Annotated in this window: 92 protein-coding genes and 1 pseudogene; 52 read left to right on the forward strand and 41 right to left on the reverse strand. The window is 71.0% G+C overall.

Going from position 1 to position 105,226, the window contains the following annotated elements:
• Positions 1–113: 113 nt before the first annotated feature.
• The 7 genes from HUT12_RS31685 to HUT12_RS31715 all read left to right on the forward strand — a co-directional run bounded on the left by HUT12_RS31685 (position 114) and on the right by HUT12_RS31715 (position 6,565).
• Positions 114–1,307 (forward strand): LCP family protein, encoded by a 1,194-nt coding sequence (locus tag HUT12_RS31685; RefSeq protein ID WP_176095566.1) that lies wholly within the window; start codon positions 114–116, stop codon positions 1,305–1,307.
• Between the two features lie 193 nt (positions 1,308–1,500).
• Positions 1,501–2,448 (forward strand): LCP family protein, encoded by a 948-nt coding sequence (locus HUT12_RS31690; RefSeq protein WP_176096062.1) that lies wholly within the window; start codon positions 1,501–1,503, stop codon positions 2,446–2,448.
• 48 nt (positions 2,449–2,496) lie between these two features.
• Positions 2,497–2,832 (forward strand): rhodanese-like domain-containing protein, encoded by a 336-nt coding sequence (locus HUT12_RS31695; RefSeq protein ID WP_131055383.1) that lies wholly within the window; start codon positions 2,497–2,499, stop codon positions 2,830–2,832.
• A gap of 5 nt (positions 2,833–2,837) precedes the next feature.
• Entirely contained in the window at positions 2,838–3,629 is a 792-nt protein-coding gene (locus tag HUT12_RS31700) for a glycerophosphodiester phosphodiesterase family protein (RefSeq protein WP_131055385.1), read from the forward strand.
• Between the two features lie 51 nt (positions 3,630–3,680).
• Positions 3,681–5,138, forward strand: coding sequence for a PAS domain-containing sensor histidine kinase (locus tag HUT12_RS31705; RefSeq protein ID WP_176095567.1), 1,458 nt, complete (start codon positions 3,681–3,683; stop codon positions 5,136–5,138).
• 69 nt (positions 5,139–5,207) lie between these two features.
• On the forward strand, positions 5,208–5,621 hold the full coding sequence (locus HUT12_RS31710) for an ATP-binding protein (RefSeq protein ID WP_176095568.1): 414 nt from the start codon (positions 5,208–5,210) through the stop codon (positions 5,619–5,621).
• 59 nt (positions 5,622–5,680) lie between these two features.
• Positions 5,681–6,565 (forward strand): DUF5926 family protein, encoded by an 885-nt coding sequence (locus HUT12_RS31715; protein ID WP_176095569.1) that lies wholly within the window; start codon positions 5,681–5,683, stop codon positions 6,563–6,565.
• Positions 6,566–6,689: 124 nt separating this feature from the next.
• On the opposite strand, the gene HUT12_RS31720 is transcribed toward HUT12_RS31715, so the two are convergent.
• Entirely contained in the window at positions 6,690–7,889 is a 1,200-nt protein-coding gene (locus HUT12_RS31720; RefSeq protein WP_176095570.1) for an arginine deiminase, read from the reverse strand.
• 163 nt (positions 7,890–8,052) lie between these two features.
• Here HUT12_RS31720 and HUT12_RS31725 point away from each other — a divergent pair, with 163 nt between their 5' ends.
• The 4 genes and pseudogenes from HUT12_RS31725 (at position 8,053) to pheA (ending at position 11,182) form a co-directional block, all read left to right on the forward strand.
• Complete coding sequence (locus HUT12_RS31725) at positions 8,053–8,793, forward strand: hypothetical protein (protein ID WP_176095571.1); 741 nt, start codon at positions 8,053–8,055, stop codon at positions 8,791–8,793.
• A 166-nt stretch (positions 8,794–8,959) separates the two neighbouring features.
• Positions 8,960–9,418, forward strand: a complete 459-nt coding sequence (locus HUT12_RS31730) for a PAS domain-containing protein (RefSeq protein ID WP_131056735.1) — start codon at positions 8,960–8,962, stop codon at positions 9,416–9,418.
• Positions 9,419–9,615: 197 nt separating this feature from the next.
• A pseudogene (locus tag HUT12_RS31735) lies at positions 9,616–10,107 on the forward strand (hypothetical protein); the annotation flags it as partial.
• A gap of 118 nt (positions 10,108–10,225) precedes the next feature.
• A complete protein-coding gene (gene pheA, locus HUT12_RS31740) occupies positions 10,226–11,182 on the forward strand; it encodes a prephenate dehydratase (RefSeq protein ID WP_131052385.1) in 957 nt (318 codons plus the stop codon).
• Between the two features lie 10 nt (positions 11,183–11,192).
• Here pheA and HUT12_RS31745 read toward each other — a convergent pair whose 3' ends face one another.
• The 3 genes from HUT12_RS31745 to HUT12_RS31755 form a co-directional block, all read right to left on the reverse strand.
• The gene (locus tag HUT12_RS31745) at positions 11,193–11,909 is read right to left on the reverse strand and encodes an AIM24 family protein (RefSeq protein ID WP_131052364.1); all 717 of its coding nucleotides are present in this window, start codon (positions 11,907–11,909) and stop codon (positions 11,193–11,195) included.
• Positions 11,910–11,975: 66 nt separating this feature from the next.
• Positions 11,976–12,314 carry a metallopeptidase family protein gene (locus HUT12_RS31750; protein WP_131052386.1) on the reverse strand — a complete coding sequence of 113 codons (339 nt, stop codon included), beginning with the start codon at positions 12,312–12,314 and terminating at the stop codon, positions 11,976–11,978.
• A 107-nt stretch (positions 12,315–12,421) separates the two neighbouring features.
• The gene (locus HUT12_RS31755) at positions 12,422–12,853 is read right to left on the reverse strand and encodes an OsmC family protein (RefSeq protein WP_131052365.1); all 432 of its coding nucleotides are present in this window, start codon (positions 12,851–12,853) and stop codon (positions 12,422–12,424) included.
• A gap of 159 nt (positions 12,854–13,012) precedes the next feature.
• Between HUT12_RS31755 and HUT12_RS31760 the strand changes: the two genes are divergently transcribed.
• The 3 genes from HUT12_RS31760 (at position 13,013) to HUT12_RS31770 (ending at position 15,650) form a co-directional block, all read left to right on the forward strand.
• Positions 13,013–13,762: a hypothetical protein gene (locus HUT12_RS31760; RefSeq protein ID WP_131052366.1), complete on the forward strand. Its 750-nt coding sequence runs from the start codon at positions 13,013–13,015 to the stop codon at positions 13,760–13,762.
• 254 nt (positions 13,763–14,016) lie between these two features.
• Entirely contained in the window at positions 14,017–14,838 is an 822-nt protein-coding gene (locus HUT12_RS31765; RefSeq protein ID WP_131052367.1) for an HAD hydrolase family protein, read from the forward strand.
• Complete coding sequence (locus HUT12_RS31770; RefSeq protein WP_176095572.1) at positions 14,838–15,650, forward strand: HAD family hydrolase; 813 nt, start codon at positions 14,838–14,840, stop codon at positions 15,648–15,650. The genes HUT12_RS31765 and HUT12_RS31770 overlap by 1 nt, the downstream gene beginning before the upstream one ends.
• 50 nt (positions 15,651–15,700) lie before the next feature.
• Here the strand turns inward: HUT12_RS31770 and HUT12_RS31775 are convergent, their stop codons facing one another.
• On the reverse strand, positions 15,701–16,312 hold the full coding sequence (locus HUT12_RS31775) for a bacterial proteasome activator family protein (RefSeq protein ID WP_176095573.1): 612 nt from the start codon (positions 16,310–16,312) through the stop codon (positions 15,701–15,703).
• A 138-nt stretch (positions 16,313–16,450) separates the two neighbouring features.
• Here HUT12_RS31775 and HUT12_RS31780 point away from each other — a divergent pair, with 138 nt between their 5' ends.
• Together HUT12_RS31780 and HUT12_RS31785 are read left to right on the forward strand one after the other, a co-directional pair.
• Positions 16,451–17,248: a S9 family peptidase gene (locus tag HUT12_RS31780; protein ID WP_131052370.1), complete on the forward strand. Its 798-nt coding sequence runs from the start codon at positions 16,451–16,453 to the stop codon at positions 17,246–17,248.
• A 79-nt stretch (positions 17,249–17,327) separates the two neighbouring features.
• A complete protein-coding gene (locus HUT12_RS31785) occupies positions 17,328–18,533 on the forward strand; it encodes an ABC transporter substrate-binding protein (protein WP_176095574.1) in 1,206 nt (401 codons plus the stop codon).
• Positions 18,534–18,587: 54 nt separating this feature from the next.
• Here HUT12_RS31785 and ddaH read toward each other — a convergent pair whose 3' ends face one another.
• Positions 18,588–19,421, reverse strand: coding sequence for a dimethylargininase (gene ddaH / locus HUT12_RS31790; protein ID WP_368660297.1), 834 nt, complete (start codon positions 19,419–19,421; stop codon positions 18,588–18,590).
• A gap of 59 nt (positions 19,422–19,480) precedes the next feature.
• Here ddaH and HUT12_RS31795 point away from each other — a divergent pair, with 59 nt between their 5' ends.
• Both HUT12_RS31795 and HUT12_RS31800 read left to right on the forward strand, forming a co-directional pair.
• Complete coding sequence (locus HUT12_RS31795) at positions 19,481–19,939, forward strand: Lrp/AsnC family transcriptional regulator (protein ID WP_176095575.1); 459 nt, start codon at positions 19,481–19,483, stop codon at positions 19,937–19,939.
• 186 nt (positions 19,940–20,125) lie between these two features.
• Positions 20,126–22,045: a beta-propeller domain-containing protein gene (locus HUT12_RS31800; protein WP_176095576.1), complete on the forward strand. Its 1,920-nt coding sequence runs from the start codon at positions 20,126–20,128 to the stop codon at positions 22,043–22,045.
• Between the two features lie 89 nt (positions 22,046–22,134).
• Here the strand turns inward: HUT12_RS31800 and HUT12_RS31805 are convergent, their stop codons facing one another.
• The 3 genes from HUT12_RS31805 to HUT12_RS31815 form a co-directional block, all read right to left on the reverse strand.
• A complete protein-coding gene (locus tag HUT12_RS31805; RefSeq protein ID WP_176095577.1) occupies positions 22,135–23,217 on the reverse strand; it encodes a hypothetical protein in 1,083 nt (360 codons plus the stop codon).
• 88 nt (positions 23,218–23,305) lie between these two features.
• Positions 23,306–23,563 carry a DUF6457 domain-containing protein gene (locus HUT12_RS31810; protein WP_176095578.1) on the reverse strand — a complete coding sequence of 86 codons (258 nt, stop codon included), beginning with the start codon at positions 23,561–23,563 and terminating at the stop codon, positions 23,306–23,308.
• Complete coding sequence (locus HUT12_RS31815; protein WP_131052376.1) at positions 23,560–24,144, reverse strand: molybdenum cofactor guanylyltransferase; 585 nt, start codon at positions 24,142–24,144, stop codon at positions 23,560–23,562. The genes HUT12_RS31810 and HUT12_RS31815 overlap by 4 nt, the downstream gene beginning before the upstream one ends.
• 146 nt (positions 24,145–24,290) lie before the next feature.
• Here HUT12_RS31815 and fdhD point away from each other — a divergent pair, with 146 nt between their 5' ends.
• On the forward strand, positions 24,291–25,145 hold the full coding sequence (fdhD, locus tag HUT12_RS31820) for a formate dehydrogenase accessory sulfurtransferase FdhD (RefSeq protein WP_176095579.1): 855 nt from the start codon (positions 24,291–24,293) through the stop codon (positions 25,143–25,145).
• A gap of 7 nt (positions 25,146–25,152) precedes the next feature.
• On the opposite strand, the gene HUT12_RS31825 is transcribed toward fdhD, so the two are convergent.
• From HUT12_RS31825 to HUT12_RS31840, 4 genes are read right to left on the reverse strand one after another with little or no spacing between them, the layout of a single operon-like run.
• Positions 25,153–25,863 carry a GAP family protein gene (locus HUT12_RS31825; RefSeq protein ID WP_176095580.1) on the reverse strand — a complete coding sequence of 237 codons (711 nt, stop codon included), beginning with the start codon at positions 25,861–25,863 and terminating at the stop codon, positions 25,153–25,155.
• A gap of 22 nt (positions 25,864–25,885) precedes the next feature.
• Positions 25,886–27,202, reverse strand: a complete 1,317-nt coding sequence (locus tag HUT12_RS31830; protein ID WP_176095581.1) for an MFS transporter — start codon at positions 27,200–27,202, stop codon at positions 25,886–25,888.
• Positions 27,199–27,774, reverse strand: a complete 576-nt coding sequence (locus tag HUT12_RS31835) for a helix-turn-helix domain-containing protein (RefSeq protein ID WP_176095582.1) — start codon at positions 27,772–27,774, stop codon at positions 27,199–27,201. The genes HUT12_RS31830 and HUT12_RS31835 overlap by 4 nt, the downstream gene beginning before the upstream one ends.
• 48 nt (positions 27,775–27,822) lie before the next feature.
• Positions 27,823–28,845, reverse strand: a complete 1,023-nt coding sequence (locus HUT12_RS31840) for a DUF4192 domain-containing protein (protein WP_176095583.1) — start codon at positions 28,843–28,845, stop codon at positions 27,823–27,825.
• A 206-nt stretch (positions 28,846–29,051) separates the two neighbouring features.
• Here HUT12_RS31840 and HUT12_RS31845 point away from each other — a divergent pair, with 206 nt between their 5' ends.
• The 7 genes from HUT12_RS31845 to HUT12_RS31875 all read left to right on the forward strand — a co-directional run bounded on the left by HUT12_RS31845 (position 29,052) and on the right by HUT12_RS31875 (position 38,273).
• Positions 29,052–29,966 carry a fructosamine kinase family protein gene (locus tag HUT12_RS31845; protein ID WP_131052382.1) on the forward strand — a complete coding sequence of 305 codons (915 nt, stop codon included), beginning with the start codon at positions 29,052–29,054 and terminating at the stop codon, positions 29,964–29,966.
• Complete coding sequence (gene moaA, locus HUT12_RS31850; protein WP_176095584.1) at positions 29,963–30,976, forward strand: GTP 3',8-cyclase MoaA; 1,014 nt, start codon at positions 29,963–29,965, stop codon at positions 30,974–30,976. Before HUT12_RS31845 ends, moaA begins: the two co-directional genes overlap by 4 nt.
• On the forward strand, positions 30,973–31,227 hold the full coding sequence (locus HUT12_RS31855; protein WP_236145647.1) for a MoaD/ThiS family protein: 255 nt from the start codon (positions 30,973–30,975) through the stop codon (positions 31,225–31,227). Before moaA ends, HUT12_RS31855 begins: the two co-directional genes overlap by 4 nt.
• A gap of 15 nt (positions 31,228–31,242) precedes the next feature.
• Positions 31,243–32,538 (forward strand): metallophosphoesterase, encoded by a 1,296-nt coding sequence (locus HUT12_RS31860; protein ID WP_176095585.1) that lies wholly within the window; start codon positions 31,243–31,245, stop codon positions 32,536–32,538.
• A 61-nt stretch (positions 32,539–32,599) separates the two neighbouring features.
• Complete coding sequence (locus HUT12_RS31865; protein ID WP_176095586.1) at positions 32,600–35,809, forward strand: UvrD-helicase domain-containing protein; 3,210 nt, start codon at positions 32,600–32,602, stop codon at positions 35,807–35,809.
• A 157-nt stretch (positions 35,810–35,966) separates the two neighbouring features.
• Positions 35,967–36,887: a flagellar basal body protein FliL gene (locus HUT12_RS33095; RefSeq protein ID WP_254877011.1), complete on the forward strand. Its 921-nt coding sequence runs from the start codon at positions 35,967–35,969 to the stop codon at positions 36,885–36,887.
• A 147-nt stretch (positions 36,888–37,034) separates the two neighbouring features.
• Complete coding sequence (locus HUT12_RS31875; RefSeq protein ID WP_131056729.1) at positions 37,035–38,273, forward strand: ATP-binding protein; 1,239 nt, start codon at positions 37,035–37,037, stop codon at positions 38,271–38,273.
• Between the two features lie 193 nt (positions 38,274–38,466).
• Here the strand turns inward: HUT12_RS31875 and HUT12_RS31880 are convergent, their stop codons facing one another.
• Complete coding sequence (locus tag HUT12_RS31880; RefSeq protein WP_176095587.1) at positions 38,467–39,012, reverse strand: GNAT family N-acetyltransferase; 546 nt, start codon at positions 39,010–39,012, stop codon at positions 38,467–38,469.
• A 151-nt stretch (positions 39,013–39,163) separates the two neighbouring features.
• On the opposite strand from HUT12_RS31880, the gene HUT12_RS31885 reads away from it, so the two are divergent.
• Positions 39,164–39,709: a DoxX family protein gene (locus tag HUT12_RS31885; RefSeq protein ID WP_131053439.1), complete on the forward strand. Its 546-nt coding sequence runs from the start codon at positions 39,164–39,166 to the stop codon at positions 39,707–39,709.
• Positions 39,710–39,934: 225 nt separating this feature from the next.
• A complete protein-coding gene (locus HUT12_RS31890) occupies positions 39,935–41,380 on the forward strand; it encodes a glycosyltransferase 87 family protein (RefSeq protein ID WP_176095588.1) in 1,446 nt (481 codons plus the stop codon).
• A gap of 47 nt (positions 41,381–41,427) precedes the next feature.
• Here the strand turns inward: HUT12_RS31890 and HUT12_RS31895 are convergent, their stop codons facing one another.
• The 5 genes from HUT12_RS31895 to HUT12_RS31915 all read right to left on the reverse strand — a co-directional run bounded on the left by HUT12_RS31895 (position 41,428) and on the right by HUT12_RS31915 (position 47,412).
• On the reverse strand, positions 41,428–41,844 hold the full coding sequence (locus HUT12_RS31895) for a molybdenum cofactor biosynthesis protein MoaE (RefSeq protein ID WP_176095589.1): 417 nt from the start codon (positions 41,842–41,844) through the stop codon (positions 41,428–41,430).
• Positions 41,844–43,100, reverse strand: coding sequence for a molybdopterin molybdotransferase MoeA (locus HUT12_RS31900; protein ID WP_176095590.1), 1,257 nt, complete (start codon positions 43,098–43,100; stop codon positions 41,844–41,846). The genes HUT12_RS31895 and HUT12_RS31900 overlap by 1 nt, the downstream gene beginning before the upstream one ends.
• Positions 43,101–43,122: 22 nt before the next feature.
• Positions 43,123–43,593, reverse strand: coding sequence for a molybdenum cofactor biosynthesis protein B (locus HUT12_RS31905; RefSeq protein WP_131053443.1), 471 nt, complete (start codon positions 43,591–43,593; stop codon positions 43,123–43,125).
• Positions 43,590–44,081 (reverse strand): cyclic pyranopterin monophosphate synthase MoaC, encoded by a 492-nt coding sequence (gene moaC, locus HUT12_RS31910; RefSeq protein ID WP_131053444.1) that lies wholly within the window; start codon positions 44,079–44,081, stop codon positions 43,590–43,592. The genes HUT12_RS31905 and moaC overlap by 4 nt, the downstream gene beginning before the upstream one ends.
• Positions 44,082–44,304: 223 nt before the next feature.
• A complete protein-coding gene (locus HUT12_RS31915; RefSeq protein ID WP_131053445.1) occupies positions 44,305–47,412 on the reverse strand; it encodes an AfsR/SARP family transcriptional regulator in 3,108 nt (1,035 codons plus the stop codon).
• 425 nt (positions 47,413–47,837) lie between these two features.
• Between HUT12_RS31915 and HUT12_RS31920 the strand changes: the two genes are divergently transcribed.
• From HUT12_RS31920 to HUT12_RS31935, 4 genes are read left to right on the forward strand one after another with little or no spacing between them, the layout of a single operon-like run.
• Positions 47,838–50,342 carry a bifunctional diguanylate cyclase/phosphodiesterase gene (locus HUT12_RS31920; protein WP_236145753.1) on the forward strand — a complete coding sequence of 835 codons (2,505 nt, stop codon included), beginning with the start codon at positions 47,838–47,840 and terminating at the stop codon, positions 50,340–50,342.
• 13 nt (positions 50,343–50,355) lie between these two features.
• Complete coding sequence (locus HUT12_RS31925) at positions 50,356–51,678, forward strand: glycosyltransferase family 87 protein (protein ID WP_131053447.1); 1,323 nt, start codon at positions 50,356–50,358, stop codon at positions 51,676–51,678.
• Positions 51,675–52,307, forward strand: a complete 633-nt coding sequence (locus HUT12_RS31930; protein WP_131053448.1) for a phosphoribosyltransferase — start codon at positions 51,675–51,677, stop codon at positions 52,305–52,307. Before HUT12_RS31925 ends, HUT12_RS31930 begins: the two co-directional genes overlap by 4 nt.
• Positions 52,308–52,329: 22 nt before the next feature.
• Positions 52,330–52,707 carry a zf-TFIIB domain-containing protein gene (locus HUT12_RS31935; protein WP_176095591.1) on the forward strand — a complete coding sequence of 126 codons (378 nt, stop codon included), beginning with the start codon at positions 52,330–52,332 and terminating at the stop codon, positions 52,705–52,707.
• A gap of 70 nt (positions 52,708–52,777) precedes the next feature.
• Here HUT12_RS31935 and dnaB read toward each other — a convergent pair whose 3' ends face one another.
• The gene (dnaB, locus tag HUT12_RS31940; RefSeq protein ID WP_131053612.1) at positions 52,778–54,169 is read right to left on the reverse strand and encodes a replicative DNA helicase; all 1,392 of its coding nucleotides are present in this window, start codon (positions 54,167–54,169) and stop codon (positions 52,778–52,780) included.
• A 404-nt stretch (positions 54,170–54,573) separates the two neighbouring features.
• Between dnaB and HUT12_RS31945 the strand changes: the two genes are divergently transcribed.
• Complete coding sequence (locus tag HUT12_RS31945) at positions 54,574–56,235, forward strand: hypothetical protein (RefSeq protein WP_176095592.1); 1,662 nt, start codon at positions 54,574–54,576, stop codon at positions 56,233–56,235.
• 106 nt (positions 56,236–56,341) lie between these two features.
• Here HUT12_RS31945 and rplI read toward each other — a convergent pair whose 3' ends face one another.
• The 4 genes from rplI to rpsF all read right to left on the reverse strand — a co-directional run bounded on the left by rplI (position 56,342) and on the right by rpsF (position 57,997).
• Entirely contained in the window at positions 56,342–56,788 is a 447-nt protein-coding gene (gene rplI / locus HUT12_RS31950; RefSeq protein WP_131053610.1) for a 50S ribosomal protein L9, read from the reverse strand.
• Positions 56,789–56,802: 14 nt separating this feature from the next.
• Positions 56,803–57,042: a 30S ribosomal protein S18 gene (rpsR, locus tag HUT12_RS31955; protein ID WP_007073789.1), complete on the reverse strand. Its 240-nt coding sequence runs from the start codon at positions 57,040–57,042 to the stop codon at positions 56,803–56,805.
• 41 nt (positions 57,043–57,083) lie between these two features.
• Positions 57,084–57,626 (reverse strand): single-stranded DNA-binding protein, encoded by a 543-nt coding sequence (locus HUT12_RS31960; RefSeq protein WP_176095593.1) that lies wholly within the window; start codon positions 57,624–57,626, stop codon positions 57,084–57,086.
• A gap of 80 nt (positions 57,627–57,706) precedes the next feature.
• Positions 57,707–57,997 (reverse strand): 30S ribosomal protein S6, encoded by a 291-nt coding sequence (gene rpsF, locus HUT12_RS31965; RefSeq protein ID WP_117228245.1) that lies wholly within the window; start codon positions 57,995–57,997, stop codon positions 57,707–57,709.
• Positions 57,998–58,585: 588 nt separating this feature from the next.
• Between rpsF and HUT12_RS31970 the strand changes: the two genes are divergently transcribed.
• Positions 58,586–59,377 carry a deoxyribonuclease IV gene (locus HUT12_RS31970; RefSeq protein WP_131053608.1) on the forward strand — a complete coding sequence of 264 codons (792 nt, stop codon included), beginning with the start codon at positions 58,586–58,588 and terminating at the stop codon, positions 59,375–59,377.
• Positions 59,374–61,731 carry a hypothetical protein gene (locus HUT12_RS31975; protein ID WP_254877012.1) on the forward strand — a complete coding sequence of 786 codons (2,358 nt, stop codon included), beginning with the start codon at positions 59,374–59,376 and terminating at the stop codon, positions 61,729–61,731. The genes HUT12_RS31970 and HUT12_RS31975 overlap by 4 nt, the downstream gene beginning before the upstream one ends.
• A 15-nt stretch (positions 61,732–61,746) precedes the next feature.
• Here the strand turns inward: HUT12_RS31975 and HUT12_RS31980 are convergent, their stop codons facing one another.
• From HUT12_RS31980 to HUT12_RS31990, 3 genes are all read right to left on the reverse strand, one after another.
• Complete coding sequence (locus HUT12_RS31980) at positions 61,747–63,258, reverse strand: glycosyltransferase family 87 protein (protein ID WP_131053606.1); 1,512 nt, start codon at positions 63,256–63,258, stop codon at positions 61,747–61,749.
• A gap of 155 nt (positions 63,259–63,413) precedes the next feature.
• Positions 63,414–66,320, reverse strand: coding sequence for a transglycosylase domain-containing protein (locus HUT12_RS31985; RefSeq protein ID WP_176095594.1), 2,907 nt, complete (start codon positions 66,318–66,320; stop codon positions 63,414–63,416).
• 197 nt (positions 66,321–66,517) lie between these two features.
• Positions 66,518–66,973, reverse strand: coding sequence for a DUF5318 domain-containing protein (locus tag HUT12_RS31990; RefSeq protein ID WP_131052108.1), 456 nt, complete (start codon positions 66,971–66,973; stop codon positions 66,518–66,520).
• A gap of 174 nt (positions 66,974–67,147) precedes the next feature.
• On the opposite strand from HUT12_RS31990, the gene HUT12_RS31995 reads away from it, so the two are divergent.
• Both HUT12_RS31995 and HUT12_RS32000 read left to right on the forward strand, forming a co-directional pair.
• Positions 67,148–67,786 carry a PadR family transcriptional regulator gene (locus HUT12_RS31995; RefSeq protein ID WP_176095595.1) on the forward strand — a complete coding sequence of 213 codons (639 nt, stop codon included), beginning with the start codon at positions 67,148–67,150 and terminating at the stop codon, positions 67,784–67,786.
• Positions 67,787–67,809: 23 nt separating this feature from the next.
• A complete protein-coding gene (locus HUT12_RS32000; RefSeq protein ID WP_131052123.1) occupies positions 67,810–68,889 on the forward strand; it encodes an inositol-3-phosphate synthase in 1,080 nt (359 codons plus the stop codon).
• Between the two features lie 147 nt (positions 68,890–69,036).
• On the opposite strand, the gene HUT12_RS32005 is transcribed toward HUT12_RS32000, so the two are convergent.
• From HUT12_RS32005 to HUT12_RS32015, 3 genes are all read right to left on the reverse strand, one after another.
• Positions 69,037–69,516, reverse strand: coding sequence for a methylated-DNA--[protein]-cysteine S-methyltransferase (locus tag HUT12_RS32005; RefSeq protein ID WP_176095596.1), 480 nt, complete (start codon positions 69,514–69,516; stop codon positions 69,037–69,039).
• A gap of 193 nt (positions 69,517–69,709) precedes the next feature.
• Positions 69,710–71,794: a S8 family serine peptidase gene (locus HUT12_RS32010; RefSeq protein ID WP_176095597.1), complete on the reverse strand. Its 2,085-nt coding sequence runs from the start codon at positions 71,792–71,794 to the stop codon at positions 69,710–69,712.
• 261 nt (positions 71,795–72,055) lie between these two features.
• On the reverse strand, positions 72,056–73,516 hold the full coding sequence (locus tag HUT12_RS32015; protein ID WP_131052112.1) for a CCA tRNA nucleotidyltransferase: 1,461 nt from the start codon (positions 73,514–73,516) through the stop codon (positions 72,056–72,058).
• Positions 73,517–73,641: 125 nt separating this feature from the next.
• Between HUT12_RS32015 and murJ the strand changes: the two genes are divergently transcribed.
• The 7 genes from murJ to HUT12_RS32050 all read left to right on the forward strand — a co-directional run bounded on the left by murJ (position 73,642) and on the right by HUT12_RS32050 (position 82,128).
• The gene (gene murJ / locus HUT12_RS32020; protein WP_131052113.1) at positions 73,642–75,393 is read left to right on the forward strand and encodes a murein biosynthesis integral membrane protein MurJ; all 1,752 of its coding nucleotides are present in this window, start codon (positions 73,642–73,644) and stop codon (positions 75,391–75,393) included.
• Positions 75,394–75,836: 443 nt separating this feature from the next.
• A complete protein-coding gene (locus tag HUT12_RS32025) occupies positions 75,837–77,441 on the forward strand; it encodes a protein kinase family protein (RefSeq protein ID WP_131052114.1) in 1,605 nt (534 codons plus the stop codon).
• A gap of 40 nt (positions 77,442–77,481) precedes the next feature.
• Positions 77,482–78,210 carry an RNA polymerase sigma factor SigM gene (gene sigM, locus HUT12_RS32030; protein ID WP_131052115.1) on the forward strand — a complete coding sequence of 243 codons (729 nt, stop codon included), beginning with the start codon at positions 77,482–77,484 and terminating at the stop codon, positions 78,208–78,210.
• The gene (locus HUT12_RS32035; protein WP_131052116.1) at positions 78,207–79,271 is read left to right on the forward strand and encodes a hypothetical protein; all 1,065 of its coding nucleotides are present in this window, start codon (positions 78,207–78,209) and stop codon (positions 79,269–79,271) included. The genes sigM and HUT12_RS32035 overlap by 4 nt, the downstream gene beginning before the upstream one ends.
• A gap of 174 nt (positions 79,272–79,445) precedes the next feature.
• Positions 79,446–80,396 carry a thioredoxin-disulfide reductase gene (trxB, locus tag HUT12_RS32040; protein WP_131052124.1) on the forward strand — a complete coding sequence of 317 codons (951 nt, stop codon included), beginning with the start codon at positions 79,446–79,448 and terminating at the stop codon, positions 80,394–80,396.
• A 30-nt stretch (positions 80,397–80,426) separates the two neighbouring features.
• On the forward strand, positions 80,427–80,750 hold the full coding sequence (gene trxA / locus HUT12_RS32045; RefSeq protein ID WP_117228228.1) for a thioredoxin: 324 nt from the start codon (positions 80,427–80,429) through the stop codon (positions 80,748–80,750).
• Between the two features lie 211 nt (positions 80,751–80,961).
• Positions 80,962–82,128: an N-acetylmuramoyl-L-alanine amidase gene (locus tag HUT12_RS32050; protein ID WP_131052117.1), complete on the forward strand. Its 1,167-nt coding sequence runs from the start codon at positions 80,962–80,964 to the stop codon at positions 82,126–82,128.
• Positions 82,129–82,145: 17 nt separating this feature from the next.
• On the opposite strand, the gene HUT12_RS32055 is transcribed toward HUT12_RS32050, so the two are convergent.
• Positions 82,146–82,811, reverse strand: a complete 666-nt coding sequence (locus HUT12_RS32055; RefSeq protein WP_131052118.1) for a GNAT family N-acetyltransferase — start codon at positions 82,809–82,811, stop codon at positions 82,146–82,148.
• Positions 82,812–83,102: 291 nt separating this feature from the next.
• Between HUT12_RS32055 and HUT12_RS32060 the strand changes: the two genes are divergently transcribed.
• Positions 83,103–84,416 carry a PLP-dependent aminotransferase family protein gene (locus HUT12_RS32060; RefSeq protein WP_176095598.1) on the forward strand — a complete coding sequence of 438 codons (1,314 nt, stop codon included), beginning with the start codon at positions 83,103–83,105 and terminating at the stop codon, positions 84,414–84,416.
• Positions 84,417–84,424: 8 nt separating this feature from the next.
• Positions 84,425–85,414 (forward strand): D-alanine--D-alanine ligase, encoded by a 990-nt coding sequence (locus HUT12_RS32065; RefSeq protein ID WP_176095599.1) that lies wholly within the window; start codon positions 84,425–84,427, stop codon positions 85,412–85,414.
• A 199-nt stretch (positions 85,415–85,613) separates the two neighbouring features.
• Here HUT12_RS32065 and HUT12_RS32070 read toward each other — a convergent pair whose 3' ends face one another.
• The 9 genes from HUT12_RS32070 to rpmH form a co-directional block, all read right to left on the reverse strand.
• Positions 85,614–86,642, reverse strand: coding sequence for a hypothetical protein (locus HUT12_RS32070; RefSeq protein WP_254877013.1), 1,029 nt, complete (start codon positions 86,640–86,642; stop codon positions 85,614–85,616).
• 2,042 nt (positions 86,643–88,684) lie between these two features.
• Positions 88,685–89,707 (reverse strand): ParB/RepB/Spo0J family partition protein, encoded by a 1,023-nt coding sequence (locus HUT12_RS32075; RefSeq protein ID WP_131052121.1) that lies wholly within the window; start codon positions 89,705–89,707, stop codon positions 88,685–88,687.
• 27 nt (positions 89,708–89,734) lie between these two features.
• Positions 89,735–91,033: a ParA family protein gene (locus HUT12_RS33305; protein WP_303393510.1), complete on the reverse strand. Its 1,299-nt coding sequence runs from the start codon at positions 91,031–91,033 to the stop codon at positions 89,735–89,737.
• A 387-nt stretch (positions 91,034–91,420) separates the two neighbouring features.
• Positions 91,421–92,161, reverse strand: coding sequence for a 16S rRNA (guanine(527)-N(7))-methyltransferase RsmG (rsmG, locus tag HUT12_RS32085; RefSeq protein WP_254877098.1), 741 nt, complete (start codon positions 92,159–92,161; stop codon positions 91,421–91,423).
• Positions 92,162–92,251: 90 nt separating this feature from the next.
• Complete coding sequence (locus HUT12_RS32090; protein ID WP_131054412.1) at positions 92,252–92,839, reverse strand: R3H domain-containing nucleic acid-binding protein; 588 nt, start codon at positions 92,837–92,839, stop codon at positions 92,252–92,254.
• Positions 92,840–93,051: 212 nt separating this feature from the next.
• Entirely contained in the window at positions 93,052–94,047 is a 996-nt protein-coding gene (yidC, locus tag HUT12_RS32095) for a membrane protein insertase YidC (RefSeq protein WP_131054413.1), read from the reverse strand.
• Positions 94,044–94,289, reverse strand: a complete 246-nt coding sequence (gene yidD, locus HUT12_RS32100; protein ID WP_217706055.1) for a membrane protein insertion efficiency factor YidD — start codon at positions 94,287–94,289, stop codon at positions 94,044–94,046. The genes yidC and yidD overlap by 4 nt, the downstream gene beginning before the upstream one ends.
• A gap of 44 nt (positions 94,290–94,333) precedes the next feature.
• Complete coding sequence (gene rnpA / locus HUT12_RS32105; protein ID WP_131054415.1) at positions 94,334–94,747, reverse strand: ribonuclease P protein component; 414 nt, start codon at positions 94,745–94,747, stop codon at positions 94,334–94,336.
• 32 nt (positions 94,748–94,779) lie between these two features.
• Complete coding sequence (rpmH, locus tag HUT12_RS32110; protein ID WP_067300964.1) at positions 94,780–94,917, reverse strand: 50S ribosomal protein L34; 138 nt, start codon at positions 94,915–94,917, stop codon at positions 94,780–94,782.
• A gap of 627 nt (positions 94,918–95,544) precedes the next feature.
• On the opposite strand from rpmH, the gene dnaA reads away from it, so the two are divergent.
• From dnaA to HUT12_RS32135, 5 genes are all read left to right on the forward strand, one after another.
• Positions 95,545–97,407: a chromosomal replication initiator protein DnaA gene (gene dnaA, locus HUT12_RS32115; protein ID WP_176095602.1), complete on the forward strand. Its 1,863-nt coding sequence runs from the start codon at positions 95,545–95,547 to the stop codon at positions 97,405–97,407.
• A gap of 777 nt (positions 97,408–98,184) precedes the next feature.
• Positions 98,185–99,318 carry a DNA polymerase III subunit beta gene (dnaN, locus tag HUT12_RS32120; protein WP_131054417.1) on the forward strand — a complete coding sequence of 378 codons (1,134 nt, stop codon included), beginning with the start codon at positions 98,185–98,187 and terminating at the stop codon, positions 99,316–99,318.
• Between the two features lie 40 nt (positions 99,319–99,358).
• Positions 99,359–100,231, forward strand: coding sequence for a phosphogluconate dehydrogenase (NAD(+)-dependent, decarboxylating) (gene gnd, locus HUT12_RS32125; protein ID WP_131054418.1), 873 nt, complete (start codon positions 99,359–99,361; stop codon positions 100,229–100,231).
• A 15-nt stretch (positions 100,232–100,246) separates the two neighbouring features.
• Positions 100,247–101,380, forward strand: a complete 1,134-nt coding sequence (gene recF / locus HUT12_RS32130; protein ID WP_131054419.1) for a DNA replication/repair protein RecF — start codon at positions 100,247–100,249, stop codon at positions 101,378–101,380.
• Positions 101,370–102,092 (forward strand): DUF721 domain-containing protein, encoded by a 723-nt coding sequence (locus HUT12_RS32135; protein WP_254877014.1) that lies wholly within the window; start codon positions 101,370–101,372, stop codon positions 102,090–102,092. The genes recF and HUT12_RS32135 overlap by 11 nt, the downstream gene beginning before the upstream one ends.
• Positions 102,093–102,146: 54 nt before the next feature.
• Here HUT12_RS32135 and HUT12_RS32140 read toward each other — a convergent pair whose 3' ends face one another.
• Positions 102,147–102,728, reverse strand: a complete 582-nt coding sequence (locus tag HUT12_RS32140) for a hypothetical protein (protein ID WP_131053425.1) — start codon at positions 102,726–102,728, stop codon at positions 102,147–102,149.
• Positions 102,729–103,265: 537 nt separating this feature from the next.
• Between HUT12_RS32140 and gyrB the strand changes: the two genes are divergently transcribed.
• Positions 103,266–105,212, forward strand: a complete 1,947-nt coding sequence (gyrB, locus tag HUT12_RS32145) for a DNA topoisomerase (ATP-hydrolyzing) subunit B (protein WP_131053424.1) — start codon at positions 103,266–103,268, stop codon at positions 105,210–105,212.
• The last annotated feature ends 14 nt before the right edge of the window (positions 105,213–105,226 follow it).

Genomic DNA, 105,226 nt, shown 5'->3' on the forward strand with positions numbered 1-105,226 from the left:
TTTCCCCAGGATGACGTGGCGGAGAACGGTAACTGAGCGTCAGACGAACTCGCCACGACGGGATTGCGTCCGTAAAGTGTTCCCGCCCCCCACATTCACGAGCTGGAGCACGCATGCCGGTTCAGAGCCCCTCCTTGCTCGATCCGCCTGGCGCATCGAACCCCTCACCCTCCTCGGCCGGCAAGAAGAAGTCCGGCAAGGGCGGTAAGAAGGGACGCACCCGGCGGAAGGACCCTCTCTGGGCCCGGATCACCCTGGTCTTCGGCGCCGTGCTGATGATGACCAGTGGCCTCGCCATCGTCGGCAGCAAGGCCGTGATCGGCCAGGCCACCGGCAGCATCTCGCAGCGCAACCTGCTCGGCGAGGCGGGTAAGACGGTCGACGAGGGCGGCAACAACCTGGAAGGCCCGATCGACATGCTGCTGCTGGGCGTGGACGCCCGGGAGCGGTGGGCCGCCGACGACGTACGCGCGGACAGCATCATCGTGTTGCACATCCCGGCCACGCACGACCAGGCGTACCTGATCTCGATCCCCCGGGACACCGAGGCCCGCATTCCGGCCTTCCCGGAGACCGACTTCCCGGGCGGCGTCGACAAGATCAATGCGGCGTTCCAGGCCGGCGCCCGCAACGGCGGCGGCTGGGAGGGCGGCGCCCAGTTGATGGCGCAGACCATCAAGGGCATGACCGGCGTCGGCTTCGACGGTGCGGCGATCATCAACTTCGGCGGATTCAAGAACGTCATCGACGCCCTCGGCTCGGTGCGGATCTGCCCGAAGCAGGAGGTCAAGTCGGCCCACATGTCGTACGTCGACGGCAAGGTGATGTGGAACGCGGACGCCAAGAAGACCGGCAAGCAGCGGACCCCGGTGGTGCACAAGAAGGGCTGCCAGGAGATGGAGGGCTGGGCCGCGCTGGACTTCTCCCGGCAGCGGTACGGCCTGGCCAACAGCGACTACGACCGGCAGCAGAACCAGCAGCAGCTGATCAAGGCGATGGCGAAGAAGGCCAGCCAGAACGGCACGCTGACCAACCCGCTCAAGCTCAACGAGCTGATCAAGGCGGCCGGTAAGGCGTTCATCCTGGACACCGGCGGCGTGTCGGTGGAGGACTTCGTCTTCACCATGCGCGGGGTCACCGGCAACGAGCTGATCATGCTGAAGACCAACGGCGGCACCTTCAACGGCACGGACAGCGGCCGGGAGGCGCTCAGCGAGCAGACGCTGGACATGTTCCACGCGGTCAAGCAGGACAAGCTGGCCGAGTTCGTGTTCTACAACCCCGAGGTGATCTCCAGCCGGAAGTGACCGGCAGGCGTATCCGCAAACCGCCGTCACGCCACCCTCACCGTCCGTAGCCTGACATGAAGAAGATTCATGTCAGGTGGACGGGGAGGACGTCACGGCCAGGAGGGCACGCGACGGCGGACGACGGGCAACGGGCGGAGGCCCCGGGCGCCCGCGCTGGCCACGCGTACTGCTGGGGATCGGGCTGGCGGTGGTGCTGCTGGCCACGGTCGCCGTGGTCGGCCTCCGGGTGCTCGCCGACCGGTACGAACGCACGATCACCCGGGCCGAACTGCTCGACCCGACCGCCCGCACCGATCGCACCGATCGCACCGACCGCCACGGTCCGCTCAACTACCTGCTCGTCGGCTCCGACCGCCGCCCCGGCGACACCGGCCCGGAGCAACGCACCGACGCCATCCTGATGGTCCACGTGCCAGCCGGACTGCGCGAGGGCTACCTGGTCTCCGTGCCTCGTGACCTGCTGGTCGACATCCCGCCCGCAGCCGGCTATCCCGGCGGCGAGGACAAGGTCAACGCCGCGTACGAGTACGGCGGCGGCGGCGAGGCCGGTGCCCGACTGCTCTCGGCCACCCTGTCCCGGCTCACCGGCATCCGCTTCGACGGCGCCGCCCTGGTCGACTTCGCCGGTCTGCGCAGCGTCATCGACCTGCTGGGCGGGGTGACCATGTGCGTACGCACCGAAGTGCGCTCGATCCACACCGACCGGGTCTTCTCGCCCGGCTGCCAGCGGATGGACGGCGCCCAGGCGCTGGACTACGTCCGTCAGCGTTACGACCTGCCCGGCGGCGACTACGACCGGCAGACCCACCAGCAGCAACTGCTCGGGGCGATGCTGCAACGGGCGGGGGAGACCCGGCTCCGCGAGAACCCGGTCCAGTTGCACCGGCTCGTCCAGGCCGTCGGCGGCTCGCTGACCGTGGACACCAACGGCGTACCCGTGGAGGACCTGTTGCTGGCGCTGCGCGGCCTCTCCACCGACGCGCTGCGCGGCGTGCAGGTGCCGTCCTATCCGCAGACCATCGACCAGGTCTCCTACGTCGTGCTCGACAACGGCGGGGAGGGACTGTTCGAGGCGGTCCGGGGCACCCGGATGCCGCAGTGGGCGGGCGCCCATCCGCACTGGGTGACCCGGCTCTGACCCGCCGGTCGACGCGATCACCCCGACGGCCCTCTAGGCTTGGTAGCCGTGTTCGGATCCCACGTACCCACGATGACGGTGCCCGAGATCGACGACGAGACCTACCTGCTCGATGTCCGGGAGGACGACGAGTGGGAGGCGGGTCACGCACCGACCGCCCACCACCTGCCGATGATGGAACTGCCGGCGCGCATCGCCGAGGTGCCCAACGACCGGGACGTCGCGGTCATCTGCCGCTCCGGCGGACGGTCCGCCCAGGTCGTCGCCTACCTGATGCACAACGGCTGGGACCAGGTACGCAACGTCGAGGGCGGAATGGGCGACTGGGAGGCGGCCGGACGACCGGTCGTCGACTCGGACGGCCAACCGGGCCGGGTCCTGTAACGGCCGTGCACACCCCGCTCGTCTTCGCGCACCGTGGCGCGTCGTACGACCTACCGGAACACACTCTCGCCGCCTACCTGCGCGCGCTCGACGAGGGCGCCGACGGGCTGGAGTGCGACGTCCGGCTGACCCGTGACGGGCACCTCGTCTGCGTGCACGACCGCCGACTGAACCGCACCAGCAACGGTCGCGGGCTGGTCAGCGCGAGTACCCTCGCCGAGCTGGAGGAGCTGGACTTCGGCTCCTGGCACCCCGGCTGCGTGCCGGCCGACGGGGACGAGGTGCTCGACGACTCGCGTACCCGGCTACTCACGCTCGAACGGCTGCTGGAGGCGGTCCTCGCCGCCGGACGGCCGGTGCGGCTGCTGGTGGAGACCAAGCACCCGTCGCGCTACGGCGGCGACGTGGAGCGCCGGCTGGTCGCCCTGCTGCGCCGGTACGGCCTGACCGACCCGGGCCCCGACGACCCGGTCCGCGTGACCGTGATGTCCTTCTCCCCGCTTGCCGTACGCCGGATGCGGACGCTGGCTCCGGCGCTGCCGACCGTACTGCTGCTGGAGGTGCTGCCCCGCTGGCTGCGCCTGGGGCGGCTGCCGTTCGGCGTCGGCATCGCCGGCCCCGGGATCGGCCTGGTCCGGGCACGTCCGGCGCTGGTGCCGTCGTTGCGGGCCGCCGGCAACCAGGTGTACGTCTGGACCGTCAACGAGCCGACGGACCTTGATCTCGTGCTGGCCGCCGAGGTGGACGGCGTGATCACCGACCGCCCGGCACAGACGTTGGCCCGGTTGAGGGGATAACCCACCGTCGGGGGTGCCGGAGAACGCGAGCGGAGGTGCACACTCGGGGACATGACGGACCGTACCGATTACTCGGCTCTCATCGCCGGGCACACCGTCGTCATCGAGATGATCAACTCGGGGGACGCGGGCCTTCCGGTCCTGACCCAGTTACTGCGGGTGGCGCAACCGGCACTCGGTGCCGCCGGCATGGCCTTCGTCGAGTTCGCCCCCAGCGGGGGACGGGTGATCGCCGCCACCGGTGCCGCCGAGTGGACCATCGGGCGTCCCCTGCCACCCAGCGACCCGATCACCGCCTGCCTGCTCGCCGGACCCCGGGTGCAGTGCGTCCGGACCGACCGGCTCGGCAGCCAACTCGCCGACGAGCTGACCGAGCGCGGCCTGCGCCGAATGGTCGCCTCCCGGGCGGAGATCGGCGGGCACGCGGTCGGCAGCCTCCAGGCGCTGTACCTGACCGGGGACGACGAGCCCGACCCGGAGCAGCGGGGCGTGGTCGGCTTCCTGGGCGCCTGCATCGCGCACATGTACGGCGACCAGAGCGGCTTGCCGGTGCACGGCGACGGCCCGGTGGTGGCGGCACTCGCCGACGGGCTGGCGGTCGTCGACCGGGACACCCACGTACGGCTCTGGAATCCGGCCGCCGCCGACGTCACCGGCCGGTCCGCGGCCGAGGCGATCAACGAACCGCTGCCCTTCCCGGTGCCCCCGTCCGGGCAGGTCCTCGACCACCGCCTGCCGGACGGACGCTGGCTGCGGGTCACCTCCGGTGAGCTGCCCGGTCCGGGCGCGCTGCGGGTGGTCACCTTCCGCGACATCACCGACCAGCAACGACACGACCACGAACGGGACCTCTTCGTCGCGGTGACCAGTCACGAGCTACGCACCCCGGTGACGGTGATCAAGGGGTACGCCGACACGCTCAACGACCACTGGGAGTCGCTCAGCGACGCCGACCGGCGCCAGGCCGCGCAGGTCATCGGCCAGCGCGCCAACGAGCTGGCCCGGCTGCTCGACCGGCTGCTCTCCTCGGCCGCCGAGGCATGGCCGGACGACGGGCCGGCGGTGCCGTTCGACCTCGGCGAGACGCTGCGTGGCGCGGTCGCCAACCTCCCCGGTGAGCTGCGCCGTCGGGCCACCCTCCAGTTCCCGGTCGACCTGCCCCGGGCGATCGGGCGCCGGCAGAGCCTGGTCACCGTGCTGACCGAGTTGGTCACCAACGCCGGGAAGTACTCCCCTCCCGGCTCGCCGATCGAGGTGAGCGCGGCCGCGGACGGACCGACCGTGTGCATCCGGGTCAGCGACCGGGGCATCGGCGTACGCCCGGAGCACGTCGAACGGGCCTTTGACCGGTTCTGGCAGGGCGACTCGGGTGACAATCGTCGCTATCCGGGCACAGGGCTTGGTCTCTATCTCGTCCGCCGGATCGTTGAACAGCAGAATGGCTGGGTATTCCTTCGACCGAGAACCGGTGGAGGTACCGTCGCAGAGGTGCGGCTGCCCCGTAGGTGATCGTGGGGGTCACCCGGGGCGGAAGAGGGGCGGAACGTGTCGACGGGAGCGGTCGAACGAGCGTGGTGTGTGGTCGTGCCGCACCACGCCAGCGGTGCGCGCGCCGCCCGGCACCGCCTCGCCGCCGAACTGGCCGAGGTCGTGTCCCCGGTGGTGCTGGCGGATCTCGTCGCGGTCCTGGCCGAGCTGGTCGGCAACGCCGTCCGGCACGCGGACCCGCTGCCCGGCGGAGTGGTCCGGGTGGCCTGGCGGCTGATGACGACCGACGACGGGGCGTGCGTCCGGCTGCGGGTCACCGACGGCGGCGCGGCCGGCACACCCCGGATCCGACCGGCGGACATCGACGCGGCCGACGGCCGGGGCCTGCACATCGTCTCCGGCCTGGCGGACCGTTGGGGGGTCGAGCGGGACGGTCTGGGGCAGAGTGTCTGGGCCGAGTTCGACCCGGTGACGGAACGACCGGGCCTGGTCGTCGCCGGCTGAGTCCCCGCAGGGCGGGTCCAGCCCCCGGCGTCGCGTCCGGGCCTCTAGGCTGTGTCGCCGTGAGCAAGCGTCGAAAGAACCAGCGGGCCGCCACGTCGACCCCGAAGCGGGAGAAGGTGCGGGACGTCTTCGTCCCCCGACCCTTCGAAGGGCTGACCGACGAGCCGGAATGGATCGCGCTGCGGGAACTGGTGCCCGCCGCCTCCGCACCGCTGCGGCTCACCCCCGAGCTGGTCGAGGAGTACGGTGACCGGCCGGTGACGCTGGCCACCGTGCTGCCGATGGCCGCCCCCGCGATGAGCCGCGCCGACGGGCACGTGTTCGTCGGGCTCCAGCGACACCAGCAGTCCGGTGACGTGTCCCGGGACCTGGCCGAGTCGCTGCTCTGCGCGCTGCGTACCGAGCCGGGTGACCCGGTCCAGGTGCCGCCGCTGCCCGGCCCCGGGCCACGGCTCCAGGACATCCTGGTCGACGGCCCGTTGACGGTCACCCTGCACGAGGGCTTCGACTTCTGGCTGGTCCCCGAGGCGGTCGACGACCCGACCGTGCAGGCGTCCCTGGAGCGGGCCAACGCGGCGATCTACCCGACCGTGGGTCTGGCGGCGGCGCGGTCGGCGTACTGGTGCCAGGTGCCGGAGAAGGCCCACGTGCGCTGGGTGCTGCCCGAGGCCGAGGAGGCCGCGCTGGACGCGTTGGCCCGGCTGGGCGCGGCCGGCTCGTTGACCCTCGGCGAGGGGACCAAGTTCGCCGGCATGTTCCGGGCCCACGGTCGGCTGGTGCCGGTCTGGGACCTGCCCGAGCAGACCCCGGCCGCCGAGTGGGAGGCGCCGGTCGCCGACTTCGCCAAGCGGTACGCCGAGGCGCTGACGGAGACCGAGCCGCTCGACGCCGCCGCCCGCCGGGCCCGGCAGGGCCTGCTGGGCCGCCAGCTCACGCTGCGCTGAGCGCGCGCTTCTGGTGTGCCGCCAGCTCACCCTGAGCGCGCGCTTCTGGTGTTAGGAAGGGACCCCTGCTCTACCTGAGGCGTTAGAAAGGGGCCCTTCCTTACTCCCGGCACTGCTCGCGTCGCTACTCGCGGACCAGCGGGCAGGACATGCAGCGCGGGCCGCCCCGACCCGACCCCAGCTCGGAGCCGGCGATCGGGATGAGTTCGATCCCGGCCCGTTCGAGCTGGGCGTTGGTCTCCACGTTGCGTTCGTAGCCGACGCAGAGCCGGGGCGCGATCGCCAGCGTGTTGTTGCCGTCGTCCCACTGCTCCCGTTCGGCGGTCACCGGGTCGAGCCCGGTGTCGATCACCCGGAGCTGGTCGAGGTCCATCGCGTCGGCGGCGGCCCGCAGGAACGGCGCCGGGCCGTCCACTCGTGGGTCGTCGCCGTTCGTCCCGGCGATCACCGTGTACGCCGACAGCGTGTGCGCGACGTTCGGGTACATCAGCACCGCGTCGACGTCGACCATGGTGCAGACCGTGTCCAGGTGCATGGTGGCCCGCTCCTGGGCGATCGGCACGACCAGGATCGTGTGCGCCAGCCCGGCCGCGAAGACCTGCCGGGCCAGCCGCTCGGCACCGGCCGGGGTGGTCCGCTCACCCACCCCGACGGCGAGCACCCCGGGGGCGAGCAGCAGCACGTCGCCGCCTTCGAGGTGCTCCAGGTCGGGGCGGTAGACGTACTCGGTGCCGGCGAAGCGTGGATGGTGCCGGTAGATCGCGTCGGTCAGCGTGGTCTCCCGCCGCCGGGCCGGCATCGCCAGGCTGGTCACGCCGACCCGGTCGCCGATCCACAGTGACGAGTCGCGGGTGAAGAGCAGGTTCGGCAGGGGCGCGATGACGAAGTCGTGCCGGTCCATCAACGTGTAGACCAGACCGCCGCGCCGGTCACCGCCGAGCCGTAGCTCCTCGTGGGCGAGTCCGGCGACGAGGACTCCGGCGAGCGCGGCCGGGTCGAGGTAGGTCAGGTGTGCGGCCACCCGGGCGCGCAGGGTGTCGCCGAGCCGGGGCGAGGCGAGGACCTGTTCGGTCAGTTCGGCGCGGGCCTCCGCCACGGCCAGGGTCTCGGTGAGCAGATCGGTGAGATAGAGCACCTCGACGTCGCGCTCGCGCAGCGCGGCGGCGAAGGCGTCGTGCTCCTCCTGCGCGCGGCCCACCCAGGGGATGGCGTCGAACAGCAGCGAGTCGTTGTTGCGCGGGGTCAGACGCGCGAGTTCCGGCCCCGGCCGGTGCAGCAGCACGGTGCCGAGCCGACCGACCTCACTGTCCACGTAGTGGGTCACACCCGAAGCCTAGGGCAGGGTTTGGCGGCATCCGATAAAACAGCTGTGGATGAATATGGCATTCATCCACAGTCATTCCGGCGTTCCGGCTTGCCGACTACCGGGACCCGCAACGTAGGGTAGTGAGAACGTAACTTCGAGGGACCTTTTGCCGGAGGTCGCGATGACTGTCTTCCCCGCTCGTCGAGCCGTACCGTCCGCCCGGGCGCTGCCGCAAGCGGCGGTGCCACACCCTCGGGTCGAGGCACCGGGGGTGGTCGCGGCCCCGCGTCCGTCGCCCTTGGAGTGGGCCCGCCGACGCCGCGCCGAGCGGGGTGCTCGCCGGCTCGAGGCGGCCGGTGCCCGCGCGCTCGGCCAACTCGACCATCTCGGGCCCGCGTGGCATGTGATCGACTGGCCCCGCACGGATGCCGCCGACGCCCTCCTCGACGAGAGCGACGACAACCGGGCCGGCTTCCTCGCCATCGGCCCGAGCGGACTCTTCGCCGTCACCATCGCCGATCACGGGCGGGCCCGCGTCCTGGTCGCCGGTGACGTGGTGCAGATCAACGGGAAGCGCCCGCCGTACGTGGCCGAGGCCCGCCGCGACGCCCGACGCGCCAGCAAGGCGCTGACCAGTGCGGTCGGACACCCGATCCCGGTGACGCCGGTGCTCACCTTCGTGGGCTCCGGCGTCATCAGCGTCTACGGCCTGCCCAAGGACTGTCTGATGGCCACCCACCGGGAGCTCGACCGGCTGCTCGTCGCCGCCGGCAACCGGATCAGTCCGGCCACCGCCGAGAAGCTCTCCCGGGTCGCCCAGCACCCCGGGACGTGGATGAGTGGCGGCTATCCGCCAGCAGCCGACTACCGGTGGTACGAGGACGGCCGAATGGCCGCTGACAAGCCGGCCACCCGGCGGTAACGTCTGCGGCGACGCCACGCGGCCGGACCGCTGCACTCCGCACCCACCGGCCGCGCCGTCGCAGACCGGCAGTGATCAGCACCGATGGCGTGGATTCCAGCGCGGTCAGCGGTGGCCGAGACGACCGGCTAGCGTGGACGTTCCGTCGGTGTGCATAGGAGGCGCGGTGGCCCACGTCGAACTCTCGCTCTCGGAAGTGTTCGCGCCCGACCCGGGGACACCGACAGAGCTGGGGTACGACAACTTCGGCCGGTGGGCGGCCACTGTGTCCAGTGCCGACGAGCCCTGCCTGCTGATCGACGCCGAGACCCGGGTGGTGGCCGTCTCCGCCGCCGGCTGCGAGTTGCTCGGCCTCGGCACGCCCGAGGCCGTCATCGGGCTGCCGCTGCTCGACGGTGGCCTGCGACTGCTCGACTTCACCGCGTACCGGGGCGAGTTGGCCGAGCCGGACATCGACAAGATCCCGCCACTGCTGGCGCTCGTCTCCGGCCGGATGGCCCGCGGCCTGTTACGGATCATGGCGACCACCGAGGGTGTCTCCGACGCGACCGTCGACGCGATCTCCACACCGGTGCTCGCCGACGGGGCCGTCGCCGGTTCCCTCACCTTCTTCTCCGAGCTCTGACCGGTGGCACCCGCAGACGCTGTCGGTGGGCGCCGCGTACCCGGCTGACCTTCACCTCGGCGGCGGATCCTCCTACCATGGGCTCGGCCCTGAGCACCCCCGACGCTCGACCCCCATCGAGGATCATCCCCGTGCCGTCCACCCCGATCCGTCGTGCCACTCCCGCCCGGCCGGGCGCCCGCCGGTACCGCACGCGGCTGCCCGCAGTCGCCGGACTGGCCGTACTCCTGCTTTCCGGATGCGGCGAACCGCCGGACCTGCGCGACGGGTCGGCCCGGCCGACGCCGCCACCCGCCACGGCCGCCGCGACCGGGTCGGCCACCCCGACACCGCCGCCCTTCGGCGAGCCGCCCGGCACCGTTCCGACCGGCATGCCCACCGACGCCGGTCTGGTCGCGGTCGCCTGCCCCGGCCAGCCGTCCCGGCAACGGATCCTCGACCTCGTCCGGGGTCGCGACGGGCTGCTCCCCCGCACCGCGCGGGTGCAGGTCACCAGCGGGCCGCGATGCGCCGCCGGCTGGCACTTCACCGGCATCGACGTCACCGGGTACGAGCCGCTCCAGGTGGTCACCCGCGACCAGGCCGGCACCCTGCGGCTGGTCACCGCCGGCACCGATGTCTGCTCGGTCGAGGTACGCGTGGCCGCACCCGTCGGGATCAGGACGCTGGCCTGCGGCGACGAGGGATCCGTGCCGGTGCCGGTGCCACCCGTGCCCTCCCCGCCACCGGCACCCGCACCGACGCCGTCCGGGCAGTCACCGACGCCATCGGCGTCCACACCCTCGGCGGGTGCGTAGGCTGTTCGCCATGCCGGGAACGCCACCGACCCGTTTCGTCTACCTCGGGCCCGAGGGCACCTTCGCCGAACAGGCGTTGCGTACGGTGCCTGCCGCCGAGCGGGGCAGCCGCACGCCGGCCCGCAGCGTCGGCGAGGCCCTGGAGGCGGTACGCGTCGGAGAGGCCGACGCCGCGCTGGTGCCGTTGGAGAACTCGATCGGCGGCGCGGTCGGGGTCACGCTCGACGAACTGGCCGAGGGCGAACCTCTGGTGATCACCCGCGAGGTGATCCTGCCGGTGCAGTTCGTGCTCGGAGCGCGGACGGGCACCCTGCTGCCGACCATCCGCAGTGTCGCCGCCCACCCGCAGGCGTCCACCCAGTGCCGGGGTTGGCTGCGGGCCCACCTGCCCGACGCGGTCGTGGTCGACGTCCTCTCCAACGGCGCCGCGGCGGCCGGTGCCGCCACCGGTGAGTACGACGCGGCGATCTGCGCACCCATCGGCGCGGCCCGGCACCGGCTCGCCGTGCTGGCCGACAAGATCGCCGACCATCCGGACGCGGTCACCCGGTTCGCGCTGCTGTCCCGCCCCGGCCCGCCTCCGCCGCCCACCGGCGACGACGTGACCTCGCTGGCGGTCTACATCGCCCACGACCGGGTGGGCGCGCTGTTGTCCGTGCTGATGGAACTCGCCGTACGCGGGGCGAACCTGACCCGGATCGAGTCCCGTCCGACCGGTGAGGCGCTGGGCCGGTACGTCTTCTTCCTCGACTGCACCGGCCACGTCGCCGACAACCGGCTCGGTGAGGCCCTCCAGGGGCTGCGACGGATCTGCGCCGACGTCCGCTTCCTCGGTTCGTACCCCCGGCACCGGTGGGACGGCACGGCCGGCGACCGGCCGGTGCCGGCCCCGGCCGGTCTCTCCGACGCCGACTACACCGACGCCGCAGCCTGGCTCGCCCGGATCCGGGCGGGCGAGCTGGGCTGAGTGGCCGGGCTCAGCGGAACAGGCCGCCGAGCACCCCGCCCTGCTCCTGCTGGCCGCTGCCCATCACCGGCGGCTCCTCGGAGGGCTGGACGACGACGAAGCCCCGCCCGGCGAAGCTCATCGTGTACGCCTCACCGGTGGTCCGCCCCAGCAGCGTGCCGAGCCCGAGCTGATCGGCCCGGTGGTAGCCCGTCTGCAGGCCCGCCGACCAGCAGACGGCGGCCTGCGGGTCCACGTAGGTGGGGGCGTCGACGCTGAGCACGACCGGGGTGCCCCGGGTGGTCACCGCGATCCGGCCCTGACCGGAGAAGACGCAGTTGAACAGGCCGGTCGAGGCCATGCCCGCGCCGCCGACCATCTTGATGTCGTAGCTCAGCGTCGAATCGAAGGCCAGCACGCTGGACCCGTTGATGGAGAGGGCGTCCCCCGGCTCCAGGTCGATGACGTGCACGTCCTTGGCGAAGTCGGCGAGGAAGACGTCGCCCTGACCGGTCAGCTTCATCAGCGGCACACCCTCGCCGGTGAGCTTCTGCTTGATGAAGTTGCCGAGCCCGCCGGAGCCGAGCGCCTGGAACTGCACCTGCCCCTGGTACGCGACCATCGAGCCGACGCGGGCCATCGCCTCGCCGTTCAGCTCGATCTTCAACATCTTGGCGTTCTGCAGCCGCATACCGGGCTGCGCGGACTCCTTCTCCAGGTTCGCCGCTGAGAACAGCTCGCTACGCATGGGTTCCCTCCCGTACTCGCCGTGTCTGGCCAGACGGTAGGGCAGCGCCGCAAGAGGGCCAAGCGGTCAGCCCCAGCCGAGTTCGTGCAGTCGCGCGTCGTCGATGCCGAAGTGGTGGGCGATCTCGTGCACCACGGTCACCGCGACCTCGTCGATGACGTCGTCGTCGGTGTCGCAGATCCGCAGGATCGGGTTGCGGTAGATCAGGATGCGGTCCGGCAGGACTCCGGCGTAGTCCCAGCCCCGGTCGGTCAACGCGTGTCCCTCGTAGAGGCCGAGCAGGTCCTCGCCCGGGGGCGGGTCGTCCTCGACCAGGATCACCACGTTGCTCATCAGCGCCAGCAGTTCCTCCGGAACCTCGTCCAGCGCCTCCCCCACCAACTCCTCGAACCGCTCGCGCTCCATCTCGACCGCCACACCCTCATTGTTCCTCACCCGACGCGCGATCTCGCGCCTCCGAGGCCCACGGACGGTCTGCGGGGTGCCGGAGGCGCGAGATCAGCGCAGGGCGGTCAGGAGGCGAGGCGGGCGGTGAGGGTGATCTCCGCACCGGGCGACAGCAGGCGCGAGATCGGGCAGTTCTGCTTCGCGGCCTCGGCCAGCTTCGCGAACTGCGCCTCGTCGATGCCGGGGACCTCACCGACGGTGTCCAGCTCGATGCGGGTCACCGTCATTCCGGCGTCGGTCTTGTCCAGGTGCACCTTGGCGGTGGTCTCCACCGACGTGGCGGTGGTCCCGGCGTCGGCGAGCGCCTTGGAGAAGGCCATCGAGAAGCAGCCGGCGTGCGCGGCGCCGATCAACTCCTCGGGGTTGGTGCCCTCTCCCTCCTCGAAACGGGACTTGAAGGAGTAGTTCCCCTGCATCCCTCCCTTGCCGGTACTGATCGTGCCGGAGCCCTCGGGAAGGTTGCCCTGCCAGCGTGCGGAAGCGGTACGGATAGGCATGCACCTGACGCTAGTCCACCGGACGCCGGCAGGCGACCGACCAGCGGGGCTCACTGCGGGGAACCGCACGTCACCGGCCTGCTGTGGAATGATTCACGCCGACCCACCGTCCTGGTCAGCGCCGCACCCGGCGTCCAGGCTCCGACGAGAGGGCGAACGATGACCAACGACCTCCCCATCCCCCGGCAGGACGAACGCGCCGACGGTGCCAGCGTCCTCGAATGGGGTGCGGCGGACGAGTCGACGGGCGGGAGTCGCCTCCGGCGGGCCGTCTCCGGCCTCGGCCGGGACCACCGGGTGCCCCTGCTCCTGGCCGGGCTGGGCGCGGCCGCCGCCGTCGCCTCGCTGCTCGGCGAGTGGGTGACGATGACCATCCCCACCGGCCCCGATCCCACCGGTCCGCTGGAGGTGACCAACGGGGTCGCCGAGATCGGCGGGTTGGGCACCGGCTACCTGACCGGTCTCCTGGGGCTCGGGTGCACGGTGGCGCTCGCGCTGCGGGGCACCAGGGCCGCACAGGTCAACGCCCGGGTGGCCGGTCTGGCGCTCGCCGCCGGCATGATCGCGCTGCTCGCGGCGACCACGTCGTCGCTCGGCGACGCGGCCCGCCGGGGGCTGATGTTCTACTCCGGCGAGGAGACCTTCCGGACCGAGCACGGACGTGGCCTGTTCATGGCCTTCGCGGCCGTGCTGCTGTTCGCCGCCGCACTCGTCCGGATCGCGCCCGCCGGGGCCGAGGTGACGCCGAGCGGGGCACCGGCCGACCCGGACGACGCAGCCACCGATCCGACGGCACGGCGGCGCTCCCGACGGCGGGCCGCCCAGGAGGACCCGGACGAGGGGCGCCCGCCGGCCGACATCACCGTCTCCCCGACGGTCCCGTTCGCCCGCGAGTCCCCGCCCGACTGAGGTGTAAGGAAGGGCCCCTTCCTAACGCCTGGTGTATATAAAGGGTCCCCTCCTTACATCTCAGCGGCGACCAGAGTGGCGGCGGTCCTGCCCGAAACGTCACCTCGCGGCAGCCGTCCGTTGGCATCCGATTCGCCGGGAAGCCGTGGTTGCGACCTGTTTACCGAGGTACGGTTGCTGCCCGCCGTCACGCCGGGTCGCCTACCCGGCGACCAGTACGGCTGGCCGCGACGGCGGCGGGCGAAGGAGGAACCATGACCCGCCCGGGCCTGCCCAAGCTGATCGCCACCGACCTGGACGGGACTCTCGTCCGCAGCGACGACACCGTCTCGGCGTACACCCATGAGGTTCTCGACCGGGTGCGTGCCGCCGGCATCCCCGTGGTCGGCGCCACCGGTCGCGGACCCCGGCTGACCGAGCTGACCCGAAACGACATCCGTGCCGCCGACTTCCTGGTGCTGGCCGGCGGCGGTCGGGTGGTGGACCAGAGCGACCCGGCCGGGCCGGTGGTGCTCTGTGACGAGCGCCTCGCAAGCGACGTGCTGGCCGGTCTGCTGGCCGATCTGGAGGTCGCGGTCGGCCCGCTGACGGTGATGGTCGAGGCCTCCGACGAGCACGAGGCGCCGCTCTGGGGCGACTACCACCCGGACTGGCCCTACCCGGACCGGTTCGAGGTCCGCACCCGGGACGAGTGCCTCGCCGGTGACGTGATCAAGGCGTTCGTGCGGACCGCCGACCACCATGTCGACGAGTTGCTGGCGGTCGCCCGGGAGATCGTGCCGCCGCACCTGGCCACGCTCACCCAGGCCGGGCTCGGTTTCATCGAGATCTGCCCGCCCGGGGTGGACAAGGCCTCCGGCCTGACCGTGGTCGCGCAGTCCCTCGGCGTGGATCCAGCCGAGGTGCTGGTCTTCGGCGACATGCCGAACGACCTGCCGATGTTCGAGTGGGCCGGCTGGGCGCGGGTGGCCGTCGCCAACGCGCACCCGAGCGTACGCGCCGCCGCCGACGACATCACTCTGCGTAACGACGACGACGGGGTCGCGGTCTACCTCGACCGGCTACTGTCCAGGTGATGGACGCGACGCCCGGCCTGATCGCCACCGACATCGACGGCACGCTGCTCCGCGACGACCGCACGCTGAGTGCCCACACCGCTGCGGTGCTGGCCCGGATCTCCGCCCGGGGCACGCCGGTCGTGCTGGTCACCGGCCGTCCGATCCGTTGGCTCCGACTCGTGTACGAGCAGCTCGCCGAGCCGGTGCCGGCGGTCTGCGCCAACGGCGCGGTGGTCTACGACCCCGTCGACGACCAGGTGCTGCGTGCCGATCCCCTGGCGCCGGAGTTGCTCGCCGAGGTGGCGGAGCGCCTGCGGGCGGAGGTGCCGGGCGTGAGCCTCGCGGTGGAGATCGTCGACAGCCGGGAGATGCGGCACGAGGCGCACTATCCGGTGCGCTGGGAGGCCGGTGACGCGGCGATCAGGGTTGTGGACAAGCCGGAGGAGCTGCTGTCGGCGCCGGCGGTGAAGCTGCTGGTCCGGGCCGGTGACCAGGATCCGGACCGGTTCACCGAGATGATCTCGACCGCGTTGGCGGGGCTGGCGGAGGCCACCCACTCGTCGAACTCCGGACTGGTGGAGATCTCGGCGGCCGGGGTGACGAAGGCGGCCGGGCTGGCCTGGTACTGCCACCGGATCGGCGTCGACCCGGCCGACGTGCTGGCCTTCGGCGACATGCCGAACGACGTACCGATGCTGACCTGGGCCGGCCGGGCGGTGGCGGTGGCCAACGCGCACCCCACCGTGCTGGCGGTCGCCGACGACGTCACCTCGACGAACTCCACCGACGGCGTGGCCGCGTACCTGGAGAAGGTCTTCGGGGCCGACTGACGGCGCGGCGCGTCGTGCGACCCGGTGAGGTCGCACGACGCGCGCGGTGGTCAGAGGTACTGACCGGTGCTGTGTCCTTCGCCACCGGCACCACCCGGCTGGCCCATGCCGGGCATCCCCGGCAGCACCGCCCCGGCGGGGCCGCTGGGCAGCGCCTGCCGGCCGGAACGCATCTGTTCGAGCTGTACCCGGGCGGCCATCTGCTGCGCCACCAGGGCGGCCTGGATGCCGTGGAACAGGCCCTCCAGCCAGCCGACGAGCTGGGCGTGGGCGATCCGCAGCTCGCCCTCGCTGGGCGCCTGGTCCTCGGCGAACGGCAGCGAGAGCCGTTCGAGTTCCTCGCGCAGCTCGGGGGCGAGGCCCTCCTTGAGCTCGACGATCGAGCGTTCGTGGATCTCCCGCATCCGGTGTCGGCTGGCGTCGTCGAGTGGGGCCGCCTTGACCTCCTCCAGGAGCTGCTTGATCATGCTGCCGATCCGCATCACCTTGGCCGGCTGCTCGACCAGGCGCGTCGGGTCCTCGCCGGGGCCCTCGTCGGTCTGTACGGTGCCGACCGGGCGGCCGTCCGGCCCGACCACCACCACCGTGCCGGAGCGCCCGGCATCGTCCTGGCCAGGCTCGTCGTTCTGTCCAGCTGAGTGTGCTTCGGTCATGGCACCCATCTTTACCCAGTCCCCGCCGTTCCCGCCCGGCGGCCCGGTGCACGGACCCCTCGCCCGTTCTCTCCGCCCTGCGATGCACCGGTCACCGCGCGTTCCACCCGGCACCGGGCCCGGCGCGTTGCGCGCTACGGTCGGCCGATGACCTCCGACCCGCGGGCCGTGCTGACCCGTCCCGCTGCCGCCCCGGACGTCACGGTCGCCTACGGCGAGCACCCTGACCAGGTCGCCGACCTGCGCCGGCCGTCCGGCACCGGGTCCTCCCGACGGCTGGTGGTCGTGGTACACGGGGGCTTCTGGCGCCACGAGTACGACCGGCGGCACACCGACTCGATGGCCGCCGCGCTCGCCGCGCTCGGCCATCCGGTGGCACAGGTGGAGTACCGGCGGACCGGGCAACCCGGCGGCGGCTGGCCCGGCACGACGGACGACGTCCTGGCCGCGGTGACCGCACTTCCCCGGCTGGCGGCCGAGGTGCTGCCCGGTCTGGTGACACCGACACCAGCGGTCCTGGTCGGTCATTCCGCCGGTGGCCACCTCGCCCTGCACGCGGCGCGACACGTGCCGGAGGCGGTGGCGGGAGTGCTCGCTCTCGCGCCGGTCGCCGACCTCGCCGAGGGGTACCGGCTGGACCTGGACGGGGGTGCGGTGGCGGCCCTGCTGGGTGGTGGTCCGGCCGACGTACCCGACCGGTACGCGGCTGTCGACCCGCGATCCGTGGTACCGCTCCCGACACGCACCGTAGTGATGCACGGCACGCTCGACGAACAGGTTCCGGTCGCCATGAGCAGGGCGTACGTGGCCGCAAACCAGGCAGCCGGGGCCGATATGCGCCTTGTAGAGCTTTCCGGATGCGAGCATTTCGGGCTCATCGACCCCGAGGCGCCGGCCTGGCCCAAGGTAACCAGCGTGTTGCGGTCTCTTGGCGAAGATCATTAATCATTGACGCAGCGTCGCGAAGCAGGTAGAACGCCGATGGGGCGTACCCGCCCAGGCAACGCGTGTTGAAGGGAACCCGGTGTCGCAGATGAACCGCAGGCGAGCACTACAGTTGCTGGCCGCGCTCGGAACAGGGAGCCTCGTCGCCGCGTGTGGCACGGACGGCGACGAGGGGACCACCACCGTCACGGGCGGCAGTCCGATCAAAATCGGTCTGATCGCGCCGCAGGCCGGCCCGGACAAACCCATCGGCGACGAACTCACCAACGGCTTCCAGCTCTACCTCGACCTGAACGACCGGAGTCTCGGCGGCCACCCCGTCGACCTGGTCGTCGCCGACGAGGGAGACACCGTGAAGTCCGGCCAGGCCGCCGTGAGCACCCTGCTCGAACAGAACGTGCTCGCGATGACCGGCGTCGCCAGCTCCGCCGTCATGTTCGGCATCCGGGACGCGGTCGAGCAGGCCCGGGTACCGCTGATCGGCTCCAACGCCTCACCACCGAGCCTGCAGAGCGTCGTCTACATCTGGCGGACGTCGTACGTGCTCGACGAGGCGGGCCGGGCGCTCGGCCGCTACCTCAAGGACGAGCTGGGTACGGCCGACCGGGTCGCCATCATCCTGCCCGAGGGCGGTGGCGGCGGCGAGGACGTGCTGCGCGGCTTCCGCCAGGAGTTCGGTGAGTCCGACCCGAGGATCTCCGACCCGGTGATCTGGACCACCGGCAGCCCGAGCCCCAGCAAGGCGGCGTACGCCACCGACATCAGCCAGGCGCTGAGCCGCAGTCCGTCGACGGTCTTCTGCTTCTACTCCGGTGCGGCGGCGGTCGAGTTCGTCATGCAGCTGCGGGACGCCGGATTCCGGGGCCGGATCTACGCGCCCGGGTTCCTGACCGAGGGCACGGTGCTGGAGAGCATCCGCCCGGCCAACGACGCGCTCGGCATCCGGACCGCCCTGAACTACTCCGCCGACCTGAACAACGCCGCGAACCGCCGTTTCGCGTCGGCGTACCGCAAGAAGCACAACGCCTCGCCCACCACGTACGCGATGGCCTCCTACGACGCGGCCAAGGTGCTCGACCAGGCGATCCGCCTCGCCGGTGCGACCCCGACGGCGCAGGAGGTGAATCTGGCGCTGGGTCGGATCGGGCAGATCGACAGCCCGCGCGGCGCGTGGCAGTTCAACCAGCCGCGTACCCCGCAGCAGAAGTGGTATCTGCGCGAGGTGCAGCGCGACGGCCAACTGCTGTCCAACGTGCTGGTCAGCGAGCTGGCCACGCTCGGCTGAGTCGACGCAGGGTCCAGGGCCGGCCCGGCGCGACGGCCGGCCCCGGGCGTCGGATCAGGGCCGCAGCTCGGCGACGCAGCACTTCACGCTGCCGCCGCCCTTCTTGAGTTCGGCCAGCTCCACCGGCACCGGCGTGTACCCGGCCGCCTTGAGCCGACCGGCCAGCCGGGTCGCCTCGCTGTTCAGCACCACGTTGGCGCCGTCGCTGACCAGGTTCAGGCCGAACGACAGCGCATCGTCGTCGTCGGCCACCACCGCGTCGGGGAAGAGTTGGGCGAGCACCCGCTGGCTGGCGGCGGAGAACGCACCCGGGTAGTAGACGACGTTGCCGTCGTCGATCGAGGCGAGCGCCACGTCCAGGTGATAGAAGCGCGGGTCGATCAGGTGCAACGACACCACCGGACGGCCGAGCGCCTCCTGTGCCTCGGCGTGCGCGGGCAGTTCGGTGCGGAAGCCGTACCCGGCCAGGACCAGCCCGCCGTGCGCCTCCGGCAGGTACGCGAAGTCACCCTCGCCCTCGTTGGTCTCGTTCGGCGCGATGAACCGCCAGCCCTGGGACTCGTAGAACGCCCGGTGCCCGGCGGCCTCGGCGGCCCGCTGCGGGTGCTTGAACCGCGCCCCGTAGGCCGTGCCGTCCACCGTGAACGCGCCGTTGGCGGCGTAGACCATGTCGGGCAGGCCGGGTTCGGGAACCAGCAGGTGCACGTCGTGGCCGAGGCCCACCAGCGTCTCCCGTAGGCGGGCCCACTGCTTGACCGCCAGTTCCGGGTCGACCGAGGCGGTCACGTCCATCCACGGGTTGATCGCGTACTCGACCGTGAAATGCTCGGGCGAGCACATGAGATATGTCCGCTTTCGCGGTACTCGCTGCTGGTTCACGGTCACCAAGGGTAGGTAGGGTGCCACTTTAGTAACAGCCGCAAACATTGCTTCTCAGGAGCAGAACATTGCAGATCGACGTCGTCGACCAACGAATCATTGCGCTGCTCGTCGCGGATGCTCGCGCCTCGTACGCGGACATCGGCACCCGAGTGTCACTCTCCGCTCCGGCGGTCAAGCGACGGGTCGACCGACTGCGGGCGGCCGGGGTGATCCGGGGATTCACCGCCATCGTCGACCCGGCCGCCGTCGGCTGGACCACCGAGGCGTTCGTCGAGCTGTTCTGCGCCGGCCGCACCACTCCGGCCCAGCTCGGTGCGGCGGTACGCCGGCACCCCGAGGTGGTCGGGGCGTACACCGTCTCCGGCGAGGCGGACGCGCTCATCCACCTGCGGGCCGCCGACATCGCCCACCTCGAAGAAGCGTTGGAGCGACTGCGGGCCGAATCGTTCGTCACCTCCAGCCGCAGCACCATCGTGCTCTCCCGACTGGTGGAGTCCCCGGGCGTCGGACCCTCCACGAACTGAACCAGACGGCAGATCCGCAGACGCGGCCATCGGGGCGGGCCCGGCTCCCCGCATCGTCGAAGCCGCCCCAGGCACGGTCGCGTCTCGCCTGGATGCCGTCCACATAGCTCTCCGGTCCACCTCCGGTTCCCCGGCCGATGCCACCCGTCGGGGAACCGGAGCGCGGGACGCCGCGTCGAACCGCGCATGACACGGGGAATCAAGGCCACCGCCGCCGGCGGCACACTGGTCGCGCTGACGCTGCTGGCCGGCAGCATGTCGGCGGCACCGGCCCCGGCGCCACCCGTCGGGACGGACGGGCGGATGGTGCCGGTCGGTCTGGTCTCCTTCGACTCCTGCGCGGACGCCCTCACCGAGCTGCGCGCGGCGGCCGCCGCCTCGGTCGGCCCGTACGGCTTCGGTGGGGGTTGGCGCACGTTCAGCGACCGGGGCGGCGCCCTCGGAGCCGGTGCCGTGGCGAAGGGTTCCGAGGCCCTTTCCGCGCCGACAGGAGCCGCGCCGGAGCACTCGACGACCAACAACCACGAAGTCGGCGTGGACGAGCCGGACCTGGTCAAGACCGACGGACGGCGGATCGTCACGACCACCGGCGGCGTGCTGCGGGTGGTCGACCCGGCCAGCCGGCGGATCACCGGCGAACTCGACCTGACCGACGGCCACGAGCGCCTGCGCTGGACGGATCAGCGACTGCTGCTGCTCGGTGACCGGGCGCTGGTCCTGACCGAGGCCACCCCGCGCGAGACGCCCACCGGTGTCGCGCGCCGGATCTGGGGTCCGCTCGGTGACACCCGGCTGGTCCTGGTCGACCTCTCCGGTGCACCACGGGTGCTGGCGACGTACCGCATCCAGGGCCGCACCGTGGACGCGCGGCTGACCGGCACGACCGCCCGGGTGGTGGTGAACTCGTCGCCCCGTCTGGAGTTCCCGTTCGACAGGGACGGCAGCGACCGGGAACGGACCGCGCGCAACCGTGGCGTCATCGCCCGTGCGGGCATCGGGGCATGGCTGCCCGAGTACGAGTGGACGGCGGGCGGCGAACGGCACACCGGACGGGTCGGCTGCGACCGGCTGAGCCGCCCGGCACGGATGACCGGCACGTCGACGCTGACCGTGCTCAGCTTCGACCTGGCCACCGACCGTCTCGGCGACGGCGACCCGGTCGGCGTGGTCGCCGACGCGAGCACCGTCTACGGCACCGCGACCAGTCTCTACCTCGCGGGTGCACGGCCGGTCGTGGCGACGACCCGCGGGCGACCGTCGACCGACGAGGTCACCGAGATCCACCAGTTCGACACCGCGTCGCCGGCGCGTCCCCGCTTCGTCGCCTCGGGCACCGTGCCCGGCTGGCTGATCAACCAGTACGCGCTGTCGGAGTGGAACGGGCACCTGCGGGTGGCCACCACCACCGGTGACGTCTGGGGCGGCAGGGCAGAGGGCCGGACCTCCGAATCCGCGGTACGCGTGCTGCGTCGCGAGGGCGGGTCACTCGTCTCCGCCGGGATGGTCGGCGGGCTCGGCCGGGGCGAACGGATCTATGCGGTGCGCTATCTCGGGCCGGTGGCGTACGTGGTGACCTTCCGGCAGACCGACCCGCTCTACTCACTCGACCTGACCGACCCCGGCGCGCCCCGGGTCACCGGCGAACTGAAGATCACCGGGTACTCGGGCTACCTGCACCCGCTGCCCGAGGGCCGGCTGCTCGGGGTGGGTCAGGAGGCTGACGCGCGGGGGCGGACCCAGGGCGTACAGGTCTCCCTCTTCGACGTACGCGAGCCCGGCCGCCCGCACCGGCTGGACCAGTGGCATCTGCCCCGAGGGTGGTCCGGTGCCGAGCACGACCCGCATGCCTTCCTGTACCGGCCGGACAGCGGCCTGGTGGCCCTGCCGGTGGGCGGCGGCATCCGGCTGCTGCGCGTCGGCAGCGACACCGTCCGCGAGATCGGCGAGGTGACCCACCCGTCCACGGACCGCGAGAACCGGCGGACGTGGTCCCCGGTACGCCGGTCGCTGGTGGTCGGTGACGTGCTCTGGACCGTCTCCGCCAGCGGCCTGCGTGCCACCGACCCGACCACCGCACGCAGCGTCGGCTGGATCGCGACGACCTGAACCTTCCTCCCACGCGGGTGGGGCCCGGTTTCTCGGGGTTTCCGGGTCCCACCCGCCTCCACCGCACAGCGGCGCGAGGCGGTCGACGGTCAGAGGTACATGCCGGTGCGGTGCTCACCCCGTCCCGGCTTGTCCCCCTCGCCGAAGAAGCGCTTGCCGCCGAACTCACCGTGCAGACGGTCGTCCAACTCGTCCGCGAGGCCGGTCATCACCTGCACGGCGAGCATCAGATGAGTGGGTTGGAAGTTCCGGCCGAAGACCGGGATCGAGGCCCACACGGTGTCGTCGGCACAGTAGAGCCGACCGATCGGCATGCGGTTGGTCAGCTCGGAGAGCTTGACGTACAGCCGCTCGGTGGGCTCGACCTCGGTGAGGACCGGGGAGAAGACGTCGACCAGCGGCGGGTTGTCCCGGACCCGGACGAAGACCATCGCCGAGCCCGCACGGATGTTGATATCGCCGTCGGAGTCGACCTGGACCCGGTCCGAGTCCGACTTGAGCATGGTGGAGACGACCGTGCGTACCCGCTCGGCCAGATCCAGCACCTCGGTCTCCGTGCCGTCCCCACCGGCGGCGGCCAGCGCCTCCTCCAGCTCGGTGCCGATCTCCCGCACCAGGCCGAACTCGCTGCGCGCCGTGCCCAGCGGCGGACCCGCAAGCGGCTCACCCTCGGCGTCCTCGATCTGATAGACCAGGAACGCGGGATGCGGGGCACCGTAGATGTCCCGCAACGTGCGGGAGAGGACCGCCGCCAGCCGGGTCGCCTCGTCGACCCCGCAGTGCAGACCGAACTGGTCACCGGAGCCTTCCACCACACCCGGCGGCGACCAGCCCAGCGCGACCATGTCGGCGACGGCCGCACGATCCAGCCGGTAGCCCTGCGGCAGGGTGGCGTTGCCGACCGCGCGCGCGTTGAGCCGGCCGTCCGCGCCCACGTCGGCCCCGACGGAGTAGACCGCGTCGTCCGTACCCGAGGCGGTCGGGTCGAGCGTCAGTTCCACGCGCGCTCCCGCCGGCAGGTCGACCAGCCGGTCGGCCAGCGCCCTCGCGAACTCCCGCCACGCCTGGGTCACCTTCGCCCGCAGGTCGGCCGTGGTCGGCTCGTCGAGCAGGATCGACTCGTGGTGATGCGCCGGCGTGCCGGGCGGCGCCGAGGGGTGGTCTGCCGTCATGATCGCCTCCGTCCGTTCCGGTCACCCTACCCAGCCGCCGTGTCGGTCGGCGCGGCCCGGACCGTGATCGGACAACCCTCGCTCGTGGTCAGTCGGCCGGCTGGTCGCCGCCCAACTCCACCGGCCAGGTGCCGGCCAGGTCGGCGAGCCGGGCCGCCGCCGCGACGGGGTCGGCGCCACGTCCCACGGCCAGGCCGAGCAGGTACGCGGTGACCGGGGCACCCGGACGCACCACCTGGTGGGCGACGTCGCGGGCCAGGTCGAGCACGGTCGACACCGGCACCTGAGCCGGTTCCAGTCCCAGTTCCGCGCAGGCCGCCGTGACCCAGTCGTCCAGCACCGTCATCGCGCCCACTCCTCCGCCCGGCGTACGTCACCGTCAGTGTCGCAGTCGAACCACGGCGGCGGGCCGCCACCTGACCAGCTCACCTCGCGCACGGTGAGCCCGGCGAGCAGATCCCGCAGCGGCGCTCCGGCGTGCCGTCCGGCGAGCCGGTCCAGCGCCGCGCGCAGGGCAGCGGTACGCCACACGCCACACAACGTCTGTCGCCGTCCCGAGGCGTCCACGAAACACACCCCGTCCACCGGCGGTGTGTCCAGCTGACGCAGCAGGTCACCGACGGCAGGTCGGGTCAGCAACGGCAGGTCGGCGGCGAGCAGCGCGACGACCGGTACACCCGGTTCGAGCAGGGCCATCCCGGCTGCGGTGGCGGCGACCGGACCACCACCGGGCGGTGACTCCCGGGTCGGGAGCACCCCCGCCGGGGCCGGCCCCGGACCGACCAGGATGCGGGGCGTCGCGTCGGCGACAGCAGCGAGCACGCGTTCGCGCATCGGTACGCCGCCGACGGGCAGCGCCGGCTTGTCCCGCCCGCCCATCCGGCGCGCGGACCCACCCGCGAGCACGATCGCCGCGTACACCGTCACCGGATCACGGTAACCCGCAGGGGATCGGCCGTTTCCGACCCTGCAACCGGCCCGAGGCGGCTCTCGGCCGGGCGGTCCAGCCGGACAGGGTGGCCGGGGTGAGCGGTCGGATGCGGTGGGGTGAGCGGGCGGGGCAGGATGGCGGGATGGGACGGGCCAGTGAGCGACGCGGGGTGCTCCGCATCGACCTCGACGCGACGGACGCCGGACGGATCCGGGTCCGCCGGCCGGACGCGCTCGCCGCCGAGGAGCCGCTGGAGATCCGGGTCGGGCCGGCCGGGCCGGACCGACGTCGTCCCCTCTCGGTGACCATGCGGACTCCCGGCGCCGACCTGGATCTGGCGCTCGGCTTCCTGCTCACCGAGGGGCTGATCGGCTCGGCGGACGACGTGTCCACCGCGCAGCTCTGCGCCGGCACCGAGACGCCGAACACCTACAACGTGGTCGACGTGACGCTGGCTCCGGGCGTACCGTCGCCCGGCACCGACACGACCCGGCACTTCCACACCACCAGCGCCTGCGGGGTCTGCGGCAAGGCGAGCATCGACGCGGTCCGTACCCGGTCCCGGTTCGACGTGGCCGCCGACCCACTCGCCGTCCCCGCCGAGGTGCTGGCCGAGCTTCCCGAGCGGCTGCGGGCCGGACAGCGGGGCTTCGACCGCACCGGCGGGTCGCACGCGGCGGGACTGTTCTCCGCCGACGGCGAGTTGCTGGTGCTGCGCGAGGACGTCGGCCGGCACAACGCGGTGGACAAGGTGATCGGCTGGGCGGTCCGCGAACGGCGGCTGCCGCTGGCCGGGCACCTGTTGCTGGTCTCCGGCCGGGCCAGTTTCGAGCTGACCCAGAAGGCGTGGATGGCCGGGCTGCCGCTGCTCGCGGCGGTGTCGGCGCCGAGCACGCTCGCGGTCGACCTGGCGGCCGAGGCCGGGCTCACCCTGGTCGGCTTCCTGCGCGGCCGGACGATGAACGTCTACACCGGCGCCCAGCGGGTGACCGGCTGACCGTTGCTCAGCGGTTGGCCAGCAGGTCGAACAGCTCCAACCGAACTGCGGCGTCCCGGGCGATGAGGAAGCCCGCGATGCCCAGGACCCAGCCCAGCATGCTGCCGGACGACCGCACGATCCACGCGTTGAGGCGGGCGAGCAGCGGCTCGATCCGCCTCGGCCAGGCCACCCGTGCGCCCAGCAGCACCACCGCCGGCAGGATCATGACCAGGCAGTATCCCGCCAGCAACGCGATCACCTGCGGCACGCCCAGGCCCGAGGTGGTGAGCAGGCCCAGTGCACCGAGGTACGGCAGCATGGTCGCCACCTCGGCCAACGCGGCGAACACCGCCAACCCGACCAGCCAACGCGCCGACGCGTCACCAGACGTCGCGCGGTCGCGCCAGCGCAGCACCCGACCGCCACCGCCCCCGCGCTTGCCGTCGTACCGGAAGCTCAACACGAACAACCCGACACCGAGCGCGAGTTGCCCCCACAGCACCGGTCGGTTGTCCAGCGCACCGCCCCACATCTCGGCCAACCCGCTGCCGCCGAAGTAGAGCAGCAGCCCGACCACGAAATAGAAGCCGGCGATGGTGCCCAGATAGGTCGACACCCGTCCGAGGCGAACCGGACCCGGGGCGAGCAGCAGCCAGACCGGGATGAACAGGGTGCCGATGCTGGTGCTGTCGACGAGTGCCAGTCCCACGAGGGACAGCAGCAGCGCGACACTCATACCGGACCACCCGGGCACTCGCTCATCCGGTGATTATCCGTGTCTCCCGGTCCGACTGCGGCGCTGGTGCCGTGGCCTGTCGAGCCCCCGGGACGGTTTTCCTAGTCGGGGTCGGTAGCCGACCCATGGTCCGCCACGGGCCACCGAGGAGTGGGGTGAGGACCACCAGGAGGTAGCCGGCGCCGACCGCGACGAGAGTGGTCGTGGTGCCGAGGTGTTCGCTGGCGAAGCCCGCGCCGAGTGCGCCGAGCGGGATGGCGGCCCAGGCTCCTGCGCCGATCACGCCGTACACCCGGGCACGCATCCGGACCGGCACGCGTTCGAGCTTGATCGCGCCGATCATGGGGTTGATCGCCCCGGCGGCGAAGCCGGCGGTCGCGAACACGGCGAGCAGACCGGGCAACGGCAGCCCGGCGGCCATCGCCAGGAACGGTGGTGGACCGGCCACCGCGAAGGCCACCACGAAGGTGGCCCGGCGGGGTAGCCGGTGACCGACGGCGCTGAACAGCAACGAGCCGGCCAGTGCCCCGCCGCCCATGGCGCCGACGAGCAGCCCGAGGGCCGCCGCTCCGCCGAGATCACGATGGGCGACCACGGGCAGCAGCACGTTGGTCTTGGTCGCGTCGAAGAAGTTGGTCACCAGCACCAACAGGACCAGCATCCGCAACAGGGGCTCGGTGAGCAGGAACCGGACGCCGGCGACGAACTGGCGCCAGTAGCCGGTGGCGTCGCCGGTCGCGGGCTCGTCGGCGCCGGGCTGGAGGTTCGCCGGCACCAGTACGGCGACGACCACGGCGGACAGCACGAACGTGGCCGCGTCGAGCACCAGCACAGGCAACGCCCCCAGGGTGGCGACCAGCAGACCCGCCACCGGCGCACCGAGCAGCCGGGCACCGCGCTCGGTCGCCTCGAACCAGCCGATCGCCCGTTCGGTGGGCAGGCCGGCGGCGATGGCCGCCTCGGGCAGCAGGGCGACCCGGGCCGTCTGGCCCGGCGTGTCGAGCAGACCACTGAGGAAGACCAGCGCGAGCAGCGCCCAGAACGGGAGTCCGACCGTGGCGTGCAGGAGGGGGATCGCGGCGACCGTCAGGCAGGAGACCAGATCGGCGAGCACGCTCGCGCGGCGGTAGCCGATCCGGTCGACCAGGACGCCGCCCAATGCGCCACCGAGCACGATCGGCGCGGTCGCGACAGCACCGGTGATGCCGGTGGCGACCGGCGAACCGGTCTCGGCGAGTACGTAGAAGGGCAGCGCGATGATCGTGAGCATGTTGCCGGTCAGCGAGACCGTGTGTCCGACCAGCAGACCGACCAACGGCACACGGGTCGGGCGACTCATTCCGGCCGCCGGAAAGCGTGATAGATCATCGTGACCCGGCGGGCGTCGGCGCGATCCGGGTCGCTGCGCTTCTGCCAGCGCACGGCCAGCGCCTCCAGGTCGGTCCGCAGTTCCCGTAGTTCCGCAGCAGTCAGGTGGTAGGCGTTGTCGCTGCTGGCGGTGCCGCGTACCCATTCGGGCTCGAAGGTCGCCTCGGCGGCGAGGTAGCTGTTCAGGGCCTCCTGGTACCGCTCCAGCACGGCGCGTCGCAGCAGGTCCGAGGCGACCTTCCGCTCCGGGTCGTCGAGTGCCTCCAGCGGTTCCCACGAGGTGGTGGTGTGCGCAGCGCGCCACCACCTCTCCCGACGGTTGCGCGCACACTCCGGAGCCTCCCGCACGAAGCCGTGCTCGGCGAGTTTGCCCAGGTGGTAGCTGACCGAACCGACCGCCTCGTCGACGACGTCGCTGAGCATCCCGACGCTCTGCGGCCCCCGCAGCCGCAGTTCGCCGAGGAGCCGGAGCCGGGTGGGGTGGGCGAGCGCCCGCATGGCACGGGGGTCGGTCAGGTGCAGCACGTTCTCGTCGTTCGGCATGTCGCCACCCTAGACATACAAGAAGTGACGTACAAGACTTCTTGTTAATCATCGCGGGCGACGGCCGGGCCGACGCCCGCCCCGCCGCAGCGCCTTCGGCCAGCCGTCCAGGCGTGACGGCGGCACTCCCCGGCGGAGCAGGTCGTCCACGATCAGGGCGAGCGAGTAGTCCGGATGCTCGGCCAACACCCGCTCCAACGCCACCGCCGCCAGTGCGCCCTGCCCCGCCCGCCAGGCGGCGAACGCCAACAGGGCTCCGGGCGCGGCGGACAGGTCCGGCTCGGCCCGGCGCACCATCTCGGTCCAGAACGCCACGTCCTCGTCCCGGCCGTCGGTGCGTTCCCAGGCGTGGTCCCGCACCGGCAGGTGGGTCAGCAGCAGGCAGAGCCACGCCACCTCGTCGTCGGCCAATGGCGTCCCGTCACGGTGACGGCGTCGGGTGGCCCGCAGCACCGACACCCCGGCCGTCCGCAGCGCCCGACCGCCGAGAAGGCCGGCCGGGGGCGCCTCCGCCAGCAGGTCGGCGAGTCGCCGATCGGCCCGCTCGGCGGCGCGCCGCATCTCCGACCCGCCGACCGGGGCCACCGCAGCGGCGAGAGCGGCCCGGTCAGGCAACGCGACCTGGCCGGCGAAGACCGCCGCCGCCGGCACCGCGCTGGCCCTCGGGTCGTACGGGGTGCCCTCGGGCGGGCAGCACTCCGGCTCCTGACAGACGTACGACCACCACCGGTCACCGGTCACCCGTAACGCGTCCACCACGGTGAGCCCGGCGTCGGCAAGCGCCACCCGGACCGCGTCCACGGCCGGAGTGACCCGCTCGGGCGGGCCGTACCCGATCGCCGTGGCCGAGTCGGCGCCCTGCCGCCCGGTCACCGTGGCGATGTGCTCCGCCGACTCCCGAGGATCACCCTCGCCGGGCAGGTCCGCCCGGGCGGCGAAGACGATCCGGGAGCCCGCCAGCGCCACCACCACGACGCTGTCCGTGGGGTGGAAGCCGAGCAGGTACGGCACGGCCGCGATGAGGTCGGCGGGGGATCTGACGGTGAGGCGGGGCAGGTCCGTGGAGTTCATGAGGCCAGCCTGCGAGCGGCCCCCTTCCCGCCGCCGCCCCTGTGGACGACACGCGGGTTATCCACAGTCACCCTAGGTATTCACCCAGTTCAGCGCGGTTCACCCGACCTCGGCGCCCGGCGTACGGATGTAAGGAGGGGACCCTTCCTATACACGAGGCGTTAGTAGGGGGCCCTTCCTTGCATCCGAAGGGATACCTTGCGGGGATGGATCTGGCGTACCTGCGGGCGCATCCGGAGCAGTTGCCGACCTTCCTGACCCATCAGCGGATCCGGGAGACGCCGGTGGGTGGCGGCGACATCTGTGCCGCCAGCCGGTTGACCCTGGACGACGGGCACTCGGTGTTCGCCAAGACCTGGCCGGAGCACGCCGACCGAGAGGTGCCGGAGGGCTTCTTCGCCACCGAGGCGGCCGGGCTGCGCTGGTTGCGGGAGGCCGGTGCGGTCGGCGTACCGGAGGTGCTGGTGGCGCTGCCCGACCTGCTCGCGCTGGAATGGGTGCAGCCGGGCGAGCCTCGACGGACGGCGGCCGACCGTTTCGGCCGTGAGCTGGCCGAGTTGCACCGGGCCGGGGCACCCGCCTTCGGGGCACCCTGGCCGGGCTTCATCGGCGCGCTGCCGGCGGACAACACTCCGCACGCCGGTCCATGGCCGGTCTGGTTCGCGCAGTTCCGGATCGTGCCCTACCTGCGTCGCTCGGTCGACGGTGGCGCCCTGGATGCCACCGCCGCCGCGCTCGTCGAGCAGGTCGTGGCCCGCATCGAGGAGTTCGGCGGCGACGAGCCGCCCGCCCGCATCCACGGTGACCTCTGGCCGGGCAACCTGCTCTGGGGCGCCGACGACCGGGTCTGGTTGGTCGACCCGGCCGCGCACGGTGGACACCGGGAGACCGACCTCGCCCAGCTCGCGCTCTTCGGCGGGGCACCCCACGCGGACCGGATCCTGGCCGCGTACGACGAGTCCTGGCCGTTGGCCGACGGATGGCGGGACCGGGTCCCGTTGCACCAGTTGCACCTGCTGTTGGTGCACACCGCCCTGTTCGGCGGCGCGTACCGGGATTCGGTCGTCCACGCCGCCCGGGCCACCCTGAGCGGGGCCGAGCGCGCTACGGTCGACGGGTGAGCGTCGCCCCGCCGACCGCCGGCGCCCTCGTCGACCGGTACGGCCGCGTCGCCCGGGACCTGCGTGTCTCCCTGACCGACAAGTGCAACCTGCGCTGCACCTACTGCATGCCCGCCGAGGGACTGCCCTGGCTGGCCGGGCCGAAGCTGCTCACCGACGACGAGGTGATCCGGCTGATCCGGGTGGCGGTGTGCCGACTCGGCGTGACCGAGGTCCGCTTCACCGGCGGCGAGCCACTGATCCGTCCGGGTCTGGTCGACATCGTCTCGGCCGCTGCCGCACTCGAACCCCGCCCCCGGCTGTCGTTGACCACGAACGGCATCGGACTGCACCGGCTGGCTCCGGCGCTGCGGGCGGCCGGGCTGGACCGGGTGAACGTCTCGCTGGACACCCTGGACCGCGAACGCTTCACCCGGCTCACCCGACGTGACAGGCTGTCGGACGTCCTGGCCGGTCTGGCCGGTGCCGCCGAGGCCGGGTTGGTTCCGGTCAAGGTCAACGCGGTGCTGATGCGGGGCGTCAACGACGACGAGGCACCGGCACTACTCCGCTTCGCCCTCGACCACGGCTACGAGCTGCGGTTCATCGAGCAGATGCCGCTGGACGCCCAGCACGGTTGGGACCGCGCCGCCATGGTCACCGCCGAGGAGATCCTGACGACGCTGCGTTCGGCGTACGCGCTGAGCCCGGACCCGACCGCGCGCGGCACCGCACCCGCCGAGACCTGGCTGGTCGACGGCGGCCCGGCGCGGGTGGGCGTGATCGGCACGGTGACCCGGCCCTTCTGCGGCGACTGCGACCGGACCCGGCTCACCGCCGACGGCCAGATCCGCAACTGCCTCTTCGCCACCGAGGAGTCGAACCTGCGCGACGCGATGCGGGCCGGGGCCGACGACGACGAGGTGGCCCGCCGCTGGACGGCGGCGACCTGGGGCAAGCGGGCCGGGCACGGCATCGACGACCCGACCTTCCTGCAACCGACCCGGCCCATGTCGGCCATCGGAGGGTGACCGTGGCGACCGTCACCGTCCGTTACTTCGCCGGGGCCCGCGCTGCCGCCGGTCGCGCCGAGGAGACCACCACCGCCGGGCGATCGCTGGAAGAGGTGCTGGCGGAGCTCTCCGACCGGCACGGCGCGCGACTGGTGCCGGTGCTCAAGGTGGCGAGTTTTCTGGTCGACGGTGTCACCTGTCATGATCGGAAGCAGCCGCTGCCGGCCGGAGCGACGATCGACGTCCTGCCTCCCTTCGCCGGTGGCTGAGGGGGATCCACACACGTGTTCGCGGTACTCGGCTTCGTGGCCACGCTTGCCCTGATCACCGGGCTGATCCACCTCTACCTCTGGAAGCGGCTGGTCAAGGACACCACCACCGCCGGGCGCTGGCGGCGGATCGGCACCGTCAGCGCGGTGGTGCTGGCACTGCTCGTACCGTCGACCATGATCGGCACCCGGTCCGGGATGTACTGGCTCGCCTGGCCGGGATACCTCTGGCTCGCGGTGATGTTCTACCTGCTGGTGATCCTCGTCGTGCTGGAAGTGCCGATGCTGGTGACGCGGCGGGTGCTGCGCCGCCGGGCGGCGACCGCCGCACCGGAGCCGGCGATGGTCGGCAGCGCCACCCCGGCGGATCCGCCGAGCACCGACGACGCCGAGGCGAACGCCCCGGCAGCCGACGACGCGGGTGCCGGGGCGACCGACCGGCCGGTCGTCGGCGCGGTCGGCCCGGACCACGACCCGTCCCGCCGGTTGCTGCTCGCCCGTGGCGCCGCGATCTTCGCCGGGCTCACCGCCACCGGCCTGGTCGGGTACGGGGTGCGGACCGCGATGGGTCCGCCCCGACTGGACCGGGTGCAGATTCCGCTGGCGAAGTTGCCGCGCAGCATGGACGGCCTGCGCATCGCCACCGTCTCCGACATCCACATCGGGCCGCTGACCGGTCGGGCGCACACCGAGCGCATCGTCGCCGCGATCAACCGCCTGGACGCCGACATCGTGGCCGTGGTCGGTGACCTGGTCGACGGCACGGTGGCCGAGTTGGGCGAGGACGCGGCTCCGCTGCGCGACCTGCGGGCCCGGCACGGCAGCTACTTCGTCACCGGCAACCACGAGTACTACTCGGGCGTCGAGGAGTGGGTGGCCGAGGTCGACCGGCTCGGGTTGCGGGTCCTGCAGAACCAGCGGTTGGAGATCGCCGCCCGGGGTGGCGTGCTCGACCTGGCCGGTGTCAACGACGTCAGCGCCGTGGGCACCGGCGTCTCCGCACCGCCCGACTACGCGGCCACCCTCGCCGACCGGGATCCGTCCCGACCGGTGGTGCTCCTCGCCCACCAGCCGGTGGCCGCGATGGAGGCCGCGAAGTACGGCGTCGACCTGCAACTCTCCGGTCACACCCACGGCGGTCAGATCGTGCCGTTCAACCTGCTGGTCAAGCTGGAGCAGCCGGTGGTCTCCGGCCTGGGCGAGGTGGACGGGACCAAGGTCTACGTGACCAACGGGGCCGGCTTCTGGGGCCCGCCGGTGCGGGTGGGCGCGGAGCCTCAGGTCACTCTCGTGGAACTGCGTTCGGCATAGCGAACCTCACGCCCGAGCGTGGCGGCGCGCACGGGCGTGGCCGGTCGTGGCAGGATGCGGCGTGCCTCCGTTCAGCGCCGTACCCCCCGGTGGCCGCCCGCCCTTCGTCGCGGATCTGCACATCCACTCGAAATATTCGCGGGCCTGCAGCCGTGACCTGACCCTGCCGAACCTCGGCTGGTGGGCGAAACGTAAGGGCATCGCGGTGCTCGGCACCGGTGATTTCACCCACCCCGCCTGGTATGACCACCTGCGCGAGACCCTGCGTCCCGCCGAGCCCGGTTTATACCGATTGTCCGACGAGGCCGAGCGGGATATCGCCCGCAGGTTGCCGCCCCGGCTGTCCAGTCACGCCGAGAGCGACCCGGTCCGGTTCATGCTCAGCGTCGAGATCTCGACGATCTACAAGCGGGACGACCGGACCCGCAAGGTCCACCACCTGATCTACCTGCCGGACCTGGACGCGGTGGGCCGGTTCAACACCGCGTTGGGCCGGATCGGCAACCTCGGGTCGGACGGCCGCCCGATCCTCGGCCTGGACTCCCGCGACCTGCTGGAGATCACGCTGGAGGCGAGCCCGGACGGCTATCTCGTACCGGCGCACATCTGGACGCCGTGGTTCTCCGCGCTGGGCTCGAAGTCCGGCTTCGACGCGATCGCCGACTGCTACGCCGACCTGGCCGAGCACATCTTCGCGGTGGAGACCGGGCTCTCCTCGGACCCGGCGATGAACTGGCGGGTCGGCAGCCTGGACGCCTACCGGCTGGTCTCCAACTCGGACGCCCACTCGCCGCCCGCGTTGGCCCGGGAGGCGACCGTCTTCGCCTCGGAACGGGACTACTTCGGCATCCGGGAGGCGTTGCGGACCGGCGACGGGTTGGCCGGCACGATCGAGTTCTTCCCCGAGGAGGGCAAGTACCACGCCGACGGCCACCGGCTGTGCGGGGTGAACTGGGCACCGGAGCGGACCAGGGCGGCCGGCGGACGCTGCCCGGAGTGCGGCAAGCCGCTGACGGTGGGTGTCCTGAGCCGGGTCGAGGACCTGGCCGACCGGCCCGAGGGGTACCGGCCGGAGCACGCGCCCGAGGTGACCCACCTGATCCAGCTCGCCGAGATCCTCGGCGAGATCAACAAGGTGGGCCCGCGCTCCAAGAAGGTCGAGGGCAAGCTCACCGACCTGGTCGCCGCGCTCGGCGCCGAGCTGGACATCCTGACCCGTACCCCGTTGGACGACATCGGGCGGGTCGGCGGTGAACTGCTCGCGGAGGGCATCGGCCGACTGCGCCGCGACGAGGTCCGTCGGGTGCCCGGTTACGACGGCGAGTACGGCGTCATCACCCTCTTCGACCCGGCCGAGCTGGGTGCCGGTGCGGCATCGAGCGGGCAGGAGACGCTGTTCGACGTACCGGTGCAGGTGCCCACGCAGCGGCGACCGGCCGAGTCGACCGGCTCGGAGGCGAAGGCGAAGCGGACGGCGGCCAAGGCGGAGCCGAAGCGCAGGGCGGCACCCGCGCCCGCCCCGGCCCCGCCGATCGCGCCGCCGCCCTCCCCGCACGAACCGTTCGAGCCGATGCTCGCCGGCATGGAGGAGGTGGGCAGCGGGCTGCTGGACCGGCTCGACGCCATGCAGCGGGTGGCCGCCTCGGCACCCGGCGGCCCGTTGCTGATCGTCGCCGGACCGGGCACCGGCAAGACCCGTACGCTGACCCACCGGATCGCGTACCTCTGCGCGGAGCTGAACGTCTTCCCCGAGCGGTGCCTGGCGATCACCTTCACCCGGCGGGCCGCCGAGGAACTGCGGCACCGGCTCGACGGGCTGCTCGGGCCGGTCGCCGAGGACGTCACGGTGGGCACGTTCCACTCGCTCGGACTGACCATCCTGCGCGAGAACGCGGCCACCGCCGGTCTGCCGGACGACTTCCGGATCGCCGACGACGCGGAGCGGACGGCGGCCCGTGCGGAGGCCGGGGACGATGCGGCCCGGTACACGTCGTTGCTGCGCAAGCAGGGCATGGTCGACCTGGACGACCTGCTCACCCTGCCGGTGGCATTGCTGCGCGACGATCGCAGGCTGGTCGAGCGCTACCGGGACCGCTGGCAGTGGATCTTCGTCGACGAGTACCAGGACGTCGACGCCGTGCAGTACGACCTGCTGCGCCTGCTCAGCCCCGCGGACGGCAACCTCTGCGCGATCGGTGACCCGGACCAGGCGATCTACTCGTTCCGGGGCGCCGACGTCGGATACTTCCTGCGCTTCTCCCAGGACTTCACCGACGCCCGCCTGGTCAGGTTGAACCGCAACTACCGGTCGTCGGCGCCGATCCTGGCCGCCGCCGTGCAGGCCATCGCGCCCTCGTCGCTGGTCCGGGGACGCCGGCTGGACCCGGCCCGGCTCGACCCGGAGGCCCCGCTGGTCGGGCGGTACGCTGCGGCGTCCGTCGCCGACGAGGCCGACTTCGTGGTACGCACCGTCGACGAACTGGTCGGCGGCCTGTCCCACCGCTCGCTGGACTCCGGTCGCATCGACGGGCGGTCGAGCACCCTGTCCTTCTCCGACATCGCGGTGCTCTACCGCACCGACTCCCAGGCCGCGCCGATCGTGGACGCTCTGGCCAGGGCGAACGTCCCGGTACAGAAGCGATCGCACGACCGGCTGCGGGACCGGCCCGGCGTGATGGCCATCGCCCGCGAACTGCGGCACCTCACCGGCGTCGACGGCGCACTGCCCGCCCGCGTACGCCTCGCCGGCCAGTCGCTCGCGGAACGGTTCGCCACCCCCACCCTCGACGGCTCGCACGGGGTCCGGCCGGAGGACGTGCGAACCGCGGTCGACCTGCTGACCCCGCTGGCCCGCCGGTGCGGTGACGACCTGGAGTCGTTCCTGTCCCAGCTCGCGACCGGGGCGGAGGTGGACGCGCTCGACCCCCGTGCCGAGGCGGTCACCCTGCTGACGCTGCACGCCGCCAAGGGCCTGGAGTTCCCGGTGGTCTTCCTGGTCGGGGCCGAGGACGGACTGCTGCCGCTGCGCTGGCCGGGCACCGCCCCGGACGAGGAGGCGATCGCCGAGGAGCGACGGTTGTTCTTCGTCGGGCTGACCCGGGCACAGGACCGGCTCTACGTCAGCCACGCGGCACGGCGGATCCGGCACGGTTCGGAACGTGACTGCCGACCGTCTCCATTCCTCGACGTGATCGACGCCGGCCTCTTCGAGCGGCTCGGCGACGCCGCCGGACCTCGGCGACCGAAGGACCATCAGCTCCGGCTCATCTGAGCGTTCGCCCTCCGCCCGCCGTAGGGCGAGCGGAGGGCGGAGTGACCGGTCCGTGATCGCGTACGGACAGTCGGTGAGACGGCCACGCGCTACGGTGACGTGGACGACGGCCCGCCACCGGCCCAGCGTTTCCACCCACGGCCTCAGGAGTGCGTGCATGGCGAACTACGGACCACCGGGCAGCGGCGGCCCGTCGCCGTGGCACGAGCCGGGCCATGACGAGGCGTACGGCGGCCAGCGCCACGGCGGGCAGCCGTATGGCGGCGACGGGCAACCCTACGGTGGTGGCCAGGGCCATGGTGGCCGGTCCTACGACGACGGTCAGAGCCACGGCGGTGGCCGGTCCTACGACGGTGGCCGGTCCTACGACGGCGGCCCGTCCTACGACGGCGGCCCGTCCTACGACGGCGGCCCGTCCTACGACGGTGGGCAGTCCCACCACGGTGGGCAGTCCTACGGTGGCGGCTACGGTCCGGGAGCGAGCGGGTCGCCGTACCGGGGTAGCGGACATGACGCGGGCCACGGAGACGACTCGCACGACACCGCGGCGTACCCGCCCTATCAGGACGGCGCGGCGGAGACCGCGTACGCGGGACAGCCCGTGTCGCCGTCGGAGCGGGGACGCGGTCGAGGCCGGATCTTCGCGGTGCTGGCGACGGTGTTGGTGCTCGTGCTCGGCGGCGCGACCGCGTTCTACCTGCTCGGGACGGACGACGAGACGCCGACGCCGGTGGCCGCCCCCACGCCGGAGGAGGCACCGGTGACCCCGGCAGAGCCGGACGACGAGGACGAGACTCCGGCCGGTACGCCGTCGGAGGGCTCGTCCACCGATCCTCGGTTCGTCGAGCCGGGACAGTGCGTGCGCAACGAGGGTCCGGCCGGTGGCAAGCCCAAGCTGGTGATCAGCGAGTGCGCGCCGAAGTCGTACGAGGTGTTGCGCCGCTTCGACGGCGAGACCAGCGGGGAGCGGGACGCCGAGGCGAAGTGCGCGCCGGTCGACGGCTACACCAACTGGTACTTCTACGACAGCGAGTTGGACTCGCTGGACTTCGTGCTCTGCCTCAAACAACGCGGCTGAACCAGGAGCGTACCGACGATCGGTAAAACTAGTGCTGTCTAGCGTCCACGCTAGACAGCACTAGTTTTTGCTCGACCGGCAACACGCCGGTAGCCCCGTCTATCCATGTCTAGCTCCCCGCCTAGACGGGCCGATACTGTGCGATTCGTGGATCCCGTCCGCAACCCGTACGCTCCGGGCGCTGGTCAGCGCCCGCCCGAACTGGCCGGGCGGGGGCGGGAACTGGACGTCTTCGACATCGTGCTGGAACGCATCGCCCGAGGTCGCCCGGAACGGAGCCTGATGCTCACCGGTTTGCGGGGCGTCGGCAAGACCGTGCTGCTCAACACGCTGCGCTCGCAGGCGATCAACAGCCTCTGGGGCAGTGGCAAGATCGAGGCCCGCCCGGACCAGTCGTTACGCCGACCGATCGCCGCCGCCCTGCACATGGCCGTCCGGGAACTGGCCCCACGGCATCGCGCACCGGACCGGATCGACGCGTTCCTCGGGGTCCTCAAAGCCTTCGCCCAACGGGGCGCCCCGACCGGTCGCGCCGGGGCCGCCAAGCTACGCGACCGGTGGCAACCCGGCATCGACGTACCGGCGGCAACCGGCCGGGCCGACTCCGGCGACATCGAGATCGACCTGGTCGAGCTGCTCACCGACGCCGCCTCGGTGGCCAGCGACGTCGGCACCGGCGTCGCCGTCTTCATCGACGAGATGCAGGACCTCGGGCCGGAGGACGTCTCCGCACTCTGCGCGGCCTGCCACGAACTCTCCCAACTCGGCGCACCGCTGATCGTGGTCGGCGCCGGACTGCCGCACCTGCCGGCGGTGCTGAGCGCCGCCAAGTCGTATTCCGAGCGGCTGTTCCGCTACCAGCGCATCGACCGGCTCGACCGCATCGCCGCCGACCAGGCACTCTGCGCGCCGGCCGAGCGGGAGAACGTGGAGTACGAGGCGAAGGCGCTCGACCTGCTCTACGAGAAGTCCGGCGGGTACCCGTACTTCGTCCAGGCGTACGGGAAGGCGACCTGGGACCATGCCCCGCGGTCACCGATCACCGACGCCGACGTACGGGTGGCCGCCCCGGAGGCCGAGGCCGAGCTGGCGGTGGGCTTCTTCGGTTCACGTTTCGAGCGGGCCACTCCCGCCGAACGCGAGTACATGCGGGCGATGGCGACGCTCTCCCTGGTCGAGGGGGCAACCGACGGAGGCGGCCGGGACGACATGGACGCCGCGGTACCGACCGCCGAGATCGCCCGTGCTCTCGGCCGCAAGCCCGCCAGCCTCTCCCCGGCCCGGGACGCCCTGATCAAGAAGGGCTTGATCTACTCCGGGGAACGCGGCACGGTCGCCTTCACCGTCCCGCATTTCGGTCGCTACCTCCGCACCCAACCCGCCTGACACCCACCGCACCGCACCCCGCCTCGCCTGGCCCCGCCCCGCCCCGCCCCGCCCCGCCGATCATGGACTTCTGGTCGAGGTTATGTACCGGAATCACCCGTTCTCGTAGCGCCACGACTCCATGATCGACGGGGCCAGGGGCGGGTGGGGCGGGCGGCCCGGGGGCACGTGAGGCGGGGGCGGGGGGCGGGGGTCAGACCTTGGACCAGGGTGGGGGGAAGACGACGTCGCCGTGGGGTGGGGGTGGTTCGTCGCTCGTCGACGGGGGCAGTACCAGGGCCTGCCATGGCTCGCCCAGACCGGACCAGGGGCTGCTCAGGCCCATTCGGTCGGCTCGGCTGAAGCCGAAACGCCGGTAGTACGCCGGATCGCCGAGCACCACGACCAGTCGCTCGCCGAGTTCCGTGGCGGCTTCCAGGGCGGCCTGCACCACCGAACTGCCGAGCCCGATCCGTTGTCGGTGCGGTGCCACCGCCACCGGCCCGAGCACCAGCGCCGGGGCGTTGAGCCCGTCCGCGCAGACCCGGACCCGGGTCAGCAGGGCGTAGCCGACGATCTCGCCGCCGTACTCGGCGACCATCGCCAGCCTCGGCAGCCACGCGTCGCCGGCCCTCAGTTCGTCGACGAGGCGTACCTCCGGCGGCGTGGCCACGTCGGGGCGGGCGAAGGCGGCGGCCAGTACCCGGCGGACCGCGCCGGTGTCTGCCGGGTCCTCGGGTCGGAGCCGCAGCGTCGTCACGCCGGGAGGTTACCGCGCGCGACGCACGCATCAGTGACGGTCGCTGGAATCGGCGTGGCGTCCTCACCACTCGGCCCATCCGACCCACCCGATCGATCGAGATGGGCCGTTGCGGGGCATGTCGAGGTCACGGACGGGGTATGACTGTTCCATGACGCCCGTACGATCCCTCGCCCGCGCCATGTTGAGCGGCATCTTCGTGGTCAGTGGCGCCCGCAACTTCACCAACCCCGAACGCCTGGTGCCTGCGGCGCAGCCGGTCACCGACCGGGTGGCGCCGCTGCTGCAACGGGCCGACGCCCGCATCCCCACCGACACGGTGAGCCTGATCCGTGCCAACGCCGCCGTCCAGTTCGGTGCCGGGCTGATGCTGGCCACCGGGAGGTTCACCCGGCCGGCGGCCCTCGTGCTGGCCGGCACGCTGGTCCCGGTCACCCTCGCCGGACATCCCTTCTGGCGTAACGACGACCCGGCGGCGCGGAACAACAACCAGATTCACTTCCTGAAGAACCTCGGCCTCCTCGGCGGGTTGTTGCTCGCGGCGGCGGACACCGAGGGGAAGCCGGGACTGCGGTGGCGGGCCGGTCACCGCATCGGCCACTCACGACGGTCGGTACGCCGTGCCGTCCGGACCGCACGCCGTGAGGCCCGGATCGCCGTCCGCTCGGCGGCAACCGCGCGCCGAATCCCCGGCTGAGTCGCAGTCACCCCTCGCTGACCTGCGTTTATCCCACCCCCACACTGGCTAAGGCCGCGAATCACCTGAACCGCCCGGTAGGCGTTAACGCGGTGGAAATGTCAAAAGATTGTGTGGGATCGGACACGGTCGCATAACGCGGGAGGCACTGACGTGAGGCGCCGTTCTAGGCTCCCTACCGGACCTGGACGGGTAGGACGACCTTGGTACGGGGGTGGCCGAGCCATGCCGACGAGCGTCGGTAAAAGGCCGGACCGCCTCGCCGCAGTCCGCCGCGTAACGCGTGGGATCGATCGTAGGACAGTCGTACGGGCCGGCATCGTCGCCGCCGTCGCCTATGCCGCATGGCTTGCCATCGGCGCTTTCGGGCGTCCGTACAACTTCTTCGACATGAAGATCTACCACGGCGCGGTGGTCTGGTGGGCGAGCGGTCACGAGCTGTACGAGTTCGTCGCGCCCGACACCACCCTGGGTTTCACCTACCCACCCTTCGCCGGGCTGGCGATGCTGCCCATGGCGCACCTGCCGGTGAGCGTGGCGGGCCTGGTGAACGCGCTGGTCAGCATCGTGGTGCTGGCGGTGGTGCTGGCCGCCCTGCTGCGGCCGATCGTGGACCGGCTGGGCTGGCCACTGTGGTACACGGTGGCCCTCGCCACGCCGATCGCCCTCGCCATCGAGCCGGCCCGGGAGACTCTCGGCTACGGGCAGGTCAACCTGCTGCTGTTCGCCCTGATCATGGCTGATCTGGTGGCGCTGCGCTGGCGGTCGCGGCGCGGCACGCACCAGGCGGAGAGCGACGGTCCGCTGCTGCGGTTCGTCTACGGTGGTGCCTGGGCCGGTGTGGGCATCGGCCTGGCCACGGCCGTGAAGCTCACCCCGGCGTTGTTCATCTTCTATCTGATGATCACTCGCCAGTGGCGGGCGGCCGCGACCGCGATCGGCACCACCGTCGCCGTGACCATCGGCAGCTTCGGTGTCGTGGGCGCCGAGTCCCGGGCCTACTTCGGCAACGTGTTGTGGCAGACCGAGCGGGTCGGTGCGGCCGACATGACGCCCAACCAGTCCCTGGCCGGTCTGCTGGCGCGGCTGTACGACTCGATCGAGACGCCGACGCTGCTCTGGCTCGCCTTCGCGGTGCTGGTGCTGGCGCTGGGTCTGTCCCGGGCCTCGCAGTCACACGCCGACGGTGACGAGCTGACCGCCTTCACGCTGGTCGGCCTGACCGCCAACGTGATCAGCCCGATCTCCTGGACGCATCACCTCGTCTGGGTGATCCCGGCGATCATCGTGCTGGCCGACGCGGCGATCCGCCGTCACGACGCCAGTCGAGGTCCGGCCGTGCGGTCCCCCTCCGGCACGTACGGCGGCCCACCTGGGGTCTCCACGCTGCGCCCGCCGATCTGGTACCCGACGTTGACCGGGCTCCGCCACGGCATCGCCGCGATCGGGCTCTACCTGCTCTTCCTGATCTCGCCGATCTGGCCGTACGAACACCAACTCCCCGAGGTCTCGCACTACGAGAACGGGCTGTTCGGGGCGCTGATGGAGAACTCGCTGGCGCTGGCCCTGATCGTGCTGGTCGCCGCGTTGCCCTGGCGGCCGGGTGCGGAACCCGCCTTCTACACCGACCGGATGGCCCGCACCGCCGCGCTGCTGCATCACCGGCGCTGACAGCGGAGCGTCGGCGGTGCCGGGTCGACGTGACCCGGCACCTCCGATCACGGGCAGTTGACCCACTCCTCGGTGCCGTCGGCGAAGACCTGCCGCTTCCAGATCGGCAGCCGGGCCTTCACCTCGTCCACCAGTTTGGCGCAGGCGGCGAACGCGGCCGCCCGGTGTGCGGTGCTGACGGCCGCGACCAGTGCCGCGTCGCCGATGGCGAGCGGACCGATCCGGTGCGACACGGCCACCGCGTAGACGTCGGGATCGGCGGCGATCTCGGCCGCCACCTCCCGCAGGATGGTGGCGGCACTCGGATGACCCTCGTACTCCAGGCTCACCACCGCGCGGCCGTGGTCGTGGTCGCGGACCACCCCGGCGAAGGAGACCACCGCGCCGGCCCGCCGGTCGGCGACGGCGGCCTCGTGGGCCGCCAGGTCCAGCGGTTGCTCGGTCACGTCCCCGATCACGATCATTATGCCCGCTCCCCGGGCAGCAGCGGCAGCGGGACCAGCGGCACCCGATCGCCGACCTCGCCGGTACTGCCCGGCCGGATCACGGCGAACCCGTCCGAGCCGGAGAGCCCACGCAGCATCGCGGACCCGACGTGCCGGACCGGGCGGGCCGTCCCGGCAGCCTGGTCGAGGCGGACCAGGGCGAGGTGGGTGTGGTCGCCGCGTCCCGGCACCGGCTCGGCCAGCGTGACGTGCGGCAGCACCGGCGCCACCCGGCCGGCGAGACCCGCCAGCAGTGGCGCGACGAGCGAGACCAGCGCGACGACGGCGGACTGCGGGTTGCCGGGCAGCCCGGCGACGAACCGGACCCGACCGTCGCCGCCAACCACCCGGGCCAGCAGCATCGGGAAACCGGGGCGTACCGCGACGGTGTTGACCACGTAGTCCGCGCCGAGTTCGGCCAGCGCCGGATGCAAATGGTCGACCGGCCCGTGCATGGTCCCGCCGGTGGTGCAGACCAGGTCGGCGTGGGCCAACGCGGTGCGCAGCGCGGCCACGTGGTCGGGCAGCGTGTCGGCCACCGGGCCGACCACATCGGCCGGACGGATCTGACAGCCGTACCGCCGCAACCAGCTCGGCACGGTCGGGCCCAACGCGTCCCGGACCCGCCCGGCGGCGGGTGGACCGGCGGTGAGCAGTTCGTCACCGAAGACCAGCAGCGCGGCCCGGGGCTGCCGGCGTACCCGCAGCGTGTCGTGACCGCAGGAGGCGGCCAGTCCGATCACCGCCGGGTCGACCGGGGTACCGGCCGGAAGCAGTTCCTCGCCGGCCGCCGCCTCCTCACCGGGACGCCGCCACTCCGGCGTACCGCGCGGCACGCCGTCGACCGACCCGTCGGCGGTACGCGTCGACTCCTCCACCCGCAGCACGGCGGTGGTGCCCGACGGCACCATCGCACCGGTGGCGATCTCGACGGTGGTCCCGTCCTCGGTCAACGGGTCCGGCGTACCACCGGCCAGCACCCGCCCGACCACCCGCCACGGACCGGCGCCACGGACCGCCCAGCCGTCCACACTCGACGTGGGGAACGCCGGCAGGTCCGTCCGGGTGGTGAGCGGTTCGGCGAGGGTGTACCCGTCGATGTCGGCGAGCGGGCGCTCGATCGCGGGGAGCACGGCGGCCAGGCCCACCGCGTACACCCGGGAGCGCGCCTCCTCCCAACCGGCCGGCGGCGGTGCGGCGGCGCCCTCGGTGGCGGATGCGGTTTCCGTTCTCACCCGGCCGAGCCTAGCGCTTCGGCTAGTGGTCGCCACCGCGCAACTGGTCGACGGCGTGCGCGAGGATCGGCCCCAGCACGGCGAGACCGTCGCGCGCTCCACCGGTGGAACCCGGCAGGTTCACCACCAGGGTGCGACCGGCCACCCCGGCCACGCCCCGGGACAGCACGGAGGTGGGCACCCGGTCCCGGCTGTGGGCGCGCAGCGCCTCGGCGATGCCGGGGATCTCGTAGTCGAGCAGTGCCCGGGTGACGTCCGGAGTGCGGTCGGTGGGCGTGATCCCGGTCCCGCCGCTGGTGACCAGCACGTCGACGCCGGCGGCCACCGCCGCCCGGATCGCGTGGCCCACCGGTTCGCCGTCCGGCACCACCACCGGGTCGTCCACCTCGCAGCCCAGCTCGCGCAGACCGTCGGCGAGCAGCGGGCCGCTGGTGTCGGCGTACACGCCTGCGGCGGCGCGGTTGGACGCCACCACCACCCGGGCGCGGATCACGGCCGGTCCGCCGGACGCTCCCAGAGGCCGGTCTTGCCGCCCTCTTTGCGCACCACCCGGACCGACTCGACGCTCGCCGCCGGGTCCACCGCCTTGACCATGTCCACCAGGGCCAGCCCGGCGACCGCCACGGCGGTCAGCGCCTCCATCTCGACGCCGGTCCGGTCGGCCGTGCGGGCGGTGGCGGTGATCTCGACGCTGTCCGTGGTGGGCACCAGGTCGACCGTGACACCGTGCAGCGCGATCGGATGGCAGAGCGGGATCAGGTCCGGAGTGCGCTTGGCGCCCATGATCCCGGCCAGTCGGCCGACCGCCAGCGCGTCCCCCTTGGGCAGCCCGTCCCGGCGGAGCAGCTCGATCACCTCGGACGTGGTGCGCAGCCGACCGGCCGCGACGGCCACCCGACCGGAGACCTGCTTGGCGGAGACGTCGACCATGCGCGCCGCACCGGTCGCGTCGACGTGGGTGAGCTGGGCGGGTTCGGTCACGGCGGCGAGCCTATCGCCCCGCACCGACGGACCCGGTCGTGCGGTGTTACGCGGAAGGAGTGGCGCTTGCGCGCCGCCCCCTTCCGCACCCTGCCGTGGCAGCTGGGACATGCCGGTGGCAGGCGTCGCGACGAGATCCGTCGATGGCGGATCTCCCCCCGTCGGCGACCGTCGAGACGCTACCCACCCGGTCGATAAGAAAGCGATAAGAAGGTTTCTCTGGTCACCGGTGCTCGGCACCGGACGACGCAGCGGCCAGCCCGTTGGGGGTCACGCCGGCGGACGGCCCTGCCAGACGGCGTTCGACCTCGAACCGCTCGGGCACCCCCATACGCCGGAAGATCGCCAGGGCCCGTTCCCAGTGCCGGCGTGCCTCCGCCGGATCCGCTTCGGACAGGTGCTCGGCGAGGCCTGTCAGGGCTCGGCCCTGCTCGTACGGGTGCGCGATCCGGGTGGCCAACTGCAGGGCCGCCCGGTGTAGAGCGGTCAGCCTGCCGGCGTCCGCAGAGCCGGCCAGGGTGAACGCGAGATCGTTGAGCGCGGCGGCCTCGACGTGCGGCTCGCCCGACTCCACCGCCAACTCACGGGCAAGTTCGTGCTGTCGCACCGCCTCGTCAACGCGACCCAGACCGCGTAGCGCGACGCCGATGTCGTTGCGCACCTCCGGCTCCGCATAGCGGTGACCGGTACGCTCCCGCATCACCAACGCCGCCTGAAGTGCGCGCAGGGCGGCACCGTACCGCCCCATCCGGCATTTGACCCCACCGATGTGTCCCAGCGCGTTGAGGATGTGGAACTGGTTGTTGACCTGGCGACCGAGGAAGAGGTGCAGGCGATGCAGGCGCAGCGCGTCGTCGTACCGACCGAGCAGTCCGAGCGCGAGCCCCACGCTCGGCAGGAAACTCGGCACCTCGCCGGGGTCGTACCCGTTCTGGCTGCGCAGGCCGTCGAGACCGCAGCGCACAGCCTCTTCGAGGTCGCCGCGAATCCAGTGGATGGCTGCCAGGTTGTTCCGGTAGCGGCCGATGTTCTTCAGGTCGCCACGCCGCTCGGCGATGCGGACGGCGGCGCCGACGTGCTGCAACGCGTCCCCGTAGTCACCGGTGCGGACATAGGCGGAGGCGAGGTAGTTGTGCATCGCGGCGATGGCCGCGTCGTCCTCGACCAGCTCTGCCGCCGCGAGGCCGTGGAGATGTGTCGAAATGATGTCGTCGAAATAACCTCGAACGTAAAGGAAACGCCACAACAGCCGAGTCAATCGCCACGCCTGTTCGTGGTGTCGCCATTCCCGGGCCCGCACGACGAGCGACACGAGGTTTGCCCGCTCCGTCTCCATCCATTCCTCGGCCGGTGTGCCGACATCTGCCAAAAGGTCAGGGCGGCGAGGTCGACCGAGGCTTACCTGTCCGCGTACGAAACCGGACTCCAGATCGTCGGCGACGCCGAATGCAAGGTGGAGAACGAGGTCCAGCAGCTCGGCGAGAGCGGCATTCCGGGTGTCCGGTGAATCGTGTCGCATCGACAGTTCGTGGGCGTACTGGCGGATGAGGTCGTGCATCCGGTACCGCCCCGCCTCGACCTCTTCGATCAGATGACAGTCGACGAGAACGTCCAGTGCCTCGGTGGTGTCGGCGAGGGACAGGCCGGACACCGCACTGGCGATCGCCGCGCCGAACACCGTACTCGGATGGACGCCGAGCAGCCGGAACAGTCTCTTGGCGTCAGCGTCCAACGGCTCGTACGACGCCGCGAACGCGCCGGCCACGCTCCGATCGCCGGACGCCAGATGGTCCAACCGGCGCGCGTTGCCCGCCAGCAGCGCCGCCAGGTCGGCGACCCGCCAGGTCGGTCGATGCGCCAGCCTCGAACCGGCGAGCCGGATGGCCAGCGGCAGGTGCCCGCACTGCTCCACCACCGCCACCGCCGCCTCCGGTTCCGCCGCCACCCGTGCCGCGCCAGCCGTGGAGGCGAGCAGCGCCACGCCCTCCGCGACGTCCATCGCCGGCAGGGACACCGGCGGACCGACATCCAAGCCGGTGATCCGTCGCCGAGACGTCACGATCACGGCGCTCCCCGGCACCGTGGGCAACAGCGGGCGGACCTGCTCGGCGTCCGCCGCGTTGTCCAACACCACGATCACCCGGCGTCCGGTCAGCTCCCGGCGCCACAGGACCAGCCGGTCGGCGAGTTCCGGCGGTATCCGTCCGCCCGGCACACCGAGTTGGCGCAGCAGCGTCGCCAGCGCGGTCGTCGGATCCACCTTCGTGGCCGGGTCGTGACCCGCGAGGTCGATGAAGAGCTGTGCGTCCGGAAGACGGGCGGCTAGTCGGCCTGCGACGTGCAGGGCCAACGCCGTCTTGCCGCTGCCGGGCATGCCGTCGACGAGGTGCACCACGGAGACGGACGTGCCGGCACACAGCGTGGCCGTGACCAGGTTTTCGACCGCCGGGGCCCGGCCGACGAAGTCGGGCACCTCCCGGGGCAGGAACGGTGGCGCTGTGCCCTCCCGGCCCACCGCATCGCCCGACCGCGCCGACGGCGGGACACGGGACTTCGCCGGCCGCCGACGCTCCCGCTCGTGCGCAGCTATGTGCTGATGGAGCTGCCGCAATTCCGTCCCGGGCTCGATGTCCAACTGCTCGCGCAGCACCCGCCTCGCCTCGACATAGGCGGCGATGGCCCCGGCGTGGTCGTTGCGCAGGTGCAGAGCCCGCATGAGCAGCAGATGAGCGCGCTCGCGCAGCGGTTGTCCCATCAAGAGTTCCCGGAGCACCGGCAGCGCCTCGTCGTACCGACCCAGACGGATGCGCAGCTCGGCCAGGAGTTCGGCCGCCAGCAGCCGGTCCTCGGTCGCCGATGCCACCTGCGCCAGCAGTCCCGGGCCCAACGGAAGTCCGGTGAGCATGGGTCCCTGCCAGCGCGCCAGTGCCCGGTTCAGCAGGTCCGCCGCCGCCGAGTCGTCCACGTCGACGAGCCGACGGGCCTCGGCGACCTCGGACTGGAAGGCGAAGACGTCCACGAGCGAACTGTCGAGGTCGAGCCGGTAACCGTCGCGGGTGCGGACCAGCACCTCGCGTTCCGGCACCAACAACTCAAGACTGCGCCGTAGATTGGCCGCATAAGTACGGACATTAGGCACGGCCGAGTGAGGTGGACGGTCCGGCCACAACTCGTCGACGAGCTGACCCACCGACACCAGCCGCCCGGGGTTGCAGGCCAGCATGGCGAGAACCGTCTGCTGTTTCGGCGTCCCGAGGGGCAACACCCCCGAGTCGAGGCGTACCACGAGACCGCCGAGGACCTGAATCTGCACCGACCCCTCTGCCCGCATTCAAAGGATCACTGTACGCAGCTTAACCAGGATCCAGTGCTGCCAGGCCCCGCGCGATGCGGCAAGCTCGACCGAAACGGCGATGAAACGAGCAAAGCTCTCTGGTCACACTTGTTCAGCAGATAGCTTGCGGCGACGGGCATCGAGGAGGACAACGCGATCGGTCCACTAATTGGACCCTCCGTTAAGCGAGTGAAACTGAACGTAACTTAATATCACCATATTGGCCTATTCTGCGCAATAAGACACCTTTAGTCGCTAAATGCCCGCAAGCGCCCCTAGGGTTTGGCTACCAACGCGAAGGCAGCACCAAACTGGGGGTCGAGATGAACTCGAACGAATGGGGCTGATCCCATCTTCTGGATCAGGACCAACCGACGTACGCTTGCGGAGCGCAGCCCCTCGGTGACGAACGGGGACGATGGTTGGCTCTGCAGGAACGACAGACCGGGACCGATCGGCGGCTACTGCCGCTAATCGGTCTCGTCGTCGTTGTGGCCGGACTGGCCGCAGCGGTCTCCGTCGCCCACCTGCCCAGCTACGGAGCCGTCAACGCCACCCTGATCTGGACCGCCCTGATCTCCCTCGTGGCGGTCGGATTCACCGCCAAGGTCCGGGTCCGCATCCGCGCCTCCAACCACTACATCGCGTGGACCGAGACCGCGATCGTGATCGGCCTCGTCGTGGCACCGACCTCGGTGGTGGTCCTCGCCACCGGCTTCGGCGTCGCCATCGCCACCACACTGGCCCGACTCACACCGATCAAGCGCGTCTTCGGCATCGCCAAGAACATGCTCGTCGCCACGGCAGCCGGCCTGGTCCTGCAACTGTTCACCTGGCCACCAACCAACTCCGACATCGCCGAGACCGTCCTCCCGCTGGCAGCCGCCTACCTCGCCGCAGTGCTACTGGACGAACTCGTCACCCTGCCGGTCATCGCCATGGCCACCGGCACCTCGCTGCGCAACCTCTTCCTCGACAACTGGGACGTCCGCCTCACCGCAGCACTGACCCGTCCCATCGTCATCGTCGGCACCATCCTGATCGTCAAGATCGACACATGGCTGCTGCTGGTGGTACCGCCACTCGTCCTCAGCCTCCACCTGCTCAACTCCAACCGCGTCCGCAGCCGCACCGAACAACAAGCCTGGCAACGACTCGCCCAGACCACCGACGCGCTCAACGTGGTCGAACTCGACGACGTACTCACCACGGCGGTCACCCGCGCCGCCGAACTCTTCTCCGCCGACGAGGTCGAGATCGAACTGCGCGAGGACGGCCGGGTGGTACGCGGCTCCACCGAGACCATCACGTACGACGGCCCCCTCGGCGAACCCACCGAGGTACACGGCGCCACCGTCCCCGTACGCCTCGAAGGACACGACAAGACCGTCGACGTCGGCATGCTGCGGCTACGCTTCCGCGGCCCGGTACGGCTCTCCGAAAGGGAGCGGTACACCCTGCACACCTTCGCCTCCGCACTGTGCACGGCCGTCCGCAACGCCCAGGCGTACGCCGAACTCGCCCGGGTGGCCCAGGCCCACGCCCACGCCGCCGCACACGACGCACTGACCGGGCTGGCCAACCGACGCCACCTGCTCGAAGAGGGCAACGAGCAGTTGCACCACCGGCACGCCGACGGAATCACCGCCCTGGTGCTCATCGACCTCAACCACTTCAAAGAGGTCAACGACACCCTCGGCCACGCCGCCGGCGACCAGATGCTGATGCAGGTCGCCGAACGGCTCCGCACCGCGGCCCGCGCCGACGACCTGGTCGCCCGCCTCGGCGGCGACGAGTTCGCCGTACTCCTGCGGGCACTTCCCGCCCCCGCCGTCGCCACGCACCGCGCCGACACCCTGCTCGCCGCCCTGCACGAACCGTTCGACGTCGACGGCATGCGGATCAGCGTCGAAGCCAGCGGCGGGATCGCCGTCGCCCCCGCCACGGGCGGCATGGTCGAACTGCTCCGACGCGCCGACGTCGCCATGTACCAGGCCAAACGGAGCGGCAACCGGATCGCCACCTACGCACCCGCACGCGACACCGCAGACATCGGCCGACTCACGCTCGGCGGCGAGCTGCCCCGCGCCGTCGCCGACCAGGAGTTCACGGTCAACTTCCAGCCCATCGTCGACCTCGGCACCGGCGAAGTCATCGCCGCCGAGGCACTGGCCCGCTGGCACCACCCCACCCACGGCATGATCGACCCACTGCGCTTCCTGGAAGCCGTCGAACGCTCCGGACTGCTCCCCGCGTTCGCCGACGCCATCCTCGACCAGGCCCTGATCGCCGCCGGCACCTGGCGCGACGCCGGCTTCGACGTCCCGGTCGCGGTCAACGTCTCCCCCCGCAGCCTCCTCGACGCCCGCTTCCCCGGATCCGTCCTGGCCCGCCTACGCGCCCACGACCTGCCCCCCGACCGGCTGGTCCTGGAACTCACCGAAACCCTCACCCTCAGCCAACTCGACGTCGTCGACCAGGGACTCACCCGACTACGCGAGGCCGGCATCCGGCTCGCCCTCGACGACTTCGGCACCGGCTACTCCTCGCTCTCCCTGCTCTCCCGCATCCCGGTCCACGAACTCAAGATCGACCGAAGCTTCGTGACCGCCATGGAGTCCGCCACCGAAGCCGCCGCCATCATCCGCTCCACCCTCGACCTCGGCCGCAGCCTCAACCTGGCCGTCGTCGCCGAGGGAGTCGAACGCGAAGCCCAACGCCGCGCCCTCTGGGAACTCGGCTGCACCGCCGGACAGGGCCACCTCTTCGCCCGCCCACTCGCCGCCGGCACACTCCTCGCCGCCCTCCAACGCGGCGCCGGCGGCCGACCGGGAAGCCTCGCCGCACCCCTGCACGACGCCGGCTCCGTCGTCCGGCTACCCAAGGGACGACGGCAGGGGGGCCGGGGCCACCACCAGCCCGCCTGACACACTGGCCGACGTGAGCGCCGCCACCTCGACCCCCCACCGCACCGGCAGGTGGCACCGCCTCGACACCGCCGCCGACGGCCTCGCCCTCGACCTCGGCCTGTACTCCACCGCAGCCGTCTTCGCCGCGATCACCGCCGCCACCAGCACCCTCGTACCCCACCGGGCCTGGGGCACCATCGCCGCACTCGGCTACCTCGCCGCCGCACTCGCCGCCACCGGACAGCTCCTCCTACGCCGCCACCGGCCGCACTCGAAACTGGTCACACTGCCCGGACGCGCACTGGTCACCGCACTCGCCTGGGCCGGCACCGCCCTGCTCCCCCTGATCTGGCAGAGCGTGCAACGCGCGTCCGGACGCACCGACCGCGCCCAGGAGGAGGTCCTGGTCGTCGAGGACTCCGGCACCCGCCTCGTCGACACCGGCACCCCCTACCTCGGGCCCGACGCCATCGCCGCACTGCCCGCCGACGAACGACTCCTCGGCTACACCCCCTACCAGCCGGGCATGGCCCTCTTCGGAATACCCCGCGCGTTCGCCGACACCTGGTGGACCGACGCCCGGGTCTGGTTCGCCGTCGGCACCGCCGTAGCGCTGCTGCTCGCCATCCGCGTCCTGCGACCACCCACCGCCCGCACCGGAACCACCCGACACGACGCCCTGCTGCTCCGCGGCGTACAGGCCGCCACCGTCCTGCCCGTATGCGCGCTCACGCTCGCCACCGGCGGCGACGACCTGCCCGTACTCGCGCTCTGCCTGCTGGCGCTCGCCCTCGCCGCCACCGCCCGACCCGGCTGGGCCGGCGTCGCGGTCGGGCTCGCCGGAGCCCTGAAACTCTTCGCCTGGCCGGTCGCCGCAGTACTGATCATCTGGGGCCTCACCCGCCGCGCCGGCCTACGCGTCGCCGCCGGAGCCCTCGGACTCCCCGCCGCCGCACTGCTCCCCACCCTGCTGGTCGACCGCAACGCGCTGGTGGAGAACGTGCTGCGCTTCCCCCTCGGGCACGGCCTGGTCTCCAGCCCCGCCGCCAGCCCGTTCCCCGGCTACCTGATCGCGAACGCCCTGCCCGCCGGCCGGGTGATCGCCGCCGCGCTGCTGGTCGCCGCCGGGGTCGCCATCGCCGTCCTGCTCGCCCGCCGCCCACCCCGCACCGCCCGCAGCGCCGCCCTGATCTGCGGGTACGGCCTGCTCGTCGCGATCCTGCTGATGCCCGCCACCCGCTTCGGCTACCTGCTGTACCCGATCGCGTTCCTGCTCTGGGCCCCCGCGCTCGACCTCGGGATCCGGCAACCGCCGAGCACGGACGACCCACAGGGCGTAGACCTGAGGACATGACCACCTACCGCGACCGCACCGAGGCGGGCCAGGTACTCGCCGACCGACTCACCGCCCTGGCCGGCGAACCGGACCTCGTCGTGCTGGGCCTGGTACGCGGCGGCGTACCGGTGGCGCAGGTCGTCGCCGAACGCCTCGACGCACCCCTCGACGTTCTCGTGGTCCGCAAACTCGGCATGCCGTGGGCCCCCGAGGTCGCCTTCGGCGCACTCGGTCCCGGCGGGGAACGCGTCCTCAACGACGTCGTCGCCGAACGGCTGAGCCCCGACGACATCGCCGGAGTACAGGAACGCGAACAGACCGAACTGGACCGGCGGGAACAGCTCTACCGGGCCGACCGACCGCCGCTGGACCTCACCGGCCGTACCGCCCTGATCGTCGACGACGGCCTGGCCACCGGCGCGACCGCCCGCGCCGCAGTCCAGGTCGCCCGCCACCTCGGCGCCCGCCGCGTGGTGGTCGCCGTACCCGTCAGTGCGCCGCAGGCCCACGAGATGCTGGCCGCCGAGGCCGACGAGGTGGTCAGCGCGCTGTGCCCCGCCGACTTCGGCGCGGTCGGCGCCTACTACGACGACTTCCACGAGGTCTCCGACCACGAGGTCACGGCGGCGCTGACCACTATCGGGTGAACCGACCAGGTACCTTCGGGTCATGAGCCTGACCTGTCCCAAGTGTCGCGGAGAGATGCGCCAGTACGAGCGCAGTGGGGTCGTCATCGACCAGTGTGGCGAGTGCCGCGGGATCTTCCTCGACCGTGGTGAGCTGGAGAAACTGTTCGAGGCGGAGGCCAACTGGAGCGCCGCCCAGCAGGCCCCGCCCGCCCCCCAGGGTGGCTACCAGCCCCCGCCGCCGCCCCCGGCTCCCGCCCCGCACCAGCCCGGTTACGGCGCGGTCCCGCCGCCCCCGCCCCCGCCGCACGGCTACCCGGCCCCGGCACCCGCGTACGGCCACTCCCAGCAGCACTACGGCTACCACGGCCACTACCGGCGCAAGAAGCGCAAGAGCTTCCTGGACGACATGTTCGGCTGAGCAACACCGCGACCGGGCCGCCACCTCGGCCGGCCCGGTCGCCCGCCAGACCGGGCCCGTCTCGGACGGCTCAGACGATGGCCATGTCGACGAATCGCGACAGGTGCAGCTGGGCAGCCACGGTCACCGTGTCGGTCGGACCATTTCGATGCTTGGCAACAATGAAATCTGCCTCTCCGGCCCGAGGCGATTCCTTGTCGTAGTAGTCGTCGCGATGCAGAAGTATGACAACATCGGCATCCTGCTCAATTGATCCAGATTCACGCAAATCGGACAATTGTGGACGCTTGTCGGTGCGCTGCTCGGGGCCACGGTTCAGCTGGCTGACCGCAATGACCGGGCACTCGACCTCCTTGGCCAGCAGCTTCAGGCCTCGGGACAGGTCCGCGACCTCCTGCTGCCGACTCTCGGTGCGCTTCGGTGAGGTCATCAGCTGGAGATAGTCGACCACGATCAGCTTGAGGTCGTGTCGCTGCTTGAGTCGACGAGCCTTGGCCCGGATCTCCATCAGGTTCATGCTCGGCGTGTCGTCCACGAAGAGTGGCGCCTCACTGATCTCACCCATGCACCGGGCGAGCTTCGTCCAGTCGTCGTCGGAGAGTTGCCCGCTGCGCAGTACGTGCAACGGCACACGCGCTTCGGCCGAGAGCAGCCGCATGACGATCTCGACCTTGCTCATTTCCAGCGAGAAGATGGCCGCCGCATGGTTCGCTCGAATTGCCGCATTTCTGGCAAAATCCATACTTGCCGTAGATTTTCCCAAACCAGGTCGACCTGCCACGATGATCAATTGGCCGGCGTGCAAGCCGTTGAGCAGGCGGTCCAGGTCGGTGAAGCCGGTGGGTACGCCGGTCATCACGCCGCCCTGCGCGCCGACGGCCTCGATCTCGTCGAGGGTCGGTTGAAGCATGTCCGCCAGGATGGCGAAGTCCTCGCTGACGCGACGTTCGGTGACGTCGTAGACGGCCTGCTGAGCCAGGTCGACGACGTCGTCAACGTCGCGAGTGCCGCCGCCTCCGGTGCCGTATCCGAGTTGGACGATCCTGGTGCCGGCCTCGACCAGCCGTCGGAGTACCGCCCGTTCACTCACGATGCGCGCGTAGTACGCGGCGTTCGCGGCGGTCGGCACGCTCGCGATCAGCGTGTGCAGGTACGGGGCGCCGCCGATCCGGGCCAGGTCGCCGGAGTCGGCCAGCGCCGCGGCGACGGTGATCGCGTCGGCCGGCTCACCGCGACCGTAGATCTCCAGGATGATGTCGAAGATGGTGGCGTGCACCGGCCGGTAGAAGTCGTTGGTCTTGAGGATTTCGACGACGTCGGCGATGGCGTCCTTGGACAGCAGCATCCCGCCCAGGACGCACTGCTCGGCCGCGACGTCCTGGGGTGGCGTCTTGTCGAACTGGCCGTCGCGCGGTGGCGGACCGGACGGCTGCCCTCCGCCGGGAAACGACTCTGTTCGCATGTCATCCGTGACCGACACCGGGTCCCCCTCCACTGCGTCGGATCGTGCCCGGGCTCACCGCCCGGGTGCGACGGTCGACCGGCCGTCGATCGGGGGCATCTGGCGGCGGGCCGGGGGCTAACGATACGGAACCCGAGGTCAGCCACCAACCAGCCCGGTGGATGAGCCTCGGGACAACCTGTGGATGGCGGTGGGCGAGCATGTGCGCAGCGTGTGCACAGCATGTGGATAACTCCTGGGGAACAGTGGGGCGCACGCCATTGAGCTGGACAGGTAATGTCCACAGCCTGTGGACAGGAATTTCTGGGTAGGGCTTTGTCCTGAACGTCCCGTAGGATCGGTGCCCTACGGCTACACCTGGACAGCGGATTGCGCTTTCGGTTGAGAAGGGTCACGCTCCGGCCGTGAGTTACCGGGACTGGGTACGCGGGGAGGACGGCCCGCGTGAGCGGCCGACCGCTTCGTGGGCCGAGCCCGTGGATCGGGACCCGGACGAGCGATACGACTCCGCGGTCGAGCGGTACCGCACCCCGAGTCGCCGCCGGGCCGCCGAGCGCGGCCAGGAGGAGCCGGCCGAGCCGTACCTGCCGCGCTGGGCGCTGGAGTCCGGCGTGCGCAGTGTCGACGGCGGCGGGCGGCACGCTGCTCCTGATGAGGATGACGAGGTCGAGCGGCCACGGTACGCGGGTGGTCGGCGTTCGGCCGAGCGCGGCGGGAGTCGCCGGGCCGGTGAGTCGAGTTGGCGCGAGCCCACGGCACGGGCTGCCCTGCCGGCGTCCGATCACACCCGGGAGTGGACGTTCGACCGTCCACAGGAAGAGGGGTACGTCGGTAGTCGTCGCGCCGAGGACGACGACCCGGTCTCGGGCGTGACGCCGCAGAGCCGGCCGCGTCGGGCCCCGTCGCAACGTCGCCAGGTGACCTGGTCGGGGCTTGCGGAGGAGGAGGCCGAGGCCGGCGCGTCCGAGCCGGCTGTCGAGCCTCCCACTCGGCGTCGACGTCGTGCGGCGGAGCCCTCGACGCCGGCGGTGGATCCGTGGCAACGGGGCACGGAGCGGGCGGCGGAGCCGGAGTACCAGCAGCCGGCGGTGGATCCGTGGGACGCGTCCGGTCTGCACGCGTGGGACCAGTCGGCGGTTGACGGTCGCCGGGTGGACTCCGCGTCGACCGATCCCTGGGACGCGGACAGTACGAGCCAGTGGCTTCAGGCGGCGGGTGCGGATCCGTGGCTCGAGCCGGACAGCACCGGTCAGTGGGATCGGTTCGCGGAGCCGGAGCCGGAGCCGCGGGAGCGGGATCGGCCACCGGAGCGGAAGCGGCCACCGGAGCGGCAGGCCGGTTACTCCGAGCCGGACCGGTGGGACCGGACGGAACCGCCGCGTTCGGGTGCGGTTCCGGCGACCTCGGGTGCGGGGCAGTGGTCCTGGATGGAGCGTGCGGAGCAGGAGCCGGAGCAGGCGCAGGCGCGGGAGCCCTTCTGGCCGGGTACGCGTCTGGCAGGCGACGATCCGCGGTGGGTGGACGCGCCTGAGTCGGCACCTCGGTCGCCGGTGGTCGGGTACACCGCGCCTCGCCCACGGCCCGCGCCCCGTCGGCGTTCGTCGCCCGCGCCGGCTCCGCCTCGGCCGGTCGGCATGGCGGCCGTACGGCGGCGGATCGAGGCGGTCGGTTCCGGGGGCTGGAACCGGCGACTCGAGGACGACCTGCTCGATCCGGATCCGGGTGGTCCGTGGCTGCCGCTGCTGTACACCGCGGCCTGTTACCTGCTGCCGGCGGTAGTGATCTTCGTCTGGTTGCTGACGCTCGACGGGGCGCCACCGGCCGGTTGTGTGACCGATATCAGTGGTGGCGGCTGTGATTCGCCACGGGCGCGGGCGTTCGGCGCAATGGTGGCCGGGTTGCCCCGTTTCGGGTTGGCGTTGATGAGCAGCCTGGCGGTCGCGATGTTGTTGCGTCGGGTGGGTACGACGTGGCGGTCGACCACGGTGGCGTTGGCCGCTGCCGTCGTGGGTGGTGGTCTCTCCACGGTGATGATCAGTGCGGTGACGGGCCAGCCCATCGGCTGACGAGGGTCGGGCACCGTGAGTCGGCCTTCGTCGACCGGGTACGCGTACGCGACAGGGCCCGCACCATTGATCGGTGCGGGCCCTGTCGCGTACGTCAGCGGGGCGCTCAGCCCTGCACAACGTTGAGGTTGAACGTGGCGGTCACCTCGGGGTGCAGCTTGACCCGCACCGCGTGCGACCCGATCGCCTTGATGTGGCCGGGAAGCTCCAGCCGACGTCGGTCGAGCACCGGGCCGCCGGCCGCCTTGACGGCGTCGACGATCTCGGCGGAGGTGACCGAGCCGAAGAGCCGACCACCGTCACCGGCGCGGGCCTTCAGGTTGACCTTGAGACCCTCGAGCTGGCCCTTCACCTCGTTGGCGTGGCCCAGATCGCGGATCTCCCGTGCCGAGCGGGCCCGCTTGATCAGCGTGACCTGCTTCTCCGCGCCCTTGGTCCAGGCGATCGCGAAGCCCTGCGGGAGCAGGTAGTTACGGCCGTAGCCGTTCTTGACCTCGACGATGTCGCCGGGGGTGCCGAGTCCGGACACCTCCTGAGTCAGGATGATCTTCATGGCGGCGCCTCCTCTCAGCGGGCCGTGGCGGTGTACGGCAGGAGCGCCATCTCACGGGCGTTCTTGACCGCACGGGCGATCTGCCGCTGCTGCTGCGAGGTCACGCCGGTCACCCGCCGAGCGCGGATCTTGCCGCGGTCGGAGATGAACTTGCGCAGCAGGGCGGTGTCCTTGTAATCGATATAGGTGATCCCGTCCTTGTCTAGCGGGTTCACCTTCTTCTTCGGCTTGCGCAGTGCCGCAGCCTTCGCCATTGCTCTTGCTCCTGGTTTACGATCACGGGCGCTCGGCGCCATTAGAACGGAGGCTCCTCGTCGAGGTTGCCGCCACCCGAACGGGAGGGGGCTGGTGCGGCCGAAGCCCAGGGGTCGTCGAAGTTGCCTCCGCCGCCGCCCTGGCCACCACCACCGCCGCTGTTGCCGCCGCCGCCGAAGCCGCCGCCGCTACCGCCGGAGCGGGACATCTTCTGCACCTTCGCCGTGGCGTAGCGCAGAGACGGGCCGATCTCGTCGACCTCCAGCTCGATGACGGTGCGCTTCTCGCCCTCGCGGGTCTCGTAGGACCGCTGACGCAGCCGGCCCGACACGATCACGCGGGCACCGCGCTGCAACGACTCCGCCACGTGCTCCGCGGCCTGACGCCAGACGGTGCACGCGAGGAACAGGGGCTCGCCGTCCTTCCACTCGTTGGACTGCCGGTCCATGTACCGGGGCGTCGAGGCGACCCGGAACTTGGCGACGGCTGCCCCCGAGGGGGTGAACCGCAACTCGGGGTCATCGGTCAGGTTCCCGATGACCGTGATGGTGGTGTCTCCTGCCATGACCAACTCCTCGCACACTCAACCGTTCCGCCGTACAGGTTCTCAGAACCCTCTGACAGCGCGGGTGAGGCTGTTCCGGGTGGGGCTAGGTGGATGGATTAGCGCATTTCCGGGCGGATGACCTTGGTGCGCAGCACGGACTCGTTGAGTCGCAGCTGGCGGTCCAGCTCGGCCACCGCCTCAGGCGATGCCTGAAGGTCGACGACGGCGTAGATGCCCTCGGCCTTCTTGTTGATCTCGTACGCGAGGCGCCGGCGGCCCCACACGTCGGTCTTCTCCACCGAGCCACCCGCGGTCCTGATCACGTTCAGGTACGTGTCGAGCGACGGGGCGACGGTGCGCTCCTCGAGGCTGGGGTCGAGGATCACCATGATCTCGTAATGACGCAAGACGTGCTCACCTCCTGTGGGCTAAGCGGCCACGGTCCTTCCGTGGCAGGAGGTCGTGCGTCGCTGCCCGTCCCGCACCGGGGGAACCCGACCGGGAGCGGACAACCGGACCAGGATACCCGGCCCGGACGATCACCATCACCGAGGTGACCGGCACAGCGAACCGGGGGTCCGCGTCGACGTCGCTGTCGACCCGGACCCCCGGTCACGGGACCGCGGGGCGTCCCGTCCGCATTCCTTGGGTGGGACCTGGGGAGGAACGACCACACCGATGAGGTTGGACCGAAGACGCCCCGCGGAGCTTTATCACGTTGTTATCTGACGATATCCCGGAAGTCAGCTCTTCATGGGGCAAATCCCAGAATTGCCGACATTTTTCTCCGTCGACATCCGTCGACGTCCCGCTGATGCCGATGCGCCCGACCGGCCCGGTCGGGCATCGACAGGCCACCGGTCCGTCGACACCGGGATCGGGGACGTCCGAAGCGCCGGATCCATCGGTATCAACGAGTTCCGACGGGCGCGGTGACGCCATCGGGCCGGTGGGCGTCACCCCGACCGTCGGTCGCGGGACGTAGGCTCCCCTGCATGCGTATCGGAGCCCACGTCGATCCGACCGACCCGCTGGCGGAGGCGACCGCCCGAACGGCCGACACCGTGCAGTTCTTCCTCTCCGACCCGCAGGGTTGGAAGGCCCCACAACCCCGTGCGGACGCGGAACAGTTGCGCGCCGCCGAGGTCGACGTCTACGTGCACGCGCCGTACGTCGTCAACGTCGCCACCGGCAACAACCGGATCCGTATCCCGAGCCGGAAACTCCTGCTCGCGCACGCCCAGGCGGCCACGGCGATCGGAGCCAAGGGGCTGGTGGTGCACGGTGGTCACGTCAACGCGGGTGACGATCCGGCGAGCGGCATCGAGAACTGGCGCAAGGCCCTGGCGTACGCGGCCGACTCCGGCGGTTTCGGACTGCCGGTGCTGATCGAGAACACGGCCGGCGGCGAGAACGCCTGCGCCCGTCGACTCGACGCGCTCGCTCGGCTCTGGGACGTCATCGGCGCGTACGACGTGGGCTTCTGCCTCGACACCTGCCACGCGCACGCGGGCGGTGAGGAACTCCTCGGCCTGGTCGACCGCGTCAAGGCGATCACGGGGCGGGTCGACCTGGTGCACGCCAACAACTCCAAGGACGCGTTCGACTCGGGCCGGGACCGGCACGACAACCTGCGTGGCGGCACCATCGAGCCGGACCTCCTGGTGGCCGTGGTCCGGGCGGCCGATGCTCCGGTCATCGTGGAGACCCCGGGCGGTGCTGACGGGCAGAGCGGTGACATCGCCTTCCTGCGTGGACAACTCGGCTCGGAGACGTCGGCGGCATGACCACGGACCAGTCCGCCACCGGCGGCTCACAGTCGGCCTCCCAGGACGGCACCACGGCCGAGCCGCCCGCCTCCGGCGGGTCGGCAGAGACACCTCCGCCCTCGGCGGCCACGGACGCAGCGGCCGATACCGGCACTGACGCCGACGGCCGAGGCACCCCGGACGGCAAGAAGAGCGACAGCACCGGCAAGAGTGCGACCGCCCAGACCGCCGCCTCCGGTGCGCGCACGGCCGCAAGCGGCGACGACGCCGCCCTCGACGCGGACCCGGGCACGACCGGCAGCACGGGCACGACCGGCAAGGCCACCGTCGGCGAAGGCGGGACGGCCGGGCCCGGCGACCAGAGCGCCCCCGCCAGCAAGACCACGCCCGGCACGAGCACGTCCAGCGAGGCCGCCGCGCTCGGCGCGGGCACCGGCGATGACCAGGGTTCCACCGGCGAGACGGCTGGTGGCACCGGCAAGGACCCGACGAGCAAGGACCCGACGAGCAAGGACGATACGAGCAAGGACGCACCCAGCAAGGACGCCGGCGAATCGGGCAAGGAGAAGGCCGGCGAGGGCGCCCCGGGCGACGGCAAGCCGGACCCGTGGGCCGCCTTCGGACCGGCTCCCGTGCCGGTACCCACCTGGTACGGGCGACTCGGTCGCCGGCTCGGCCGGTTCGCCATCCACGAGTGGACCCTGGCCGCCCTCGGGTCGCTGGCGCTGGCCGTCCTGATGACCTGGCCGACGCTGCGCTACCCACGGCACACCCTGCCGCAGGACTACTGGGACCCGAGCCTGCAGGCATGGCAGATGGCATGGTCGGGGCACATCCTGAAGACCGACCCGGCCCAACTCTGGCACGCCAACACGTTCTTCCCTGAGCGGTGGAGCTTCGCGTTCTCCGACACCCTGCTCGGGTACGCCCCGGCAGGCATGATCGGGACCGGCCCCGAGCACGCGCTCCTGCGGTACAACATCATGTTCGTGCTCGCCCACGCGCTCGCCACGTTCGGCGCGTACGTGCTGGCGCGGCAGCTCGGAGCGAGCCGGATCGGGTCTGCGGTGGCCGGGGTCAGCTACACCTACGCGCCCTGGTTGCTGGCGCAGGCCGGCCACCTGCACGTGATCTCCAACGGCGGTATCCCGCTGGCGCTGGCCATGCTCGCGCGGGGGCACGGCTGGTCGCTACGGCACGGCTACCGGCCCAAACGTCGCAACCCCGGTTGGGTGTACGCCGGTTGGCTGGTCGCCGCCTGGCAGTTGAGCCTCGGTTTCGGCATCGGTCTGCCGTTCGCGTACGTCCTCGCCGGCACGGTCGTGGTGGCCGCCGTCATCTGGTACGCCAAGCGCATCTTCTGGCGGGTGAAGCGGCCCTTCGGTCAACGGCTCCTGACCGCCGACCTGATCGGTGGCCTGATCTTCGCCGGAGTCGGCATCCTGCTGGCCATCCCGTACTTCACGGTGACCCAGCTCCACCCGCACGCGGAACGTTCCATCGCCGACATCGCCGTCTTCTCCCCTCCGGCGACCGGCTTCGTCACCGCTCCCGGTGAGTCCCGCGTCTGGGGCGAGCTGCACGAGGGCGCTCGGGCGATCCTGCCCTGGCACCCGGAGATGACGTTGCTGCCCGGCTTCGTGCTGTACGCGTTGGCTGCCGGCGGCCTGTTCTTCTCGATCTGGACGGCCCGCCAGCGTCTGCTGCTCCTTCTCGGCGTGCTGGTCACGATGGTGTTGGCGATGGGCACCGAGTTCTTCGGCGGCACCTTCACCTACGTACCGCTCTTCGACCACCTGCCCGGCTGGAACGGCATCCGTACGCCGGGACGGCTGATGCTCTGGACCACCCTGTTGTTGGGGCTGCTCGCGGCGGGCGCGGTCAGCGCGTTCGCCGAGCGGGTACGGGAGATCTCCGCCGCGCGGATTCCGTCCTGGCCCAGCCCCTGGCTGCGCCTGGCCACCCTGGTCCCGCTGGTGCTGGTCGTCGCCGAGGGCACGAACACCACCCCGCAGCCGGTGGTGCCCCCGCAGCCGGCCGCCATGCGCGAGGTCGACGGTCCGATGCTGGTGCTGCCCAGTAGCCAGGGCCACGACCAGCCGGTGATGCTCTGGTCGACCTCGCGGTTCCAGCAGGTCGTCAACGGCGGTAGCGGCTTCGTGCCGCGGCAACTGGACGATGTCCGCCGGGTGACGATGGCCTTCCCGGACCAGACCAGCGTCGACTACCTGCGCACCCTGGGCGTGCAGAATGTCCTGATCCTGCGGGACCTGGTCGTCGGCACGCCCTGGGAGATCAGCATCGACGCACCGGTCGACGGGCTCGGCATCACCCGTGAGGAGATCGGCTCGGTCGTCGTCTTCCGGCTCTGAGTGGGCCGGTGGCGGTCAGCCGGTGGTGACGGGGACCGGGGCGGGGTCGGTGGTGGCGCGGCGACGTCGCCATCGGTCCAGCCAGGGGGCGTCGGGGGCGCCGTCGAGCACGCCCCCGTCGGGGTCGTCCTGGTAGGTGCTGCGGACCGCGTCCCGTTCGGGGTGCAGGATCTCCCGGATCACCAGCACGCACAGGACCACCACCGTGGTCAGTCGCAGGCTGGCGGCCAGCACGAAGACGCCCTCGGGGAAGACGGGCCGGCCGGTGGAGGCACCGAGCAGTTGGCCGTAGAACGCGACGAAGTAGCAGATCTCGGCGGCCTGCCAGGCGAGGAACGCACCCCACTTGGGTCGGGCCAGCACCACCAGCGGCAGCAGCCAGAGGACGAACTGCTGCGACCAGACCTTGCTGAAGATCAGGAAGACGGCGACCACGAGGAAGGCGAGTTGGCCGAGCCGGGGCCGGCGCGGTGCCAGCAGCCCGAGGGCCCCGATGCCGAGGCAGGCCAGTCCGAAGAGTACGTACGACAGGTTGTTGAGGGTGGGGATGTTGGCGTCGAGCCACTGGAACGGACCCATGCTCGCCGGATCGCCCACCTTGCCGTCCAGGTAGCGACCGATGTACCACAGCGTGCCCCAGTCGATCGGGCGCTCGGTGTTGAGTTCGAAGAAGCGCTTCCAGCCGTCCCGGGTGGCTTCCGGGAGGGCCACCGGCAGGTTCACCGCCAGGACCGTGACCACTGCCGCACCGATCGCTGTGAACGCGGCTCGGAGCCGGGCCGTACGGAAGGCGAGCACCAGGATCGGGCCGAGTATGAACAGTGGCCACATCTTCGCCGCCCCGGCCAGCCCGAGCAGGATCCCGGCCAGGACTGGTCGGCTGCGTGCCCAGGCCAGCAGCCCGAACGCGCCCAGTCCGATGGCGAGCAGGTCCCAGTTGACGGTGGCGGTGATCAGCAGTGCGGGGGCCAGGGCGAAGAGTGCGGCGTCCCATGGTCGTCGTCGGCGTAGCGACAGCAGCACCGCCACGGTGGCCACCGCCAGCGCCCCGAGTACGAGCACGTTCAGGTTGTAGAACCACTGTCCCTGGTTGATCTGCGGGTTGCCGTCACCCACGGCGTGCACGGGCAGCCCGAGCGCCCCCATGAAGTACCCCGTCAACACCGGATACTCGACCGGGTGGTCCCGGTAGGGCACGGCACCCTCGTGGAGTCGCTCCGCGTAGTAGAGCGCCAGTACGTCGGTGTAGCAGAAGCGGGTGTACTGCTTGTTGTCCACCCATGCGCCGTCCTGGCAGGGCGATTTCTGCACCCAGTGCAGGGCCAGGGTCAGGCAGGTCAACGCCAGGACGATGCGGACGGCCGTCCAGAACCGGCGTTCCGAGCCGCTCTGGCGGTCGCGCGCGGTGGCGTGGTCACCGAGCGGACCGCCGATCAGCCCGGAGAGGCCCCGCACGAAGCCGTCGGAGCGGGACGGGTGGTCGGGTACACCGGATTCATCGATGCCGGGCGTCGACTGGGTGCTCATGACCGTGCATCCTGCCGTATCAGTTGACCGCGCAGAAGTCGAACCACGGCAACGCTCGCGGATCATTCGTCGATGGATGCCGATCCGCCAGGGGCCATGAACGCCGCGTGGGCGGCCCGAACCAGGTTCGGGCCGCCCACCACGTGGACCGGATGTCAGTTCCGGGTGCTTCTGGGTGGCAGCAGACCGCCGCCACCACCACCCGGTCCTTGGCCGCCGTTGTTCGGGTCGCCACCGCCGGGACCGTTGTTGCCACCGCCCGGGCCACCGTTACCGCCGCCTGGACCGCCGTTGCCGGGGCCGTTGTTGCCCGGACCGCCAGTGATGCCGCGCTCCAGCAGACAGGGCAGGTCGGTGGGGTCACAGTTGTTCTGCCCGGCCGGCGGCGCGGGCGGCGGAGGCGGCGGCGGTTCCTCACCGTTGCCCAGTTTGTCGTCGCCGACTCCGGTCACGTTCGGCAGGTCGACGGGGTCGGAGCTCTTCAGCGCGTCATCCATGTAGCGCTTCCACACCGCCGCCGGGAAGCCACTACCGCCGACGTTGGCGCCGTTCTTGTCGACGATGGCCGGCTTCTTCGGGTCCTTGCTGCCGACCCAGACGGCGGTGGCGACGTTCTTGTCGTAGCCGACCATCCAGGCGTGCGCGTTCTTGTCGGTGTTGTTGTGCTCCCAGGTGCCGGTCTTGCCGGCCGCCTGCCGGCCGTTACTCAGGCCGGCGTTGCTGCGGCTGGGGATCTCCTTCAGCACGGCGGTCACCTCGTCGGCGACCTCCGACCTGATCACCTGCGTGCCGCCGCCCTTCGTCAGCTTCTCACCGGCGATCTTGTCCCACTTGCCGGTCGCCTTGTTCTGCTTCTCCACCACCCGGACGAAGTGGGCCTTGTTGTACTTGCCGCTGTTGGCGAGCGTGGCCAGCCCGTTGGCGTGGTCGAAGACGGTGATCGGGTACTGCCCGAAGCCGATGACCCGGTCGAACGTCTTCTTGCCGAGGTCCTCGGGCTTGTTCTTGGTCAGGTCGTACGGCTTCGGCGGGTCGACCGACCAGATGGTCCGGATGCCGGCCCGGCGGGCGATGTCGATGACCTTGTCCTCACCGACCTGCTCGGCGATGTGGAAGAACGGCACGTTGTACGAGAGCACGGTCGACTCCTGCAGCGTGCAGGACTTGTTGCAGTTCTCCCGGACGTCCCGCCCGGCGTTGATGATCTCGTTGGCGTAGCCCTCGGGCTTGAACGGGGTCGCGTCCCAGCGCGACTTGACCGAGATCCCCTCGTCGATCGCCGCCGCCAGCGTATAGACCTTGAACGACGAGCCCGGCGGGTGACCACCGACGATGTCGCCGTTGCTGTTGGTGTTCATCCCGGCGTAGTCGAAGTCCGCGCCGCTGTTGCCGCCGTAGTAGGCCAGCACCCGCCCGGTCTTCGGGTCGATGGAGACCGCCGCCGCCATCAGGTTCTTCGGCTGCCCGTAGAGCACCGAGCCCTTGCGGTCCGGCCGGGCCGCCTCTTCCAGGGCCTTCTGCATCTTCGGGTCGATGGTGGTGGTGATCCGGTAGCCGCCCTCACGCAGCTCGGTCACGCAGTTCGGCAACTCCGTCGCGCCGGAGTTGGAGCAGATGCCCCACTCCTCCATCTCCTTGCGCACATAGTTGATCACGTTGCCGACCGGGGTGGCGACACCGAACCCGTTGTCCTTCTTGATCTTCTGGACCTTCGGGTACTCGGTCGGCCGCTCGAGCTTGCCGGGCACGCCCAGCCAGCCCTCCTCGACCATGCCGTTGATGACGTACTCCCACCGGGACTTGGCGTCGACCTCGTTGACCTCCGGGTCGAATCCCTGGTGGGTGGCGCTGGCGACCGGCTGTTTGATCAGCGCGGCGAGCACCGCCGCCTGTGCCGGGGTGAGCTTCTCGGTGGTGGTCTTGAAGTACGTCTGTGCCGCCGCCTCGATGCCGTACGCACCTCGACCAAAGTAGATCACGTTGAGGTAGTTCTCCATGATCTGCTCTTTGCCGAAGTTGTCGTTCAGCTTGGAGGCGAGGATCGCCTCCTTCACCTTCCGGCCGTAGCTGTCGTCCTGAAGGTTCTCGTAGGCGTTACGGGCGTACTGCTGGGTGATGGTCGAGGCGCCCTGTCGGTCACCGCCGGAGAGGTTGTTCCAGGCGGCCCGGGCGATGCCCTTGTAGTCGACGCCGGAGTGCCGGTAGAAGTTGCGGTCCTCGGCGGCGGCGACGGCGTGCTGTACATGTTCGGGGATCTTGTCGATGGTGACGAAGATCCGGTTCTCGTTGCCCAGCTTGGCCACGACGGTCTTGTTGTCCTTGGCGTAGACCGTGGTGGAGAGCGGCAGCGGGATCTCCTTGGGCAGCACCACGTTCGTCGAGTAGTAGGTGAACCCGACGACGCCGATGCCGGCCAGCATGATGAACACCGCGAAGCTGGCGATCAGCATGTTCATCCGCTTGCGCTTGCGGGCGCGGGACACCGCGTCCGGATCGCGGCCACCGCGACCGGGACCCGCCGGACCGCCCGGGCCGCCAGGCCCGCCGGGTCCACCGGGACCGCCGACACTGGCCCGGGCCACCGCGGCCCGGCCACCGGCACCGCCCACGGACGCCGCACCGACGCTCGCCCGGCCGGCCGACGCCGCGCCGACGGACGCGCGTCCTGCGGGCCCGCCCGGGGCCGGGCTCACCGGCACCGAAGCCCGCCCGGACCGACCGGGGGCGGGCGAGACGGGCACCGAGGCGCGACCGGGCCCGGCCGGCGAGACCGGCACGGAGGCCCGGCCGGGGCCGGCGCGACCGACGGAGGCGGAACCGACCGACGCCGAACCGGCGGCGGAACCGCCGCGCGGCGGTACGCTCGCCGATCCGCCGACCGAGGCGCGGCCACCGGCCGAGGCACGGGCCGACGGGCCGGACGACTCCGGACCGCTCGACCAGTTGCCTCCGCGAGGATCACCACCCGGATAGCGGTACGCGTCGTCCGCCTGCCCCGGGTCGTCCTGGCCCGGAATCCGGGCCCGTCCGCGCGAGGAGCTGGGATCGCCGTACGAATTCATTCCTCACACCCTGCCGTCGCGGTGGGGCGCACTCGCACCGCCACCGGTTTGCCGTGAGTTGGGACACCCCGAGCGCGGGGCACGGGGGTGCCGCCGCATCAGTGCCACATCCGAATCATTCGGACTATTCAGACCTACAAGCCGTCGGTCACCCCGGTCGCGTGCAGTACGGCCGGGGCCGGCCGATCGAGCTCGAATCACCGTTGCGCCTCTCGCCTTCGCCGGGCACCCGCTCCACTCGCGGCAGCCACTCCACCCGGCGTCTCCTGCTCCGACTCGCCACCGGTCAACCCGTCCCGCCCGAGCAGGTACTGCTCGACGAGATGGTTCCAGTCACAGCCGAGACACACCTCCACCACGAAGACCTGGAACTCACGCAGCGTCATTGCCAGCACGGACAGCTCCGCGACCGTGCGGGCCTGGCCGGCTGACTGCTTGAGCTCGTCGCCATAAATGTAATGGACGTGCGTGAGGTTCTCGCTCCGGCAAATCGGGCATCGCTGGTCCGTGGACTCGCCGTGGAACCGAGCCGCGTTCTTCAGGTAGGGAGACGCGTCGCACAGGTCATAGGTGCCGACGCGACCGGCGAGGAGTTCACGCAGCAGCGCTCGCTTCCGGAGCGAGTAGTCGACGACCTGGCGCTGCGTACGCATGCGGCAAAGGGTACGCGGTCTCGTCTGGCGGGGCGACCACCGTGACGATCCGTGATGAGGGGACCTCGGAGCGAGGAGTTTGCCCGCCGAGGTGTGAGACGCTACGGTTCGATGTATCGGCCCGATACATCGCGGCGGTTAGCGCTCCACGCACAGGGTAAAGGAAGGATGGCCGTGCTCGAACTCGCCATCCTCGGCCTGTTGCAGGAGGCCCCGATGCACGGCTACGAGCTCCGCAAGGAGCTCACCGCCAAGCTCGGGGCGATCCGTGCTGCGATCAGCTACGGCTCGCTCTACCCGACCCTGCGCCGGTTGCAGGCGGCGGGATGGATCACCGAGGCCGCCGAGACACCCGCCACCGCCGAGGAGGTTCCCGCGCTGACCAGCCGACGAGGTCGGGTGGTCTACACCATCACCGCGGAAGGAAAAGAACGCTTCGCTCAGCTCATCGCGCAGACCGGGCCGGAAACCTACGGCGACACCGGTTTCGGTGTGCACTTCGCGTTCTTCTCCCGAACCGACCGGGCGACCCGACTCCGCATTCTGGAAGGTCGGCGCCGCACGATCGAGGAACGTCGCGAGGGTCTTCGCGACATGCTGGGCCGCGCGGCCGAGCGCCTCGACGCGTACACCCTGGAGCTGCAACGCCACGGCCTGGAGGCCTGTGAGCGTGAGGTCCGGTGGCTGGAGGAGCTCATCGCCAACGAGCGCTCCGGCCGTGCCCCGACGGTCCCGCACGACGGGACGGCCGGCGGCCGACGAGATGACAACAGCCCGCCTCCGCCTGGAGAGACCAGGACAGAGCGGCCGTGACCAAGAAGAAGGAGGCACACGCGATGGGCTCCGTCCGCGTCGCCATCGTCGGTGTGGGTAACTGCGCCTCGTCCCTGGTACAGGGCGTCGAGTACTACCGGAACGCCGACCCGAACGACCGCGTCCCGGGTCTCATGCACGTCACCTTCGGCGACTACCACGTCTCTGACGTGCAGTTCGTCGCGGCGTTCGATGTCGACGCCAAGAAGGTGGGCATGGACCTCGCGGAGGCGATCGTCGCCAGCGAGAACAACACCATCAAGCTCTGCGACGTGCCGCCGACCGGCGTCACCGTGCAGCGCGGCCCGACCTTCGACGGCCTCGGGCAGTACTACCGCGAGATCATCAAGGAGTCGGACGTCGAGCCGGTCGACGTGGCCAAGGCGCTGCGCGACGCGCAGGTCGACGTGGTCGTCTCCTACCTGCCGGTGGGCTCGGAGCAGGCCGACAAGTTCTACGCCCAGGCCGCCATCGACGCGGGCTGCGGGTTCGTCAACGCCCTGCCGGTCTTCATCGCCTCGGACCCGGAGTGGGCGCAGAAGTTCACCGACGCCGGCCTGCCGATCGTCGGTGACGACATCAAGAGCCAGGTCGGCGCCACCATCGTGCACCGGGCCCTCGCGAAGCTCTTCGAGGACCGGGGCGTCGAGCTGCTGCGTACGTACCAGCTCAACTTCGGCGGCAACATGGACTTCATGAACATGCTGGAGCGCAACCGCCTGGTCTCGAAGAAGATCTCGAAGACCCAGTCGGTGACCTCCCAGGTGCCGCACGAGATGGCCAAGAGCGACGTGCACATCGGCCCGTCGGACCACGTGCCGTGGCTGGACGACCGCAAGTGGGCGTACATCCGCCTGGAGGGTCGCTCCTTCGGCGACGCCCCGCTCAACGCGGAGCTCAAGCTCGAGGTGTGGGACTCGCCGAACTCGGCCGGCGTCATCATCGACGCCGTCCGGGCCGCGAAGATCGCCATGGACCGGAAGATCGGTGGCCCGATCCTGTCGGCGTCGTCGTACTTCATGAAGTCCCCGCCTGTGCAGTACGCCGACCACGAGGCGCACGCCGCCGTCGAGGGCTTCATCACCGGTGAGGTCGAGCGCTGACGCGCTGACCACCAGCAGCACCGTGAAGGGCCGGGTCCACGTGGACCCGGCCCTTCACGTCGTCCCGGGCGGCACTCGGATCGTGGCACTGTGGCTGCTCTCGGCCCGGCGTGTCGACTTCCTACAGTGCCACGATCGAGGCGGTTGTCAGGACCAGGCGCGTTGCAGGGCCACGCGGGCCTCCAGCTCCAGCAGCTTGACCTTGCGGTCCAGACCACCGCCGAAGCCGACCAGCTTGCCGCCGGCACCGATGATCCGGTGGCACGGCACGATGACCGGGACCGGGTTGCGGTTGCAGGCCACCCCGACCGCGCGGGCGGCACCGGGATCCCCCAACCGCCGGGCCACCTCGCCATAGGTCATCGTCTCGCCGTACGGGATGAGGGTCATCTCCCGCCACACCGCCCGCTCGAACTCGGAGCCTCGGGGCACCCGCACCGGCACACCGAACTCGGTCGCCTCACCGGCGAAGTACGCGCGCAGCTCCGCCACCGCCCGCCGGGACACCTCGTCGACCGGTTCCCTCGGCGCGCCCGCCACCGCCGCGAAGTGCGTCCCGCACACGCTGTCACCCTCGGTGGCCACGGAGAAGTCCCCGATCGGCGAATCCAGCACGGTCCAACGCATCCCGCCATTGTCCCCCAGCCGCCCACCGCGACCACGATCGCGCTCGAAACGGGATCGAGTGGTGTCCCACCACGTCCGATGCCCCTCGATCCGGGATCGAGGGGCATCGGGCGATCCTGTGCACAGCGCAACGGTCGGCGCCCGCCGGAGCGTCCCTGGGGGCGCTCCGGCGGGCGCCGGATGGTACGAGAGATCAGGCGACGGCGAAGAAGAACTTCTCGCCGTTGCCGAGACCCAGGTCTTCCCTGCTCCAGTCGATGTTCTTGCTCGAAATCAACTGCTTGTTACCGGCCTTGCCGGCGGTGACGGCCTGCTCGTCCCAACCACCGAGGTAGATCGAGCCGTCCGCGTTGTAGTCCAGGAAGTAGAACGTCTGGTACGAGCCGGTCGACTTGCTGTTGGCGATCAGCGGTTTGGTGCCCTTGCTCGCCGCGATCACGTACCGGTTGTTGGCCAGGGCCTTCAGGTAGAAGAGGCCGTCACCCCGGTTGACCATCTGGTACTTGGTCGACTTGGTGACCGACTTGCTGGTGGCGATCAGCGGCTTGCTGCCCGCGACCACGTACCGGTTGCTCGCCTTGGCCTTGATGGTGACCACCGGGGCCGGCGCGTCGAAGGTGAACTTCTCCGTGGAGCCGACGCTGGTCTTGCTCGCCTTCAGCGACGACTTGCCGGACTTCGCCGCGGTGACGTACTTGCCGTTGGCCTTGGCCTTGAGGCTGACCGTCCCGTCGGTGTGGTGCACGATCGTGAACTTGCCCGCCGTGACGATCGTTTTGTGACTGGCGATCAGCGGCTTGGTGCCCTTGCTCGGCGCGACGACGTACCGGCCGGTGCTCTTGGAGCGCAGCGCGACCAGCCCGCTACCGGCGTTGACGACGTCGTACCGCTGCGCGGTGCCCAGGCTCGACCCGTTGTTGACCAGTGCCTTCTTGGTGCTGGCCGCGGTGACGAACTTGCCGTTGGAGCTGGCCTTCAGGCCGTACGAGTTCCGGGCCTGGGTGACCGAGCCGACGGTGAGCAGCCGGTCCATCGAACCCTTCGGGTCGTACACCGCACCGGCGATGCCGGTGGTGACGATCCGGTCGCGAACCTGCTTCGGCTTCCACGTCGGGTTGCTCTGCAGCAGCAGGGCAGCCGCGCCGGCCACGTGCGGGGCGGCCATCGAGGTGCCGCTCATCCCGACGCTACCGGTGTTGTTGTCGTGCCGGGCCGAGACGATGCTGACGCCGGGGGCGAACACGTCGAGGCACTTGCCGTAGTTCGAGAACCACGCGCGCATGTCGATCCGGTCGGTGGCACCCACCGTGATGGCGTCCGGCACCCGCGCCGGGGAGACGTTGCAGGCGTTCTGCGACTCGTTGCCGGCCGCGATCGCGTAGGTGACGCCCGAGTCGACGGACTTCCGCACGGCCGCATCGATCGCCGCCGACACGCTGCCTCCGAGGCTCACGTTGGCGACGGCACGCCTCGGCGCGTTCTTCATCGCGTCCTCGGTGACGAAGTTGATGCCGGCGATGACACTGTCCGTGGTGCCGAAACCGTCGCAGTCGAGCACCCGTACGCCGACGAGCTTGATCTGCTTCGCCACGCCGTACTTGGCGCCGCCGACGGTGCCGGCCACGTGCGTGCCGTGGCCGTCGCAGTCCTCCTCCGATGCCGGCACCGGCGTGGTGGGATCCGGCTCCGTCCCGGGGTCGATGGGCTCGGCGAAGTAGTCGAACCCGATACTGGCCCGGCCACCGAAGTCCTGGTGCTTGGTGTGGATACCGGTGTCCACGATGTACGCCGTGACGTTGCTGCCCGTGTTCGGGTACTTGAAGCTCTTGTTCAGCTTCGCGGACGCCTGGTCGAGCCGGTCGAGACCCCACGACGGCGGGTTGCTCTGGGTGGCACTGGCCGACACCCGGCGCACCGGCTCCACGTAGGCCACGGCCGGGTTGGCCGCCACCTTATCGGCCTGCTGCTTGCTCATCGAGGCCGAGAAGCCGGGCAGCGCCGTACCGAAGACCTGCCGGACGTTGCCGCCGTTGTCCCGGATGAGCTTGGCGGCGATGGTCCGGACCGAGGTGTAGGTGGCCCGCTGGTCCTTCAGTACGACGATGTAACGGCCGGGAACGACGTCGGAGCGTTCGGTGCCACGCACCTCGGCCCGCGCGGGCTCGTCAGGGGTGGTCGCCAACGCGGCTTGGCCGGTGGCGACGGTGATGATGGAGGAGGCGGTCGCGAGGGCGAGCCCGGCCGCCGCCGAGCGGCGCAGTACGCCACGGTATTTCACTAAGTGATCTCCCCGTTGTGTCGACCGTGCCGGGTGGGCAGGTCGGACGGACAGTGAACGTCTCGCTTCGGCAGGAAACCTGCTAGCGAAGAGACGTAGCAACATCATGTACGACGGACGCAACGACCTGTCTCAACCTTTCGGTCGAAACGTCGGCGTTTCGTCGTAGCGTCCTACCCCGACGGAACGAGCCACGGTGGACGTCGGGTCGGGCGGTGGTGTTCCACAGCCGCACGGCGGCAGGACGACGGCGGTCGGCGGTCAGCCGACGATGCCCTCCTGGCGGGCCCAGCGCAGCAGCTCGGCCTCGGCGGTGTCGCGGTCCAGCGGCCCGTGTTCCAGGCGCAGGTCCTTGAGGTGCTTCCAGGCGCGGCCCACGATCGGCCCCGGTGGTACGCCGAGCAACTCCATGATCGCGTTACCGTCCAGATCGGGCCGGACCCGGGCCAGGTCCTCCTCGGCCTCGATCCGGGTGATCCGTTCTTCCAGCGCGTCGTAGTCGGCGGCGAGCTGGGCGGCCTTGCGCCGGTTGCGGGTGGTGCAGTCGGACCGGGTCAGCTTGTGCAGCCGGGACAGCAGGTCGCCGGCGTCGGTCACGTACCGCCGTACCGCCGAGTCGGTCCACTCGCCCCGGCCGTAGCCGTAGAACCGCAGGTGCAGCGCCACCAGCGTGGTGACCTTGGCGGTGACGTCCTTCGGGTAGCGCAGCGCCTTCATCCGCGCCTTGGTCAGCCGGGCACCGACCACCTCGTGGTGGTGGAAGCTGACCCGTCCGTCCGTACCGACCGACTTGGTGGCCGGCTTGCCGACGTCGTGCATCAACGCGGCCATCCGCAGGACGAAGTCCGGCCCGTCCTGCTCGTACGACATCGCGTTACGTACCACCGTCAGGGTGTGCTCGTAGACGTCCTTGTGCTGGGCGTGCTCGTCGATCTCCAGCTTGAGACCGGTCAGTTCCGGCAGGAAGCGCTCGGCCAGCCCGGAGTCCACCAGCAGTCGCAGCCCGGTGATCGGGTCAGCCGCGGTGAGCAGCTTGGTGAACTCGTCACGGATCCGCTCGGCGGTGATCCGGTCCAGGTCCGCCGCCATCCGGTTCATGGCCGCCTGCACGTCGGGGTGGACCGCGAAGCGGAGCTGGGCGGCGAACCGGGCGGCCCGCAGCATCCGCAGCGGATCGTCGCCGAACGACTCGGCGGGCGTCCCCGGGGTACGCACCACCTTCGCGGCCAGGTCGGCGAGCCCGCCGTACGGGTCGGTGAACCGGTGCTCGGGCAGGCTCACCGCCATCGCGTTGACGGTGAAGTCGCGCCGCCGCAGGTCCTCGACCAGGCTGCTGCCGTACTGGACCACCGGGTTGCGGCTGACCTGGTCGTACGACTCGGCGCGGAAGGTGGTGATCTCCAGCCGCAGGCCGTCTCGCTGGCAACCGATGGTGCCGAACTCCCGGCCGGTCTCCCAGACCGCCTCGGCCCAGCCGCGCACGACGGCGAGCGTCTGGTCCGGGTGGGCGTCGGTGCAGAAGTCGAGGTCGTCACCGAGCCGACCGAGCAGGGCGTCGCGGACCGAACCGCCCACAAGGTGCAGTTCGTGGCCGGCGGCGGCGAACCGGCGACCCAACTCGTCGGCGACCGGCGAGACCCGGAGGAGTTCGGCGACGGCGTTGCGCTGCGCGGCGGTGAGTTCGCGGCGGTCGGTGGTGTGGGATGCGGCGGCTTCGGACATCGGACCAGCAGCCTATCGGTCCAGATCGGCATCTCATCCGCCGGGCGCGGGTAACCGGCCGGGGTTGACTAAGGTCTGTGGCGTGGGGGCCGGTACGGCTCCGGCGTACCCCTGGGAGGCACAGCATGAGCGGCGGGCTCTACCGCAGCGCGAACGCCGCGCAGGGCGGCGCGCCCGGCGGTCGGCCGGACGACGGTGCCACGTTCATCTCCGCCGACCCGCTGAACCAGCCGGCCGTCGAGTCGGTCGCGCCCCCCCAGGAGCAGGTCGGCGAGGCCAGCGCCGCCACCAACAGCGCGGTCATGGCGATCGGCAGCCTGGTCAGCCGGGGTACGGGATTCCTCCGCAACCTGGTCATCGGCGCGGCGCTCGGCGGGGCGCTGGTGGGCGACGCCTACACCACCGCGCAGATCCTGCCGGGAATGGTCTACGAGTTCCTGCTCGGCGGCATCCTGACCAGCGTGCTGATCCCGGTGCTGGTACGCCGGCGCAAGGCGGACAGCGACGGCGGCCAAGCGTACACCCAACGGCTGTTGACCCTGGCGCTGCTGGCCCTCGGTGCCGCCGCCCTGCTCGCGGTCGCCCTCGCCGTACCGCTGACCTGGCTCTACGGTGCCAGCGAGTCCGCGCCCGGCTACTCCGGCCTGGTCACCGGGCTGGCCCGGCTCATGCTGCCGATGATCTTCTTCTCCGGCCTGAGCGCACTGATCAGCGCCGTGCTCAACACCCGGGGCCACTTCGCCGCACCGATGTGGGCACCGATCCTGAACAACCTGGTGGTCATCGGCACCGCCGGCCTCTACATCGGGATCTTCGGCGCCGAGATCGTCGGCCCGGACGACATGACCACCGGCCGGGTCCTGCTGATCGGTGGCGGCACCCTGCTCGGCGTCGCCGTCCAGGTCGCCGGCCTGATGCCGGCGCTGCGCAAGGTCGGTTTCCGATGGAAGCTCCGCTTCGACTTCCGCAAGCTCGGGCTCGCCGAACTGGGCCGGCTCGGGGCGTGGATGATCTGCTACGTCGCGGTCAGCCAGATCGGCCTGATCGTGCTGTTCAACCTGTTGAACCGCGCCGGCAAGGAGAACTCCGCCGGTCCGCTGATCTACAACAACGTGTTCCTGCTGTTGATGACCGCGCACGGCATCATCGCCGTATCGATCATCACGGCGCTGATGCCCCGGATGAGCGCCGCTGCCGCCGACGGCCGGTACGCCGACCTCGCCGCGGACCTGTCCCGGGGCACCCGCACCGTCTCGGCGGTGCTCGCGCCGATCGCGGTCTGCTACGCCGTGCTCGCCACCCCGATCGCGTTCACCCTGTTCCGATGGGGCGCGTTCGACGAGGACAACGCCACCGCGACGTCCCTGGTGCTGCTCGCCGCCGCGCTGGCCCTGGTGCCGTTCGCGATCAGCCAGCTCTTCACCTTCGCCTTCTACGCACTCCCCGACACCCGCACCCCGGCGCTGATCAACATTCCGGTGGTGGCGCTGCGGATCGGCGTACAGATCGCGCTGTTCCTGATCTTCTCGGCGAGCTTCGCGGGCGCCGGGATGATGATCGGCAACACCGTCTCCTACCTGGCCGCCGCCATCATCTCCGCGTGGCTGCTGCGGCCCCGGGTGGGGCGGATCGGGCTGGGCGCGATCCTGCGAACCCTCGGCCGGGTGGCGGTCGCGGCGGTGGGAGCAGCGGTGGCCGGCCTGCTGGTGGTCGCGCTGCTACCGGGAGGCGACACGCCGACTCGGCTGGAGGCCGTCGTGCAACTCGTGGTGGGTGGCGCAGTTATCGGCGGTACCTATCTCGGGCTGGCCACGGTGCTGCGCATCTCCGAGATCACCGAAGTGCTGGGGATGGTCCGCAGGCGTCTCGGGCGGTGATCGCCGACGCCTGACGCCGCTGCACTGAGCGTGACCGGGGATCACCAGGCTGGGGATGCACCTGTGGATAACTCCGCGATTCGCCGCTCACCTACCGGATCGGCCTGTGGATAACCAACCGGAAGGCCGAGTATGGTCAGCCGTTCGACGGGAACCCTGTTACGTCCCACCCGCCGTCACATCCGGTACCGCCCCTGCGACAGCCGGATGCGGACGACCTCTAGATTGGCTAGTACATGTGCCGGCAACGTGACTGACATCGGTCGCAACGGGACGAGTCCGCCTGACTGCGAACTCCCCGGCCGGCAACGGCGGGAAGATGACATGTCGGGGAGCAGGCCAACCCAGGTAAGGTCGCTCTCGACGGGTACGGCAGGACCGGCGCGCGTCACATCGCGGGACCGGTCCGTCCGGTGCCACACGAAGGTGGAGCGGGAAGTCAGATGCCCAGCAGCGCGGGTCCATCGATCGGCACGATCACCGAGGGAGGACGGGTGACCCAGGTCGGCGAGGGTCAGGACGCGGACGAGACCACTCCGCCGGTCATGACCTTCGGTGCTCCGACAGCCGGTGAGATCCTCGCCGAGCGGTACGAACTGGTCGAGCACATCAACAACGACAGCGCGGGCCGATTGGTCTGGCGCGGTGTCGACGTCGTGCTCCGCCGACCCGTCGCGGTCGTGATGCGCTACCCGGGTGGCGACTCCGCCACCGAGATGCTCCAGGCCGCGGTCGCCGCGAGCCGGGTCATCCACCCCAACCTGACCGGCGTCTACGACGCCATCGACGAGGCCGACCGGGCCTACGTCGTGCGCGAGTGGGTCGACGGGCGGTCCCTACGGGAACTGGTCGCGGACGGGCCGCTGGACGGCGCCCGGGCCACCGCCGTCGGCAGTGCGGTCGCCAGCGCGCTGGCCGCCGTGCACGCCACCGGCATGGTGCACGGCAACGTGCACCCCGGCACGGTGATGATCAGCGACGACGGCCGCGTGGTGCTGGCCGACGCGCGGACCGACGGTGACGACAGCCAGGAGAGTGACGTCCGGGCGGTCGGCGGAGTCCTCTACTACGCGCTGACCGGCTACTGGCCGCACAACGAGGCGCCGCTGCGCGGTGCCACCGCCGGGCACGGTCGAGCGGCCATCCCGGACGCGGTACGCGACGCCAACGGCGTGGTGGCGGCTCCCCGTCAGGTCCGGGCCGGGGTTCCGGCCTACCTCGACGACCTCACCACGGACCTGCTCGACGGCGGGATCGCCCCGCCCTCCTCGGACGTGCTCGCCGCCGAACTGGCCCGACTCGACGTACCCGCCGACGACGACTACCTCGACAACAGCGGCCCACTGCGCTTCGCCGGTGAGTCCGGTGACGAGCCCTCGCCGCTGGCCGCCGCCGGCGGCCGGAAGGTGGCGCTGGGCATCGCCGGTGTGCTGGTGGTGGCTCTGGTCGGCCTGCTCGTCGGCATCAGCGCCCTCGGCGGTGACGACGACAGCCCACAGACCGACCCGGTCGCCGCGCCCACGTCCAGCGCCGCGACGAGCGAGGAACCACCGCCGCCGGCCGCCGTGCAGGATCTCAAGATCAGCGCCGCCCGGATCATCGACCCGGACAGCAACGATCGCAGTGAGGTCCGTGACGCCGAGAAGGTCTTCGACGGCGACCGGGACCAGGGCTGGTCGACGGAGACCTACAACCGGAGCAACTTCGGCAACCTCAAGGAAGGCATGGGGGTCTGGGTCGACCTCGGCACCGAGCGGACCGTCAAGTCGGTGCAGGTCCACCTCTCCAGCACCGGCGCCTCCGCATCACTGCTCACCGGCACCGTCCAAGCCCCCTCGACCAGCGCGGGTGACCGCCAGATCGTGGACGCGTTCAAGAACGGCCCGATCGGGCAGCCCTTCGAGGAGCACGACGGCACCACGATGACCTTCAACGGCTTCGACGCCGACCAGAAGTACCGCTACCTCATGTTCTGGATCACCGAACTGCCGCCGAACAACGGTGGCTTCAAGGTCGGCGTCCAGGAGATCACGGTCCAGGGGTCATGAGCTGGTCTCCACCGGAGCGGCACGTCCAGCGGACCCGGTGATGGAGGTATCCGGCCGGGACGCTGCCGGCGTACCGCTGGACGGGGTGGTCAGCGACATCGACCTGCTCCGCGCCCACGCCGACGGTGACCGGGACGCGTTCGCCACGCTGTTCCTGCGGCACCGGGACCGGCTCTGGGCGGTCGCCCTGCGTACCCTCGGCGACCGTGAGGAGGCCGCCGACGCGCTCCAGGACGCGATGCTGTCGGCCCACCGGGCCGCGGCGCGGTTCCGGGGCGACGCCGCCGTCACCACCTGGTTGCACCGGATCGTGGTGAACGCCTGCCTCGACCGCATCCGTCGTCGGCAGGCCCACCCCACGGTGCCGCTACCCGACGGGACGCACGACCCCGACACCGGCGGCGGCGCCGGTGGCCCCGAACCGACCGCACCGGTACGCGACCACGACACCGCGATGGTCGTCCGGGAAGCCCTGGCCACCCTCCCGACCGAGCAGCGGGCTGCCCTCGTCCTGGTGGATGTGCAGGGCTACCCGGTCGCGGAGGTCGCGCGGATCCTCGGCGTCGCCGAGGGCACCGTGAAGAGCCGGTGCGCCCGAGGTCGCGCCCGGTTGGCACTCCTGCTCGGGCACCTGCGGACCGGCAGCGAACCGGCTCCCGCCGGTGCCGGTGAGGTGCCGCGAATCACCCGGGGGAACCCCGGAGCCCCGCACGGCGTCCGATCGAGGTCGGGACACCATCGTCCGGATGCCAACCAGGAGGAATCGTGAGTGCCGGGGAGTTCAGCGGGGTCGACCTCGACCTGCTCGCCGATTACCTCGGCGGTGCGCTGGACGGCACCCCGCAGCAGGCCGAGGTCGCCCGCCTCGTCGATCAGGACCCGGACTGGGCGCGGGCGCACGCCCGACTCGCCCCCGCCGTCGACGAGGTCCGGGACGAGTTGGTCGACTGGGGCGTGCCGGCGGTCGAGATGCCGCCTGCGGTCAGCGACCGGATCCTCGCCGCGCTGCGCGACGCCGACCTCCCGACCGCCGCGCTCTCGCTCGGCGTCCCCGAGGAGGACACCGACGACGCGGTGACCACGGATGTCGACGACCACGCCTCGACGAAGCCCTCGCCGGTGCCGGCCCAGCCGGTCGGCGGCACCCGACGGCCCGGCGGCAGCCCACGGCCGGGCCAGGAACGCGGCGCACCGAGCCATCCGGGTCGGCGTAGGCGCCGCTGGGCCCGGCTGGCCGGACCGGTCGCGTTGGCCGCCGCAGCGGTGGTCGGCCTCGGTGCCCTGCAACTGTCCCGGCCCGATCAGGCCGGGGACTCGACGGCCGGCACGGCCCTGAGCGATCGCGGCACCAGCCCGGCCGCGCCGCAGGCGTACTCGGAGGACCCGGCCGGGCAGGCACCGGAGGCCGCGTCACCGGACCGTGGCGCCGCATCGGCCCCCACCCCGTTCCGGATCGGCAGTCCACCGGTCCGCAGCGGGGCCGACTACACGCCGGAGAGCCTCACCGGGCCGACGGTGATGAATGGCCCCGGGGACGGCACGGAGCCCACGTACGGCACGGAGAGCGACAACCGGCTCGCCGTACCCGGTGAACTCAGCCGGCTCGGCGACCAGGCGGCGTTGAGCGCCTGCCTGGCCGACATCGGGGTCGAGCACGGAGTCCAGCCGTTGGTCTTCGACGTCGTCGACTACGCCCGCTTCGGTGGGCTCCCGGCTCTGGTGGTGCGCTTCACCGACGCCGCCGGCGTGCAGTGGGCCTGGGTCAGCGGGCCGGAGTGCGGAATCCCAGGATCCGGCTCGGACACCCGCTACCGATCGCGGGTAGGGTGAATCGCGGCCACTGGACGTTTGGCCGACCAAGTGACGTGACCCACCGGATGACCGGCTCGGGAATCTCCGCTTCGTACGATGACGTTCTGCAGGTCAGATGCCGCCGCGTCGGCACTCGGTTCGGTATCGGCGGATGACGCCGGTGGCGACGCTCAACACGATTGGGAGATGGCAGTGGACGAGGTCCGCAACCTGATCATCATCGGCTCCGGGCCGGCCGGTTACACCGCAGCGGTCTACGCGGCACGGGCGAACCTCAAGCCGCTGGTCATCGAGGGCGTACAGTCCGGCGGCGCGTTGATGACCACCACCGAGGTGGAGAACTTCCCCGGCTTCGCGGACGGCATTCTCGGTCCCGAGCTGATGGACAACATGCGCAAGCAGGCCGAGCGGTTCGGGGCCGAGTTCCTGACCGACGACGTCACCCGGGTCGAGCTGGCCGACACCGGCCAACCGGGCGCGGTGAGCACCGTCTGGATCGGTGAGAGCGCCTACCGCGCCTCGGCCGTCATCCTCGCCACCGGTTCCGCCTGGCGCCCGCTCGGCGTACCGGGTGAGCAGGAGTACCTGGGCCACGGCGTCTCGTCCTGCGCCACCTGTGACGGCTTCTTCTTCCGCAACCAGCACATCGTGGTCGTCGGTGGCGGCGACTCGGCGATGGAGGAGGCCAGCTTCCTGACCCGCTTCGCCGAGTCGGTCACCATCATCCACCGCCGCGACTCGTTCCGGGCCAGCAAGATCATGGCGGAGCGCGCGCTGGGCAACGACAAGATCAAGGTCGAGTGGAACACCGTGACCGAGGAGATCCTCGGCGCGGACGGCAAGGTCACCGGGGTACGGGTACGCAACGTGCACACCGGGGAGGCCAAGGTTCTCGACGTCACCGGCGTGTTCGTGGCGATCGGGCACGACCCGCGCAGCGAACTGTTCCGGGATCAGGTCGAGATGGACGACGAGGGCTACGTCAAGGTCCAGGCCCCCAGCACCCGGACCAGTCTCCCGGGCGTCTTCGCCGCCGGTGACCTGGTCGACCACACGTACCGGCAGGCCATCACCGCAGCCGGCACCGGCTGCGCCGCCGCGCTCGACGCGGAACGCTTCATCGCCACGCTGCCCAAGGGCTGAACAGACACATCCCGGAGGAAGGGTCACACAGTGGGAGCAACCAAGTCGGTTACCGACGCTAGTTTCGCCGCAGACGTACTCAAGTCCGACAAGCCGGTCCTGGTGGATTTCTGGGCCGAGTGGTGCGCACCGTGCCGCAAGGTGTCGCCCTTGCTGGAGGAGATCGCGGGCGAGATGGGCGACCAGGTCAGCATCGTCAAGCTCAACATCGACGAGAACCCGGAGACCGCCCGCGCCTACCGGGTGATGTCGGTGCCGACGCTCACCGTCTTCAAGAACGGCGAGCCGGTGCAGTCGATCGCGGGCGCCAAGCCCAAGGGTGAGCTGGTCAAGCTGATCGAATCGGCGCTCTGACCCCATACAGCGCGATCGTCGACCCCGTCCCGGGACCTGCCCGGACGGGGTCGACGCGTTTTTCCCCGCCCGCACCCGCACCGAACGCCCAGCGCCTAACCTCGAACTCGGGGGCCGCCGGACGCCGGTGAGCAACCTGGGTCCCCGTCGCACTGCCACGCGTGCCGACACAGGGCCCGGTAAGCCACCGATCGTGCAGAGGGGGCCGAACGTGCGTCCGATCCGTCCCGGTGACCGGGGACCCGCCGTGATCGAGATCCGAGCAGTGCTGACCAGCCTCGACCTTCTCTCCAAGGCCACCGGTCCGTTCAGCGACGAGTTCGACGCCGCCACCGAGCGGGCCGTACGGGCCTTCCAGCAGTCCCGGGGGCTCAGCGTCGACGGCCGGGTCGGAGCCGAGACCTGGCGGGCACTCGACGCGGCCCGCTGGCGCCTCGGCGCCCGCACCCTCTACCACGCCGTTCCGGTGCCGCTCACCGGCGAAGACGTCCGGTCGTTGCAGGAACGCCTGCTGGAGATGGGGTACGACACCGGCCGTGCCGACGCCATCTACGGGATCCGTACCTCGCGGGCGGTGGCCCAGTTCCAGCGCGAGATGGGGTTGGCACCGGACGGCACGTGCGGCCCACAGACGATGGACGCGCTGCGCCGGCTCGGCCGCAAGGTGGTCGGTGGTCGCCCGCAGTGGCTACGCGAATCCGACGCGATCCGACAGTCCGGGCCCACCCTGGTCGGTCGCACCGTGGTCATCGACCCTGGGCACGGCGGCACCGACCCGGGCGTGGTGGTGCCCGACGGCCCGCTGCGCTGGACCGAGGCGGACCTGGTGCACGACCTGGCCAGCCGGCTCGAAGGTCGACTCGCCGCGTCGGGCGTACGCGTGCAGCTCACCCGGGGACCCGCGTCGGAGACCTGCCTGCCCGACATCGACCGGGCGCAACTGGCCAACTCGCTCGGTGCGGACGTGTTCGTCTCGCTGCACGTCGACGGGCACGCCAACCCGGAGGCCGAAGGCGTCGCCACCTACCACTACGGCACCGACAACGGGGTGACGTCGGCGACCGGCGAGCGGCTGGCCGGGCTGGTCCAGCGGGAGATCGTCGCGCGTACCGGGCTGCGGGACTGCCGTACCCACGCGAAGGCGTGGGACCTGCTGCGAATCACCCGGATGCCGGCGGTACGCGTCGAGGTCTGCTACCTCACCTCGCCGGCCGACCGGGCCCGGCTGATCGATCCCCGGTTCCGGGACCGGCTGGTCGAGGCGATCGTGGCGGCGGTGCAACGGATGTACCTGCCGATCGAGCGGGACGTGCCGACCGGCTCGATCGACGTCAGCGAGCTGCGGGCGGCGGTCGCCGCGGGCACCGTGGTCGACTGAGCGGCCGGGTGCGGCCGTCAGCCCGCCGTGGATCGGGTCGCCGGGGCGGGCCGGACCGGCCGCAGCAGCGACTCCGGGCTCATCGAGCCGAGCAGCTTCTCCAGCGCGTACTCGACGTCGGACTTCCAACTCAACGCCGTCCGCAGTTCCAGCCGCAGGCGCGGGTAACGGGGGTGCGGCCGCACGGTCTTGAACCCCACCGAGAGGAAGAAGTCGGCGGGAGCGACACAGGCCCCCGCCGGATCGGCGGCGTCACCGAACTTGGCGTCACCGAACGCCTCGATCGCCTTGATGCCCCGCTTGGTCAGGTCGCGGGCGACCCCCTGCACCAGCATCCGGCCCAACCCGCCACCGGCGAACGCCGGCACCACGTTGGCGGTGGTCAGCAGCGCCGCGTCGGCCGACACGGGAGAGGTCGGGAAGGCCATCGAGCGCGGCACGTAGGCGGGCGGGGCGTACATGACGAAACCGGCGGGCATGCCGTCGACGTAGATCAGCTTGCCGCAGGAACCCCACTCCAGCAGGGTCTGCGAGACCCAGGCTTCCTTCTCCAACCCCGGGTCGCCGGCGGCGCAGGCGCGATCGGCGGAAACCGGATCAAGCTCCCAGTAGACGCACTGCCGGCACGGACGGGGCAGGTCCTCCAGCGTGTCCAGGGTCAGACTGACCAGACGTCGCGACATTGGCGCTTCCCCACACTAGGCTCAGACTCGGGACCGGCCCGGACGGCACCGCCGCATCCCCTGCCCCCGACGAGCGATCGTACGCCGCCGATCGGCGACGCGGGAGGGGACGCGCAAATGCCCTCCTCAGGCACGGTCGACACCGGTCCGGCATGTGGACGCGCGTAATCGAGGGCGCTCGTGGCGGTGTATGGCAGCTACCATCGACACTCGGCGCGCCGTGTCGCCATGGTCGCCGGTGTCCTGGGTATCCCGGGACGGGAGCTGTCCGAGCAGCATCGAGGTGATGTCATGACCGGCACGACACTCGACGACTACACCGACCGGTACGCCCGCCGGGTGCGGGGCATGACCGCCTCGGAGATCCGCGCACTGTTCGCGGTCGCCAGCCGTCCGGAGGTGGTCTCGCTCGCCGGCGGCGCACCCTACATCGCCGCGCTCCCGCTGGACGCCGTCGGCGAGATGCTCGGCCGACTCGCCGCCGAGCACGGCACCACCAGCCTCCAGTACGGCATCGGCCAGGGCACGCTGGAGTTGCGCGAACGGATCTGCGAGGTAATGGCCCTCTCCGGCATCGACGCCGCCTGCGGCGCCTCGCCCGAGGACGTGGTCGTGACGGTCGGCGGCCAGCAGGCGCTCGACCTGGTGGCCCGGCTCTTCCTCGACCCGGGTGACGTGGTGCTCGCCGAGGGACCGACCTACGTCGGCGCGCTCGGAGTGTTCCAGGCCGCCCAGGCACAGGTCGTCCACGTCCCCATGGACGACGACGGCCTCATCCCCGAGGCGTTGGAGATCGCCATCGCCGAGCAGGCCCGGACCGGGCGGCGGGTCAAGTTCCTCTACACCATACCCACCTACCAGAACCCGGCCGGTGTGACGCTGAGCGAGGAACGCCGGGAGCGGGTCCTCGACATCTGCGAGCGCGCGGGCCTGCTCGTGATCGAGGACGACCCGTACGGCCAGCTGGGTTTCGAGAGCGAGGCGCCGGCACCGCTGCGCGCCCGCCGCCGGGACGGGGTCTTCTACCTCAGCACGTTCTCCAAGACGTTCGCCCCCGGGTTGCGGGTCGGGTGGATCCTCGCCCCGCACGCGGTCCGCGACAAGCTGGTCATCGCCAGCGAGGCGCAGATCCTCTGCCCCAGCGCGTACGCACAGGCCGCCGTCAGCACCTACCTGAGCACCATGCCGTGGCGGGAGCAGTTGAAGGTCTACCGGGAGGTCTACCGCGAACGGCGGGACGCGATGCTGACCGCCCTGGCGGACCTGATGCCGACCGGGACGAGCTGGACCGTTCCCGCCGGCGGTCTCTTCGTCTGGGCCACGCTGCCCGAGGGCCTGGACTCGAAGGCGATGATGCCCCGGGCCATCGCCGCCCGGGTGGCGTACGTGCCCGGCACCGGCTTCTACGCCGACGGCACCGGCAACGGTCACATGCGGCTCAACTTCTCGTTCCCGTCCCCGGAGCGGATCCGCGAGGGGGTCCGTCGACTGGCCAGCGTGATGGAGCAGGACATCGCCATGCGACGGGTGTTCGGGGCGGTCGGCGCGCCGGACGCGCGGCGAGGTCGGGCCGGCTCCGACACCCCGGGTCCCGACTTGGCATGATGCCCGGCATGGGTGCCACCGCTGCCAGAGAAACCGTCGTGTCCGGTCCCGCCACCAACGACCTCCACGTCCTCGTGCTCGCCGGTGGCCTGTCGTACGAACGGGACGTGTCGCTGCGTTCCGGCCGCCGGGTGCTCGACGCGCTGCGGTCCGTCGGCATGGAGGCCGAGCTGCGTGACGCGGACGTGGCCCTGCTGCCGGCGCTGGACTCCGATCCGCCGGACGCCGTGGTGATCGCCCTGCACGGCGCCACCGGCGAGGACGGCTCACTCCGTGGCGTTCTCGACCTCTGCGGCGTGCCGTACGTCGGGTGCGACGCCCGTGCCTCACGGCTCGCCTGGGACAAGCCGTCGGCCAAGACGGTGCTACGCGAAGCCGGTATCGCCACCCCGGACTGGGTGGCCCTGCCGCACGACCGGTTCAGCGAGTTGGGCGCGGTGGCCGTACTCGACCGCATCGTCGCCCGGCTCGGACTGCCGCTGATGGTGAAGCCCGCGCAGGGCGGCTCCGGTCTGGGCGCCGCCGTGGTCCGGGACGCCGCGTCCCTGCCGGCCGCCATGGTCGGTTGTTTCGCGTACGACTCGACCGCGCTCGTCGAGCGGTACGTGGCCGGCATGGACGTCGCGGTCTCCGTCATCGACCTGGGCGACGGCCCGCAGGCTCTGCCGCCGGTCGAGATCGTGCCCCGCAACGGCGTCTACGACTACGCCGCCCGCTACACCGCAGGCCGGACGACCTGGCACACGCCGGCCCGGCTGGACGCGGCGGTGGCCGACGCGGTGGCGGAAGTGGCGCTGGCCGCCCACACCGCACTCGGCCTACGGGACCTCAGCCGGGTCGACCTGATCGTCGACCCGGCCGGTCAGCCGCACGTGCTGGAGGTCAACGTCTCCCCGGGGATGACCGAGACGTCGCTGCTGCCGCTCGCGGTCCAGGCGGCCGGGCTGGACTTCGGCCAGGTGATCGCCGACCTGGTCGCCCGAGCCGCCACCCGCTGAGAGCCTCCTGACGGCTCCGCCGATCCGCCGGCACCCTCGGGACTGCTGATCAGCCGTACGTCCCCTCAGCGCCACGCTGAGCGCCGCTGCCGGGGTGCCGCGATCTCCCTTTGCCTGCCTGGTTGTGGTCACTGCCTGCCTGGTGTTCCGGCCTGCTGACGTCCTGGCCCACCTGGAGGAGCCCTTCGCGCGGGCGGGATCACTGGGCCGGGCGGGTACCTTCCCGGCCAGGGGCCGGCGCTGCCGTTCCTGCGCTGGTGGCCGACTCCACCGGCGGCGTCCCGGCACCCCTGTCGTGGGGCTTCTGATCGGGCGCCGGGCGGGCTGCGGCCGGATCGTCGGCCGCAGCGGTCGACCCGGCGTCCTTGCCCTCGACGTTCCTGCCCTCGACGTCCTCGTACTCGGCGTCGTTGTTCTCGGCGTCCGCGGGCTTCCCGGCCGGTGCTTCCTCGGCCTGTTCCTCGATGGCCTGCTCGGGAAGCGTGGTGCCGGACGGACCGCTCGTCCGATCGGTGGGAGAGTCCTCGTCGACCTGGAGCACGTCCGGCGGCTCGGCCGTCTCGCCGATGACGTCCAGGAGCGACCCACCCTCGCTCGGCTGGCGACTCTCCGCAGCGGGTGCCGCCTGGGCGGCGAGGCTGGACGGCGCCTGCCACTGGATGCGGGGCGGCTCGGCCAACGGTCGGCCGCCGAACTCCGCGAGCCAGGCGGCTACCATAGCCAGGTTCTCCCGCCACTGGTCCTCGGAGATCGGCGGCAGGATCGAATCCCAGAGGGAAAGAAACGTCCCGCGTAGTTGCAGCCGCCCGTACGGTCGGGCAAGGAACCAGAGGTGCAGGTGCGCCGATCCGTCGCCCCACCTGTTGACGTGTACCCGGGCCACCCCGTCGAGCGAGCGGATGGCGCGCTCCAGCCGTACCGTCATCACCCCCAACTCGGCCGCGAGCAGGTTGGGCAGGTCACCGAGATCGAGGTGCGACCGGGACTCCAGGATGAGCACCATCGGCAGGCCGGTGGGTCGGTCCATCGCCCGTACGCGCCACCTCTCACCGACCCAGATGTACGCCTCGTCGGGCGCCTGACATGCGGTGCATTCACGGTGCGCCTCGCCCTTGCGGGGCGGCTCCACCGCGACCGGCTCGTCGAGTCGCTTGACTTGCAGGTCACCTTCGAAGGGGAAAGACGGCCACTGGGTGAAGTCCGGGACTGAGGGAGGGGTGTCGTGCACGAGGCTGACCCTAACCGAGTACGGCACCAGTGTCCCTACCCGAAGCATGTTCGATTCCGCAGCGGCTCGGATCGCGACAGCAGCACACACTCCCACTTTCCCCAGAGTTATCCACAGGCTTGCACGTCGGCCTGCAACTGTCGTCATCCCCAGTTCGGCAAGGGTTTTGGCCCTCGGTTTCACGTGAAACGGCGCCGGCCTGTGGAAAACCGGTGTGGATAACTTTCAAGCCGCTTCCGGTCGTTCCTGCTGTCGCCCGTTTCACGTGAAACGGCGATGCCATCGGAGGTCGCAGCGCGGTCCCTGGCCTCAGTGGGTCGATGTCGCCGAAGCTTCTGAAGCCGCATGCCCCACGCAACAGAGTCCTTCGTCGGCCCTTCGCGGCACGGCTGCCCCTGTCTCCGTTCTCCCGTGAGTGGGCATGCTGGCGAGCCGAGCGGTGGCGCTGAACGAACCGACTTGTGAGCCAAGCGGTCTGGCGGGTGGGCGAGGACCGAGCCGGTGGGCACATGTCAATCGACGAGCCGGGCGGGCGTGCCCAGTGGTCTGTCCGACAGCAACGCCCAGTCGCCCGGGTGGACCTGTCCGGCGGGCCGGGCCGGCGGGCCGGGCCAGCCTGCGGGGCCAGCCGGCGGGTCCGGCGGAAGGACGGGCGGGCCGGCGAGCCAGCAGGCGGTCGACAGACGGGCGGATGGGCACGCCGACGGGCGAGCCGGGGCCGGGTTGGCGGTCCGACAGGACGCGGATGGGGCGGGCGGACCGGGCGACGTCATTCGCCAAGCAGGCGCGAGTCTGGCCAGCAGTCGGCAGCCGATCCGATGGGCAGGACGCTTGCGGATCGGCCCCTCACTCAGTTTCTCGGACGCAGCCTGACGTGTCGCTTTGATGGGTGCGCGAAGGCCGGGCGGCTTCCTTCGATGTGCAGGGGCGCCCCTTCCCCTTGGACGGCGCTACCCGCTTCGGCTCCGAGGTCACTTTGGTCTCGGCCACCCGCCGCTGCGAACCGGGCGGCCGAAGTCTTCAGCGATGCCCGGGCCCACGTGCTCCGGCCCGCCGCTAGTCATCACGGACGCAAATCACAACCTTCTGTCATCTGCGGTGTATCGCGTCATGAGCCCTTGGCCGCAGCACCAAGGCGCCGGCACCCGGTCCGCAGCCAACGCGAAGACCGTCGCCATAGCCCCGCGAACCACCCGGCAGGCGCCAGCAGCCCGTTTCACGTGAAACGGGCTTGGCGCGCGCGGAGTCACGTGCGATCTTCAGCCGACGCCGGAGCCCCTGCCCTCCCGCGACCGTGCACGAACCAGGAGGGCGGAACTCGCCCGGACGGGCCGATAGCGATGACAGAAAAGCTAGCGGTCAGCTCCTCACGACCGAACAGCGCGGTGACCGGAGAGCAGGACCGTGACTGCACGCCGAGACGTTCGCGCCGCCTCCGGAGAACGAGTTGGCCTCTTGCATCCCTCTTTCCCAAGGGCACGAAAGGCTTGCGCCGACTTGGCGGTGCACGGCCGTCGAGCATGTAGCGGACTCTGAATGCCCGCTTGTCCGTCGAGCGCCTCGTCCGCCCGCCTACTCCCCACTACGACCTTGTTCCACGTGAAACGACCACCGGCACGTCTGTTGTCGAGGCGGTTGCGCCGAGCCTGGTCCGTGGAGGTTCATTCATTCGTCCGTCCGTACCCGAGGCTTGTCATCGCCCGAGAACATCCGGCGGAACGCCCCGAGCCTCTCCACGACCAAGCCTCCGCTTCGAACCTCCACCTGTCCGGTGAGGGTTCCGCGCCTTGGCGCCACTCCGTCGGCCTGAACCCGATGGTCGGGCTCGCTCGGCCCTTCGCGTCCGGCGCTCAACGGCTCTTGGCTGGGCTGAGACGCGGCGAGCGTACCCGCAACGGCCTCGCTGGCCTCAGGCGGGCCGTGAGGGGCGGTGTCGTGGGGCTTGGGGTCCTTGCGGCACCGGTTGGCCTCGATCACCCCGGCGGCCATAGAAGAACGGCCGCACCCCCTCGGGGCGCGGCCGTCGGTCGGACGAGAGTGGCTCAGTTCTGTGCTTCCTCGCCCTCGACCCCGATGATGCCGACGATCCGCTCCAGGTCGTCGACCGTGGCGAACTCGATCGTGATCTTGCCCTTGCTCCGCCCGATGTCGACCTTCACTCGGGTGTCGAACCGATCGGAGAGCCGGTCTGCGAGGTCGTTCAGGGCAGGAGCGACGGGCTTCGGCCGGCGCTTGGCCGCTTCCGTCTTGCTCGGGCCTTCGCTGAGGGTCAGCGCGACGATCTCCTCGGTGGCGCGGACCGACAGCCCCTCTGCCACGATGCGCAACGCGAGCTTTTCCTGCGTCTCCGCGTCCTCAAGACTGAGCAGTGCCCGGGCATGACCGGCGGAGAGCACTCCGGCGGCCACTCGCCGTTGCACCTGGGCGGGGAGATTGAGCAGGCGAATGGTGTTCGAGATCTGCGGGCGGCTGCGGCCGATGCGGCGCGCCAGCTCTTCGTGGGTAGCCCCGAACTCCTCCAGGAGCTGCTGGTAGGCGGCGGCCTCTTCCAACGGGTTGAGGTTTGCCCGGTGGATGTTCTCCAGCAGGGCGTCCCGCAGCATCGCGTCGTCGCGGGTGTCGCGGACGATTGCCGGGATGTTCTCGCGGCCGACTGCCTGGGCGGCCCGCCACCGCCGCTCGCCCATGACGAGCTCGAACTTCTCGTCGTCGAGCTGCCGCACCACGATGGGCTGGAGGAAACCCACCTCCTGGATCGAGGTCTTCAGCTCCTCAAGCGCCTCCTCGTCGAAGACCTGCCGGGGTTGCTTCGGGTTGGGCACGATCGAGTCGACCGAGATCTCGGCGAACCGGGCGCCGGGCACCGGGCTGAGGACCGGGACCGGATCCGGCGCTACTACGGGAAGCGGCGCTTTCTCGGGTACGGGCGGCGCGGATACCTCCGGCGCTCCGACCACCCCGTTCGCGATGGCGCCGACGCCGGCAGCCTCCGGCTCCTGTACCGGCCCGGTCGGGATGAGTGCCCCCAGGCCCCGACCCAGACCGCCCCGAGGACGGTTCTTCATGCCACGCCTCCCAGCGCCTCTACCGCACTACGCATTCCGGCTCACCGGCTCCTTGACCCCACGCTCGGCGATCTCCTGGGCGGCCTCGAAGTAACTCGTCGCCCCCCGTGATCCGGGATCGTAGGTCACCACCGACTGGCCGTAGCTGGGCGCCTCGGAAACGCGTACGTTGCGCGGGATCACCGCCTGGAGCACCTTGTCGCCGAAGTGGTTCCGCACGTCCTGCTCGACCGCGTCCGCCAGTCGGGTACGCCGGTCGTACATGGTGAGCAGGATCGTGGAGACCTCAAGGCGCGGGTTGAGGTGCTGGCGTACCAGGTTGATGTTGTTGATGAGCTGGTTCAGCCCTTCGAGCGCGTAGTACTCGCACTGGATCGGGATGAGCACCTCCTGGGCCGCGACCAACGCGTTCACGGTCAACAGGCCGAGCGACGGCGGGCAGTCGATGAAGACGTAGTCGAAGTGACCGGGGTAGGCCTCGATCGCGCGGGAGAGCCGCGACTCACGGGCCACCACCGAGACCAACTCGATCTCCGCGCCCGCAAGGTCGATGGTGGCCGGTACGCACCAGAGGTTGGGGATGCCCTCGACCGCCTGAGCCACGTCCGCCAGCGGGACGGAGTTGATCAGACAGTCGTAGACGTCCGGTACGCCGGTGTGGTGCGGCACGTTCAGCCCCGTGGAGGCATTGCCCTGCGGATCGAGATCGACCACGAGCACCCGGTTGCCGTGCAGGGCCAAGGCCACCGCAAGGTTCACCGTCGTCGTGGTCTTCCCGACGCCGCCCTTCTGGTTCGCGACGCACATGACCCGGGTCCGCTCCGGCCGAGGCATGGTCACCTCGCCACTGGGGTTCAGGATCTGCACGGCGCGCATCGCCTCCATTGCCAACGGTGGATCATCCTCTTCGCGCGTCGGAGTTTCACGTGAAACGTACGCGGCCTCGGTATCGGCCGGCTCGTAGGGCCCGGCCGACGGGGTGGGCGTGTCGGGGGCCGGACGGGGGTCGGGCACCACTCCAGGAGCCGCTTGATATGTCGCCGCCTCGAACCGCGCGGCGGCCGAGGTGTTGCGGCGGATCGGGATCACGCGGGCGTCAGGGGTGGCGTTGACGGGTCGACCGGCCCCGTCCGACGCGTCCCGACCGGACGAGAATTCCGGGCTCGGGGACCACGGTACGCCAGACGTCGGCATGTCCCGCATGGACTCCGGCGGGTCCTGCGCGCCTCCGTGGGAGCGCCAGTTCGGGTAGTCGGTTTCACGTGAAACAGGGTCGCCCGCTGACCCGGTCACGCGCGGATCGTCGTACCTGCCGTCGTCATGCACCTGTCATCCCTGCCCGCTTCGGATGGTCGGTCTGCACCCGTCACCCGGGCCCTTCGCGTTGTCCTCGCAGAGGTACCGCCCGGCGGGAGCGGCCGGCCCACGGAGGAGACCATCGCCGCCCGCTCCACACTATCGACGCGCGGTCAGCCTACGGCGCAGAGGCGTGGCGGGTCCACGTCGGGTTCGCAACCCGCCGATCACGATGACACAACCCGGGACAGGTGGCGGATTGACGGAGGCACCGGACAGCACTGTCCGACCCGCTTCTTCGCCACTGGCTGTCGCCCGCCGAGCGCCCGGCACCGCCCTCCGGCGGCTGGAGGGTTAGGAAGGGACCCTTCCTATGCACCAGGCGTTAGAAAGGGGCCCTTCCTTACCCGCAGGCGGTTAGCGGCGGCGGGAGCGGGACTTCTTGGGGGTCGTTTTGGCGGGCGGAGCGACCACCCGTTCACGGACGATATCGACCACAGTGGTCGGTGGCGTGATGACGCCCTCGCCGCAGCGGCGTAGCACCGGCTCCCCGCCGCCGAGGCGGTGCACCGCCTCGGCGTGCTCGGCGATCTCGTCGGCGGCTGAGGCGCCCTTGAGTGCGATCAGGCGTCCGCCGGGCGCAGCCAGCGGAAGGCACCAGCCGGCGAGTCGGTCCAGTGGCGCTACCGCCCGGGCGGTGACCACGTCACTGGGCGGCAACTCCGGTTCGGCGACTGCCTCCTCGGCTCGCCCAAGGAACACGCGCACCGAGGTGGTCAGACCGAGCGACTCCACGGCCTCGTCGAGGAAGACGACCCGCCGAGCCAGTGGTTCGACGAGCGTCACCGTGAGGTCCGGCCGGGCGATGGCGAGCACCAGACCGGGCAGGCCGGCCCCCGATCCGACGTCGACGACCGTCGCGCCCTGCGGGATCAGTTCGCCGACCACGGCGCAGTTCAACAGGTGGCGGTCCCAGAGCCTGGGCGTCTCCCGAGGGCCGATCAGACCGCGTACCACGCCGTCGGTGGCCAACAGTTCGGCGTAGGCGGCGGCGAGGTCGAGCCGGTCACCGAAGAGACGCCGGGCCGCCTCGGCCAGGTCGGGCGGCAGCACCGCCGTAGTGGGGTCGGGACGGTCGGCGGCGGACCCCGGGGACAGGTCCAGCCGGGGCGGGACAGCCGCCGGCCCGGGCGGCGTACCACCCGGGCCGGACGGGGTAACGCCCCTGGCGTCGTCTGCGGTCACTCGTCAGCCCGCGGGCCGGACGACGATGCGACGGCTGGGCTCGACGCCCTCGGACTCGCTCTCCACACCGTCGATCGCGTTCACCACGTCGTGGACGCACTTTCGCTCGAAGGCCGACATGGGCTCCAGGCGTACCGCTTCGCCGTGCTCCTTGACCTTCTCGACCGCGTTGCGCGCCACTGCGGCGAGTTCCTTGCGCCGGTTGGCCCGGTAGCCGCCGACGTCGAGCAGCAGCCGGCTGGGCGAGCCGGTCTGCCGGAAGACGGCGAGCCGGGCCAGTTCCTGGAGTGCCTCCAGGGTGGCGCCGCGCTGGCCGACCAGGTTCTGCAGCCGGCCGCCGACGACCTCCACCACCGGACGGCCGCCCGACACCAGCTCGTCGATGTCGCCGTCGTAGTCGAGGATGTCGAGCAGCCCTTCGACGTAGTCGGCTGCGATCTCGCTCTGCCGGAAGAGGTCGCTCTCACCGGCGGCCTTGCTCGGCGCCTTCTCGGCGTCGGTCTCCTCCGGCTCGCCGTCGACCGGAGCCGCCGCCGTCGGCTCCTCGTCGTCCAGGGGCTGGTCGGCGCGGGGGATGCTGGTGTCGGTCACGGTGTCATCTCCGTACTCACTCGGCCGGACCTCGGGTCCGCTGGTTTCCCGCGGCCGGCGGGACGTCGCCGGTGCCCACGGGCACGTCTGTAGGGCAGTGTCGCCCGTTCGCCACGTCGTAGGCGGCGCTTCCACGCTCCGGCGCCAGCCTCTCGGCGGCAGCACGTCGCGCAACGGGCCGCCGTCGGTCTCCCGACGGCGGCCCGGACGTTTCAGCCCTGCCGTTTGGCGGGGCGACTCTTCTTCGGGTTGGCCGGCTTCACACCCGGCTTCGGGCCGGCGACCTTCGGAGCGGCCGGCGCGGGCGGCGCCTCGGCCGGCTTGCTGCGGCCGAACAGACCACGGTTCTTGGCCGGCTGCGCGCCGTTCCGCGCGGCGGCGGTCGTGGTGGCCGGCTTGCTGGTGGCGGTCACCGGCGGCGGGAACTTCCGCAGCACCCACTGCTGCTGGCCGAGGGTGAAGAGGTTGTTGGTGACCCAATAGATGATCACACCGATCGGGAAGATGGCACCGGAGATGAGCAGCGACAGCGGGATGCCGTAGAGCATCAGACGCTGGATCATGCGCTGCTGCGGGTCCTCGGCCCAGCCGGTCTTGAGGATCATCTGGCGGCTGGTGAGGTAGGTGGTGCCCATCATCACCAGCACCAGGACACCGGCCATGATCTTCACGACGGTGCCGTTGGCACCGAGCTGCGCCAACTCCGCTGCGGTGGAGCCGAACTTGCTGGCGATCGGCGCGGTGAAGAGGGTCGCGTCCGAGGCGCTGTTGAACTGGTCGACCGTCCAGCCGTAGATGTCCTTGTTGTTCTTCGCCGGGTCCGGGTTGAGGCGACGCAGGACGTGGAACAGGCCGAGGAAGACGGGGATCTGGAGGAACATCGGAAGGCAGCCCATCAACGGGTTGGCCTTTTCCTTCCGATAGAGCTCCATCATCTCCTTCTGGAGCGTCTCCCGGTCACCCTTGTGCTTCTCCTGCAGCGCCTTCACCTGCGGCTGGAGCGCCTGCATGGCCCGCTGCGACTTGATCTGCTTGACGAAGACCGGGAACAGGATCACCCGGACGGTGACCACCAGGAAGACGATGGCCAGAATCCAGGCCCAGTTCGTGCCGAGGACCGTGGCGTCGGGAATCCCGATGGCCTCCCAGGCCGAATGCCAGGCCAGCAGGATCCACGAGATCGCGTAGTAGATCCAGTCGAGACTCAATTCTCGGCTCCAGTCACGTCGGCAGGTCGGCGGCTACCCGGCTCCGGTACCGGGTCGTATCCACCAGGATGGAATGGGTGGCAGCGCGACAGTCGCCGGACCGTCAGACCGGCTCCCCGCAGCGCGCCGTGCCGGGCAATCGCCTCCAGGGCGTACGCACTGCACGACGGGTAGAACCGACAGCGGGCCGGCAACGCCGGACTTATCCACCGACGGTACGCGATGACGGGCAGGGTCAGCACCCGGGCACCGGTGGTAGCCGGGCGCGGCGACCTGGGCTCTGAGCTCACCGTGGCCGCCGTTCCCGGCCGGCCCGGGCGGCGGCGAGCGCCGCGTCCAGGTCCGCACCGAGCCGTTGGTACGTCACGTCGGCGGCGGCCGGCAGAGCGCGTACGACGAGGGTGCTCCCGGCCGGCAGGGCGGCGAGCCGTTCCCGGGTCAGATGCCGCAGCCGGCGACGGACCCGGTTACGGACCACCGCGGGCCCGACCGCCTTGGAAACCACGAAGCCGGCGCGGGACACCGGTGCGGAGGAAGACTCCGCACCGCCCCGCGCCGGCTCCGGCGCTACGTCTGCGGCTCCGGGTGTGACCGGCAGGGTCAGGTGCACGACGAGCGTGCCCCGACCGGCTCGTCGGCCACCGCGAACCGCTGCGGCGAAGTCGATGCTGCGCCGCAGTCGTTGCGCGGCCGCCAGCACGACTGCCGTCCCCGGAGCGGACCCTGTCGGCCTCAGGCCGACAGGCGGGTGCGGCCCTTGGCGCGACGGGTCGAAAGAATGGCGCGGCCGGCCCGGGTGCGCATGCGCAGCCGGAAGCCGTGGGTCTTCGCGCGCCGGCGGTTGTTCGGCTGGTAGGTGCGCTTGCTCACGTCAGGCTCTCCGTTGTCGGACGCCCAGACACATGGATCGTCCGGGTCGTGGTGGTCCAGGCCGCCGCTGCGGTGGCCCCGATCGGCGCTGCCCGAGTGGCTTGTCACCCCGGCGTTACGGGGCGCGACCATGGGCAGCAAGCACCCATCACCCTAGCAGAGGGCGTAAGAGCAGCCCCTCCACCCTAGGGCGGGGGGCAATCACCGTCAAACCGGCGTAGTCGGGCCTTCACCTGCGGCGACAACCGCCCGAAAGCGGGGGATTTCGCTGATGCCGACAACGCGCCAGGCCCGTCGACGGTTGATGATGCGGCGACATCGCTGTTACCGTGCCCGATTGCGGTCAGCGTCTCCAGTTCCGGGATGTCGCCGCCAGGCAAGACCGGACACGGTAGTCAATCGTTCGGCACGGTGAACCCGCTTCAGCCCCCGGCCACGGCAGGGGGCAGGTCCGACCCGCGCCCGGCGGGCGGCCACAATCGGTCGGTACACAGGCTGTGGATAACTTGTGGAGGACGACCGGTTCGGCGTCCGGGTGGGTGAGAGGTCACACCGCTCGGTACCCGGCATCCGGACAGCCGGGAGACGGCGGCGTCCGGGGAGCAGAGGCGAGGGGGTGGCACGACGGTGGCCGGTACGACCGACCTTGCCGCGGTGTGGACGGCGACCACGGACGAGCTCGCCGACGAGATCATCTCCGCGCAGCAGCGGGCGTACCTGCGGCTGACCCGGTTGCGGGCCATCGTCGAGGACACCGTGCTGCTCTCGGTGCCGGACGCGTTCACCCGCGACGTGATCGAGTCCCGGCTGCGCCCGGCCATCACCGAGGCGCTCACCCGACGGCTGGGTCGACCGATCCAGGTCGCCGTGACCGTCCGCGTACCCGAGGACGGACATCCCACCGGCACCGTCTACCGCAGTGTCCCGGAGTCCGGCATCGGCGTCCCGGACGGCCCAGTCGACTACGACGCTCGCGGACCGGACGGAGGCCCCGCCGGTGACACCGGTCGGCAACAGCTCCCCCTGATCCCGGAACAGCCACAGCCCGGCCGGTTCGACCGGCCCGTGGCGGAGGTGCCACCGGCGGACGGCGGCGGACGTACCGGTCCCGCGATGGTCGACGGCCAGGAGACACTCTTCGGCCACGCCTTCGGTGAGCCGACCCGGCAGCACGACCGGCAGCACGACCGGCAGCACGACCGGCCGACCGAGGTGCCCCGACGGCCCGCCGACCGACTCGGCTTCACCGAGCAGACCGGTCGTCTGGACCCGCCGCCGAACGGCCCACGCGGCTTCGCCGGCCGGTACGGCGAGGACCACGGCGTCTCCCCCCGCGACCAGCACGTGATCCGGGCCATGCCGAACGACGGCGGCACCGACAGCGGGCCCGGTCGAGGCAGTCCCGACCACCGCCCGGTCGGACGTGACGACCGCCGGCTGCCGACCGGCGCGGACAGCGGCGGCAACCGGCTCAACCCGAAGTACATGTTCGAGACGTTCGTCATCGGTTCCTCGAACCGGTTCGCGCACGCGGCGAGCGTGGCGGTGGCCGAGTCGCCCGCGAAGGCGTACAACCCGCTGTTCATCTACGGCAGTTCGGGGTTGGGCAAGACCCACCTGCTGCACGCCATCGGGCACTACGCCACCACGCTGGGCAACGCCCGCTCGGTCCGGTACGTCTCGACCGAGGAGTTCACCAACGACTTCATCAACTCGCTGCGGGACGACAAGACCAGTGCGTTCCAGCGCCGCTACCGCGACGTCGACATCCTCCTGATCGACGACATCCAGTTCCTGGAGAACCGCGAGCGCACCCAGGAGGAGTTCTTCCACACGTTCAACACGCTGCACAACGCCAACAAGCAGATCGTGATCACCTCCGACCGCTCGCCGAAGCAGTTGGCGACGCTGGAGGACCGGCTGCGGACCCGGTTCGAGTGGGGCCTGCTCGCCGACATCCAGCCGCCGGACCTGGAGACGCGGATCGCGATCCTGCAGAAGAAGGCGGCCCAGGAGCGGCTGTACGCCCCGCCGGACGTGTTGGAGTTCATCGCCTCCCGGGTCTCGAACTCGATCCGGGAACTGGAGGGTGCCCTGATCCGGGTCACCGCCTTCGCCAGCCTGACCCGGTCGAGCGTGGAGCTGTCGCTGGCCGAGGAGGTCCTGCGGGACTTCATCCCGGACGGTGCCGGCCCGGAGATCACCGCCGACCAGATCATGGTCGCCACCGCCGACTACTTCGGCGTCAGCCTGGAGGACCTGCGCGGGCACTCCCGTTCCCGGGTACTGGTCAACGCCCGCCAGGTGGCCATGTACCTGTGTCGGGAGCTGACCGACCTGTCGCTGCCCCGTATCGGGCAGGCGTTCGGCGGCCGGGACCACACCACCGTCATGCACGCCGACCGCAAGATCCGTCAGCAGATGGCCGAGCGGCGTTCGCTCTACAACCAGATCGCCGAGCTGACCAACCGGATCAAGCAGAACACCTGAGGCGTACGCGCGTCCCACAGCGGTTTCCACGACCCGGCCGGAGCCTCGGCCGGGTCTCTTTTCGGTATCGACCGTGGACCCTCGACGAGGTGTAGACCACACCCTCGGAGGCGTGTCCGCTCCGGCTCGCGCTCGTTGTCCACAGCTCGTTGTCCACCGCCGGTGGATAACCACGGACGGTCGGCACCCAGTTACCCACAGGCTGTGGAGAAACCCTGGGGACAACCCTGTGGACGCCTGTGGGCGACTGGGGACAACTCGTCGCTCTGTCCACCGGCGACGGCCCGCCTGTGGACGCCCTGTTGAAGGTTCTGGGGATGACGGGGTCCGAGGCCGTCTCCGTTGTCCACAGGACTGGGGAGAAAGTCGGTGGATTACCGGTGGACAACCGGTGGACGACGGTGGACAACGCGGTGCACGACGGGGGCCTGTGGACCGACAGGCCGGTTGTACCCCAGGTTCTCCACAGCTAACCCACCGGTGGATAACCACTCTGACCTGCGTCGACGCGAGTTCTCCACAGTTTGCACAGGTGCGATGAAGACGATGGGTTATCTCTTCTAAAAGAACGAAAACCAATCATCACCGTTGGACTTCCTGTGGATCGGGCCGAAGCTGCCGGGGGCACCCGTCAGCATCGACTCGATCGCCGGGGTCGGGCGCACAGCCGATACCCTCGCGCCCTAAGGTTCGATGGGTACCCGCACGCCAGGTGGGTCGGCGGGTAGCGGCCGGCATGAGAGAGTTGACGACGTCGACGTCGACGCGGAGGCATTGATGAAGTTCCGAGTGGAGCGCGACGCGCTCGCCGAGGCCGTGGCCTGGACCGCGAAGAGCCTGCCCAACCGGCCGTCCGTACCGGTGCTGGCCGGGGTGCTGCTCCGGGTGACCGAGGGCAGCCTGCAGGTCTCCGGCTTCGACTACGAGGTCTCCAGCCAGGTGACGGTGGAGGTGCAGGGCGACGCCGACGGCGCCGCGTTGGTCTCCGGTCGCCTGCTCGCCGAGATCACCAAGGCACTGCCGGCCAAGCCGGTGGACATCGCCGCGGTCGGGGCCCACCTCGAACTGGTCTGCGGCAGCGCCCGGTTCACCCTGCCCACCATGCCGGTGGAGGACTACCCGACCCTGCCGGAGATGCCGGAGAGCGCCGGCACCGTCGACGCCGCCGCCTTCGCCGCCGCGGTCGCCCAGGTGGCGGTCGCCGCCAGCCGGGACGAGACGCTGCCGATGATGACCGGCGTACGCGTCGAGCTCTCCGGCGGCACGCTGGCCATGCTCGCCACCGACCGCTACCGGCTGGCGTTGCGTGAGATGGAGTGGAACCCGGACGACGCGGACATCAGCATCAACGCGCTGGTGCCGGCGCGGACCCTCAACGACACCGCCAAGACCCTCGGGCCGCTCGGCGGCCACGTCGTCCTCGCCCTCTCCCAGGGCGCTGCCGGCGAAGGCATGATCGGTTTCTCCGGTGGCACCCGGCGGACCACCAGTCGCCTGCTGGACGGCGCGAACTACCCGCCGGTGCGGTCCCTCTTCCCGGCCACCCACAACGCCGACGCCCGGGTGGCCGTCAGCACGCTCATCGAGGTCGTCAAGCGGGTCGCGCTGGTCGCCGAGCGGACCACCCCGGTGCTGCTCAGCTTCAGCACCGACGGGCTGGTCGTCGAGGCCGGCGGCACCGAGGAGGCCCGGGCCAGCGAGGCCATGGAGGCCACCTTCACCGGCGAGCCGCTCACCATCGGCTTCAACCCGCAGTACCTGATCGACGGACTGGCAAACCTCGGGTCCCAGTTCGCCGTGTTGCAGTTCGTCGACGCCTTCAAGCCTGCGGTGATTTCCCCCGCCGGTGAGGATGGCGAGCTCATCCCTGGGTACCGGTACCTCATCATGCCGATCCGCGTGTCCCGCTGATCGGCAGAGCACACCCGAAACCCACGAAAGGTAAGAACCGATGCAGCTCGGCCTGGTAGGACTCGGCCGGATGGGCGGCAACATGCGCGAGCGGTTGCGCGCTGCCGGTCACGAGGTGGTCGGTCTCGACCACAACTTGGAGCTGAGTGACGTCACCAGCCTGGCCGAGCTGGCGGAGAAGTTGGATGCGCCCCGAGCGGTCTGGGTGATGGTGCCCGCCGCCGTCACCGACGCCACGATCGACGAACTGGCCGAGGTCCTCGGCGAGGGCGACCTGATCATCGACGGCGGCAACTCGCGGTTCAGCGACGACGCCCTGCGCGCCGAGCGCCTCAACGAGCGCGGCATCGGCTACGTCGACGTCGGGGTCTCCGGCGGGGTCTGGGGCCGGGAGAACGGCTACGGCCTGATGGTCGGCGGTGCCGAGGAGCACGTCGAGCGGCTGAAGCCGATCTTCGAATCGCTCAAGCCCGAGGGCGAGTTCGGTTTCGTGCACGCCGGCCCGGTCGGCGCCGGCCACTACGCCAAGATGGTGCACAACGGCATCGAGTACGGCCTGATGCACGCCTACGCCGAGGGCTTCGAGCTGATGGCCGCCTCGGAGCTGGTCACCGACGTACCGGGCGTCATCAAGTCCTGGCGCGAGGGCACCGTGGTGCGCTCCTGGCTGCTGGACCTGCTCGACCGGGCGCTGGACGAGGACCCGGAGCTGAACCAGCTCAGCGACTACACCGAGGACACCGGCGAGGGACGCTGGACGGTCGACGAGGCGGTCCGGCTCGCCGTACCCCTCCACGTCATCACCGCGTCGCTCTACGCCCGGTTCGCCTCCCGGCAGGACGAGTCACCGGCGCTGAAGGCCGTCTCCGCACTGCGCCAGCAGTTCGGCGGGCACGCCGTCCGTAAGCGCTGACCGGCGCCCGGCCCCGTGTACGTCCGCCGGATCGAACTGGTCGACTTCCGCTCGTACGAGCGGGTCGGCGTCGACCTCGAACCGGGGCCGAACGTGCTGATCGGCGCCAACGGCGTCGGCAAGACCAACCTGGTCGAGGCGCTCGGTTACGTGGCGACGCTCGACTCGCACCGGGTCGCCACCGACGCGCCGCTGGTGCGTGCCGGGGCCACCGCCGCGGTGATCCGCTGCGCGGTGGTGCACGAGGGCCGGGAACTGCTGGTCGAGCTGGAGATCGTGCCGGGCAAGGCCAACCGGGCCCGGCTCGGCCGTTCACCGGCCCGCCGCGCCCGGGACGTGCTCGGCGCGCTGCGGCTGGTGCTGTTCGCACCCGAGGATCTCGAACTCGTCCGGGGCGACCCGGCGGAACGCCGCCGCTACCTCGACGACCTGCTGGTGTCGCGCCAGCCCCGGTACGCGGGGGTGCGCGCCGACTACGAGCGGGTGGTCAAGCAACGCAACGCACTGCTGCGGACGGCGTACCTGGCCCGCAAGACCGGTGGCTCGCGGGGCGGTGACCTCTCCACCCTGGCCGTCTGGGACACCCACCTGACCCGGCACGGCGCCGAGCTGCTCGCCGGCCGGCTGGAACTGGTCGCCGCGCTGGCGCCGCACGTGGCCAAGGCGTACGACGCGGTGGCCGCCGGACGCGGCGCGGCGGGCATCGCGTACCGACCGTCGGTGGAACTCGCCGAGCCGACCACCGACCGGGAGGCACTGGCCGAGATCCTGGCCGCCGCGCTCACGGAGTCCCGGTCCGCCGAGATCGAGCGGGGCACCACCCTGGTCGGTCCGCACCGCGACGAACTCGCCCTCACCCTCGGCCCGCTGCCGGTGAAGGGGTACGCCAGCCACGGCGAGTCGTGGTCGTTCGCGCTCGCGCTCCGGCTCGCCGGCTACGACCTGCTGCGCGGCGACGGGATCGAACCGGTCCTGGTGCTCGACGACGTCTTCGCCGAGTTGGACTCCGGACGGCGGGAACGGCTGGCCGGCCTGGTCGACGGTGCCAGCCAGTTGCTGGTGACCTGCGCGGTCGCCGACGACGTACCGCCGGCACTGCGCGGCGTCCGCTTCGAGGTGGCCGAAGGGACGGTGCGTCGTGTCGGATGAACCGGAGCGCCCGCGTCCCCGCGCCCGAGGGACCGACGACGGTGCCGCAACGCCCCGACGTGCGACCCGGAGCCGGACGACGCGCGGCGCGGCGGGCAAGGCCGCCCCGACGGGCGGCGACGAGGCCGGTGCGTCGCCCTCGAACGACTCAGGTCGATCCGCCACCGACGGTGGCCCGGCGGGCGCGGGAAGCCCGCCGGCCGGTGACGACGGCGCGTCCGGGCCGCAGCTCGCTCGGGCGGTGCTGGACGCGGCGAAGGCCCGTCGGGAGGCCGCCAAGCCGCGCCGACGCGGCGCCGCCGGAGCGGGTACGGGCGAGCGGCGGTTGCGCGGCTACTCCGGCCCGGGGCCCGACCCGCGTGATCCGCAACTGCTCGGCACGGTGCTGGCGCGGCTGGTGAAGGCGCGCGGATGGCAGCAGCCGGCCGCCGAGGCGACCGTCTTCGGTGCCTGGGAGCGGGTCGTCGGGCCGGAGGTGGCCCAGCACAGCCGCCCGGTCAAGCTGGAGAACGGCGAGCTGACCGTGGAGGCCAGGTCCACCGCCTGGGCCACCCAGCTCCGCCTGCTCGCCGGGTCGCTGCTGCAACAGATCGGCCGGGAGGTCGGCCACAACGTGGTGCGCAAGCTGCACATCCACGGCCCGGCCGCGCCCTCCTGGTCTCGCGGGCCACGGCGGGTACGCGGCCGTGGCCCCCGGGACACGTACGGCTGACGGAATGCGTGTGGCGTACGCCGCACCCCGGAAGGTGCGGCGTACGCCTGCGCGTCAGGACTGTGCGGCCCGGCGCGGCGCCGCCGACTCGGCGTAGACGGCGAAGCCCCGCTCGGCGCAACGCCGGTAGAAGGCGGCCACCACGCTCAACTCGGCGCAGGTGAAGGTCCACTGCGGGGGTGCGCCGCTCTCGTCCAGCAGGGCGTCCAGCCTGCTGTCCAGCCACCGCAACTGCTGCTCGGCCAGGCGACCGTCGGCGAGCAGCGACCGCAGTACGGTGCCGACCGACTCGAACGTGACCGCCTCGCCGTGCGGCCGGTGCGTGATGACGAAGCGTTCGATGCCGCCCGCGATCCAGGCGCACCCGTCCGGGTCGATGACCGGGTCCTCGTCCTCCGCCGCCGCGTCTGTGGCGTAGAGCACACCGTCGAGTCCGAGGATCAGATCGACCACCTCTGTGTACGCGGTGGCCCGGACCGTACCTGTCTTCGCGATCAGTTCGGCGAGCGCGGCGGTCGGCGCCGAGATCCCCGGTACGTCGACGATCTCGCCGAAGTCGACGAAGTCGGCCGGCGCGACCGGATCGTAGAACTGGCCGGTCCGCGGCCACTGGACCGCGACGTTGTCCAGCCCCATCTTGGTGTCACCTCTCAACGGGCACGGTGGGTCAATCGGGTCGATCGTCCGGTTCCGGCCGTGAAAGATCAAGGCCGGCCCGCCACCTGAAGGGCGGCAACGCCAATGGTGGGCGATACCGGCCAGTAGCACCGTCGGGGCCGTCACCCGGGTCGTGTCGCCGTCACGCGACGGATCCGGCGATCATGCCCTTGCGTGTAGGGGGAGTAGCAGACAGCGCGGTTCGGCCCGCTGCGTTAATCTCAGCCGCCGCGAAGGGGTGCCGAGTGGTGGTTCTGTCGCCCGCGCACAGTAAGATTGGTGTGAGACGAAGACCCGGTGCGGAGCGACGGGTCACGGGTCCGACACGGGCCCGCGATCATTGTCCGACTCGGGTCGAGCCGATCGCGATCCGCGGGCACCCGCGGCGACCGGCGCGTTCGACCCGTAACCCGGAATTGTTCCCGGTGCCGGTCTGCGTGCCGACGTCGCGTCCTGTCCGCCGAACCTGCGCCGGACGTGCCTGACGGCGCGGACGGCGCGAGAAAGTGGCCGAGGGTGGCAGCGCAGGACAATCAGCAGTACGGCGCCGAGTCGATCACCGTCCTCGAAGGTCTGGAGGCGGTCCGTAAGCGGCCCGGTATGTACATCGGGTCCACCGGCGAGCGGGGCCTGCACCACCTGGTGTGGGAGGTCGTCGACAACGCGGTGGACGAGGCGCTGGCCGGTCACTGCGACACGATCGACGTGGTGCTGCTCGCCGACGGAGGCGTACGGGTCACCGACAACGGGCGTGGCTTCCCGGTCGACCTGCACCCCAAACTGAAGAAGCCGGGCGTCGAGGTGGCGCTGACCGTGCTGCACGCCGGCGGCAAGTTCGACGGCAAGGCGTACGCGGTCTCCGGCGGCCTGCACGGCGTCGGCGTCTCGGTCGTCAACGCCCTCTCCACCAAGATGGCGGTGGAGATCCACAAGGACGGCTTCGTCTGGCGTCAGGAGTACCACCACTCCAAGCCCACCACCCTGGAGAAGGGCGAGCCGACCGACACCACCGGCTCGGCGGTCTCCTTCTGGCCCGACCCCGACGTCTTCGAGACGGTCGACTTCGACTTCCAGACCATCTACCGCCGCCTCCAGGAGATGGCCTTCCTGACCCGTGGCCTCAAGATCCATCTGCTCGACGAGCGGGTCGCCGAGGGCGAGGAGGGCAAGCTCCGCGAGGTGACCTTCCAGTACGAGGGCGGCATCGCCGACTTCGTCCGGCACCTCAACGCCTCGAAGAGCCCGATGCACAAGACGGTGATCGAGTTCGGTGCCGAGGAAGAGGGCATGTCGCTCGAGATCGCCATGCAGTGGAACGAGTCGTACGGCGAATCGGTCTACACCTTCGCCAACAACATCAACACCCACGAGGGCGGCACCCACGAGGAGGGCTTCCGGGCCGCGCTGACCAGCGTGGTCAACCGCTACGGCGCGGACAAGAAGCTGCTCAAGGGCGACGAGAAGCTCTCCGGCGAGGACATCCGCGAGGGCCTCGCGGCGATCATCTCGGTCAAGCTGACCAACCCGCAGTTCGAGGGTCAGACCAAGACCAAGCTCGGCAACACGCCGGTGAAGAGCTTCGTCCAGCGGGTCTGCAACGACCGGTTGGTCGACTGGCTGGACCGCAACCCGGCCGAAGCGAAGATCATCATCACCAAGGCGTCCCAGGCCGCCCGCGCCCGGATCGCCGCCCAGCAGGCGCGCAAGCTGGCCCGTCGCAAGTCGTTGCTGGAGTCCGGCTCGATGCCGGGCAAGCTGGCCGACTGCCAGTCGACCGACCCGCGCGAGTCCGAGGTGTTCATCGTCGAGGGTGACTCGGCGGGCGGCTCGGCCAAGCAGGGCCGCGACCCGCGTACCCAGGCGATCCTGCCGATCCGCGGCAAGATCCTCAACGTGGAGAAGGCCCGGATCGACCGGGTGCTCAAGAACAACGAGGTGCAGGCGCTGATCACCGCGCTGGGCACCGGCATCCACGACGACTTCGACATGGAGAAGCTGCGCTACCACAAGGTGGTGCTGATGGCCGACGCCGACGTCGACGGTCAGCACATCCAGACGCTGCTGCTCACTCTCCTGTTCCGCTTCATGCGGCCACTGGTCGAGCTCGGTCACGTCTACCTCGCCGCCCCGCCGCTCTACAAGATCAAGTGGAACAAGAAGGGCGACGACGCGCAGTACGCGTACTCCGACCGGGAGCGCGACGGGCTGATCGCGCTGCGTCAGCAGAAGAAGCCGAACGCCAAGCCGGACGACATCCAGCGGTTCAAGGGCCTCGGCGAGATGAACTACCCGGAGCTGTGGGAGACCACGATGAACCCGGCGACCCGGACGCTGCGTCAGGTCACCCTGGACGACGCCGCCACCGCCGACGAGCTGTTCAGCGTCCTGATGGGCGAGGACGTCGAGGCACGCCGTTCGTTCATCCAGCGCAACGCCAAGGACGTCCGCTTCCTGGACATCTGACGGGCGCGCCTGCC

It is taken from the genome of Verrucosispora sp. NA02020 (assembly GCF_013364215.1).
Classification (GTDB): Bacteria; Actinomycetota; Actinomycetes; order Mycobacteriales; family Micromonosporaceae; genus Micromonospora.

Excerpts from the sequence above, each read along its gene's own strand:
- HUT12_RS31825 (WP_176095580.1), bottom strand. The coding sequence starts at position 25,863 with ATGAGTGTCGCGCTGCTGCTGTCCCTCGTGGGACTGGCACTCGTCGAC.
- gnd (WP_131054418.1), top strand. The coding sequence starts at position 99,359 with ATGCAGCTCGGCCTGGTAGGACTCGGCCGGATGGGCGGCAACATGCGC.
- HUT12_RS31970 (WP_131053608.1), top strand. The coding sequence starts at position 58,586 with ATGCGTATCGGAGCCCACGTCGATCCGACCGACCCGCTGGCGGAGGCG.
- HUT12_RS31755 (WP_131052365.1), bottom strand. The coding sequence starts at position 12,853 with ATGCCTATCCGTACCGCTTCCGCACGCTGGCAGGGCAACCTTCCCGAG.
- HUT12_RS32000 (WP_131052123.1), top strand. The coding sequence starts at position 67,810 with ATGGGCTCCGTCCGCGTCGCCATCGTCGGTGTGGGTAACTGCGCCTCG.
- HUT12_RS31935 (WP_176095591.1), top strand. The coding sequence starts at position 52,330 with ATGAGCCTGACCTGTCCCAAGTGTCGCGGAGAGATGCGCCAGTACGAG.
- rplI (WP_131053610.1), bottom strand. The coding sequence starts at position 56,788 with ATGAAGATCATCCTGACTCAGGAGGTGTCCGGACTCGGCACCCCCGGC.
- HUT12_RS32065 (WP_176095599.1), top strand. The coding sequence starts at position 84,425 with ATGGGTGCCACCGCTGCCAGAGAAACCGTCGTGTCCGGTCCCGCCACC.
- HUT12_RS31830 (WP_176095581.1), bottom strand. The coding sequence starts at position 27,202 with ATGAGTCGCCCGACCCGTGTGCCGTTGGTCGGTCTGCTGGTCGGACAC.
- HUT12_RS31975 (WP_254877012.1), top strand. The coding sequence starts at position 59,374 with ATGACCACGGACCAGTCCGCCACCGGCGGCTCACAGTCGGCCTCCCAG.
- HUT12_RS31835 (WP_176095582.1), bottom strand. The coding sequence starts at position 27,774 with ATGCCGAACGACGAGAACGTGCTGCACCTGACCGACCCCCGTGCCATG.
- rpsR (WP_007073789.1), bottom strand. The coding sequence starts at position 57,042 with ATGGCGAAGGCTGCGGCACTGCGCAAGCCGAAGAAGAAGGTGAACCCG.
- HUT12_RS31985 (WP_176095594.1), bottom strand. The coding sequence starts at position 66,320 with ATGAATTCGTACGGCGATCCCAGCTCCTCGCGCGGACGGGCCCGGATT.
- HUT12_RS32075 (WP_131052121.1), bottom strand. The coding sequence starts at position 89,707 with ATGAAGAACCGTCCTCGGGGCGGTCTGGGTCGGGGCCTGGGGGCACTC.
- HUT12_RS32060 (WP_176095598.1), top strand. The coding sequence starts at position 83,103 with ATGACCGGCACGACACTCGACGACTACACCGACCGGTACGCCCGCCGG.
- HUT12_RS31810 (WP_176095578.1), bottom strand. The coding sequence starts at position 23,563 with ATGACGGTGCTGGACGACTGGGTCACGGCGGCCTGCGCGGAACTGGGA.
- HUT12_RS31780 (WP_131052370.1), top strand. The coding sequence starts at position 16,451 with ATGACCTCCGACCCGCGGGCCGTGCTGACCCGTCCCGCTGCCGCCCCG.
- dnaN (WP_131054417.1), top strand. The coding sequence starts at position 98,185 with ATGAAGTTCCGAGTGGAGCGCGACGCGCTCGCCGAGGCCGTGGCCTGG.
- HUT12_RS31990 (WP_131052108.1), bottom strand. The coding sequence starts at position 66,973 with ATGCGTACGCAGCGCCAGGTCGTCGACTACTCGCTCCGGAAGCGAGCG.
- HUT12_RS31685 (WP_176095566.1), top strand. The coding sequence starts at position 114 with ATGCCGGTTCAGAGCCCCTCCTTGCTCGATCCGCCTGGCGCATCGAAC.
- HUT12_RS31840 (WP_176095583.1), bottom strand. The coding sequence starts at position 28,845 with ATGAACTCCACGGACCTGCCCCGCCTCACCGTCAGATCCCCCGCCGAC.
- fdhD (WP_176095579.1), top strand. The coding sequence starts at position 24,291 with ATGGGACGGGCCAGTGAGCGACGCGGGGTGCTCCGCATCGACCTCGAC.
- HUT12_RS31885 (WP_131053439.1), top strand. The coding sequence starts at position 39,164 with ATGACGCCCGTACGATCCCTCGCCCGCGCCATGTTGAGCGGCATCTTC.
- HUT12_RS31895 (WP_176095589.1), bottom strand. The coding sequence starts at position 41,844 with ATGATCGTGATCGGGGACGTGACCGAGCAACCGCTGGACCTGGCGGCC.
- pheA (WP_131052385.1), top strand. The coding sequence starts at position 10,226 with ATGCCGGGAACGCCACCGACCCGTTTCGTCTACCTCGGGCCCGAGGGC.
- HUT12_RS31765 (WP_131052367.1), top strand. The coding sequence starts at position 14,017 with ATGACCCGCCCGGGCCTGCCCAAGCTGATCGCCACCGACCTGGACGGG.
- HUT12_RS31770 (WP_176095572.1), top strand. The coding sequence starts at position 14,838 with ATGGACGCGACGCCCGGCCTGATCGCCACCGACATCGACGGCACGCTG.
- HUT12_RS31915 (WP_131053445.1), bottom strand. The coding sequence starts at position 47,412 with ATGCGGGCAGAGGGGTCGGTGCAGATTCAGGTCCTCGGCGGTCTCGTG.
- HUT12_RS31845 (WP_131052382.1), top strand. The coding sequence starts at position 29,052 with ATGGATCTGGCGTACCTGCGGGCGCATCCGGAGCAGTTGCCGACCTTC.
- HUT12_RS31745 (WP_131052364.1), bottom strand. The coding sequence starts at position 11,909 with ATGCGTAGCGAGCTGTTCTCAGCGGCGAACCTGGAGAAGGAGTCCGCG.
- HUT12_RS32005 (WP_176095596.1), bottom strand. The coding sequence starts at position 69,516 with ATGCGTTGGACCGTGCTGGATTCGCCGATCGGGGACTTCTCCGTGGCC.
- HUT12_RS32055 (WP_131052118.1), bottom strand. The coding sequence starts at position 82,811 with ATGTCGCGACGTCTGGTCAGTCTGACCCTGGACACGCTGGAGGACCTG.
- HUT12_RS32140 (WP_131053425.1), bottom strand. The coding sequence starts at position 102,728 with ATGGGGCTGGACAACGTCGCGGTCCAGTGGCCGCGGACCGGCCAGTTC.
- HUT12_RS31980 (WP_131053606.1), bottom strand. The coding sequence starts at position 63,258 with ATGAGCACCCAGTCGACGCCCGGCATCGATGAATCCGGTGTACCCGAC.
- HUT12_RS31725 (WP_176095571.1), top strand. The coding sequence starts at position 8,053 with ATGACTGTCTTCCCCGCTCGTCGAGCCGTACCGTCCGCCCGGGCGCTG.
- murJ (WP_131052113.1), top strand. The coding sequence starts at position 73,642 with ATGAGCGGCGGGCTCTACCGCAGCGCGAACGCCGCGCAGGGCGGCGCG.
- sigM (WP_131052115.1), top strand. The coding sequence starts at position 77,482 with ATGGAGGTATCCGGCCGGGACGCTGCCGGCGTACCGCTGGACGGGGTG.
- HUT12_RS31760 (WP_131052366.1), top strand. The coding sequence starts at position 13,013 with ATGACCAACGACCTCCCCATCCCCCGGCAGGACGAACGCGCCGACGGT.
- HUT12_RS31750 (WP_131052386.1), bottom strand. The coding sequence starts at position 12,314 with ATGGAGCGCGAGCGGTTCGAGGAGTTGGTGGGGGAGGCGCTGGACGAG.
- HUT12_RS33095 (WP_254877011.1), top strand. The coding sequence starts at position 35,967 with ATGGCGAACTACGGACCACCGGGCAGCGGCGGCCCGTCGCCGTGGCAC.
- dnaB (WP_131053612.1), bottom strand. The coding sequence starts at position 54,169 with ATGCGAACAGAGTCGTTTCCCGGCGGAGGGCAGCCGTCCGGTCCGCCA.
- HUT12_RS31775 (WP_176095573.1), bottom strand. The coding sequence starts at position 16,312 with ATGGGTGCCATGACCGAAGCACACTCAGCTGGACAGAACGACGAGCCT.
- HUT12_RS32015 (WP_131052112.1), bottom strand. The coding sequence starts at position 73,516 with ATGTCCGAAGCCGCCGCATCCCACACCACCGACCGCCGCGAACTCACC.
- HUT12_RS31800 (WP_176095576.1), top strand. The coding sequence starts at position 20,126 with ATGACACGGGGAATCAAGGCCACCGCCGCCGGCGGCACACTGGTCGCG.
- HUT12_RS31705 (WP_176095567.1), top strand. The coding sequence starts at position 3,681 with ATGACGGACCGTACCGATTACTCGGCTCTCATCGCCGGGCACACCGTC.
- HUT12_RS31930 (WP_131053448.1), top strand. The coding sequence starts at position 51,675 with ATGACCACCTACCGCGACCGCACCGAGGCGGGCCAGGTACTCGCCGAC.
- HUT12_RS31805 (WP_176095577.1), bottom strand. The coding sequence starts at position 23,217 with ATGACGGCAGACCACCCCTCGGCGCCGCCCGGCACGCCGGCGCATCAC.
- HUT12_RS31890 (WP_176095588.1), top strand. The coding sequence starts at position 39,935 with ATGCCGACGAGCGTCGGTAAAAGGCCGGACCGCCTCGCCGCAGTCCGC.
- HUT12_RS32025 (WP_131052114.1), top strand. The coding sequence starts at position 75,837 with ATGCCCAGCAGCGCGGGTCCATCGATCGGCACGATCACCGAGGGAGGA.